At 66.4% G+C, this 109,775-nt stretch carries 104 protein-coding genes and 1 tRNA gene (1 of these 105 cut by a window edge); 54 read left to right on the plus strand and 51 right to left on the minus strand.

What is annotated here, in order from left to right; all coding sequences use genetic code 11:
* The 3 genes in view from GTP41_RS13980 to GTP41_RS13990 are tightly spaced (each overlapping or abutting the next) and all read right to left on the minus strand, a layout consistent with a single transcriptional unit that may run on beyond the window.
* A protein-coding gene (locus tag GTP41_RS13980; RefSeq protein WP_161026367.1) for a class I SAM-dependent methyltransferase crosses the window boundary here: on the minus strand, window positions 1-60 show its start. Its footprint begins 1,155 nt before the window's first position; only the first 60 of its 1,215 coding nucleotides appear in the window; its start codon is at window positions 58-60; the stop codon falls past the left edge of the window.
* Entirely contained in the window at window positions 60-830 is a 771-nt protein-coding gene (locus GTP41_RS13985; protein WP_161026182.1) for a DUF1365 domain-containing protein, read from the minus strand. The genes GTP41_RS13980 and GTP41_RS13985 overlap by 1 nt, the downstream gene beginning before the upstream one ends.
* Window positions 827-2,107 carry an NAD(P)/FAD-dependent oxidoreductase gene (locus GTP41_RS13990; RefSeq protein ID WP_161026183.1) on the minus strand — a complete coding sequence of 427 codons (1,281 nt, stop codon included), beginning with the start codon at window positions 2,105-2,107 and terminating at the stop codon, window positions 827-829. The genes GTP41_RS13985 and GTP41_RS13990 overlap by 4 nt, the downstream gene beginning before the upstream one ends.
* Before the next feature lie 96 nt (window positions 2,108-2,203).
* Between GTP41_RS13990 and GTP41_RS13995 the strand changes: the two genes are divergently transcribed.
* Window positions 2,204-2,812, plus strand: coding sequence for a TetR/AcrR family transcriptional regulator (locus GTP41_RS13995; protein ID WP_161026184.1), 609 nt, complete (start codon window positions 2,204-2,206; stop codon window positions 2,810-2,812).
* A 3-nt stretch (window positions 2,813-2,815) separates the two neighbouring features.
* Here GTP41_RS13995 and GTP41_RS14000 read toward each other — a convergent pair whose 3' ends face one another.
* The 3 genes from GTP41_RS14000 to GTP41_RS14010 are packed head-to-tail and all read right to left on the minus strand — an operon-like array spanning window position 2,816 to window position 5,780.
* Window positions 2,816-3,505, minus strand: a complete 690-nt coding sequence (locus GTP41_RS14000) for an ABC transporter ATP-binding protein (protein WP_161026185.1) — start codon at window positions 3,503-3,505, stop codon at window positions 2,816-2,818.
* Window positions 3,502-4,746 (minus strand): ABC transporter permease, encoded by a 1,245-nt coding sequence (locus GTP41_RS14005; protein ID WP_161026186.1) that lies wholly within the window; start codon window positions 4,744-4,746, stop codon window positions 3,502-3,504. Before GTP41_RS14005 ends, GTP41_RS14000 begins: the two co-directional genes overlap by 4 nt.
* An 8-nt stretch (window positions 4,747-4,754) precedes the next feature.
* Window positions 4,755-5,780: an efflux RND transporter periplasmic adaptor subunit gene (locus GTP41_RS14010; protein ID WP_161026187.1), complete on the minus strand. Its 1,026-nt coding sequence runs from the start codon at window positions 5,778-5,780 to the stop codon at window positions 4,755-4,757.
* 211 nt (window positions 5,781-5,991) lie between these two features.
* On the opposite strand from GTP41_RS14010, the gene GTP41_RS14015 reads away from it, so the two are divergent.
* Genes GTP41_RS14015 through GTP41_RS14030 form a run of 4 tightly spaced genes read left to right on the plus strand, consistent with a single transcriptional unit; the run spans window position 5,992 to window position 10,265 of the window.
* Window positions 5,992-6,303: an ArsR/SmtB family transcription factor gene (locus tag GTP41_RS14015; RefSeq protein WP_161026188.1), complete on the plus strand. Its 312-nt coding sequence runs from the start codon at window positions 5,992-5,994 to the stop codon at window positions 6,301-6,303.
* Between the two features lie 58 nt (window positions 6,304-6,361).
* Window positions 6,362-8,209: an arsenic resistance N-acetyltransferase ArsN2 gene (arsN2, locus tag GTP41_RS14020; protein WP_161026189.1), complete on the plus strand. Its 1,848-nt coding sequence runs from the start codon at window positions 6,362-6,364 to the stop codon at window positions 8,207-8,209.
* The gene (locus GTP41_RS14025) at window positions 8,206-9,066 is read left to right on the plus strand and encodes a sterol desaturase family protein (protein WP_161026190.1); all 861 of its coding nucleotides are present in this window, start codon (window positions 8,206-8,208) and stop codon (window positions 9,064-9,066) included. The genes arsN2 and GTP41_RS14025 overlap by 4 nt, the downstream gene beginning before the upstream one ends.
* Complete coding sequence (locus GTP41_RS14030) at window positions 9,063-10,265, plus strand: MFS transporter (RefSeq protein WP_371867356.1); 1,203 nt, start codon at window positions 9,063-9,065, stop codon at window positions 10,263-10,265. Before GTP41_RS14025 ends, GTP41_RS14030 begins: the two co-directional genes overlap by 4 nt.
* On the opposite strand, the gene GTP41_RS14035 is transcribed toward GTP41_RS14030, so the two are convergent.
* The 8 genes from GTP41_RS14035 to GTP41_RS14070 all read right to left on the minus strand — a co-directional run bounded on the left by GTP41_RS14035 (window position 10,205) and on the right by GTP41_RS14070 (window position 16,934).
* Entirely contained in the window at window positions 10,205-10,597 is a 393-nt protein-coding gene (locus GTP41_RS14035) for a bacteriohemerythrin (RefSeq protein WP_161026191.1), read from the minus strand. The two genes, GTP41_RS14030 and GTP41_RS14035, sit on opposite strands and share 61 nt — an antisense overlap.
* Before the next feature lie 88 nt (window positions 10,598-10,685).
* Window positions 10,686-12,080: a sensor histidine kinase gene (locus tag GTP41_RS14040; RefSeq protein WP_161026192.1), complete on the minus strand. Its 1,395-nt coding sequence runs from the start codon at window positions 12,078-12,080 to the stop codon at window positions 10,686-10,688.
* Complete coding sequence (locus GTP41_RS14045; protein WP_161026193.1) at window positions 12,077-12,742, minus strand: response regulator transcription factor; 666 nt, start codon at window positions 12,740-12,742, stop codon at window positions 12,077-12,079. Before GTP41_RS14045 ends, GTP41_RS14040 begins: the two co-directional genes overlap by 4 nt.
* Window positions 12,743-12,761: 19 nt before the next feature.
* On the minus strand, window positions 12,762-13,400 hold the full coding sequence (locus tag GTP41_RS14050) for a tetratricopeptide repeat protein (protein WP_161026194.1): 639 nt from the start codon (window positions 13,398-13,400) through the stop codon (window positions 12,762-12,764).
* Between the two features lie 17 nt (window positions 13,401-13,417).
* Window positions 13,418-14,212, minus strand: coding sequence for an SDR family oxidoreductase (locus GTP41_RS14055; RefSeq protein WP_161026195.1), 795 nt, complete (start codon window positions 14,210-14,212; stop codon window positions 13,418-13,420).
* A gap of 1 nt (window position 14,213) precedes the next feature.
* The gene (locus tag GTP41_RS14060) at window positions 14,214-14,888 is read right to left on the minus strand and encodes an iron-containing redox enzyme family protein (protein ID WP_161026196.1); all 675 of its coding nucleotides are present in this window, start codon (window positions 14,886-14,888) and stop codon (window positions 14,214-14,216) included.
* Window positions 14,885-16,357 (minus strand): AMP-binding protein, encoded by a 1,473-nt coding sequence (locus GTP41_RS14065; RefSeq protein WP_161026197.1) that lies wholly within the window; start codon window positions 16,355-16,357, stop codon window positions 14,885-14,887. Before GTP41_RS14065 ends, GTP41_RS14060 begins: the two co-directional genes overlap by 4 nt.
* Complete coding sequence (locus GTP41_RS14070; RefSeq protein WP_161026198.1) at window positions 16,335-16,934, minus strand: thermostable hemolysin; 600 nt, start codon at window positions 16,932-16,934, stop codon at window positions 16,335-16,337. The genes GTP41_RS14065 and GTP41_RS14070 overlap by 23 nt, the downstream gene beginning before the upstream one ends.
* Before the next feature lie 141 nt (window positions 16,935-17,075).
* Between GTP41_RS14070 and GTP41_RS14075 the strand changes: the two genes are divergently transcribed.
* Both GTP41_RS14075 and GTP41_RS14080 read left to right on the plus strand, forming a co-directional pair.
* Window positions 17,076-19,610, plus strand: coding sequence for a cation-translocating P-type ATPase (locus GTP41_RS14075; RefSeq protein ID WP_161026199.1), 2,535 nt, complete (start codon window positions 17,076-17,078; stop codon window positions 19,608-19,610).
* Complete coding sequence (locus GTP41_RS14080; protein WP_161026200.1) at window positions 19,591-22,254, plus strand: bifunctional acetate--CoA ligase family protein/GNAT family N-acetyltransferase; 2,664 nt, start codon at window positions 19,591-19,593, stop codon at window positions 22,252-22,254. The genes GTP41_RS14075 and GTP41_RS14080 overlap by 20 nt, the downstream gene beginning before the upstream one ends.
* Here the strand turns inward: GTP41_RS14080 and GTP41_RS14085 are convergent.
* Window positions 22,251-23,279 (minus strand): AraC family transcriptional regulator, encoded by a 1,029-nt coding sequence (locus tag GTP41_RS14085; RefSeq protein ID WP_161026201.1) that lies wholly within the window; start codon window positions 23,277-23,279, stop codon window positions 22,251-22,253. The two genes, GTP41_RS14080 and GTP41_RS14085, sit on opposite strands and share 4 nt — an antisense overlap.
* 117 nt (window positions 23,280-23,396) lie before the next feature.
* Here GTP41_RS14085 and GTP41_RS14090 point away from each other — a divergent pair, with 117 nt between their 5' ends.
* Window positions 23,397-25,052 carry an acetolactate synthase large subunit gene (locus GTP41_RS14090; protein WP_161026202.1) on the plus strand — a complete coding sequence of 552 codons (1,656 nt, stop codon included), beginning with the start codon at window positions 23,397-23,399 and terminating at the stop codon, window positions 25,050-25,052.
* On the plus strand, window positions 25,049-26,671 hold the full coding sequence (locus GTP41_RS14095; RefSeq protein ID WP_161026203.1) for an FAD-dependent oxidoreductase: 1,623 nt from the start codon (window positions 25,049-25,051) through the stop codon (window positions 26,669-26,671). The genes GTP41_RS14090 and GTP41_RS14095 overlap by 4 nt, the downstream gene beginning before the upstream one ends.
* Here the strand turns inward: GTP41_RS14095 and GTP41_RS14100 are convergent.
* Window positions 26,643-27,155: an outer membrane beta-barrel protein gene (locus GTP41_RS14100; protein ID WP_161026204.1), complete on the minus strand. Its 513-nt coding sequence runs from the start codon at window positions 27,153-27,155 to the stop codon at window positions 26,643-26,645. The two genes, GTP41_RS14095 and GTP41_RS14100, sit on opposite strands and share 29 nt — an antisense overlap.
* A gap of 361 nt (window positions 27,156-27,516) precedes the next feature.
* Here GTP41_RS14100 and GTP41_RS14105 point away from each other — a divergent pair, with 361 nt between their 5' ends.
* The 9 genes from GTP41_RS14105 (at window position 27,517) to GTP41_RS14145 (ending at window position 37,170) form a co-directional block, all read left to right on the plus strand.
* Window positions 27,517-28,743, plus strand: a complete 1,227-nt coding sequence (locus GTP41_RS14105) for a SpoIIE family protein phosphatase (protein WP_161026369.1) — start codon at window positions 27,517-27,519, stop codon at window positions 28,741-28,743.
* 11 nt (window positions 28,744-28,754) lie between these two features.
* Window positions 28,755-29,312 (plus strand): SiaB family protein kinase, encoded by a 558-nt coding sequence (locus tag GTP41_RS14110; protein WP_161026370.1) that lies wholly within the window; start codon window positions 28,755-28,757, stop codon window positions 29,310-29,312.
* Between the two features lie 5 nt (window positions 29,313-29,317).
* Window positions 29,318-29,698 carry a DUF1987 domain-containing protein gene (locus tag GTP41_RS14115; protein WP_161026205.1) on the plus strand — a complete coding sequence of 127 codons (381 nt, stop codon included), beginning with the start codon at window positions 29,318-29,320 and terminating at the stop codon, window positions 29,696-29,698.
* Complete coding sequence (locus tag GTP41_RS14120; RefSeq protein ID WP_161026206.1) at window positions 29,695-30,399, plus strand: GGDEF domain-containing protein; 705 nt, start codon at window positions 29,695-29,697, stop codon at window positions 30,397-30,399. The genes GTP41_RS14115 and GTP41_RS14120 overlap by 4 nt, the downstream gene beginning before the upstream one ends.
* A 57-nt stretch (window positions 30,400-30,456) precedes the next feature.
* Window positions 30,457-30,831 (plus strand): hypothetical protein, encoded by a 375-nt coding sequence (locus GTP41_RS14125; protein WP_161026207.1) that lies wholly within the window; start codon window positions 30,457-30,459, stop codon window positions 30,829-30,831.
* 77 nt (window positions 30,832-30,908) lie between these two features.
* Entirely contained in the window at window positions 30,909-32,189 is a 1,281-nt protein-coding gene (locus GTP41_RS14130; protein ID WP_161026208.1) for a TolC family protein, read from the plus strand.
* A complete protein-coding gene (locus GTP41_RS14135; protein ID WP_161026209.1) occupies window positions 32,186-33,685 on the plus strand; it encodes an efflux RND transporter periplasmic adaptor subunit in 1,500 nt (499 codons plus the stop codon). The genes GTP41_RS14130 and GTP41_RS14135 overlap by 4 nt, the downstream gene beginning before the upstream one ends.
* A complete protein-coding gene (locus GTP41_RS14140; RefSeq protein WP_161026210.1) occupies window positions 33,682-36,804 on the plus strand; it encodes an efflux RND transporter permease subunit in 3,123 nt (1,040 codons plus the stop codon). The genes GTP41_RS14135 and GTP41_RS14140 overlap by 4 nt, the downstream gene beginning before the upstream one ends.
* Window positions 36,805-36,834: 30 nt before the next feature.
* Complete coding sequence (locus GTP41_RS14145) at window positions 36,835-37,170, plus strand: copper-binding protein (RefSeq protein ID WP_161026211.1); 336 nt, start codon at window positions 36,835-36,837, stop codon at window positions 37,168-37,170.
* Window positions 37,171-37,174: 4 nt separating this feature from the next.
* On the opposite strand, the gene GTP41_RS14150 is transcribed toward GTP41_RS14145, so the two are convergent.
* On the minus strand, window positions 37,175-37,693 hold the full coding sequence (locus GTP41_RS14150) for an Lrp/AsnC family transcriptional regulator (RefSeq protein WP_161026212.1): 519 nt from the start codon (window positions 37,691-37,693) through the stop codon (window positions 37,175-37,177).
* Between the two features lie 126 nt (window positions 37,694-37,819).
* On the opposite strand from GTP41_RS14150, the gene hppD reads away from it, so the two are divergent.
* Window positions 37,820-38,887: a 4-hydroxyphenylpyruvate dioxygenase gene (gene hppD, locus GTP41_RS14155; protein WP_161026213.1), complete on the plus strand. Its 1,068-nt coding sequence runs from the start codon at window positions 37,820-37,822 to the stop codon at window positions 38,885-38,887.
* 5 nt (window positions 38,888-38,892) lie between these two features.
* Here the strand turns inward: hppD and GTP41_RS14160 are convergent, their stop codons facing one another.
* On the minus strand, window positions 38,893-39,228 hold the full coding sequence (locus GTP41_RS14160; RefSeq protein ID WP_161026214.1) for a hypothetical protein: 336 nt from the start codon (window positions 39,226-39,228) through the stop codon (window positions 38,893-38,895).
* Between the two features lie 90 nt (window positions 39,229-39,318).
* Entirely contained in the window at window positions 39,319-40,155 is an 837-nt protein-coding gene (locus GTP41_RS14165) for a universal stress protein (RefSeq protein ID WP_161026215.1), read from the minus strand.
* Between the two features lie 124 nt (window positions 40,156-40,279).
* Here GTP41_RS14165 and GTP41_RS14170 point away from each other — a divergent pair, with 124 nt between their 5' ends.
* From GTP41_RS14170 to GTP41_RS14185, 4 genes are read left to right on the plus strand one after another with little or no spacing between them, the layout of a single operon-like run.
* The gene (locus GTP41_RS14170) at window positions 40,280-40,600 is read left to right on the plus strand and encodes a hypothetical protein (protein ID WP_161026216.1); all 321 of its coding nucleotides are present in this window, start codon (window positions 40,280-40,282) and stop codon (window positions 40,598-40,600) included.
* Between the two features lie 54 nt (window positions 40,601-40,654).
* The gene (locus GTP41_RS14175; RefSeq protein ID WP_161026217.1) at window positions 40,655-41,872 is read left to right on the plus strand and encodes a TolC family protein; all 1,218 of its coding nucleotides are present in this window, start codon (window positions 40,655-40,657) and stop codon (window positions 41,870-41,872) included.
* Window positions 41,869-43,077: an efflux RND transporter periplasmic adaptor subunit gene (locus tag GTP41_RS14180; protein WP_161026218.1), complete on the plus strand. Its 1,209-nt coding sequence runs from the start codon at window positions 41,869-41,871 to the stop codon at window positions 43,075-43,077. The genes GTP41_RS14175 and GTP41_RS14180 overlap by 4 nt, the downstream gene beginning before the upstream one ends.
* Before the next feature lie 9 nt (window positions 43,078-43,086).
* Window positions 43,087-46,245 carry an efflux RND transporter permease subunit gene (locus GTP41_RS14185; RefSeq protein WP_161026219.1) on the plus strand — a complete coding sequence of 1,053 codons (3,159 nt, stop codon included), beginning with the start codon at window positions 43,087-43,089 and terminating at the stop codon, window positions 46,243-46,245.
* 79 nt (window positions 46,246-46,324) lie between these two features.
* Here GTP41_RS14185 and GTP41_RS14190 read toward each other — a convergent pair whose 3' ends face one another.
* Window positions 46,325-49,780, minus strand: a complete 3,456-nt coding sequence (locus GTP41_RS14190) for an indolepyruvate ferredoxin oxidoreductase family protein (protein ID WP_161026220.1) — start codon at window positions 49,778-49,780, stop codon at window positions 46,325-46,327.
* Between the two features lie 125 nt (window positions 49,781-49,905).
* Here GTP41_RS14190 and GTP41_RS14195 point away from each other — a divergent pair, with 125 nt between their 5' ends.
* On the plus strand, window positions 49,906-50,385 hold the full coding sequence (locus tag GTP41_RS14195; protein ID WP_161026221.1) for an Lrp/AsnC family transcriptional regulator: 480 nt from the start codon (window positions 49,906-49,908) through the stop codon (window positions 50,383-50,385).
* A 117-nt stretch (window positions 50,386-50,502) separates the two neighbouring features.
* A complete protein-coding gene (locus GTP41_RS14200) occupies window positions 50,503-51,387 on the plus strand; it encodes a hypothetical protein (RefSeq protein WP_161026222.1) in 885 nt (294 codons plus the stop codon).
* A 100-nt stretch (window positions 51,388-51,487) separates the two neighbouring features.
* Here GTP41_RS14200 and GTP41_RS14205 read toward each other — a convergent pair whose 3' ends face one another.
* Window positions 51,488-51,817 carry a hypothetical protein gene (locus GTP41_RS14205; protein WP_161026223.1) on the minus strand — a complete coding sequence of 110 codons (330 nt, stop codon included), beginning with the start codon at window positions 51,815-51,817 and terminating at the stop codon, window positions 51,488-51,490.
* 62 nt (window positions 51,818-51,879) lie between these two features.
* On the opposite strand from GTP41_RS14205, the gene GTP41_RS14210 reads away from it, so the two are divergent.
* Window positions 51,880-52,257, plus strand: a complete 378-nt coding sequence (locus tag GTP41_RS14210) for a GFA family protein (protein WP_161026224.1) — start codon at window positions 51,880-51,882, stop codon at window positions 52,255-52,257.
* Window positions 52,258-52,266: 9 nt separating this feature from the next.
* On the opposite strand, the gene GTP41_RS14215 is transcribed toward GTP41_RS14210, so the two are convergent.
* The 3 genes from GTP41_RS14215 to GTP41_RS14225 all read right to left on the minus strand — a co-directional run bounded on the left by GTP41_RS14215 (window position 52,267) and on the right by GTP41_RS14225 (window position 55,113).
* On the minus strand, window positions 52,267-53,733 hold the full coding sequence (locus GTP41_RS14215; RefSeq protein ID WP_161026225.1) for a DUF4832 domain-containing protein: 1,467 nt from the start codon (window positions 53,731-53,733) through the stop codon (window positions 52,267-52,269).
* A gap of 62 nt (window positions 53,734-53,795) precedes the next feature.
* Entirely contained in the window at window positions 53,796-54,608 is an 813-nt protein-coding gene (locus GTP41_RS14220) for a ferritin-like domain-containing protein (protein ID WP_161026226.1), read from the minus strand.
* A gap of 70 nt (window positions 54,609-54,678) precedes the next feature.
* Window positions 54,679-55,113 carry a DUF411 domain-containing protein gene (locus tag GTP41_RS14225; protein ID WP_161026227.1) on the minus strand — a complete coding sequence of 145 codons (435 nt, stop codon included), beginning with the start codon at window positions 55,111-55,113 and terminating at the stop codon, window positions 54,679-54,681.
* A gap of 120 nt (window positions 55,114-55,233) precedes the next feature.
* Between GTP41_RS14225 and GTP41_RS14230 the strand changes: the two genes are divergently transcribed.
* From GTP41_RS14230 to GTP41_RS14245, 4 genes are all read left to right on the plus strand, one after another.
* The gene (locus GTP41_RS14230) at window positions 55,234-55,587 is read left to right on the plus strand and encodes a hypothetical protein (protein WP_161026228.1); all 354 of its coding nucleotides are present in this window, start codon (window positions 55,234-55,236) and stop codon (window positions 55,585-55,587) included.
* Window positions 55,587-56,126 carry a GNAT family N-acetyltransferase gene (locus GTP41_RS14235; protein WP_161026229.1) on the plus strand — a complete coding sequence of 180 codons (540 nt, stop codon included), beginning with the start codon at window positions 55,587-55,589 and terminating at the stop codon, window positions 56,124-56,126. The genes GTP41_RS14230 and GTP41_RS14235 overlap by 1 nt, the downstream gene beginning before the upstream one ends.
* Before the next feature lie 16 nt (window positions 56,127-56,142).
* The gene (xth, locus tag GTP41_RS14240) at window positions 56,143-56,916 is read left to right on the plus strand and encodes an exodeoxyribonuclease III (RefSeq protein ID WP_161026371.1); all 774 of its coding nucleotides are present in this window, start codon (window positions 56,143-56,145) and stop codon (window positions 56,914-56,916) included.
* 101 nt (window positions 56,917-57,017) lie between these two features.
* The gene (locus GTP41_RS14245) at window positions 57,018-57,413 is read left to right on the plus strand and encodes an ExbD/TolR family protein (RefSeq protein WP_161026230.1); all 396 of its coding nucleotides are present in this window, start codon (window positions 57,018-57,020) and stop codon (window positions 57,411-57,413) included.
* A 45-nt stretch (window positions 57,414-57,458) separates the two neighbouring features.
* On the opposite strand, the gene GTP41_RS14250 is transcribed toward GTP41_RS14245, so the two are convergent.
* Complete coding sequence (locus GTP41_RS14250) at window positions 57,459-59,027, minus strand: S8 family serine peptidase (protein WP_161026231.1); 1,569 nt, start codon at window positions 59,025-59,027, stop codon at window positions 57,459-57,461.
* A gap of 262 nt (window positions 59,028-59,289) precedes the next feature.
* Here GTP41_RS14250 and GTP41_RS14255 point away from each other — a divergent pair, with 262 nt between their 5' ends.
* On the plus strand, window positions 59,290-59,985 hold the full coding sequence (locus GTP41_RS14255; RefSeq protein ID WP_161026232.1) for a 2OG-Fe(II) oxygenase: 696 nt from the start codon (window positions 59,290-59,292) through the stop codon (window positions 59,983-59,985).
* On the opposite strand, the gene GTP41_RS14260 is transcribed toward GTP41_RS14255, so the two are convergent.
* From GTP41_RS14260 to bcaP, 4 genes are all read right to left on the minus strand, one after another.
* Window positions 59,982-60,860, minus strand: a complete 879-nt coding sequence (locus GTP41_RS14260) for a DMT family transporter (protein ID WP_229502861.1) — start codon at window positions 60,858-60,860, stop codon at window positions 59,982-59,984. The two genes, GTP41_RS14255 and GTP41_RS14260, sit on opposite strands and share 4 nt — an antisense overlap.
* Before the next feature lie 91 nt (window positions 60,861-60,951).
* Window positions 60,952-61,359 carry a type 2 periplasmic-binding domain-containing protein gene (locus GTP41_RS14265; protein WP_161026234.1) on the minus strand — a complete coding sequence of 136 codons (408 nt, stop codon included), beginning with the start codon at window positions 61,357-61,359 and terminating at the stop codon, window positions 60,952-60,954.
* 10 nt (window positions 61,360-61,369) lie between these two features.
* Window positions 61,370-62,560 (minus strand): porin, encoded by a 1,191-nt coding sequence (locus tag GTP41_RS14270; protein WP_161026235.1) that lies wholly within the window; start codon window positions 62,558-62,560, stop codon window positions 61,370-61,372.
* Window positions 62,561-62,710: 150 nt separating this feature from the next.
* On the minus strand, window positions 62,711-64,108 hold the full coding sequence (gene bcaP, locus GTP41_RS14275) for a branched-chain amino acid transporter BcaP (RefSeq protein ID WP_161026236.1): 1,398 nt from the start codon (window positions 64,106-64,108) through the stop codon (window positions 62,711-62,713).
* A 130-nt stretch (window positions 64,109-64,238) separates the two neighbouring features.
* On the opposite strand from bcaP, the gene GTP41_RS14280 reads away from it, so the two are divergent.
* The 3 genes from GTP41_RS14280 to GTP41_RS14290 all read left to right on the plus strand — a co-directional run bounded on the left by GTP41_RS14280 (window position 64,239) and on the right by GTP41_RS14290 (window position 66,056).
* Window positions 64,239-64,661 (plus strand): hypothetical protein, encoded by a 423-nt coding sequence (locus GTP41_RS14280; protein WP_161026237.1) that lies wholly within the window; start codon window positions 64,239-64,241, stop codon window positions 64,659-64,661.
* Window positions 64,658-65,044 (plus strand): DUF5329 family protein, encoded by a 387-nt coding sequence (locus tag GTP41_RS14285; RefSeq protein WP_308700854.1) that lies wholly within the window; start codon window positions 64,658-64,660, stop codon window positions 65,042-65,044. The genes GTP41_RS14280 and GTP41_RS14285 overlap by 4 nt, the downstream gene beginning before the upstream one ends.
* A gap of 97 nt (window positions 65,045-65,141) precedes the next feature.
* On the plus strand, window positions 65,142-66,056 hold the full coding sequence (locus GTP41_RS14290) for a hypothetical protein (RefSeq protein WP_161026238.1): 915 nt from the start codon (window positions 65,142-65,144) through the stop codon (window positions 66,054-66,056).
* Here the strand turns inward: GTP41_RS14290 and GTP41_RS14295 are convergent.
* A complete protein-coding gene (locus GTP41_RS14295; protein WP_161026239.1) occupies window positions 66,035-66,496 on the minus strand; it encodes a hypothetical protein in 462 nt (153 codons plus the stop codon). The two genes, GTP41_RS14290 and GTP41_RS14295, sit on opposite strands and share 22 nt — an antisense overlap.
* 137 nt (window positions 66,497-66,633) lie before the next feature.
* Here GTP41_RS14295 and GTP41_RS14300 point away from each other — a divergent pair, with 137 nt between their 5' ends.
* Complete coding sequence (locus GTP41_RS14300; protein ID WP_161026240.1) at window positions 66,634-68,310, plus strand: methyl-accepting chemotaxis protein; 1,677 nt, start codon at window positions 66,634-66,636, stop codon at window positions 68,308-68,310.
* A gap of 54 nt (window positions 68,311-68,364) precedes the next feature.
* Here the strand turns inward: GTP41_RS14300 and GTP41_RS14305 are convergent, their stop codons facing one another.
* Together GTP41_RS14305 and GTP41_RS14310 are read right to left on the minus strand one after the other, a co-directional pair.
* A complete protein-coding gene (locus GTP41_RS14305) occupies window positions 68,365-69,216 on the minus strand; it encodes a hypothetical protein (RefSeq protein WP_161026241.1) in 852 nt (283 codons plus the stop codon).
* Window positions 69,209-70,549 carry an amino acid permease gene (locus tag GTP41_RS14310; protein ID WP_161026242.1) on the minus strand — a complete coding sequence of 447 codons (1,341 nt, stop codon included), beginning with the start codon at window positions 70,547-70,549 and terminating at the stop codon, window positions 69,209-69,211. Before GTP41_RS14310 ends, GTP41_RS14305 begins: the two co-directional genes overlap by 8 nt.
* Before the next feature lie 137 nt (window positions 70,550-70,686).
* Between GTP41_RS14310 and GTP41_RS14315 the strand changes: the two genes are divergently transcribed.
* The 4 genes from GTP41_RS14315 to GTP41_RS14330 are packed head-to-tail and all read left to right on the plus strand — an operon-like array spanning window position 70,687 to window position 75,109.
* Window positions 70,687-72,051: an MBL fold metallo-hydrolase RNA specificity domain-containing protein gene (locus GTP41_RS14315; protein WP_161026243.1), complete on the plus strand. Its 1,365-nt coding sequence runs from the start codon at window positions 70,687-70,689 to the stop codon at window positions 72,049-72,051.
* A gap of 8 nt (window positions 72,052-72,059) precedes the next feature.
* Window positions 72,060-73,019: a diguanylate cyclase domain-containing protein gene (locus GTP41_RS14320; protein WP_161026244.1), complete on the plus strand. Its 960-nt coding sequence runs from the start codon at window positions 72,060-72,062 to the stop codon at window positions 73,017-73,019.
* Window positions 73,020-73,028: 9 nt separating this feature from the next.
* The gene (locus tag GTP41_RS14325; protein ID WP_161026245.1) at window positions 73,029-74,528 is read left to right on the plus strand and encodes a thymidine phosphorylase family protein; all 1,500 of its coding nucleotides are present in this window, start codon (window positions 73,029-73,031) and stop codon (window positions 74,526-74,528) included.
* On the plus strand, window positions 74,525-75,109 hold the full coding sequence (locus GTP41_RS14330) for an NAD(P)H-dependent oxidoreductase (protein WP_161026246.1): 585 nt from the start codon (window positions 74,525-74,527) through the stop codon (window positions 75,107-75,109). The genes GTP41_RS14325 and GTP41_RS14330 overlap by 4 nt, the downstream gene beginning before the upstream one ends.
* Here GTP41_RS14330 and GTP41_RS14335 read toward each other — a convergent pair.
* Window positions 75,106-75,867 (minus strand): substrate-binding periplasmic protein, encoded by a 762-nt coding sequence (locus GTP41_RS14335; protein ID WP_161026247.1) that lies wholly within the window; start codon window positions 75,865-75,867, stop codon window positions 75,106-75,108. The two genes, GTP41_RS14330 and GTP41_RS14335, sit on opposite strands and share 4 nt — an antisense overlap.
* A 40-nt stretch (window positions 75,868-75,907) precedes the next feature.
* Between GTP41_RS14335 and GTP41_RS14340 the strand changes: the two genes are divergently transcribed.
* Window positions 75,908-77,398: an AMP nucleosidase gene (locus GTP41_RS14340; RefSeq protein WP_161026248.1), complete on the plus strand. Its 1,491-nt coding sequence runs from the start codon at window positions 75,908-75,910 to the stop codon at window positions 77,396-77,398.
* Window positions 77,399-77,401: 3 nt separating this feature from the next.
* Here the strand turns inward: GTP41_RS14340 and GTP41_RS14345 are convergent, their stop codons facing one another.
* Complete coding sequence (locus GTP41_RS14345; RefSeq protein ID WP_161026249.1) at window positions 77,402-77,971, minus strand: CPBP family intramembrane glutamic endopeptidase; 570 nt, start codon at window positions 77,969-77,971, stop codon at window positions 77,402-77,404.
* A 67-nt stretch (window positions 77,972-78,038) separates the two neighbouring features.
* Here GTP41_RS14345 and GTP41_RS14350 point away from each other — a divergent pair, with 67 nt between their 5' ends.
* Window positions 78,039-79,598: a S10 family peptidase gene (locus GTP41_RS14350; protein ID WP_161026250.1), complete on the plus strand. Its 1,560-nt coding sequence runs from the start codon at window positions 78,039-78,041 to the stop codon at window positions 79,596-79,598.
* 11 nt (window positions 79,599-79,609) lie between these two features.
* The gene (locus GTP41_RS14355; protein WP_161026251.1) at window positions 79,610-79,954 is read left to right on the plus strand and encodes an EF-hand domain-containing protein; all 345 of its coding nucleotides are present in this window, start codon (window positions 79,610-79,612) and stop codon (window positions 79,952-79,954) included.
* Here GTP41_RS14355 and GTP41_RS14360 read toward each other — a convergent pair whose 3' ends face one another.
* Window positions 79,955-81,145, minus strand: a complete 1,191-nt coding sequence (locus tag GTP41_RS14360) for a L,D-transpeptidase family protein (protein ID WP_371867357.1) — start codon at window positions 81,143-81,145, stop codon at window positions 79,955-79,957.
* A 2-nt stretch (window positions 81,146-81,147) separates the two neighbouring features.
* Window positions 81,148-82,254, minus strand: a complete 1,107-nt coding sequence (locus GTP41_RS14365; RefSeq protein WP_161026252.1) for a L,D-transpeptidase Cds6 family protein — start codon at window positions 82,252-82,254, stop codon at window positions 81,148-81,150.
* 118 nt (window positions 82,255-82,372) lie between these two features.
* Between GTP41_RS14365 and GTP41_RS14370 the strand changes: the two genes are divergently transcribed.
* From GTP41_RS14370 to GTP41_RS14380, 3 genes are read left to right on the plus strand one after another with little or no spacing between them, the layout of a single operon-like run.
* Window positions 82,373-83,059: an aldose epimerase family protein gene (locus GTP41_RS14370; protein WP_161026253.1), complete on the plus strand. Its 687-nt coding sequence runs from the start codon at window positions 82,373-82,375 to the stop codon at window positions 83,057-83,059.
* A 50-nt stretch (window positions 83,060-83,109) separates the two neighbouring features.
* Window positions 83,110-84,411 (plus strand): DUF3422 family protein, encoded by a 1,302-nt coding sequence (locus tag GTP41_RS14375; RefSeq protein WP_161026254.1) that lies wholly within the window; start codon window positions 83,110-83,112, stop codon window positions 84,409-84,411.
* A complete protein-coding gene (locus tag GTP41_RS14380; RefSeq protein ID WP_161026255.1) occupies window positions 84,408-85,562 on the plus strand; it encodes an esterase-like activity of phytase family protein in 1,155 nt (384 codons plus the stop codon). Before GTP41_RS14375 ends, GTP41_RS14380 begins: the two co-directional genes overlap by 4 nt.
* A 3-nt stretch (window positions 85,563-85,565) precedes the next feature.
* Here GTP41_RS14380 and GTP41_RS14385 read toward each other — a convergent pair whose 3' ends face one another.
* Window positions 85,566-86,264, minus strand: a complete 699-nt coding sequence (locus GTP41_RS14385) for a PilZ domain-containing protein (protein WP_229502863.1) — start codon at window positions 86,262-86,264, stop codon at window positions 85,566-85,568.
* 382 nt (window positions 86,265-86,646) lie between these two features.
* Between GTP41_RS14385 and GTP41_RS14390 the strand changes: the two genes are divergently transcribed.
* Genes GTP41_RS14390 through GTP41_RS14400 form a run of 3 tightly spaced genes read left to right on the plus strand, consistent with a single transcriptional unit; the run spans window position 86,647 to window position 91,398 of the window.
* A complete protein-coding gene (locus GTP41_RS14390; RefSeq protein WP_161026257.1) occupies window positions 86,647-87,258 on the plus strand; it encodes a glutathione S-transferase family protein in 612 nt (203 codons plus the stop codon).
* The gene (locus tag GTP41_RS14395; RefSeq protein WP_161026258.1) at window positions 87,255-88,133 is read left to right on the plus strand and encodes a pyridoxamine 5'-phosphate oxidase family protein; all 879 of its coding nucleotides are present in this window, start codon (window positions 87,255-87,257) and stop codon (window positions 88,131-88,133) included. Before GTP41_RS14390 ends, GTP41_RS14395 begins: the two co-directional genes overlap by 4 nt.
* Before the next feature lie 19 nt (window positions 88,134-88,152).
* Window positions 88,153-91,398 carry an EAL domain-containing protein gene (locus tag GTP41_RS14400; RefSeq protein ID WP_161026259.1) on the plus strand — a complete coding sequence of 1,082 codons (3,246 nt, stop codon included), beginning with the start codon at window positions 88,153-88,155 and terminating at the stop codon, window positions 91,396-91,398.
* On the opposite strand, the gene GTP41_RS14405 is transcribed toward GTP41_RS14400, so the two are convergent.
* Together GTP41_RS14405 and GTP41_RS14410 are read right to left on the minus strand one after the other, a co-directional pair.
* Window positions 91,376-91,759, minus strand: a complete 384-nt coding sequence (locus tag GTP41_RS14405) for a DNA-binding transcriptional response regulator (RefSeq protein WP_161026260.1) — start codon at window positions 91,757-91,759, stop codon at window positions 91,376-91,378. The two genes, GTP41_RS14400 and GTP41_RS14405, sit on opposite strands and share 23 nt — an antisense overlap.
* On the minus strand, window positions 91,752-92,246 hold the full coding sequence (locus tag GTP41_RS14410; RefSeq protein ID WP_161026261.1) for a GAF domain-containing protein: 495 nt from the start codon (window positions 92,244-92,246) through the stop codon (window positions 91,752-91,754). The genes GTP41_RS14405 and GTP41_RS14410 overlap by 8 nt, the downstream gene beginning before the upstream one ends.
* A 96-nt stretch (window positions 92,247-92,342) precedes the next feature.
* On the opposite strand from GTP41_RS14410, the gene GTP41_RS14415 reads away from it, so the two are divergent.
* The gene (locus GTP41_RS14415) at window positions 92,343-94,730 is read left to right on the plus strand and encodes a penicillin acylase family protein (protein WP_161026262.1); all 2,388 of its coding nucleotides are present in this window, start codon (window positions 92,343-92,345) and stop codon (window positions 94,728-94,730) included.
* Here GTP41_RS14415 and GTP41_RS14420 read toward each other — a convergent pair.
* A complete protein-coding gene (locus GTP41_RS14420; protein WP_161026263.1) occupies window positions 94,714-95,577 on the minus strand; it encodes a dienelactone hydrolase family protein in 864 nt (287 codons plus the stop codon). The genes GTP41_RS14415 and GTP41_RS14420 overlap by 17 nt on opposite strands.
* A gap of 119 nt (window positions 95,578-95,696) precedes the next feature.
* Here GTP41_RS14420 and GTP41_RS14425 point away from each other — a divergent pair, with 119 nt between their 5' ends.
* Window positions 95,697-96,626, plus strand: a complete 930-nt coding sequence (locus GTP41_RS14425) for a sensor domain-containing diguanylate cyclase (RefSeq protein ID WP_161026264.1) — start codon at window positions 95,697-95,699, stop codon at window positions 96,624-96,626.
* On the opposite strand, the gene GTP41_RS14430 is transcribed toward GTP41_RS14425, so the two are convergent.
* The 4 genes from GTP41_RS14430 to GTP41_RS14445 all read right to left on the minus strand — a co-directional run bounded on the left by GTP41_RS14430 (window position 96,606) and on the right by GTP41_RS14445 (window position 101,332).
* A complete protein-coding gene (locus GTP41_RS14430) occupies window positions 96,606-97,778 on the minus strand; it encodes an acyltransferase family protein (RefSeq protein WP_161026265.1) in 1,173 nt (390 codons plus the stop codon). The genes GTP41_RS14425 and GTP41_RS14430 overlap by 21 nt on opposite strands.
* A gap of 142 nt (window positions 97,779-97,920) precedes the next feature.
* Window positions 97,921-98,637: a LytR/AlgR family response regulator transcription factor gene (locus GTP41_RS14435; RefSeq protein ID WP_161026266.1), complete on the minus strand. Its 717-nt coding sequence runs from the start codon at window positions 98,635-98,637 to the stop codon at window positions 97,921-97,923.
* Complete coding sequence (locus tag GTP41_RS14440) at window positions 98,625-99,683, minus strand: sensor histidine kinase (RefSeq protein ID WP_161026267.1); 1,059 nt, start codon at window positions 99,681-99,683, stop codon at window positions 98,625-98,627. The genes GTP41_RS14435 and GTP41_RS14440 overlap by 13 nt, the downstream gene beginning before the upstream one ends.
* Window positions 99,680-101,332, minus strand: a complete 1,653-nt coding sequence (locus GTP41_RS14445) for a Na+/H+ antiporter (RefSeq protein WP_161026268.1) — start codon at window positions 101,330-101,332, stop codon at window positions 99,680-99,682. The genes GTP41_RS14440 and GTP41_RS14445 overlap by 4 nt, the downstream gene beginning before the upstream one ends.
* 78 nt (window positions 101,333-101,410) lie before the next feature.
* Here GTP41_RS14445 and GTP41_RS14450 point away from each other — a divergent pair.
* Window positions 101,411-101,486 (plus strand) — tRNA-Gly (locus GTP41_RS14450).
* Between the two features lie 143 nt (window positions 101,487-101,629).
* The gene (locus GTP41_RS14455) at window positions 101,630-102,583 is read left to right on the plus strand and encodes a chemotaxis protein (RefSeq protein ID WP_161026269.1); all 954 of its coding nucleotides are present in this window, start codon (window positions 101,630-101,632) and stop codon (window positions 102,581-102,583) included.
* On the opposite strand, the gene fghA is transcribed toward GTP41_RS14455, so the two are convergent.
* Complete coding sequence (gene fghA / locus GTP41_RS14460) at window positions 102,573-103,424, minus strand: S-formylglutathione hydrolase (protein WP_161026270.1); 852 nt, start codon at window positions 103,422-103,424, stop codon at window positions 102,573-102,575. The genes GTP41_RS14455 and fghA overlap by 11 nt on opposite strands.
* 74 nt (window positions 103,425-103,498) lie before the next feature.
* On the opposite strand from fghA, the gene GTP41_RS14465 reads away from it, so the two are divergent.
* Entirely contained in the window at window positions 103,499-104,683 is a 1,185-nt protein-coding gene (locus GTP41_RS14465; RefSeq protein WP_161026271.1) for a cation:proton antiporter, read from the plus strand.
* A gap of 1 nt (window position 104,684) precedes the next feature.
* Window positions 104,685-105,803, plus strand: coding sequence for a YbdK family carboxylate-amine ligase (locus GTP41_RS14470; protein ID WP_161026272.1), 1,119 nt, complete (start codon window positions 104,685-104,687; stop codon window positions 105,801-105,803).
* On the opposite strand, the gene GTP41_RS14475 is transcribed toward GTP41_RS14470, so the two are convergent.
* The 6 genes from GTP41_RS14475 to GTP41_RS14500 all read right to left on the minus strand — a co-directional run bounded on the left by GTP41_RS14475 (window position 105,778) and on the right by GTP41_RS14500 (window position 109,561).
* Window positions 105,778-106,266 carry a nuclear transport factor 2 family protein gene (locus GTP41_RS14475; protein WP_161026273.1) on the minus strand — a complete coding sequence of 163 codons (489 nt, stop codon included), beginning with the start codon at window positions 106,264-106,266 and terminating at the stop codon, window positions 105,778-105,780. The genes GTP41_RS14470 and GTP41_RS14475 overlap by 26 nt on opposite strands.
* A gap of 62 nt (window positions 106,267-106,328) precedes the next feature.
* Window positions 106,329-106,517: a hypothetical protein gene (locus GTP41_RS14480; RefSeq protein WP_161026274.1), complete on the minus strand. Its 189-nt coding sequence runs from the start codon at window positions 106,515-106,517 to the stop codon at window positions 106,329-106,331.
* A 168-nt stretch (window positions 106,518-106,685) separates the two neighbouring features.
* Entirely contained in the window at window positions 106,686-106,973 is a 288-nt protein-coding gene (locus GTP41_RS14485; RefSeq protein WP_161026275.1) for a DUF6713 family protein, read from the minus strand.
* A 403-nt stretch (window positions 106,974-107,376) separates the two neighbouring features.
* Window positions 107,377-107,706: a hypothetical protein gene (locus tag GTP41_RS14490; RefSeq protein ID WP_161026276.1), complete on the minus strand. Its 330-nt coding sequence runs from the start codon at window positions 107,704-107,706 to the stop codon at window positions 107,377-107,379.
* Window positions 107,707-108,353: 647 nt separating this feature from the next.
* On the minus strand, window positions 108,354-108,779 hold the full coding sequence (locus tag GTP41_RS14495; RefSeq protein WP_161026277.1) for a hypothetical protein: 426 nt from the start codon (window positions 108,777-108,779) through the stop codon (window positions 108,354-108,356).
* 365 nt (window positions 108,780-109,144) lie between these two features.
* The gene (locus tag GTP41_RS14500) at window positions 109,145-109,561 is read right to left on the minus strand and encodes a DUF4279 domain-containing protein (RefSeq protein WP_161026278.1); all 417 of its coding nucleotides are present in this window, start codon (window positions 109,559-109,561) and stop codon (window positions 109,145-109,147) included.
* Window positions 109,562-109,775 lie beyond the last annotated feature (214 nt).

Genomic DNA, 109,775 nt, shown 5'->3' on the forward strand with positions numbered 1-109,775 from the left:
CAGGAAGAGTTTGGCGCCGGCCGGTGCTGCCAGCTGCCGGATGGCGAGGGTGGGATTGATCACGGTAGGTCCTCTTGCAGGGAAATATTCTTGGCCGCGGCCGGCTGCTTGCCAAGGAAGGGCACGCCTTTCAGCCACAGGCGCAATGCTTGCCAGTGGATGCGCGCCACAACGCCGACACACAGCAAGGGCTGGCGCAGCAGGGCGCGCAGCAAGGCGGCGTCGCACAGCGGCTGCGGCTTGCCGGCGACGGCGGTCTTGATCAGCAGGCCGTCGGCATCGTGGTAGTCGATGCTGGTGGCGTGGCTGGTTTCGCCCAGGCGGAAGCGGAAGCGGTAGTGCCCTTCCACCCGGCAGAACGGCGACACATGCAGTTGCTTGGCGCTTTCGGCGCGCCCGTCTTCCGGGTTCACGCGCAGCAGGTAGCAGTGGCTGGCGCCGAAGGTGTTGTTGACCTCCGCCAGTACCGCGCACAGTTTGCCTTGCGCGTCGTGGCAGTGCCAGAAGCTGACCGGATTAAACGCGAAACCGGCGATGCGGGGAAAAGTTTGCAGCCAGATCCGGCCGTCCGCAGCGATGCCGTGCTCGCGCAGCAGGGCGCGCATCCAGTCGGCCAGGCTGCTGCCGTCGCGCGGACCATAGTCGCGCGTGCGCAGCGAGAGCAGGCGGCGGCGGTCGACGCCGAACCAGAAGCTGTTGCAGTCTTGCAGGCGGTCCAGGTCCAGGCGCAGGTAGAACACCGGGTAGGTGAAGCGGTTGCGCTGCGGCCGCACGCGCTCATGCATGACGTGGCCATGCAGCAGTTGCCCGTGCAGCGCTTGGTCGTTCATGGCAGGTGAGTCCATTGCGGCGCGCAGTCGAAGGCCTGCGCCACGCGCAGGGCCGATTTCAGGCCGTCCTCATGGAAGCCGTAGCCGCTCCACGCGCCGGCATGCCACACCTGGCCGGCACCCTGGATGGTGTGCAGCAGCTGCTGCGCGTCGATGGTGGCCTGGTCCATGATCGGGTGCTCGTATTCGAAACGCGCCAACACCGACGACGCTTCCGGCGCCTGCTGCGGATTGAGCGTGACCAGCACCGGCGTTTCGAACGGCAGGCTTTGCAACTGGTTCAGCCAGTAGGTGACGCACACCGGGCGCTCGCCGTCGACGCTGGCGCCGGACAGGTAGTTCCAGGCCGACCAGAGCTTGCGTTGGCGCGGCATCAGGCGACGGTCGGTGTGCAGCCAGGCGGTGTTGGGTTGATAGCGCACGCCGCCCAGCACGGCGCGCTCCTGCGCGCTGGCGTCGGTCAGCATCGACAGGGAGCTCGGCGCGTGGGTGGCCAGCACCACGGCGTCGTACTGCTCGGTGCCGTGCGCGGTGAGCAGCGAGACGCCGCCGGCGTTGCGCGTGACGGCCAGCACCGGCGTGGACAGGCGGCAGTCGGGCAGGGTGGCCGCGATCTTGCGCACATACTCGCGCGCACCGCCTTGCACCGTGCGCCATTGCGGGCGGTCGTTGACCTGCAGCAGCGCGTGGTTCAGGCAGAAGCGCAGGAAGGTCGCGGCCGGGAATTTGAGGATATCGGCCGGCGTGCTGGACCAGATCGAGGCCGCCATCGGCAGCAGGTAGGCATCGCGGAACAAGGCGCCGTAGGCGTTCTGCCGCAGCAGCTGCTCCAGGGTGACGGCGCTGCCGCCCACCTGGCCCAGGTAGCGCTGCGAGTGGCGGTTGAAGTGCAGGATATCCATCACCATGCGCAGGAAGGACGGCGACAGCAGGCGCAGTCGCTGCGCGAACAGGGTGTCCAGGCTGGTGCCGGCCCATTCCAGCGCGCCGTCGTCCATCGACACGGCGAACGACATATCGCTGGCGATGTTGGCCACACCCAGTTCGTCCAGCAGGGCGATCAGGTTCGGGTAGGTGCGCTCGTTATAGACCAGGAAGCCGGTATCGACGCCGCAAGTGCGGCCCTCCAGCGTGACATCGACGGTGTTGCTATGGCCGCCAAGGTAGTTGCCCGCCTCGTACAGCACCACGTCGTGGCGGCGGTTGAGGAAGTAGGCGCTGGCCAGGCCGGAGATGCCGGCGCCGATTACGGCGATGCGTTGGCGTGTCTGTGTCATGGTCTTTTGTCGGATTTTTCTGCCGGAACCTACCGGCGTGCTAATATTACTACCAACAACTTACAAAAGCTACTGATTAGTAGCGAAATTTAACTCATGAGTATCATTCCGAAGTTTAGCTTTAAAAATCAGGCATTTAAGCTGCGCGAGAACGCAATCCTGGACGTGACGACGGTTGTGTTGAGCAGCAAGGGCTATGATTTGATGACGATGGACGACGTCGCGGGCGCGGTCGGCATCTCGAAACCGAGCCTCTACAAGCACTTCAAATCGAAGGAGGAGCTGGTGGGGGAGGCCATGGTGCGCCTGCTGGAAGGGGCGATCGAGGAAGTCGACAAGCTGCCCGCCGCGCTGAATCCGGTCGAAAAGCTGCAAGCCTTGCTGGAGTGGGCCATGCGCGTGCGCCTGGGCGGCGGCTTGCCCTTCCTGCCCTCCACCAGCCCGCACGTGCGCGACATGCTGATGCGGAATTTCAAGTACATGACGCGCGTGCTGAAGCTGAACCGCCTGCTGGAAGGCCTGGTCAAGCAGGCGCAGAAGGAAGGTTTGCTGAATCCGGCCCTGCCGACCGACGTTATCCTGTATAGCTACTACGCCCGCACCTGCGATCCGGCAGTCGAGTACCTGCAAAAGTTCAGCAAGATGAGCGACGACGACATCGTGCGCCACATGCTGAAGGTGTCGTTCGAAGGCTTCCGCACCTAAGCGTCAGGCAGCGGGCCGCCAGTCCGGGTCGATGCTGCCGTCGACCAGACCGATGCAGCGATCGGCGGCGCTGGCGAAGCCGGCGTCGTGGGTGACCGCCACCACGGTCTGGCCGGCGTCGGCCAGGCTGCGCAGGATCTGGCGCACGTTCAGGGTGGAAGCCGAATCCAGGTTGCCGGTCGGCTCGTCGGCCAGTATCAGTACCGGGTCGTTGGCCAGCGCGCGCGCCAGCGCCGCCCGCTGGCGCTGCCCGCCAGACAGCTGCGAGGGAAATTTCGCCGCCTGGTCGGCAATGCCAAGCCGTTCCAGCAAGTGCAGGGCATAGGCGCGCGCGGCGCCGTCGTCGCGCCGGCCGAGGCGCTGCATGGGCAGCATCACGTTTTGCTGCACCGTGAACTCGGCCAGCAGGAAGTGGAACTGGAAGACGAAGCCCAGCTTGGCCAGCCGCAGCGCGGCCAGCCGCTCCTCGTCGTAGCGGGCCAGGGCTTCACCCTCCAGCCAGAGCTGGCCGCTGTCGGGCCTGTCGAGCAAGCCAAGCAGGTAAAGCAGGGACGACTTGCCGGAGCCGGACGGCCCCATGATGCAAATGAACTCGCCGCGCTGGATATCGAGCGACACGTCGTTGACCAGCGTGACCGGCACGTCGCCCTGCAGGCGGCGCAGCAAATGCTCGGCGCGCAGCACGCTGCTCATATGGCGCCCCGCAAGGTGTCGACCGGCTGCAGCTTGCCGGCCTTGTTGGCGGGCAGGTAGGCCGCGCACAGGCAGGCCGCCATGGCGAAGGCGATCGCCAGCAGGTACTGCTCCGCGCCCCACCACACCGGCAGGTGCACCACGTCGCTCACGCCGGGCGGTTTCAGTTCGACGCTGGCCAGCACGTGCATCATGCCGTAGCCCAACATCAGCCCGGCGCAACTGCCCAGCAGGCCGATCACCGCGCCCTGGTATAGGAAGATATGGCGGATGTCGGTCGCGCTGAAGCCCATCGCCTTCAGGATGGCGATATCGCGCCGCTTGTCGACCACGATGGTCGAGATGGTGTTGTAGATGCCGAACGCTGCCACCACCAGGATGGCGGTGACCACGCTGTACATGATGATATTGCGCACCAGCAGGAGGCTGAGCAGGTCCTCCGACGCTTCGATCCAGGACACGGATTTGTAGCCGATGGCCTGCTCGATGCCAGCCGCCACCGTGCGCGCCTGCTGCGGGTCGGCCAGCTGGATGATGAAGCGGTTGACGCGGTTGGGCCGCGCCAGGATCACCTGCGCCCGTTTCAGCAAGGTGAAGGTTTCGCCCTCGTCGTAGGCCGCATTGCCGGTGCGGAAAATGCCCACCACCTTCATGACGCGCGCGCCGCCGCTGGCGGTGACCATGCTGACCGTGCTATCCAGGCCCAGCTGGAATTTCTCGGCCAGGCCCTGGCCGATCACCAGCCCGTTGGGCGCGGCGGCCAGGTCGTCCAGCGTGCCGGCCACCATCTGCTCGTCGATGGTGGAAACGTCCTTCATGCGCGCCGGCACAATGCCCGACAGGCTGACGCCTTGCTGCTGGCCGGCGAAGGTCAGCACCGCCGAGCCGCGCAGCACCGGCGCCACGCGCAGGCCGGGCCAGCCTTCGATGCTTTCCAGTTTGCTGCGGTGGCTGCGGATGCCGCGCGTTTCGACCGGCGGCTTGACATTGCTGATGGCCACAGCGGCGTCGGGCCAGCGCAGTTCGGCCGGCTGCACGCGCGCGCTGCGGTACTGGTCCAGCACGGTGATGTGGGGGCTGTTGTCGACCAGGCGCTTGAGGAAGTCGCGCTCCGAGCCGCGCATCAGCGCCGACACGGCGAGGAAGAAGGCGACGCCAAGCGAGATGCCGAGCAGCGATACCAGGGTGGAGCGGCGCCGCCGCAGCAGGTGGGCCAGGGCGATGGAAAACTGGACGCGCATGCCATCCCCTAGCGCGGTCCGGCTTGCACCCGCACCCGGCGTCCCTGCGCCAGGTCGGCGCCAGGCTGCGCTACCACGCGTTCGCTGCCATCCAGTCCTTGCAGCACCTCGATGCGCTGCGGGCTGCGGATGCCGGGCACAATGGCGCGCCGGCGCAGGCGTTCGCCTTCGACGATCCAGACCGCATTGCCTTGCACCGCGCTGGCCGGCAGCAGGATGGCGTTTTCGCGCCGCCCCACCACCAGGTTGGCATCGACCGTCATGCCGGTCTGCAGGGCGCCCGGCGCCGCCAGCGCAATGCGCACGCGGTAGCTGCGCGCCACCGGGTCGCCCTTGGGCGTGATTTCGGCGACGCTGCCGTCGAATACCTTGCCGGGCAGGGCGTCCGCCTTCAGCACCACCGGCTGGCCCACGCGCACGCGGCTGATGTCCTCCTCGTCGATTTCGGCGGTAACGCGCAGCGGCGCGCAGCAGGCCAGCACGAAGACGGCCTGGCCGGGGCTGATGTATTGGCCCACTTCGCCGTCGCGGCGAATGATGGTGCCGTCGGCGGGCGCCAGCAGGGCCATGTAGTCGCGCTGGGCGCGCACGCGGCGCAGCGCCGCTTCCGCCGCCAGCATCTCGGCCTTGGTGCGTTCGGCTTCGCCGCTGGAAAGGAAACCGCGTGCGGCCAGCGCGGCGGCGCGCGCGTGCTGGCTGCGGCTGTAATCCAGGCGGGCGCGCTGTTCATCCACACTGCCGGCCAGGTCGGCATCGTCCAGGCGCGCCAGCACCTGGCCTTTGCGCACGGTGGCGCCTTCGTCAACGGTGCGCTCGGCCAGACGGCCGCCGACGCGCGGCGCCAGCGGCAGCATGACGGTCGGCTCCACCGTCCCGGTGGCGTAGATGGCATCCACCGCCGGCCCGCGCTCGAGGCGCGCCACGCTGACCGGCAACGGCCCCCATTGGCGCCAGGCGAAAGCTGACACAGCTGCCAGCAGCGCCACGGCAGCTGCCAGGCGCCAGCGCAGGAAAGGTCGGACGGGGTCGGGCATGGATAGGCTCCAGCAGTCTGGATGGCCCCCAGTTTGGCGGCGGCGCCGGGAGCCGGTCAATGACCTGGGTCATGCCCGTTGAATTTAGCACAAAACCCTGGGCGGCAAGATCGGGCGGCGCGGCAGCACATTTCGAATAACATCGAAATATATTGACAGTTCGCCGCGATTGGAATTATTCTTTATTCGTCGATGAACGAATGAGGGATGTATGGCCAGTTGTTGCGAAGTCAAACCGGGCGCCGGCCTGCCCGCCGTGGATGCCGAGGAGGTGGCCCGGTTGTGCAAGGCGCTGGCGCACCCGGCGCGCGTGCAGTTGCTGTGCTACCTGGCGTCGTATGGCGCCTGCTACTTCGGCAACCTGGCCGACGTCCTGCCGTTGTCGCCGTCCACCATTTCCCAGCACGTCACCGTCTTGAAGGAGGCCGGGCTGATCCTGGGCTCGTCCGACGCGCAGCGGGTTTGCTATTGCATCAACCCGGAGCGGATCGGACAGCTCAAACAATTGATCAATGCCCTGTGAAGGGCATTTTTTTGAACCGAATTATTCGTAATTCGCCGAATGACAAAGGAGCATGCAAATGAGTGAAGTTCTGACCTATCGGGCTGCGGCCCCGACCGACTGGCCCGCGATCGAGGGCTTGCTGCTGGCAGCGCGCTTGCCGCTGGAGGGCGCGCGCGAGCACCTGGCGCATTTCCTGGTCGGCGAGGCTGGCGGCACGGTGCTGGCAGCGGGCGGCTTTGAGCATTATGGCGCGGCAGTGCTGCTGCGCTCCTTCGTCGTGGCCGAGCGGCTGCGCGGGCAGGGCACGGGCGCGCAATTGCTGGACGCCTTGCGTGGCCAGGCGCTGGCGGAAGGGGTGCAGGCCATGTACCTGCTGACTACCACGGCGGCCGGCTTTTTCGGCAAGCATGGCTTCCAGCGCATCGAGCGCGATGCGGCGCCGGCGGCCTTGCAGGCCTCGCGCGAGTTCCAGGGCGTGTGTCCGGCGTCGGCCACGCTGATGAAGGCCGAGGTGGCCGGCGCGCCGGCGGCGCTGCCGGTGGCCGTCATCGGCGCCGGTCCCGTCGGGCTGGCGGCCGCGGCCCACCTGCTGGCGCGCGGCTTCACGCCGCTGGTGCTGGAAGCCGGCGCCGATGTGGGCGCGAACCTCGCGGGCTATCGCCATGTGCGCCTGTTCTCGCCGTGGCAGTACAACATCGACCACGCGGCGCGCGGCTTGCTGCAGGCGCATGGCTGGAGCGCGCCGCCGGCCGGCGAGCTGCCGACGGCAGGCGAGGTCGTCGAGCGCTACCTGAAACCGCTGGCGCGGTTGCCGCTGCTGGCGCCGCACATCCGCACCGGGCAGCGGGTGCTGCAGCTGGCGCGCGCCGGCTTCGACAAAGTCAAGAGCCGCGGGCGCGGAGCGGCGCCGTTTAGCGTGCGCACGGAAAGCGCGCAGGGCGAGCAGGAATTCCTGGTGCAGGCGGTGATCGATGCCAGCGGCACCTGGTCGCAGCCGAATCCCCTCGGCGCCAATGGCTTGCCGGCACTGGGCGAGGCGGCCGCGCGCGGCCGTATTGATTACGGCATGCCCGATGTGCTGCGCGCGGCGCGCGCCGACTTTGCCGGAAAGCGTGTGCTGGTGGTTGGCGCAGGCCATTCGGCGGCGGGCAGCCTGCTGGCGCTGGCGCAACTGGCGGAAGAAGCGCCCGGCACCCAACTGGTCTGGGCTGTGCGCGGCGAGCTGCCGGCCAAAGTGTTCGGCGGCGGCGAAGCCGATGGCCTGCCGGCGCGCGGCCAGCTCGGCCTGCGCCTGCGCGCGCTGAAGGACTCGGGCCGGCTCGAATTGCATACGGGTTTCCACATCCGCGCCATCGCGCCCGAGGGCGCTGCGTTGCGCGTGGTGGGGGCGGATGCGGCGGGCGCCACCCGCGGCATCGAGGGCATTGAGCGCATCATCGCGGCCACCGGCGCGCGGCCCAACCTGCACCTGACGCGCGAACTGCGCGTGCGCCACGATCCCTGGCTGGAAAGCACGGACGCCCTGGCGCCCCTGATCGACCCGAACGAACATAGCTGCGGCACCGTGCGCCCGCATGGCCATCGTGAACTGGCGCACCCGGAGCCCGGCTACTACGCGGTGGGCGCCAAGAGTTACGGCCGCGCGCCCAACTTCCTGATGGCGACCGGCTACGAGCAAGTGCGGTCCGTGGTGGCGGCGCTGGCCGGGGACCTGGCGGCGGCCGACGATGTGCAGCTGGAGCTGCCGGAAACCGGCGTTTGCAACACCCGCGTCGCCGAGGACTGTTGCGGCGGGCCGGCGCCGCAAGGCGAAGGCGCCTGCTGCGCGCTGGACGCGGCGCAAAAGGCCGGCGGCGGCGCCGGCTGCGGCGGTTCGCCGTCGTGCCGGCCACGCCAGACTGCCGGGTCAGGGTGCTGCGCATGAAGGCGGCGCTGCGCAATGCGTTCCAGCGCGGCTTCCTGCCGCTGGCGATACTGGCCAGCGTGGCCACGTTCGCCTTGGCGCGCGCAACCGGAGGCGACCTGGCGCTGGCCGCTGTCGCCCCCTCAGCGGTGACCTTGCTGCTGGCGTTGCTGGCGGAGCGCGTCATGCCTTACCGTGCGCAGTGGACGCGCTCGCTGGGCGATACCGGCACCGACCTGGCCAGCGCGCTGCTCCTGTTCGCCCTGGTCGACCCGCTGCTGAAGTGGCTGGCGCCCATGGCCGTTGGCGTCGAGCTGTTCCCGCTGCAGTGGCCATTCGCCTTGCAAGTGGCGCTGGCCACGCTGCTGGCGGAATTCGGCCACTACTGGTCGCACCGCCTGCACCATGCGCGGCCGGCCCTGTGGTGGCTGCATGCCCTGCACCATGGCAGCGCAAGGCTGTATGCGCTGAATAACTTCCGCATCCATCCGCTGAACTATGCGCTCAATTACTTGCTGGGCATCGTCCCGCTGTTCGCAATCGGCGCGCCGCAGGATGTGGTGCTGGCCTACTTGGCGCTGACCTTGCCGGTGCTGATGACACAGCACGCCAACCTGCCGCTGCGCAGCGGGTGGCTGAACTACGTCTTCAGCACCAACGAGGTGCACCGCTGGCACCATTCCGCCCGGAGCGGGGAGGGCGACAGCAACTTTGGCCGCGCGCTGGTGCTCTGGGACCAGGTGTTCGGCACCTTCCGCTACCAGGCGCAGGGCAATGACCCCGCGCGCGTCGGCCTGTACGGCGGCAGCCGCTATCCGGCGCGCGCATCGTTTGGCGGGCAGCTGTTCTCGATGTTCACGCCAGGGTGCTGCCGGTGAGGCGCGACACCGTGCAGGTGGTGGTGCTGGGCCTGACGCAGGTGATTTCCTGGGGCATCCTGTACTACGCCTTCGGTGTCATGGCGCCTGCCATCCAGGCCGACCTGCGCCTGTCGCCGGCCCAGTTGTACGGCGCCTTTTCCTGGGCGGTGCTGGTGGCCGGGCTGGCTTCGCTACCGGTTGGCATCGTCATCGACCGCGTCGGCGGCCGGCGCGTCATGGCGGCGGGCTCCCTGGTATCCGGCTGCGGCCTGCTGGCGCTGGCCTGGAGCAGCGGGCTGGCGGGCTACTTCGCCGCCTGGACCATCATGGGACTGGGCATGGCGATGACCTTGTACGAGGCCGCCTTCGCCACCCTGAACCGCAGCCTGCGCGAGGCTTCGCGCAAGGCGATATCCAACGTCACGCTGCTGGGCGGACTGGCCAGCACCGTGTTCTGGCCCTTGACCGCGTGGCTGCTGGGGCGGCAGGACTGGCGCTACGTGTGCATGGTGTTTGCGCTGGCTTTGCTGCTGGCCTGCCTGCCCATGCACTTGCTGCTGGATGATGGCGCGGCGCCCGCCCCGACGCCGCAGGGCAAGGACGCTGCGCAGCAGTACTCCCTGCGGCAGGCGCTGGCGCAGCCGGTGTTCTGGCTGCTGGCCAGCGTGTTCGCGGCGCACGCCTTCGTCTTTTCGGCGCTGTCGGTGCACCTGCTGCCCTTGATCGGCAAGATCGGCCACGCTGAACAGTTGGCCGTGATGCTGGCGGCGCTGATCGGGCCGATGCAGGTAGCGGGCCGGCTGATCGAACGCTTCCTGGTGGGGCGCGCCACGCCGCAAGCGGTGGGCGTGGCCACATTCGCCGGCTTGCCGGCGGCGCTGCTGGTGCTGTACCTGCAAGGCGCCAGCGCCTGGGCGGTGGCCTTGTTCTGCGTCCTGTACGGCATGACCAACGGCGTGCTGACCATCCTGCGCGGCACCTTGCCGCAGGCGGTATTCGGCCATGCGCACTACGGCGCCATTGCCGGTGCCCTGGCCGCGCCTTCGCTCATCGCCAAGGCGGCGGCGCCCCTGTTGCTGGCCCTGGTGCTCGACGGGGGCGGCTACGACGGGCTGTTGGCAGGGCTGTTCCTGTTGTCGCTGGCGTCGTTCGGCCTTTACGTCTTTGCGGTGCGCAGCCATGCGCGCAGCAGGTGGCGGTCCTGGGTATCGATGTGAAAGGGCAGCCATTCGCGCAGGGCCGACAGGGCGCGCTGCGCCGGGACCGGGTCGTCCTGGTCCAGCGCGGCGGCGGCGTGGTGCAGGCCGGCCAGCATGCGCGCGTGCTGCTCGCGGTGCAGGTGGGCATCGGCGCAGTCGAAGCTTTCCATCAAGCGCTCTTCGAAGCGGAAATCAAGCTCGATATTGGCCACCAGTTGCGCAAAGGCGGAAGCGAACTGCTCGGGCGGCAGTGCCAGCGCGCGCACGGCCATGTCCAGCAGCCGGTCGTGCAACTGGTCCAGCGCCGTCGCGCAGTCCTGGGCGGCGTTTGATGGATGGGTCAGGCGCATGCGGTTTTCCTTCGCGTGGGGGAGTCCATCCCCAGTCTGCGCCCGGCGGCGCCGCCTGCTCCATGATCTGGATCAAGGCATGCTGGGATCAGGCGTTGGCCAGCGGCAGGCGCACACGCACCACGGTGCCCTGGCCGTCGGGCTTGCGCGCGATCTCGATTTTGCCGTGGTGCAACTCGACGATCTCCTGCACGATGGCCAGCCCCAGCCCGTGGCCGCCCGGCACGGCGCCCGGCAGGCGGTAGTAGGGCGTGAACAGCTTGTCGATTTCCTGCTCGGGAATCGGGTGGCCGTCGTTGGCCACTTCCAGCACGGCGCAGTTGTCCCCGCGCGCCAGGCGCACCTGGATTTCGCCCTGCGGCGCGCCATGCTGGGATGCGTTGTCGACCAGGTTTTGCAGCAGGCGCCGCAACTGGGTGGGTTCGCCCCACACCGCGCAATCCTGCCCGGCATCCAGCCAGATGCCCTGGCCGCGCCGGTCCAGCAGCGGCTCCATGGCGCCGATCACGTCGCAGCACAGCGCTTGCAGGGACAGGCTTTGCAGCTGCACCTGGTCGCCGCCGGCGGCGATCCGGCTCAGGGTCAGCAGCTGCTCCGCCAGCTTGCTGGTGCGGCGCGCGCCGGCCATGGCCTGCTCCAGCGAGGCGTCGCGCTGCTCGGGCGTGGCGGCGCGCAGGGCGTTCTCCAGGTGCAGCTGGAGGGCGGCGATCGGGGTGCGGATTTCATGCGCGGCGGCGTTCAGGAAGCGCTGCTCGCGCTCGAAGGCGGCGCGGATGCGGTCCAGCAGGTGGTTCAACTCGGTGACGATGGGCGCCATTTCCAGCGGCGTCTCCGGCAGCGTGAGCGGCTCCAGCGATTCCGGTTCGCGCGCGGCGATGCGGGACGCCAGCTCGGACAAGGGGCGCATATTGTGCAGGATCAGGAAATTGACGGCGGCCAGCATCAGCAGCCCGCCGATGGCGAGCGGCACCAGGATCGATTTCCCGATATCGTCCGACATCTCCTGCCGCACTTCGTCCTTCTCGGCCGCCATCACCCACACCGCGCCTGAGCGCAGGGCGAACACCTGCCAGTAGGCGCCGTCGGCGTGGTTTTCCGAGTAGCCGGCGCGCAGCGGCGCCAGCGCCTGCGACGGCGCCGAGGCCGATTTGGCCAGCAGCACGCCGTCATTGCGCCAGACCTGGAAGGCGATCTTGGTCTCGTAGCGGTGGCCGAACACTTCCGGTTCGTCGCTGGTGATGGTTTCCAGTTCGTGCGGCAGGTCGATGATGATGGGCTGGCTGACCGTGGCGTGCTCCAGCTGGCGCGCCACCAGCGACTCCAGCACGCGCGCCGAGGTGGCCAGGCGCGCGCTGAACAGTTCATCGGATTCGTGCCGCGCCACGCCGCGCGCGCCGATGCCGATGCCGAGGAAGATCAGCAGCATGCAAATCAGGGTGGCGGCCACCAGGCGCCGCCGCGCCGAGTACAGGTGGGTGCTCATGCGGCCAGGTCGCCCATGCGGTAGCCGACGCCGCGGATGGTCTTGATGACGCTGGGCGTGATCTTGCGCCGCAGGTGGTGCACGTGCACGTCGATGGTGTTGCTTTCCGCCCCTTCGCCCCAGCCGTACAGCGATTCTTCGAGCTGGGCGCGGTTGAACACGCGCTGCGGATTTTCCGCCAGCTGCAGCAGGAGCATGAACTCCAGGCGCTGCAGCTCGACCGGGCGGCCCTGCCAGGTGGCGCTCAGGCTTTCCGGGTTGAGCGACAGCTCGCCCAGGGTCAACTGGTTGACCTGGCGCCCGCTGCGGCGGCGCAGCAGCACGCGCATGCGCGCCAGCAGTTCGTCCAGTTCGAACGGCTTGGTCAGGTAGTCGTCGGCGCCCAGGTCCAGGCCCTGCACCCGGTCGCGCGTCGAATCGCGCGCCGACAGCACCAGCACCGGGATCGGGTTGTCGCGCGCGCGCAGGGCCTGCAGCACGGCGGTGCCGTCCAGCGTGGGCAGGCCCAGGTCCAGCACCAGCAGGTCGAACTGGGTCAGCGCCAGGGCCTGGATGGCGGCCGGACCGTCGTCGACATGCTCCACCGTGTAGTTGGCGCGGCGCAGCGCAACCTGCAGGCCGCTGGCCAGCGAGGGATCATCTTCCACCAGCAATATTTTCAACGGCAGTGACTCCTATGCATTACTTGCGTTTGGCGGCAATCTTCGCCAGCAGCTGCTCGATTTCCCCGCGCCGGCCTTCATCGGCCACCTTGCGGCCCGGACGCGGCGCCGCCTGCAGCGCTTTGTTCAGGGCCCGCTCCGCTTCGGCATACTCGCCCTTGCGGAACAGGAAGTCGCCGTAGAAGTAGTTCGGGTCGATGCCGTCCGGATTGATCGCCAGGCCCTTTTTCAGGTATTCCAGTGCCTTCTTGTCGTCGCCAAAACCAATCGGCCAGCCCGGCACCTGGTAGTACAGGGAGCCCAGGCTGGTGTAGGCAGAGCCGTTCAACGCGTCCGGATTGATGGCAATCGCCTGTTCCAGCGCCTTCCTGGCGCTTTTCACGTGCGACAGCGCACCCAGGCCGCCCTTGGCGCCGGCATACGTCGATTCAATGATAGCGTACCAGATCAGCACGTCGGCACTGCCGGGATTGCCGGCGGCGGTCTTTTGCGCCTCGGCCACCAGTTGTTCGTACTGCGCTTCCTGCGCCGCAGCGGGCGTCTTGTAGCGGATCTGTTCCCATTTTTGCTGCAGGTTGCTGACGTCCTCCGGCACGCCAGCCAAGGCGATGGAGACCGGCAGCAGAAGCAGGGCGGCGAGTTTGGCGAGGGTTTTCATGGGGTTTCTCCTTGATGTTATTTGGGCAGGTATTGGCGGATCACGGCCAGCTGCTTGCGGATGGCGTCGTCCGGCAGGGATGGCAGCAGGCGGTTCAGCATGACGAAAAAGCTTTCCTTGCGGCCCATGGTGGCTTGCCACGCGGTGCCGGCCAGGAAGTCGGCAAAGGCGTCGGCCACGGCTTCCGGGCTGTCTTCGGCAGTGCCAAGGGCGCTGTTCATGGCGTTTACCGCCGAACTATTGATGCTGGTGCGGGTGGCGCGCGGGGCGAAGTAGCGCACCTCGATCGCGCTGTCGGACAGCTCGCGCCGCAGCGCCTGGGAAAACCCTTTCAGGCCGGCCTTGCTGGCGCCATAGGCGGCGAAACCGGGGTAGCCGAGCAGGCCGAACACCGAGCCGATATTCACCACTTGCGCCGCCGGCGCCTGGTGCAGCAGCGGCAGCAGGCGGCGCGTCAGCAGCATGGGCGCCAGCAGGTTGGTATCGAGCATGGCGCGCATGGCTTCCGGCGCTTGCGTCTCGAAGCTGTGGAACTGGCTGATCCCGGCGTTGTTGACCAGCAGGTTGACGCCGCCCATGGCGCGCGCCGCCTGCTCGATGGCGTCCAGCGTGGTGGGCGCTGTCAGGTCGCCGCACACGACCTGCACCTGCGGGCCCAGTTCGGCGCGCAGGGCGGCCAGCGGCGCCGGCTGGCGGCCCACCAGCAGCAGGGCATCGGCCTGCGGCGCCAGGCGGCGCGCGATGGCCGAGCCGATGCCGCCGCCGGCGCCGGTCAGCACGGCGCGGTATCGTTGCGGGGTGCGACGGCCCATGTCACGCCGCCTGTTCAAACAGGGCGCTGCCGTGCGGCAGGCTGCGGAACACGTCGCCGTACAGCTTGTACATCATGCGCGCCACATGCAGCACGGCTTGCTGGTCTTCGGCGCGCTGCAGGCGGTTGACCAGGCCTTCAAAGAAGGCGACGTGGCCGATATCCAGGCTGCCGTGCGAATTCAGGTAGCTGAAAGCCTCCGGCGGCAGTCCCAGGGCGCCGCGCAGGGTGTCGGCGGCATGCGTGGCCAGGGCGATGCTGGTGCCTTCCAGCACATGCACCATGCCGAAGAAGCCGACCGGATTGGCGCGGTCGATCTGGTGGTAGGCGTAGGCCACCATCAGTTCGGTGCTGGCATGGGGCTGGCTGCGGCGCACCGCTTCGGCATCGCCGCCGCAGGCGGCGATGTCGTTCAGGATCCATTCCTGGTGCCCCACTTCCTCCTCGATGTACTCGGCAATGGCTTCGCGCAGCCATTCGTAGTCGGGGCCCAGGCGGCTGCCGCAGGCCATCAGCAGCGGCACGGTGTGGCGCACGTGGTGGTAGGCCTGGCCCAGGAAGGCGGTGTACTGCGCCGTGCTGGCCTGGCCGCGCAGCGCGTCCTGGATGATGGGGATGGCGAACATCTGCTGGCGTTCGGTGTCGCTGCCAGCCTTCAGGGTCTCGAAAAAGCTCATGCGGTTTGCTCCGTGTGGTCGTACAGTGAGGCGATCAGCGCGGCATGCTGCTGCACGATCGCATTGCGGCGCGGGCGGCCGTTGGCGGTGGCCAGGCCGTTGGCCGGGGTGAAGGGCGGCACCAGGGTCCAGCGCCGCACCTGGGCGTAGTCGGGCAGCTCGCGGTTGGCCAGCTCGACCGCCTGCTGCAGCTGCGCCAGCGTGACCTGCGGCGCGGCCGGCACCAGCAGGGCCGCCAGCCAGGGCTGGCCGTCGCCCACCACCAGCGCCTGCGCCAGCAGGCCGCTGCCCATCAGGGCTGCCTCCGGCCATTCAGGCGAGACGTTGCGGCCGAAGCCGGTGATCAGGATGTCCTTCTTGCGGCCGTCGATGTACAGGTAGCCGTCCGGGTCCAGGTGGCCCAGGTCGCCGCTTGCCAGCCAGCCGCCGGTGGCCGGCGCCTGGCCCAGGTAGTGCGCCAGCGCGCCGCCCACTTCGATTTCGCCATCGGCGGCGATGCGCACCGGGCGGTGCGGCAGCGGCTTGCCGACGCTGCCGGCGCGTTCGGCGCCCGGCAGGTTGAGCGCCACCACCGAGCAGCATTCCGACAGGCCGTAGCCTTCGAACACGGGCAGGCCGCGCGCGCGGGCCGCCGCCAGCAGGCGCGCCGGGACTTTGGCGCCGCCCACGGCAATGAAGCGCAGGCTGGCGGCGCGCTGGTCGCCGGGCGCCAGGGCCGCCAGCAGGGCCTGCAGCATTTGTGGCAGCACGATGATGCTGTGGGCCGCGTAGCGCGCGATGGCGTCCAGGCAGCGCTGCGGGTCGAACTGGCTGGCGCCGGCCAGGCCCACTTCGGCCAGCGGCGGGCAAATCGTGGTGGCCCCGCTCAGCATGGCGGTATAGGGGCCGGCGATATTCTCCAGTAGCACGGCGAACGGCAACAGGCATAGGTGGCGTTCCAGGCGCAGCGGCGCCACGCCTTGCTGCAGGGCGCGCGCCACCTCCCATTGCTGCGCGGTGGACAGGCAAACGCCTTTCGGCGCCGCCGTGGTGCCGGAAGTGAAGGTGATCTTCTGCGTCGCCGCCGGGCCGGGCTGGGCGCTGGGCGCGGCGGCCTGGTACAGCTGCAGGGGGCCGCCGCAATCGAGCGCTTCGCCGAAACCAAAAGCCGCCAGCGGTGCGCCCGGCGGCGCCAGCACGGCGCTGGCGCCGCTTTCCTGCAGCACGTGGGCCCATTGCGGCGGCGTGAAGAAGAGCGGCAGCGGCACCAGGGTCAGGCCGAGCTGCTGGGTGGCCAGGTCGGCCGCCAGCCATTCCGGGCTGTTGTCGGCCAGGATGGCGACCGGCGCCTGCGGCGCGCGGCGCGTCTGCAGCACCGCGCACAGGCGGGCGATGCGGGCCGCCAGGGCGGCCCCATCCAGGCTGCGGCTGCCGTCGTCCAGCACCGGACGGCCGGCGGGGAAAGTCTCAGGAAAGTTGTGTGTAACCATAGTGGATATCGCCAAACATGACTTTGGGGTGGGTGTCGTAATAGCTGCCCCAGTGCTGGCCGCCATCGGGCAGGCGCGCCGGGTCGGCCGGCGCCAGCACATGCGGTTGCAGGCGCAGGCGGCTGAAGGAGTTGAGCAGGCTGACGGTGGCGGTAAACACCACCCAGCGCAGGCCCAGGGTGTTGAGCAGCTGGGTGGTGCTGATGATCAGGGCGCGCGCCGCGCCGGGATGGGTGGCGGCCAGGTTGCCCACTTCGACAATGGCGGCGCGCTCGACCGGCTTGCGCGCGTGGGCGCTGATGGCCGTTTCCACCGGGGCGTCCAGATAGTGCTCCAGGAATAGCGGCCCGAGCGCGGCGGGCGTGTAGCCCAGGCCGGCGATCCAGCGGCCGTCGCCGGCGCGCACGCCGAGCAGCATTTCGCTGAAATGGCTGACTTCCGCCCCGTAACTGGCGCGGAAGGAGTCGGCGATAAAGGCTTCCAGCGCGGCCCGCCCCGGTGCGCCGCGCGGGAACAGTTCGGTGCGGCCCGCCGCAGGGGCGTGGGTGGCGGGTAAATCGGCATTGGCGCTCAGCATGGCATCCCTCGGCTAAAACAACGGTTGGGATGACTGTATGCAAGGAACATTATCCCGGGATTAAGCGGATAAACTTGATCGCGGTCATGTTCGATTGGCAACCCGGCCGCTAAGGTGGTCGCATGCGGATAGGGGGAGCGGATGGCGAATGAGGATTTGCACGGCCTGAGCAGCGCGCAAGCGCGCCAGCGCCTGGAGCAGGATGGGCCCAACAGCTTGCCGGCGCCGGTGCGCCGCTTGCCGCAACTGCTATGGCGCACCGCCAGCGAACCGATGTTCCTCTTGCTGCTGTGCGCGGCCGGCCTGTACCTGGCGCTGGGCGACTGGCTGGAAGGGCTGGTGCTGCTGGCGATGGTGGGCCTGACCATCGGCCTGACCCTGTTCCAGGAAGGGAAGACGGAGCGCGCGCTGCAGGCGCTGCGCGACCTGAGCAGCCCGCGCGCCCTGGTCTGGCGCGATGGCCGCGCGCAGCGCATCGCCGGCAGTGAGCTGGTGCGCGGCGACCTGCTGCTGCTGGCCGAAGGCGACCGCGTCGCGGCCGACGCGGTGCTGCTGCGCGCGAACAACCTGCGGGTCGATGAATCGCTGCTGACCGGCGAGGCCTGGGCCGTGGGCAAGCAGGCGACCCTGGGCGAACCGGGGCCGGCGGCGCCGGGCGGCGACGGCACGCCTTACCTGTGGTCCGGCACCATGGTGCTGGAAGGCGATGGGGTGGCGCGCGTGACGGCCACCGGCGCCGGCACGGAGCTGGGCAAGATCGGGCGCAGCCTGCAGGGCATCGGCGCCGAGCTGTCGCCGCTGCAGCGCGAATCGGGCCGCATGATCCGCCTGCTGGCCTTGTGCGGCATCGCCATCAGCGTGTTGGTCGGCCTGCTGTACGGCTGGCGCACCGGGGCCTGGATGCCGGCCATCCTGGCCGGTATTGCGCTGTCCATGTCGCTGCTGCCGGAAGAATTCCCCGTCATCCTGACCGTGTTCCCGGCCATCGGCGCCTGGCGCCTGGCGCGCGCCCAGGTGCTGACACGGCGCCTGGCCGCGATCGAGGCGCTGGGCGCGATCACGGTGCTGTGCACCGACAAGACCGGCACCCTGACGCAGAACCGCATGCGGGTCGGCCAGCTGTATGCCGCCGGTGCCTTGCTGCAGGTGGCCGATGGCGCGCCGCTGCCGGAGGGGCCCTTAGCCGAACTGGCGCTGTTTGCCGCCCTGGCCAGCAAACAGCGCCCGAGCGACCCGATGGAGCTGGCCTTGCACGCCGTGGCCGGCGCGGCGCGCCAGGACAGCCCCTTGCGCGAATACCCGCTGGCGCCGACCCTGCGCGCCATGACCCTGGTGTGGGACGATGGCGCGGCCGGCGCCACGGTGGCCGCCAAGGGCGCACCGGAAGCCATTGCCGCCTTATGCCGCCTGGCGCCGCCCGCAATGGCGCAATTGCGCGCCGCCGCCGATCAGATGGCGGCGCAGGGCTTGCGCGTGCTGGCAGTGGCGCGCGCCGCGCATGCGCCCGAGGCGCTGCCGCAGGCGCAGGACGGTTTCGCCTATACCTGGCTAGGCCTGGTGGGCCTGGCCGACCCGCTGCGCGCCGAGGTGCCGGAGGCGATCGGCCAATGCCATGCGGCCGGCATCCGCGTGCTGATGATTACCGGCGATTACCCGGTCACCGCCGCCAGCATCGCGCGCCAGGCCGGCTTGCCGGGGCCGACGGTGCTGAACGGCGACACGCTCGATGCGCTGGATGACGCCGCGCTGCGCCGCGAGCTGGCGACGGCCAGCGTGTGCGCCCGCATCAGCCCCCTGCAAAAGCTGCGCATCGTGGAAGCGCTGAAAGCCAACGGCGAGGTAGTGGCCATGACCGGCGACGGCGTGAACGATGCGCCGGCGCTGAAGGCGGCCCATGTCGGCATCGCCATGGGCCAGCGCGGCACCGACGTGGCGCGCGAGGCGGCGGCCCTGGTGCTGCTGGACGATAACTTCGCCTCCATCGTGCGCGGCATCCGCCTGGGACGGCGCATTTTCGCCAATATGCGCAGCGCCATGTGCTATGTGCTGGCGATCCACGTGCCGATTGCCGGCATGGCCTTGCTGCCGGCGCTGCTGGGGTGGCCGGTCTTGCTGTACCCGATGCATATCGCCTTCCTGGAGCTGATTATCGACCCCGCCTGTTCGCTCGCCTTCGAGAACGAAGCGTCCGACGCGCAGGCGATGCGCCAGCCGCCGCGCCGCGTCGGCGCCCCCTTGCTGGCCTGGCCGACCGTGCTGCGCGCCCTGCTGCAGGGCGCTGTGGCACTGTCGGTAGCGGGGCTGGCCTATGCCTGGGCGCAGGCGGCCTTGCCCGAACCGACGGCGCGCGCCACCGGCTTCGCCGTGCTGGTGCTGGCCAACCTGGCCCTGATTTTCACCAGCCTGGCGCGGCGCCGCAGCGTGCTGGCGCAACTGGCGGCCAGCAACCGCGCGCCGCTGCTGGTGGCCGGCGTGGCGCTGGCCACCTTGCTGCTGGTGCTCTACCTGCCGCCGGTGGCGGGCGCCTTCCAGTTCGGCGCGCTGGGGCTGCGCGAGCTGGGCGTGGTGCTGGGCTGCGGCGCGCTGTGCCTGGCCGGCAGTGAAGCGATCAACCGTGCCGCTGCGCTGGTGCAGCGGCAAGAAGCGAAAGGGAAGTATGAGCATCCGCAATCTTGAATACCTGTTCCAGCCGCGTTCCGTGGCGCTGGTGGGCGCTTCGGAGCGCCCGCACAGCGTGGGCGCCACCGTGCTGGCCAACCTGCTGCAGGGCGGCTTTGCCGGCGCCATCATGCCGGTCAACCCCAAGTACCGCACGCTGGGCGGGCGCCCGGTGGCGCCCAGCGTGCGCGAGTTGCCGCAGGTGCCCGACCTGGCCGTGATCTGCACCCCGCCCGCCACGGTGCCGGGCCTGGTGGCGGAGCTGGGCGAGCTGGGTTGCCGCGCCGTGGTGGTGATCACCGCCGGGCTGGACGCGGCGCTCAAGCAGGCCATGCTGGCTGCGGCGCGGCGCCATATGGTGCGCATCCTCGGGCCCAATTGCGTCGGGCTGCTGGTGCCGGGCATCGGCCTGAATGCCAGTTTCGCCCATTTGCCGGCCTTGCCCGGCAAGCTGGCCTTTGTTTCGCAGTCGGGCGCCATGGTGACCGGCGTGCTGGATTGGGCGCGTTCGCGCGGCATCGGCTTCTCGCGCTTCATTTCGATGGGCGACAGCAGCGACGTCGATTTCGGCGACGTGCTCGATTACCTGGCGGACGACGGCGCGACCCAGGCCGTCCTGCTGTATGTTGAAGACGTGCGCGCGGCGCGCAAATTCATGTCGGCGGCGCGCGCCGCGGCGCGCAGCAAGCCGGTGCTGGTGGTCAAGTCGGGCCGCTTTGCCGAAGGGGCGCGCGCCGCCGCTTCGCACACCGGCGCGCTGGCCGGCTCGGATGCGGTGTACGACGCCGCCTTCCGCCGCGCCGGCATGCTGCGCGTGCTGACCACCGAGGAGTTGTTCGCGGCGGTCGAGACGCTGGCCGGTGGCAAGCCGCTGGCGGGCGAGCGCATGGCGATTCTGACTAATGGCGGCGGGCCGGGCGTGCTGGCCACGGACGCTCTGGTCGGCGCGGGCGGTACCCTGGCCACGCTGGCGCCGCACACCATGCGCCGCCTGGAGGAAGTGCTGCCGGCCACCTGGTCGCGCGGCAATCCGGTCGACATCATCGGCGACGCGCCGGGCACGCGCTATAGCCAGGCCTTGCAGGCCCTGCTGCAGGATGAGGGCGTGGACGCGGTGCTGGTGCTGCACGCGCCCACTGCCATCGTGCCGCCGCTGGAAGCGGCGCAGGCGGTGGCGGACACCGCGCGCGGCGCGGCGCGCAATGTACTGGCCTGCTGGCTGGGCGGCGAGGGCATGGTGCCGGCGCGCAGCGTGCTGGGCACGGCCGGCATCGCCAACTACGCCACGCCGGAGGAGGCGGTGGCCGGCTTCATGCAGATGGTGAATTACCGCCGCGCGCAGCAGGCGCTGATGGAAGTGCCGGCCGCCAGCAGCGGCGAATGGCGGCGCGACCGGGAACGGGCGCGCGCCATCATCGGCGCCGCCTTGCAGCGCGGCGGCGGCCTGCTGGGCGAGGCGGAGGCCAAGGAAGTGCTGGCCTGCTACGGTGTGCCGGTGGTGGAAACCGCCATCGCCGACCGGGTCGAGGCGGCGGTGCTGCTGGCCGAGCGCATCGGCTTCCCGGTGGCGCTGAAGATCCTCTCACCCGACATCAACCACAAGAGCGATGTGGGCGGCGTGGTGCTGGACCTGGAATCGGCGCCGGCGGTGCGTACGGCGGCGCTGGCCATGCGCGAACGCCTGCATGCCTTGCTGCCGCAGGCGCACCTGCGCGGCTTCACCGTGCAGGCCATGGCGCGCCGGCCCGGCGCGCATGAGCTGATCGTGGGCGCCAGCAGCGACCCGGTCTTCGGCCCGGTCATCCTGTTCGGCCAGGGCGGGGTGGCGGTGGAAACCGTCGCCGACCGCGCACTGGCGCTGCCGCCGCTGAACATGGCGCTGGCACGCGACCTGATCGGGCGCACCCGGGTGGCGCGCCTGCTGGCCGGCTATCGCGGGCGGCCGGCGGCCGACGTGGCGGCGGTGGCGCAAGTACTGCTGCGCATTTCCACGCTGCTGGCCGATTTGCCGGAAGTGCAGGAGCTCGATATCAATCCGCTGCTGGCCGACGCGCAGGGCGTGCTGGCGCTAGACGCGCGCATGAGCGTGGCGCCTGCCGCCAGTGCCGGCGCCGCGCGCTTTGCCATCCGCCCGTATCCGGAGGAACTGGAGGAAAGCGCGGCATGGGACGGCGGCAGCGTGCTGCTGCGGCCGATCCGCCCGGAGGACGCGCCGCAGCACGCCGCCTTCTTCGCCGCGCTGACGCCGGAAGATGTGCGTTTCCGCCTGTTCGAGCACATGCCGACGCTGCCGCCGGCGCAGCTGGCGCGCTGGACACAGATCGACTATGAGCGCGAGATGGCCTTCATCGCCACGCGCAGCGGCCCCAATGGCCCGGAAACGCTGGGCGTGGCGCGCGCCGTGGCCGACCCGGACAATGTCGGGGCGGAGTTCGCCATTATCGTGCGCTCCGACCTGAAGGGGCGCGGGCTGGGCGCGCTGCTGCTGGAAAAGCTGCTGCGCTATTGCCGCGCGCGCGGCTTGCAGGAAGTGTTGGGCGAGGCGCTGCCGGAGAACAGCCGCATGCTGCAACTGGCGCACCAACTGGGCTTTGAGGTGGGCCAGTCAGCGCAGCAGGGCAGCATGCGCCTGCGGCTGCATCTGGCGCCGGCGGCGCGCTAGCGGGGCGCGCTGCCGGCCCGCACCTGCGCCTGCATCTGGCGCGGCGTGCTGCCAAACCAGCGTTTGCAGCTGCGCGTCAGCACCGACACTTCGGCATAGCCGAGGATGTGAGCGATCTGGGTCATGCCTGGGCCGGCGGCAAGGGCGGCCAGTTGCAGGAACTGCTCCTTGCGCACGTCGTCCACCAGTTGTTCGAAGGTTACGCCTTCCGCCGCCAGGCGCCGTTGCAGGGTGCGCGGGTGGACCGACAGGGCGCGCGCAATTTCCGTGTGGCGCGCGTGGCCGGCGCTCAGGAAGTTGCGCACCAGGCGCCGCACCCGGTCGGCCAGCAGCGCATGCCGCTTGCTATCCAGCTGCTCCAGGAAGCCCAGCGCCAGTTCCTTCATATGCGGGTCGTTCTGCGCCACCGCCACTTGCAGGTCGCTCACGCGCAGGCGCACCGTGGCCGCCGGCGCCTGGAAGGCGACCGGGCAACGGTAGGCCTGGCGGTAGGCTTCCGGCGGCGCCACCGGGGCGTGCGGCAGCGTGACGCGCTGCGGCTGGATGCGGCCGCCCGTCAGCACCTGCAGGCCCTGGCACACGATGCCCAGCGCCAGGCTGATGACCTGCGGGCGCGCGGTCAGGCTGGCGTGCTCGATATTGAACACCACGTCCACCAGCTCCGGGCTGCCGGGCACCAGCTGTGCCTCCAGCTTTAACGCAGGGCTGTGCACGAAGATATAGCGCGAGGCCAGGGCCAGCGCATCGCCCACCGTGTCGGCATGGCGCAGCAGCACCGCCACCGGACCGAGCATGCTGATGCCGCGCGCCTGCGCCAGGCGCAGGCCCAGGTCGGGACAGCGGCCCAGCGCGGCGGAGTGCTCCAGCAGGTTGATGAAGGCCTGGTACGGGATCAGCAGGTCGGGGTCGTGCAGCGCCTGCGGCGGAATGCCGAAACGCCCCAGCAGGGTGGGTACGTCCAGCCCCAGGCCCTTGGCCAGGACTTCGAAGGTCGAGAGGGTGGCGGAGCGAACCAGGACCGTCATGGGGGCGCGGGTGGGTGGATGGATGGTGTCGCCAAGTGTTAACTTATTGTCGTCAAATGTCAATACAGGGCGGCTGGGTGGGATCATGATCTGCCTATACCAATACAGGAGACCCCAATGGCAAACGGCGCCCAGGCAATGCTGCGCACCCTGATCAACGCAGGCGTGGAAGTCTGTTTCACCAACCCCGGCACGTCCGAAATGCACTTCGTGGCAGCGCTCGACACGGCGCCCGAAATGCGCGCGGTGCTGACCCTGTTCGAGGGCGTGGCCACCGGCGCGGCCGATGGTTATGCGCGCATGGCGGGCAAACCCGCGTCCACCCTGCTGCATCTGGGGTGCGGCCTGGGGAACGGCCTGGCCAACCTGCATAACGCGCGCAAGGGCCGGGTGCCGGTGGTGAATATCGTCGGCGACCACGCCACCTACCACACCAAATTCGACGCCCAGCTGCAATCGGATATCGAGACGGCGGCACGCAATGTCTCGACCTGGGTGCGCACCTCGCAAAGCACGCAGCAGCTGTGCCAGGATGTGGTGGAGGCGGTGACGGCGGCCAAGGGGCCGCCAGGCCAGGTGGCGACCCTGATCCTGCCGGCCGACGTGTCCTGGGGCGAGGGTGCGGCGGCGTTGCCCGCGCCGGCGCCGGTGCCGCCGCCGCTGGCGGACGATGCGCTGATCGAGCGCATTGCCAGCGTGCTGAAAAAGGGCGGCAAGACTGCCATCCTGCTGGGCGGGCGGGCACTGCGCGAACCGGCACTGCTGGCGGCGGGTCGGATTGCGGCCCAATGCGGCGTGAAACTGTACGCGGAAGTCTTCCCGACCCGCTTCGAGCGCGGCGCCGGCCTGCCGCATGCGGAGCGTATCGCCTACCTGGCGGAGATGGCGTCGGTGCAGCTGGCCGGCCTGGAAAACCTGGTGCTGGTCGATGCCAGGGCGCCGGTATCGTTCTTCGCCTATCCCGGCAAAAAGAGCTACCTGGTGCCGGACGGCTGCAGCGTGCACGAACTGGCTTTGCCAGGCGAGGATGCAGTGGGCAGCCTGCAGCGCCTGTGCCAGGTGGTTGGCGCGGCCCAGGCTACGCCGCTGCTGCAGCCGGAGAAGCGCCCGGGCCGACCGCGTGGCAAGCTCACCGCGGAAAAGGTGTGCAAGGCGGTCGGCCACCTGCTGCCGGACAACGCCATCATCGTCGACGAAGCCCAGACTTCCGGCACCATGCTGCCCATGTTCACCGCCGGCGCACCGCGCCACGATGTGCTGGCGCTGACCGGCGGCGCCATCGGCCAGGGGCTGCCGGCGGCGGTGGGCGCCGCCGTGGCTTGCCCGGACCGCCCGGTGCTGGCCCTGGTCGGCGACGGCTCGTCGATGTACACCATCCAGGCCCTGTGGACCATGGCGCGCGAAAAGCTGAACGTGGTGTCGGTCATCTTCAACAACCATTCCTACGGCATCCTGAACATCGAGCTGGAACGCGTGGGCGCGGAAAAAGCCGGCCCCAAGGCCAGGTCGCAGCTGGACCTGAACGGCCCGGGGCTGGACTTCGTGCAACTGGCGCAAGGCATGGGCGTGCCCGCCACGCGCGCGCATACGGCGGAGGAATTCACGGCGGCGCTGGAGCGCGCTTTTGCCACGCCCGGCCCGCACCTGATCGAGGCGGTGGTGCCCAGCGTGTTCTCCGGCCTCAAGCTGCGCGTGCTGCCTTACCTGCTGCGTTCCCTGGAAAACCTGCCGCAGCCGGTGGCGCGCGCGCTCAAGCGCAAGGTCGCGCCATGAGCCAGGTGATCCAGTCCGATGTGCTGGTGGTGGGCGGCGGCCTGGCCGGCCTGGTCGCCGCACTGGAATGCCTGCAGGCGGGCCAGCGCGTGACCGTGGTGGACCGAGATTCCCGCGAGCGCCTGGGCGGCCTGGCGCGCTGGGCATTCGGCGGCATGGCGCTGGTGGGAACGCCGCTGCAGGCGCGCATGAAGATCCCGGACACGCCAGAACGCGCGCTGGCCGACTGGGTGCGCTTTGGCGAACTGGATGAAGCCGATGCCTTCCCCCTGGCCTGGGCGCGCCATTACGTGGAGCATTCGCGCAGCGAAGTGTATGACTGGCTGGGCAGCCACGGGCTCAAGTTCCTGCCGGCCGTGAACTGGGTCGAGCGCGGCCTGCATGGGGAAGGCAATTCACTGCCGCGCTACCACGTGCTGTGGGGCACCTCGCGCCTGCTGGCCAGCACCATGATCGATGCCGTGCAGCGCGCGGGGGAGGGCGGCAAGCTTGCCCTGTTAAGCCGCACCCGCATCACGGGCCTCGATTACGCCGGCGGCGCGCTGTCCGGCGCCAGCGGCGTGAACGAGGAAACGGGCGAGGAGCTGCGCTTCGCAGCGCCGGTGGTGGTGCTGGCGATGGGCGGCATCAATGGCGGGCACGAGGAGGTGCGCGCCAACTGGCCGCCCGGCACGCCGCAACCGGCCAGCATGCTGAATGGCGCCCATCCTTATTCGGACGGCAAGCTGCACCGGCTGGTGGCAGGCCTTGGCGGCAGCATCAAGGCCGCCGGGGAGATGTGGAATTACGCCGCCGGCTTCCCGCACCCGCAGCCGCATTTCGAGGGCCACGGCCTGTCCTCGATCCCGTGCAAGTCGGCCTTGTGGCTGGACCATCGCGGCCGCCGCATCGGGCCTGAGCCGTTGGTCACCGGCTTCGATACCCGCCACCTGTGCCGGCGCGTGGCGGCGCTGGAGCAGCCATGGACCTGGCATTTGCTGAACTGGCGCATCGCCGCCAAGGAACTGGCGATCTCCGGCGCCGAGCATAACCAGCGCATCCGCGACCGCCAGATGGTTCACTTCCTGCGCGAGACGCTGCTGGGCAACCACCGCCTGGTGCGCCAGTTGATGGAGGAGAGCCGCCACTTCCTGGTGGACGATACGCTGGCCGGGCTGGCCGCGAAAATGAATGCGCTGGCATGCGGTGACCATGTGCGGCCCGAGGTGCTGCAAGCCACGGCGGACGCCTTCGACGCCAATTTCGCGAATGGGGACAAGCTGCACAACGACGACCAGATCCGCCGCATCCTGCACGCCCGCCAGTGGGGACCGGACCGGCTGCGCACCTGCAAGCCCGCGCCGCTGCAGCAACGCGGCGCCGGTCCGTATATCGCGATCCAGATGCAACTGGTCACGCGCAAGAGCCTGGGCGGCCTGGTGACGGATATGCAAAGCCGCGTGCTGGATGCGCGCGGCGCCCCGCTGCCCGGGCTGTATTCAGTGGGCGAGGCGGCCGGTTTCGGCGGCGGCGGCGCCTGCGGCAAGCGTTCGCTGGAAGGCACTTTCCTGCCCGGCTGCATCCTGACCGCGCGCGCCGCCGCCCGCCATATCAGAACTGGACGCGCGCGCCCACAGTAAGCAGGCTCGCTTCGCTCTTGGTCAGGTAGCTGGCTTCCAGGTTCAGCGACCAGTTGCGGCCAAGGGCGTAGCTCACGCCTGCGCCAAGGACCGGTTCGGTTTCGTGCTTGTCGCCGAGGTTGGCGCGGTTGGACTTCATGGTGGTGCGGCCCAGGCCGGCGCGGCCGAACAGGGACAAGGAATCGGCGAGCCCGGTGCTGGCAACGGCGGCTACGCCGTAATGGCTGTCCGGGTAGTAGCCGGCGTCCGCAAAGGCGCCGCGGAACGGGTCCAGGCTCAGGCCGCGCGTGTAAAGCTCGAAGGCCAGGTGCGGCTTGTACTGGTAGCCCACGGCGAAGCTGACGGTGGCGTCATTGCCGCTATCGGCATACTTCGACGAGACGGATGCGCGGCCCACATCGGTGGACAGGTAGACGCTCTGTGCGAACGCCGGGGCGGCCACAGCCAGCAGGCCGCAGGCGATGAAGTGACGGATGTAGTGCATGGGGACTCCTTGAATGGAAGGTAAGGGGATCGGGCGCTGATACTACTGGTTAATTACTATTCTGGCAATCTTGCTCCCAAGCCGATAGTTGTTAACTGTTTCTGTGGAAAACTCTGTTAACAAGGCTCATGCGTCCTTCTTAAGTGCTTGATTCACTGCATAAAAATCTTGCTGCGCAAATTTTTAGCACTCAGGCATGAGTGCTCAAAATTTAAGGAGGGGGCGTATGCGGGAGGCAGCGGGTCCCGCGGGAGAAGTGATGGCAAAAACCCTACTCGATTGATAAAAACACCACCAGGTCACGGGGCCGTCACATTGCACCGCTAGTATCACCAGCGCCCAAACAACCCCCGTGCCCCCTGTGGAATTCAACGCCTCGCGCCACCACCTGCCGCGCTATCGCCAATCGACCGCCGCCGACCTGTGCGTGGCCACGGCCGCCGTGCCGTCGGACGCCAGCAACGCCGCTGTGCTGCAACTGTTCACCGAGCGGCGTGATTTGATGAGCCTTCCCGTGCTGGAAGACGGCCGCCCGATTGGCCTGATCAGCCGCAATATCTTCATGTCGCAAATGTCCAAGCCCTACTACAACGAGTTGTACGGCAAGAAGAGCTGCATCGCCTTCATGGACAAGGACCCGCTGATCGTGGAAGCCGGTATCAGCATCGAAGACCTGACTTTCCGCGCCGTCGAATCGGGCGAGAAGGCGCTGGCCGACGGCTTCATCATCACGCGCGACGGCGTGCTGGCCGGCGTCGGCTTCGGCCTGCAGCTGATGAACGTGGTGGCCAATATGCAGGCCGAACGCAATCGCCAGATCATGCACAGCATCGAGTACGCCAGCGTGATCCAGCGCGCCCTGCTGCGCGGCTCGCGCGCGGCGCTGCTGGATGCGATGGACGACGCGCACCTGGAATGGCAGCCGCGCGACATGGTGGGCGGCGATTTCTTTCACGTCGAGCGCTATCCGGAAGGCTGGTTCGCCGCCATCGCCGACTGCACCGGGCACGGCGTGCCGGGCGCTTTCATGACCTTGATCGCCTCGTCCGTGCTGACGCAAGCCTTGCAGCGACTGGGCCCGCGCGATCCGGGCGCCCTGATGGGCGAGGTAAGCCGGGGCGTGAAAGCCATGCTGGGCCAGAGTGAGGATGCGCGCGCCCAGGCCGAATCGGACGACGGCCTGGATGCCGCCTTCCTGTGGTACGACGCGCGCGAACGCCACCTGCGCTTTGCCGGCGCGCGCATGACGCTGCACCTGGTCATGCCAGGGCAGGGCGGCCTGCAACTGTGCGAAGGCGAACGCGCCGGCCTGGGCTATGTCGATACCCCGCTCGGCCAGACATGGCCCAACCACAGCATGCAGCTGGCGCCCGGCGCCTTGCTGTTTGTCGCCAGCGACGGCCTGACCGACCAGATTGGCGGCCCCAAAGCCATCGCCTACGGCAAGCGCCGCCTGCGCGCCCAGTTGCAGGAGCACGCCGCCGAACCAGCGGTGCTGCTTGCCTCGCGCCTGCTGGACGAACTGGCCGACTGGCAGGGCACCCAGCCGCGCCGCGACGACCTGACGTTTTTCTGTTTCCGCCCATGAGGAGCATGCCTTTGCTGTACGAAGAGTTCGAGGATTTCTGGCTGCTTGCGCAAAAGCGCAATGTGATCTTTTTCTATGCCGGCTATATCTCCCAGCACGTGGTCGCCGCCATTTCGGAAACCATCCGCGCCCGCCTGGATACCGCCGGCGCGGCCGGCCCCACGCGCCGCCGCATTTTCTCGGCTTTCGTAGAAATGTCGCAGAACATCATGCATTACTCGTCCGAGACGCTGACGCCGGACGCCCAGCGCGACCAGCAGATCCGGCGCGGCTCGTTCTGCATCGGCACGCGCGGCGAGAGTTTTTACCTGCTGTCGGCCAATCCGGTGGACAGCGCCAAGGTGGACGCCATCAAGGCGCGCCTGGACCCGCTGCGCAGCATGACGGTCGACGAGATCAAGAGCGCCTACAAGAAGGCGCTGCGCGAGGCCGTGCCGGAAGACAGCAAGGGCGCGGGCCTGGGCTTCCTGACCATGGCGCGCGAAGCCAGCGAACCGCTGGAATTCGAATTTGTCGCGGCGCCCAACAAGCCGGACACCACCATCTTCTGCATCAAAGCGATTATCTGAACCTTATGGAATCTTTGTTCATCGCCGCCTCGCCCACGTCGCCGGAAGTCGATTTCCGCTTCGGCGAGCATGCCTTGTCGCTCAAGGGCGAGTCCTATCCCGAAAACGCCGCCGCCTTTTACGGCCCGGTCATCGAGCGCCTGCGCGCCTACCTGGCCGTGTGCGACGGCGCGGCCATCACCGTGAATGTCTCGCTGGCCTATTTCAACAGCTCCAGCACCAAGATGCTGTTCACCCTGTTCGACGCCCTGAACGACGCCGCCCGCGCCGGCAACAGCGTGCAGCTGAACTGGTACCGCGACGAGGAAGACGACACCATCGAGGAATTCGGCGCCGAATTGCGCGACGACTTTCCGGCCCTGCAGTTCCACGACCGGCCGTTATGAGTGCCTTACCAAAGATCGCCGTGGCCGAGGCGCCCGACTTGTTTGGCAGCGAACAGGCGGCGTTGACGGCGGCGCGCGCCGTGCTGGCCGGCGGCGGCGACTACCAGCGCGCCCTGGGCGAGCTGGCCGGGCACTATGAGCGCCTGCTGCGCGAATCGCGCCGCCTGGTGCAGCGCAGCGACCGCGCCGAGCGCAGCATGAACCAGCTGGCCAGCCAGCTGGCCTACCGCGCCAGCCACGACGCCCTGACCGGGGCGCTGAACCGCGCCGCCGTGATCGAGCAGGCCAACCGCTGCCTGGCCAAGCAGGACACGGTGCTGGTGGTGCTCGATATCGACCACTTCAAACAGGTCAACGACAGCTTCGGCCACCCGGCCGGGGACGCCGTGATCCAGTCCGTGGTGCGCTGCCTGCGCCAGCTGCTGGGCGCGCAGGCGGTTATCGGCCGCGTCGGCGGCGAGGAGTTTTCCGTGGTCTGGCCCGGCCTCGACCTGCAGCAAGGCATGCAGCTGGGTGAGCGCATCCGCGCCGCCATCGCGGCCGGGGACTGCCCGCCGCCGCTGGCGCGGCCGGTGACGGTCAGCGTCGGTGTCAGCTGGAGCGCGCGCGGCAGCACCTTCGAACAGGCCTACAGCCGCGCCGACCAGGCGCTGTACCGCGCCAAACGGGGCGGCCGCAATGCGGTCTGCGCCGCCGATTAATCTTCGCTTAAGGCCGGGGCGCTTGTGGCGCCGGCCGAACCGGGCTACCATGCAGGGATGAAGCTTCGTCGTTCATCCCGGGTTGTTGCTGCGTTGGTAGCGCTGTTCAGCATGCTGTTCATGCAGCTGGCTGTGGCCTCCTATCGCTGCCCGGTGGACGATATTGCCGCCGTCATGGAAACGCCATGCGAGTCCATGGACCCGGGCCAGCCCAGCCTGTGCAAGGCCAAGTCCACCGACCTGGCGGCCAAGCAGTCGCTCGACAAACCGCCGGTGCCGCCGGTGCTGCCCTTTGTACCGTCCGACCTGGCCGGCTTGGTGGTGGCCGCCGACTGGACGCCATTGCCGGCCGCCACCGCAACGGCGCCGCCCGCGCTGGCGCGCAGTACCGCGCCGCCCATCGCCATAGAAAACTGCTGTTTCCGCATTTGATCCCCCGGCTTGCCTGATGCCGCACCGCGCTTGCCTGTCTTGCAAGCGTGCTGTTTCTTTCGCAATCCGGAGGTACCATGTTTTCCCCTACATCCTGGCGGCGCACAGCGCTCGCCTGCGCGCTCGTGCTCGCGCTGCCCGCTGGCCTGGCCGTGGCCGCGCCGCCGACGCCGGCCACCCTGACGCTGCCTGCTGCCGTGCAGCACGCGACCGAACGTTCGCGCCAGTTGGCGGCGCAAGAGCATTCCACCATTGCCGCCCGCGCCATGGCCGTGGCGGCGGCCCAATTGCCCGACCCGGTCCTGAAGGCCGGCGTCGATAACCTGCCACTCAGCGGCGCCGACCGCTACCGCATCGGCGCCGACTCCATGACCATGCGTCGTATCGGCGTGATGCAGGAGCTGACCAGCAGCGACAAGCGGCGCTGGCGCGCGGCGCGCTTCGAGCGCGAAGCGGAGCGCAGCCGCGCCGCCGGCGAGGCGCTGGCCGCCGCGCTCCAGCGCGACACCGCCATCGCCTGGCTTGAGCGCCACTACCTGGAGCGAATGGCCGCCGTGCTGGCGGCGCAGGCCGGGGTGGCGCGCGACGAAATCAGCGCCGTGGAAGCGGCCCATCGCGGTGGCCGCGCCACGCAGGCCGCCGTGCTGGAGGCGCGTGCCGCCTGGCTGGCATTGCAAGACCGCGCCAGCGAGCTTGCCCTGCAACAGCGCAGCGCCGGCATTGCGCTGGAGCGCTGGACCGGACTTGCGGCCAGCACGCCGCTGGCGGGCGCGCCCGACACCTCGGCGCTCGGCATCGACCCGGCAGCGCTGGAGGCGCTGCTTGAGCACCATCCCAAAGTCGCGGTCCTGACGCGCCAGGCCGAACTGGCCCAGGCCGAAGCCGGGCTGGCGCGCGCCAGCCGCAGCAACGACTGGAGCGTGGAGGTGGCGCTGCAGCAGCGCGGCCCCGGCTACCCCAGCATGGTGTCCTTCGGCATCTCGGTGCCGCTGCAATGGGACCGCGCGCGGCGCCAGGACCGCGAACTGGGCGCCCGCCTGGCCGCCGCCGATCAGGCGCTGGCCGAACGCGATGAGGTCTTGCGCGAGCATGTGGCCGAAGTGCGCGGCCAACTGGCCGAATGGCAGTCCGGCCGCGAACGCATCACCCGCTACCGGGACGAAGTGCTGCCGCTGGCGGCGGCGCGCACGGCAGCGCTGCAGGCGGCCTACCGCGGCGGCAAGGCGGCGCTGGCCGAGGTGCTGGCCGCGCGCCGCGCCGAGGGCGAACAGCAGCTGCAGGCATTGCAGCTGGAACGCCAGAACGCCCGCGCCTGGGCGCAGTTGAACTATATCCAGCCGGTGAAGGAGCACCCATGAAGAAGAAGGCAGTGATCGCCGCTATCGCAGCGGCAGGGGCGCTTGGCGCGCTGGCGGCGTATGGCGGCTACCAGGCCGGCCTGCGCCAGTCCGGCGCCGCGGCGCCCGCAGCTGGGGCGCAGGCGCGCAAGCCGCTCTATTGGCACGATCCCATGGTGCCGGGCCAAAGGTTCGACAAACCGGGCAAATCGCCGTATATGGACATGCAGCTGGTGCCGGTCTATGCCAGTGGTGGCGACGACGGCGCCGACAGCGGCACCGTGCACATCAGCCCGCGCGTGCAGCAGAACCTCGGCGTGCGGACTGCGCTGGTGGCCAGCGCGCCTTTGCAGCTGACGGTGACGGCAGTCGGCAATGTCGCCTTCAACGAGGCCGATGTCGCCGTGGTGCAGGCCCGCGCCAGCGGATTCGTCGAGCGCGTGCTGGTGGGCACCACGCTGCAGCCGGTGCGGCGCGGCCAGCCCCTGGTGGAAGTCACCATGCCGGACTGGGTGGCGGCGCAGGAGGAATTCCTGGCCGTGCGCCGCATGCCGGATGGCTCGGCAAGCGGCTTGCTGGCGGCGGCGCGCCAGCGCATGCTGTTGGCCGGCATGAGCGAGCAGCAGGTGCGCCAGGTTGAATCCGGCGGCCGCGTGCTGGCGCGCCAGGTGCTGGCGGCGCCGACGGCGGGCGTGGTGACAGAGCTGGCAGCGCGCGAAGGGATGGCGGTGGCGGCTGGCACGCCCCTGTACCGCATCAATGGCCTGGACAAGGTGTGGGTCATGGCGGAGCTGCCGGAAAGCGCGGCGGCCCAGGTGGCGCCAGGCAACCCCGTGGTGGCGCGCGCGGCGGCGCTGCCGGAGCTGGAATTGCGCGGCAAAGTCGCCGCCATCCTGCCCGAGGTGAATGCAGCGACGCGGACCGTGCGGGCGCGGGTGGAACTGGCCAACCCGGGCGGCCGCCTGGCGCCGGGCATGTTCGTCAGCGTTTCATTCGCCGCGCCGCAGCGCGCGCCGGCCCTGCTGGTGCCGTCGGAAGCGCTGGTACGCACCGGCACGCGCAGCGTGGTGATGCTGGAGCAGGGACCGGGCAAATTCGCTCCGGTGCAGGTGGAGGTGGGACAGGAGGCGGGCGGCCAGGTGGAGATCCGCGCCGGCCTGCAGGCGGGGCAGAAAGTGGCGGTTTCCGGCCAGTTCCTGATCGATTCCGAAGCCAGCCTGAAAGCCAGCGGCGAGCGCATGGAAGGCGTCGGCGCCGCCGTGCATCGCGGCGACGCCGTGGTGGAGGCGGTGGACGGCGACGAGGTCACGCTGTCGCACGGGCCTATCGCCAGCATCAAGTGGCCCGCCATGACCATGGCGTTCAAACTGCCGCCGGGCGGCTTGCCGGCGGGTGTAAAGGTGGGCGCGCGCGTCCGCTTTGAATTCGTGCAGCAGGGCGAAGGCGAGTTCCGCGTGACCGCCATTGCGCCGGCGGCGCCGGCCGCGCCGGCGGAGCAGCACGGAGGCCACCGATGATCGCCAAGTTGATCCTCTGGTCCATCGGCAACCGCTTCCTGGTGCTGATGGCATCGGTGCTGCTGGCGGGGTGGGGCGCCTGGGCGCTGCTGCGCACCCCGCTGGACGCCATTCCCGACCTGTCGGACGTGCAGGTGATTATCCGCACCAGCTACCCGGGCCAGGCGCCGCAGATCGTGGAGAACCAGGTCACCTATCCGCTCACCACGCAGATGCTGTCGGTGCCGGGCGCGCGCACGGTGCGCGGCTACTCCTTCTTCGGCGATTCCTTCGTCTACGTGCTGTTCGAGGACGGCACCGACCCGTACTGGGCCCGATCGCGCGTGCTGGAATACCTGAACCAGGTGCAGTCACGCCTGCCGGCGCAGGCGCGCGCCGCGCTCGGCCCGGACGCCACCGGCGTCGGCTGGGTGTTCGAATACGCCCTGGTGGACCGCAGCGGCAAGCACGACCTGGCGCAATTGCGCGCCCTGCAGGACTGGTTCCTGAAGTACGAGCTGAAGGCCGTGCCGAATGTGGCCGAAGTGGCCAGCCTGGGCGGCATGGTCAAGCAGTACCAGGTGGTGCTCGACCCGGCCCGCCTGCGCGCCTACAACATCACCCACGGCAGGGCCATCGACGCCATCAAGCGTGCCAACCAGGAGGCCGGCGGCTCTGTGCTGGAGCTGGCGGAAGCCGAATACATGGTGCGCGCCTCCGGCTACCTGCGCACGCTGGAGGACTTCCGCCAGATCCCGCTGGCGACCAGCGCCGCAGGCGTGGCGGTGCGGCTGGGCGATGTCGCCACCATCCAGCTCGGTCCCGAAATGCGGCGCGGCATTGCGGAGCTGGATGGCGAAGGCGAGGTGGCGGGCGGCGTGATCGTCATGCGCTCCGGGAAAAACGCGCTGCAAACCATCGACGCCGTCAAGGCGCGGCTGGCCGCGCTCAAAGCCAGCCTGCCGCGCGGCGTGGAGATCGTGCCGGTGTACGACCGCTCCAACCTGATCCGCCGCGCCGTGGGCCACCTGGAGCAAAAGCTGGTGGAGGAGTTCATCGTGGTGGCGCTGGTGTGCGCGCTTTTCCTGTTCCACCTGCGCTCCGCGCTGGTGGCGATCGTATCGCTGCCGCTGGGCATACTGGCCGCGTACCTGGTGATGTATTACCAGGGCGTCAACGCCAACATCATGTCGCTGGGCGGCATCGCCATCGCCATCGGTGCCATGGTGGATGCGGCGGTGGTCATGATCGAGAACGCGCATAAGCATATCGAGGCCTGGCGCCACCGGCATCCCGGGCGCAATCTGGAAGGCGATGAGCATTGGCAGGTAATCGGCACAGCGGCGGCGGAAGTGGGGCCGGCGCTGTTCTTCTCGCTGCTGATCATCGTGCTGTCCTTCATCCCGGTGTTCACGCTGGAAGCGCAGGAAGGGCGCCTGTTCGCGCCGCTGGCCTTCACCAAGACCTACGCCATGGCCGCCGCGGCGGCGCTGGCCGTGACCCTGGTCCCGGTCCTCATGGGCTATATGATCCGGGGCCGCATTCCCGACGAAACAGCCAACCCGCTCAACCGCTGGCTGATTGCGGCCTACCGCCCCTTGCTGGAACGCGTGCTGCGCTGGCCGCGCGCCACCTTGCTGCTGGCCGCCGCCGTGGCGCTGCTGTCACTCTGGCCGCTGACCCGCCTCGGTGGTGAGTTCATGCCGCCGCTGGACGAGGGCGATCTGCTGTACATGCCGTCCGCCTTGCCCGGCCTGGGCGCCGGCAAGGTGCAGCAACTGCTGCAGCAGACCGACCGCATGATCAAGACGGTGCCGGAAGTGCACAGCGTGTTCGGCAAGGCCGGCCGCGCCGAAACGGCGACCGACCCGGCGCCGCTGGAGATGTTCGAGACCACCATCCAGTTCAAGCCGCGCGAGCAATGGCGGCCCGGCATGACGCCGGACAAGCTGGTGGCCGAACTGGACCGGGTGGTGCAGGTGCCCGGGCTGGCCAACATCTGGGTGCCGCCCATCCGCAACCGCATCGACATGCTGGCCACCGGCATCAAGAGCCCGGTCGGCATCAAGGTGTCCGGCGCCAGCCTGCAGGAGATCGACCGCATCGCAAGTGAGATCGAACGCGTGGTGCGCCCCGTGCCCGGCGTGTCGTCCGCCCTGGCCGAGCGCCTGAATGGCGGCCGCTATATCGACGTGGAAATCGACCGCGCCGCCGCCGGGCGCTACGGCCTGAATATCGACGAAGTGCAAAGCTTTATCGCCAGCGCGGTGGGCGGCGACAACGTGGGCGAAACCGTGGAGGGCCTGCAACGCTTCCCGATCAATGTGCGCTACCCGCGCGAGCTGCGCGATTCGCTGGAGAGCCTGCGCGCCTTGCCGCTGTTGACGGAACGCGGCGCGCAGCTACGCCTGGGCGATGTGGCGACGGTGCGCATCAGCGACGGCCCGCCCATGCTGCGCAGTGAAAATGCGCGCCTCTCGGGCTGGGTCTATGTCGATATCCACGGCCGCGACCTGCGCTCGGCGGTGCGGGAAATGCAGCAGGCCGTGGCGGCCAGGGTGAAGCTGCCAGCCGGCTACGCCGTGTCCTGGTCGGGCCAGTTCGAGTACCTGGAACGGGCAACGGCGCGCCTGCAGGTGGTGGTGCCTGCTACGCTGCTGATCATCTTCGTGCTGCTGTACCTGACCTTCCGCCGCGCCGACGAGGCGGCGCTGATCATGGCCACCTTGCCGTTCGCGCTGGCGGGCGGCGTATGGCTGTTGTGGGCTTTGGGCCACAACCTGTCGGTGGCGACCGGGGTCGGCTTCATCGCGCTGGCCGGGGTGGCGGCGGAATTCGGCGTCATCATGCTGCTCTACCTGAAGCACGCGTGGGAGGCGCGCCTGGCGGCGGGGCAGGGCGGCGAAGCGGCGCTGCTGGACGCGATCCGCGAAGGGGCCGTGCTGCGCGTGCGGCCCAAAGCCATGACGGTGACCGTGATCGTGGCCGGCCTGGTGCCGATCATGTGGGGCGCCGGCACCGGTTCCGAGATCATGCAGCGCATTGCTGCACCCATGGTAGGGGGAATGCTGTCGGCGCCCCTGCTCTCGCTATTCGTTGTGCCGGCAGCGTATTTGATCATCCGGCGCCGCACGGTGTAAGCTGCGCCTGTACTTTTATTTGGAGACGTTATGAAAGCATTTTTTGCAACTTTGCTGGCGGCGGCCTGCCTGTCCGGCGCCCCTGCGATGGCCCAGCATAGCGGCCACGACGCGCACGGCGACCACGGCCAGCCGGCAGCCAGCAGCGCGACCGACACCACCGACGGCGAGATCCGCAAGGTGGACAAGCCAAGCGGCAAGCTGACCATCAAGCATGGCGAGCTGAAAAACCTGGGCATGGGTGCCATGACCATGGTGTTCAAGGTGAAGGACGCGGCCATGCTGGACAAGGTGCAGGCCGGCGACAAGGTGCGCTTCACCGTGGACAAGACGATGACGGTGACCGCCATCGAGGCTGCCAAGTAATTGCCTAGGCTGTGCGGGCGAACTCGATGCGTTGTTTGCGCGGGTTCGGCCGCACGATGTGCTCCAGCGGCAGCACGGTCGACTGCTTGATCTTCTTCAGCGCGATATTCGACTTCACGTTCACCACCCCGGGCAGGAGCAGCAGCTCCTTCATCATCAGGTCCGCAAACGAGGCCAGGTCGTGCGACACCACGCGCGCCACATAGTCCGCCTCGCCCGTCACGGAGAAACACTCCATCACTTCCGGCACATCCCGGATCGCCTGTTCAAAGGCGTCGCCGCGCTTTTCGCCGTGCCGGTCCAGGGTGATGTGGACGAAGGCCATCACGTCCAGCCCCACCGCGCCCGGTTCCAGCACCGCCGCATAATGGTCGATGATGCCCGCCTCGCGCAGGCGCTGCACGCGGCGGCCGACCTGGGAGACCGACAGGTGCAGGATGTCGGCCAGGGCGGCGTTGGTGGCCTCGCCGTTGCGTTGCAGTTCGTTGAGCAGGGAAAGGTCGTGGCGGTCGACGGTAATCATGGAAAACTTCCTGTTGAATGCGCAAAACGCGCATGGGAATCACATTGAATAGCGCATTATGCGCAAAAAATCCAGAATCGGTGCGTAGTATATCCGGTATCCATTTCATTTCCGGAGACAGCAAACATGACCGAATCTTTGTGGGACAACCCAATGGGCACCGACGGCTTCGAATTCATCGAATACGCCGCACCTGATCCCGTCGCCATGGGCAAGACGTTTGAAGCGATGGGCTTTACCGCCGTCGCCCGCCACCGCAGCAAGGACGTGACCCTGTACCGCCAGGGCGAAATCAACTTCCTGCTGAACGCCGAGCGCGACTCTTTTGCACAGCGCTTCGCCGAGCTGCACGGCCCGTCCGTGTGCGCGATCGCCTTCCGCGTCAAAGACGCCGCCTACGCCTACAAGCGCGCGCTGAAGCTGGGTGCCTGGGGCTATGAAAGCAAAGTCGGCCCGATGGAGCTGAACCTGCCGGCCATTAAAGGCATTGGCGATTCGCTGATCTACTTTGTTGACCGCTGGAGCGGCAGCAGCGCGATCAGCATTTACGACGTGGACTTCGAGCCGATTCCCGGCGTGGAGCAGAACCCGAAAGGCCACGGCCTGACCTATATCGACCACCTGACGCACAATGTGCACCGTGGCCGCATGGGCGAGTGGGCGGAGTTCTACGAGCGCCTGTTCAACTTCCGCGAAGTGCGCTACTTCGATATCGAAGGCCAGGTGACCGGCGTGAAGTCGAAAGCCATGACCAGCCCTTGCGGCAAGCTGCGCATCCCGATCAATGAAGAGGGCACCGACCGCGCCGGCCAGATCCAGGAATACCTGGATGCGTATCGCGGCGAGGGCATCCAGCACATCGCGATGGGCAGTGATGAGCTGTTCTCGACCGTGGACAAGCTGCGCGCCGCCGGCGTGAAGCTGCTCGACACGATCGACACCTATTACGAGCTGGTGGACCGCCGCATTCCCGGCCATGGCGAATCGGTGCCGGCCCTGCGCGAGCGCAAGATCCTGATCGACGGCAAACCGGGCGACCTGCTGCTGCAGATCTTCTCCGAGAACCAGCTCGGCCCAGTATTCTTTGAGTTCATCCAGCGCAAAGGCAACCAGGGCTTCGGCGAAGGCAATTTCAAGGCCCTGTTCGAGTCGATCGAACTGGACCAGATGCGGCGTGGCGTGCTGACTGCCTAAGCAGCTCAGAGCAGGCCGGCCAGCCTGAGCATGATGCCGAGGAGGGCCGTGCCATACGTCAGGGCTATGCCAATGAGCCAGCGATTCATCTTCGCTTGCTCACGGCGCAGCTCTTCAATGCTCTGGCGCAGCTCGGCAAAGCCCCGGTCTGTGTGGTCCCTCAGTTCAGCCAGGCCGCGGTGGGTATGCTCGCGCAGGTCAGCCAGGCCGCGGTCGGTATGCTCGCGCAGCTTGTCAAGGCCGTCGTGCAGACGGGTCAGCTCGTGGTGTGTGAGCCGGAACAGTTCATCGTGCGCTTCCACCTTCGCCTCTAGACTTGCAATATGTTCCCCGTGGTCCATGGTTCCTCCGCATTTTGCCTCTACTGTGCGGCAGGGTGCGGAGGGCCGTGTTGACATAGGACAGGCCAGTGGCGCGCAAGTTCCCGGAATTTAGTGGGCCATCAGCACCGGCAGGGGTGACGTTGCCAGGATGGTACGGGTGGCGCCGCCCAGCATCATTTCGCGGAAGCGGCTATGGCCGTAGGCGCCCATCACCAGCAGGTCGCATTCCATTTCCTGGCCGATCGCGATGATGGCCGCGCCGGGATCGACCGCTTCCGGCCGGCGCAGGACCTCGACCCGCACGCCGTGGCGTGCCAGGTAGAGCGCGATATCCGCCCCCGGCTCCTCACCCAGCACTTCCACGCTGCCGCCCAGGATCGCCAGGGTCACGCGCTCGGCGCTGCGCAGCAGGGGCAGGGCGGCGGTGACGGCTTTCGCCGCCTCCACGCTGCCATTCCATGCCACCAGCACCCGCTTGCCGATGACCGGGAAGCGGCCCTCGCTCGGCACCAGCAGCACAGGGCGGCCGCAATTTAGCACCACATAATCGGGCAGGTCCGGCAACAGGTTGCCCTCGCCGCTGTCCGACGGACGCACCTGGCCCAGCACCACCAGGTCCGCATAGCGCGCCTGCAGGCACAAGCCAGAGTATTCCTCATCATTACTGCTGCGCACCTCGCGCGAGCTTACGCCGTGGCGCTCCGCCAGCGTATCGAAGCGGGCCAGGTCCTGCTGCACGCGCTGCTTGGCGCGCTGCAGGTAATCGGCCATGAACACCCCGCTGCCCTCATACGAACGCCCCGCCAGCATGGTGCGTGGCATGCCTGTCATGGCGGCGCCCACCAGGTGAGCCTCCTCGCGCAAGGCCAGTGCAGAGGCCAGGGCAATCCGTGCTTCAAGATTTGGGGCCTGGTCGACGTGAACCACGATAGTCTGGTAAGACATGGTTTCCTCCTGCGTTAATATTGGCTCCAGTCTGCGCCCGCAGGCGGGGGCGATCCATGACCTGGATCAACCAAACTCCCGCTGGCGAGCGCAGCGCGGCATCGCTTGCTATAATGGCAGCGCTATGAATATCCGGCGCTTCCTTGTCATCCTGCTGCTCATGCTGCTTCCGGTCCAGGTCACCCTGGCGGCGGCCGATAGCTGCTGCGTGGCCGCCAAGGTTGCGCAAGCGGGCGAGCATGTCGCCGGTGCCACGGAAGATGCCGGCGACGACGGTTCCTGCTGCACCGCTTGCGACTTTTGCCACCACTCCCATGCGCCCTTTGTCGCGACGGTGGAAGATAGCAAGCCGCTCGCCGTATCGATCGCCCCGGTGCAACCGCCCGAGCCGCCGATCTATTCCTTCATACCTGATCTCCCCCCGCGTCCCAACTGGCCCTGGTGATTGACCCGGCTGCCCCGTGCAGCCATTCCGTTTCAATCATCAAGGAGCAATCTCGTGAAAAGACTTTGCATCCCCTTGCTGGCGGCCGCCTGCCTGGCCCCCGCATGGGCGCAACCAACGTTGACCCTGGCCGATGCGCTGCACCAAGCGCGCCAGGACAACCCTGAATTAAAGGCGCTGGCGCTGGAAGCCGGCGCCGTAGAAGCCGCCGGGCGCCAAGCCGCGCTGCTGCCCAACCCTGCGCTGGAATACGTGCGCGAAGGCCGCGCCAGCGAAGGCGGCTCGACCACCGTGCAACTGGCCATCCCGCTCGAACTGGGCGGCAAGCGCGGCGCGCGCATGGACGTCGCGCGCGCCGACAGCCGCGCAGCCGCGCTGGACCTGGCGGCGGGCCGCGCCCGTATCGAAGCGGAAGTGGCCGCCGCCTTCCACGCCGCCTACCTGGCGCAGGAGCACGTGGCGCTGGCGGCGCAGGTCAGCGAAAGCGGCCGCCGCTCCAGCGATGCCGCCGCGCGCCGCGTCCAGGCCGGCAAGGTATCGCCGGTGGAAGAGGCGAGGGCGCGCGTGGCGGAGGCCAACTGGCGCATTGAAGGCGTGGCCGCGCAAAAGGAACTGGACGAAGCGCGCATCAAGCTGGCCAGCCTGTTGGGCAGCGAAGCACGCGCGATCGGCAGCCTTGCCGCCCCCGGCGCGCCCGAGGCCTCCGCCCTGCGGCTGCAAGCCCTGGTGGACGCCGCCCCCGCAATGCAGCGCGCCGCCGCCGAAGTGGAAGCCGGCAGCGCCGCACTCAAGCTTGAACGCGCGCAGCGCCTGCCTGATGTGTCGCTCATCGTCGGCAGCAAGCGCGAAGGGCCGGAACGCGAGCGCGTGCGGCAAAACATCGTCGGCCTCTCCATCCCGCTGCCCCTGTTCAACCGCAACCAGGGCGCGATCCTCGCCGCCGAGCGTCGCGCCGACAAGGCGCGCGCCGAGCTGGAAGCTACGCGCTTGCGCATCCGTGCCGAAGCGCAGCAAGCGCACGCGCGCATGCAGGCCGCGCTGCAACAGGAACGCCTGGTGCGCGAAGACGTGCTGCCCGGCGCCCGCTACGCCGCCGAAGCCGCACTGAAAGGCTTTGAAGCCGGCAAATTCAACTACGTGGAAGTGCTGGATGCCCAGCGCACCCTGGTGCAGGCGCAAGCCCAGCACCTGCGCGTGCTGTCGGACTTCTACCGCGCCAAGGCCGACCTTTCGCGCCTGGTGGGCAACCTGGATATCAAGGAATCGAAATGAACAAGCGTCAAAAGACCATGATCGCGGCCATGGTGGCCGTGGCCGCCCTGTTTGCCGGCGCAGTGCTGGGCTGGGGCAGCATCGGCGCCAGCGCCGGCAAGGCCGGCGAAGCGCACGGCGAGGAGCATGGCAAAGAGCACGCTGGGCACGGCGGCGAAGGCCGCCCCGCCCACGCCGAAGCGATCCCCTTCACCGATGCGCAAATCGCCGCCGCCGACATCCAGCTGCGCACTGCCGGCGCCGCGCGCCTGGAAACCTTCGTCCGCCTGCCGGGCGAAGTAAAGCTGAACGAAGACCGCACCGCCCACGTCACCCCGCGCGTGGACGGCATCGTGCAGGAAGTGCAGGCCAACCTCGGCCAGCAAGTGCGCAAAGGCGACCTGCTGGCGGTTGTCGCCAGCGCCGACGTCTCCGAGCAGCGCAGCAGCCTGGCCGCCGCCGAGAAGCGCGCAGCTCTCACGCGCGCGGTCTACGAGTCCGAGAAAAAGCTGTGGGAAGACAAAGTCTCCGCCCGCCAGGACTATCTGAAAGCCGAGCACGAATGGCAGGAAGCCAGCATCGCCGTGCAGAACGCCCGCCAGAAGCTGGTGGCGCTGGGCGCGACCGGCTCCGGACGCGGCCCCTTCAACCGCCTGGAAATCCGCGCCCCCTTCGATGGCCTGATCGTCGACAAGCACATCGCCGTCGGCGAAGCCGTGGGCGCCGAGACCAAGGTATTCACCGTCTCCGACCTGCGCCAGGTCTGGGCCGAAGTCGTGGTGCCCGCCAAGGACCTGGAGATCGTGCGCGTCGATACCGAAGCCGTGCTGCACTCCGCCGCCTCCGACGCCGCCGTGAAAGGCAAGGTCAGTTTCGTCAGCGCCCTGATCGGCGAACAGACCCGCGCCGCGCGCGCCCGCGTCGTGCTGGACAACCCCAAGCTGGCCTGGCGCCCCGGCCTGTTCGTGGACGTCGACATCGTCACCGGCGCCGCCGAAGTGCCGGTCGCCGTCGAAAAGGAAGCGCTGCAGACCCTGAACGGCACCCAGGTCGTGTTCCAGCGCGTGCAGGACGGCTTCCAGCCGGTACCGGTCACGCTGGGCCGCTCCGACGGCAAGCTGGTGGAAATCACCTCCGGCCTGCGCAAGGACGTCCAATACGCCGCCGCCCACAGCTTCACCATCAAGGCGGAGCAGGGCAAGGGCAGCGCCGCCCATGAAGACTAAGGAGCGGCCATGCTAACTAAAATCATCCGGGCCTGCATAGGCCACCGCTGGCTCGTCATGTTCGCCGTCGCCGCCATGGCAGTGCTGGGCGCCGTGAACTATAAAAAGCTGCCGATCGACGCCGTGCCCGACATCACCAACGTCCAGGTGCAGATCAACACCGCCGCCGCCGGCTACTCGCCGCTGGAAGTGGAGCAGCGCATCACCTTCCCGATCGAGTCGCTGATGGCCGGCCTGCCCAAGCTGGAGCAAACGCGCTCACTGTCGCGCTACGGCCTGTCGCAGATCACCGTTGTGTTCAAAGACGGCACCGACATCCACTTCGCGCGCGCCCTGGTCAGCCAGCGCATCCAGGACGCGCGCGGGCAGCTGCCGCCCGGTCTGACGCCGACCATGAGCCCCATCGCCACCGGCCTGTCTGAAATCTACCTGTGGACGGTGGACGCCAAGCCCGACGCCCGCAAGCCGGACGGCACGCCCTACACGCCGACCGACCTGCGCGAGATCCAGGACTGGATCATCAAACCGCAGCTGCGCAACGTCGCCGGCGTCACCGAGATCAACTCCATCGGCGGCTACGACAAGGAGTACCTGGTCGCCCCCACGCCGGCCAAACTCGCCTCGTATGGCCTCAACCTGTCCGACGTGGTGACAGCGCTGGAACGCAATAACGGCAACGTCGGCGCCGGCTACATTGAGAAGGAAGGCGAGCAATACCTGCTGCGCGCACCGGGCCAGGTCAAATCCGTGGCCGACATCGGCAACATCGTCGTCGCCACGATCGAAGGCGTGGCCGTGCGCATCACCGACGTCGCCACGGTGGGCATTGGCGCCGAGCTGCGCACCGGCGCCGCCACCCGCGACGGACGCGAAGTCGTGCTGGGCACCGTCTTCATGCTGATTGGCGAAAACAGCCGCGCCGTCGCGCAAGCCGTCGACGCCAAGATGGTGGAAATCAACCGCAGCCTGCCGGCCGGCGTCAGCGCCACGCCCGTGTACAACCGCACCGTGCTGGTTGAAAAAGCCATCGACACCGTCAAGCGCAACCTGCTGGAAGGCGCCGTGCTGGTAATCGGCGTACTGTTCCTCTTCCTCGGCAACCTGCGCGCCGCCCTGATCACCGCCATGGTGATTCCGCTGTCGATGCTGTTCACCTTCACCGGCATGGTCGCCAACAACGTCAGCGCCAATCTGCTCAGCCTGGGCGCCCTCGACTTCGGCATCATTGTCGACGGCGCCGTGGTCATCGTCGAAAACTGCGTACGGCGCCTGGCGCACGCGCAGCAGCTGGCCGGCCGCCCGCTCACCCGCGACGAACGCTTCGCCGAAGTCTTCGCCGCCGCGCACGAAGCGCGCAGGCCGCTGCTGTTCGGGCAATTGATCATCATGATCGTCTACCTGCCGATCTTCGTCTTGTCCGGGATCGAAGGCAAGATGTTCCACCCCATGGCCTTCACCGTGGTCGCCGCCCTGCTGGGCGCCATGCTGCTGTCGATCACCTTCGTCCCCGCCGCCGTCGCCCTGTTCATGACCGGCACCATACGCGAAGGGGAAGGGCGCTTCATGCACGCCGCCAAGCAGCGCTACGGCGCCTGCCTGGACTACGTCATGGCCAATCGCCCCGTGGTGTTCACCGCCGCCGGCCTGGTGCTCGCCCTCTCCGTGCTGCTGGCCACCCGCCTCGGCACCGAGTTCGTGCCCAACCTGAACGAAGGCGACTTCGCCGTGCTCACCGTGCGCATCCCCGGCACCGGCCTCGCGCAATCGGTGCAGATGCAGCAGCAGATCGAAAAGACGCTGGTCGCCAAATTCCCCGAAATCGCCACCGTATTCGCCCGCACCGGCACTGCCGAAATCGCCTCCGACCCCATGCCGCCCAGCATATCGGACGGCTACATCATGCTGAAGCCGGAACAAGACTGGCCCAAGCCAAAGCGCAGCCGCGAAGAGCTGCTGGCCGCCATTCGCGCCACACTGGAACAACTGCCCGGCAACAGCTATGAGTTCAGCCAGCCGATCCAGCTGCGCGTGAACGAGTTGATCTCCGGCGTGCGCAGCGACGTCGCCGTGAAAGTGTTCGGCGACGACCTGGAAGTACTGAACGCCAAAGCCGCCGAAGTTGGCGCCATCCTGGAGAAGATCCCCGGCGCCAGCGGCGTCAAAGTCGAACAGACCACCGGCCTGCCGATGCTGCAGATCCAGGTCGACCGCGAACGCGCCGCCCGGCTCGGCCTCAACATCGCCGAAGTGCAGGAACTGATCGCCACCGCCACCGCAGGACGCGAAGCCGGCGCCATGTTCGAAGGCGACCGCCGCTTCGACATCGTGGTGCGGCTACCGGAAGCGCTGCGCGCCGACATCGAGCTGCTCAAACGCCTGCCGGTGCCGCTGCCCAAGCGCGAAGGCGCGCGCCCGAGCTTCGTCACGCTGGCCGAAATTGCCAGTTTCGACACCACGCCCGGCCCCAACCAGCTAAGCCGCGAGCAAGGCAAGCGGCGCGTGGTGGTCACGGTGAATATGCAGGACCGCGACATCGGCTCCTTCGTCAGCGAAGCGCAGCAGGCGATTTTGAAAGGCGTGAAGCTGCCCGCCGGCTACTGGCTGGCGTGGGGCGGACAGTTCGAAAACCTGCAGAATGCCGCGCAGCGCCTGAAGGTGGTGGTGCCGGCATCGCTGGCACTGGTGTTCGCGCTGCTGTTCCTCATGTTCAACAACGCCAGGGACGGCGCGCTGGTATTCACCGGCATCCCCTTCGCGCTGACGGGCGGGATCTTGGCGCTGTGGCTGCGCGACATACCGATGTCGATATCGGCAGCGGTAGGCTTCATCGCCTTGTCCGGCGTGGCCGTATTGAATGGCCTGGTGATGATCTCCTTCATCCGCAGCCTGCGCGAGCAAGGCCGGCCGCTGGCCGAAGCGGTGCGCGAAGGCGCCCTGGTCAGGTTGCGCCCAGTGCTGATGACGGCGCTGGTCGCCTCGCTCGGCTTCGTCCCGATGGCGATTGCCACCGGCACCGGCGCCGAAGTCCAGCGCCCCCTGGCCACGGTCGTGATCGGCGGCGTCCTGTCCTCCACCGCCCTGACCCTCCTCCTCCTCCCGCTGCTCTACCAGCTCGCGAACCAATTCGGGGTCAGGTCTGACAATCGGACAGCCGGTGCGCACGATTGACCTGTCGCAAGCCGCGCTAGCCGAATTTCTGCTAGCGCATTTACGACAAAAAAAAGTCCGCATCTAGCGGACTTTTTTCTTACGCGTATTGAGAATTCTCAATCGAACGTGCTGCGTGTCCGATTGTCAGACCTGACCCCGAATTTTGCCAATGGCTGAGTTTGGCTTGATAGGCGGTCATGGCTTGCTGTTTGACTGGGCCGTAGCCGCGGACTTCTTGCGGCATGCGGGCGAGCTCGAGTGCGGCGGGGTAGCGCTTGGCGTCGAGCTGTTGGCATTCCTGTTCGATCAGTTGGGTGAACTGGGCGATCATGGCGCGTTCGGCGCGCCGTTCTTCGGTGTAGCCGAACAGATCGAGGGCGCTGCCGCGCAGGCCTTTGCCGCGCGCCAGCAGGCGCATGGCGCTGAAGATCCAGGGGCCGAACTTGCGCTTGCGCGGGCGGCCCGTGGCGGGGTCGATCCGCGATAGCAGGGGCGGGGCGAGCCAGATCGAGACCTTGCCGTGGCCGGAGAATTGGGCGTTCAAGCTGGCGCGGAATTCTTCGCTGCTGTACAGGCGGGCGACTTCGTATTCGTCCTTGTAGGCCATCAGGCGGTAGGCGCTGATGGCGACGTTGCGGGCGAATTCTTCCTGGCCGGGGGCGGCGCCTTGCTCGGCTTCGATGGCGCGGGCGACCAGGGCGCGGTAGCGCTCGGCGTACGCGGCGTCCTGGTAGGCGGTGAGGTCGGCGACGCGGGCGGCGATCAGTTCGTCCAGGCGGAGGGCGTCCATGGCGACCGGTGCCGGTGCATTGCGTACGCGTTCCAGCAGGCCGGGGTTGCAGGCGGCAATGCGGCCCCATTTGAAGGCGCTCAGGTTGAGCGGGACGGCGGCGCCGTTCAATTCAATCGTGCGCTGGATGGCTTCCAGCGACAGCGGCACCAGGCCGTGCTGCCAGGCGAACCCTAACATCAAGGTGTGCACCACCACGGTGTCGCCGAACAGGGCTTGGGCCAGGGCGTTGGCGTGGAGGGTGTGGAAGCGGCCTTCCTGGCAGCGTTGCTTGATCCGTGCCCGCATCAGCGAGACGGGCTGGATGGCGTCGCGTTGGCGCACGATTTGCGCGGTCGGCGTTTCGTCGAGGTTCAGGACGGCGGCGCTGCGCGTCGCGGACAGGCGGGCGGCGTTGTCGGCGGCGGCGGCGACCACCATGTCGGCGCCGAGCAGCAGGTCGGCTGCGCCTTGCCCGATGCGCACGGCGCTGATCTGGCCAGCGTCGTTGGCCAGGCGTACCTGGCTGACCACTGCGCCGTTTTTCTGCGCCAGGCCGGTGAAGTCGAGCACGGTGGAGGCTTTGCCTTCGACGTGGGCGGCGCCGCCCAGCACGGCGCCGGTGGTCAGCACGCCGGTGCCGCCAATGCCGGCGACAACGACGTTGAAGGGGCGGTCCAGCGCCGGCACTTGCGGCGCGACCAGGGCGGCCGAGAGTTCTGCCTCGAGCGCTTGCAGGCGTTCGGTTTCGGGCCTGCGCAGGCGCGGGCCTTCGATGTCGATGAAGCTTGGGCAGAAGGCGCTGACGCAGGAGTAGTCTTTGTTGCAGGCGTTCTGGTTGATCTTGCGCTTGCGGCCGTAGGCGGTTTCCAGCGGTTCGACGGAGATGCAGTTCGATTGCACGGAGCAGTCGCCGCAGCCTTCGCATACGCGTTCGTTGATGAACAGGCGGCGGTCGGGGTCGGGCATGGCTTTGCGCTTGCGGCGGCGGCGCTTCTCCGCGGCGCAGGTCTGTTCGTAGACGATGGCGGTGACGCCGGCGGCTTCGCGCAGGGTGCGCTGTACGGCATCGAGTTCGCTGCGGTGGTGGATGGCGGTGCCGGGTGCGAGCCCGCTGTCATTGGCGCTGTGCCAGCGCTCGGGGTCGTCGGAGACCAGCACGATGCGGGCGACGCCTTCGGCATGCAGCTGGCGCGTGATGCGGGCGGGGTCGATCACACCTTCGGCGGCCTGGCCTCCGGTCATGGCGACGGCGTCGTTGTACAGGATCTTGTAGGTGATGTTGGTGCCTGCGGCGACTGCGGCGCGGATAGCGAGCAGGCCGGAATGCTGGTAGGTGCCGTCGCCCAGGTTCTGGAATATGTGGCCGGTGCCGGAGAACGGTGCTGCGCCGACCCATTGCAGCCCTTCGCCGCCCATTTGCGAGAAGGTGGTGGTCTTCAGTTCGGGCTGGGCCAGGGACATGACGTGGCAGCCGATGCCGCCGCCGGCAATCGAGCCTTGCGGGGTCTTGGTGGAGCTGTTGTGCGGGCAGCCGGAGCAGAAGTAGGGCGCGCGCACGGGGATGACGGCGGCGGGCACGGGCACTGCGCTCGCATCAAGCGCGGCCAGGCGTTCGCGCAGCACGGGCAGGGCGTCGCCGAAGCGGCGGGCAACGGCGCGGGCGACGATCAGCGGGGTGAATTCGGAGATTTCCGGCAGCAGCACGGCGCCTGTATCGTCGGCCTTGCCGGTGATGCGTGGCCGCACGGCCAGGCCGTACAGGGCGTCCTTCAGCTGCGTTTCGACGTTGGCGCGCTTTTCTTCGATGACCAGCACTTCTTCATGGCCGGCGGCGAAGGCGCTGGCGCCGTCGGTTTCCAGCGGCCAGCTCATGGCCACTTTGTAGACGGAGATGCCCATGCCGGCCAGGTCGTCGCGCGTGAGCTGCATGTCGTCCAGCGCTTGCATGAAGTCCTGGTGCGCTTTGCCGACGGTGATGATGCCAAAGCGGCGCTGCGGCGCTGCGATGATGCTGCGGTCGATGCCGTTGGCGCGCGCCCAGGCGCGGGCGGCGGGCAGGCGTTCTTCCAGCAGGCGCCGTTCGAGTTCGGCGCGCTGGGCGGGCCAGGCCAGTTTCGGGTCCCAGTTCAGTCCATGCGGCGGCAGGGCGATGTCGGGCGTGCGCCAGCTTGGGAGCGCGTCGAGCGTCACGGTGGCGGCGGTTTCCACCACTTCGGCGATGGTTTTCAGGCCGACCCACAAGCCGCAGTAGCGCGACATGGCAATGCCGGCCAGGCCCAGTTCCATGACTTCGCGCACATTGGCCGGTTGCAGTACGGGGATGGAGGCGGCGTGGAAGATGCCGTCGGTCTGGTGCGGGTACATCGACGATTGCGCGGCGTGGTCGTCGCCGGATACGGCCAGCACGCCGCCCAGGGCGGAGGTGCCGATGATGTTCGCGGTGCGGAACACGTCGCCGGTGCGGTCTACGCCGGGGCCTTTGCCATACCAGATGCCGAACACGCCGTCGACCTTGGTCTCGCCGTAGGCTTTGTGCATTTGCGCGCCCCACAGCGCGGTCGCGGCCAGGTCTTCGTTCAGGCCGGGCTGGAACACGATGTCGTGCTCGGCCAGTTGTTTGGACGCTTTCCATAATTGCTGGTCGTAGGCGCCGAGCGGGGAGCCGCGGTAGCCGGAAACCAGTCCGGCTGTCTTCAGGCCGGCGGCGAGGTCGCGGCGGCGTTGCAGCATGGGCAGTTGGACCAGGGCTTGGATGCCGCTGAGGAACATCGTGTCTTGCATGGCGGGGTGTCTCGTTGTGGTTTTTTAGTGCGAAAATCTTAAGGCAAGGCTTTGAGCGAATGTCGCTGAAATTGCCAGTGATTTATGCGATCATTGGTCGAATTTAACTATCAAAGCCAAAAATAATGGTGAATTTCACTAACGAGGCCGGGCCGGACAAAACTGACCGCAAAATCATGCAGCTGTTGGCGCGCGATGGCCGCATGGCCTGGAGCGAGCTGGCGGAGAAAATCGGGCTGTCGCTGACGCCGACTTTGCGCCGGGTGCGCCAGCTGGAGGAGGGCGGCTATATCAAGGGCTATGTGGCGCAGCTGGATGAGGGGCGGCTGGCGGGCAAGGTCAGTGTCTTCGTGGCGGTGACGCTGGTGAACCAGTCGGAGGAGGTTATCCAGCGTTTTGAGGAGCAGATCGCGCTGTCGCCGGAGGTAATGAGCTGCTTCCTGATGACGGGGGATGCCGATTACACCTTGCGCGTGGTGGTGCCGGACCTGGATGGCTACCAGCATTTCCTGACGCGCACGCTGACCCGCATCCCCGGCGTGGCCCACATCAAATCGAGTATTGCGTTAAAGCAAGTACTGATGCGACCCTCGCCACTCTTGTAATCATATGTACAACCCTTAGTTACATTCCCTTACAAACACCAACACGCGCACGCTTGAATTATCATGTGCAGATGCAGCAAACTCCTGGGGCTTTATAAGTTTCATTGAGGGGGCCACATGCAAATCGAGCGCGTACCATCTTTATTGCAAGACGTGGCCGACATCAGGAACTGGCTGGTCCAGCATATTCCCTTGTCGGGTTCGATGGTGGGGTATGACCTCTTCCTGAAAATTGGCAACGACTGTTTCAGCGACAATGTCATGACATTGGGCGAACTCTGTAAGGGTTTGCCGCATTCCGAATCCGAAGTCCGGCAAGGCGTTGCCGGCATGGTCCAGGCGGGCCTGCTGGAGGCGGTTGCCGACAGCGCGAGCGATAGCGTGCGGATCGTGCCGACGCAGCGTTTCATGGACTTGCTCAAGCAGTACCAGTCCAAATTCGAGAGCGTTTTCATCCCGCGCAAGGAATTGCGCCTGCGCCAGTTGTATGCGGACGTGCACGACCACCGCCTGCACCACCTGGTCGAAACCATGTACGACCATTTCCATGACATGGGCTGGGTTCACCTGCACAAATACGGGGCGGTGTGTTTCCTCATGGCGTCGCTGGTGCGGCGCATTGCCACGGCCTATGGCTTTAAAGCGCGCGTGGAGTTCTGCCACGCGTCGATCTCGACCCGGGAGTTCGAGTTCAAGCTGGGCACGCCGGGCTATGCGGCGCCGGGGCAGATTGAGGGCCACGCTGTCTGCGTGATTGAGGAGGCGGTGCTGGTCGATTTTGCGCTGAGCACCGTACGGCGCAACCTGCGGCGCGATTTCTATTGGGGCATCGCGGCCGCATATGCGCCGCACAATGAAGTCATGGCGCGCATCGATTTGCCCAGCGGCGGCAAGGTGACCTGGAAAAATGACTGGCAAACGCCGGACGGCCCGGGCGAACTCGCCAAATATGAGATGCTGGTGGAAGACCTGTTCAAGGAATTCGTCGCGCGCTTCGGCTGAAGTTGTTAACGGTTTCTGTGGAAAAGTCTGTTAACAAGGAAACGCACGGCGCGCTAAGTTGCTGATTTCGTTTCGAAAAATGGCACTGCACAATTTTCGGTCAACTCAGCCTGCCAAAGGTGAGGAAGATCCAGGCGGCGGCAATCACCACCATGCCGGCCATGGTCAGGCATGACCAGGTGAAGAAGTAGGCGGACACCATGGTCGCCTGCAGCGCGCGCTCAAACAGGAAGCCAAGGCCGAAGTCGAAGGTGGCCATCACCGTCCAGCGCCGGAAGTAGACCGGCAGGTAGCGGCTCATATATTTATTGTGCTGCAATGCGGCGTGGCGTTCGATCACATTGCGCGTTGCGCTCACGTCCTTGAACAGCCAGTCGAAGAAAATAAAGCGGTAGAGCAGGGTGCGGAAAGGCAGCGCGTCGGTGGTCATGAGCGTCTCCCAAGGGTGGCTGCTTACATGATATAGAATTTCCTTCATTTGGGGATTGCGGCATGGCGGACTATTTTCGCGGTAGCTGCCTGTGTGGCGGCGTGGCCTATAAGGCTGACAAAAAATCCTTGCGCGGCGCCAGCCATTGCTACTGCCATATGTGCCAGAAGCAGCATGGCGCGGCGTCCGGCACGTATGCCAATGTGGCCAGCGCTGGTTTCAGCTACGAGCAGGGCGCCGACCTGGTGCAGGAATACCATTCCTCCGACCATGGGCGGCGCGGCTTCTGCAAGGTGTGCGGCTCCACGCTGACCTGGCGCAGCACGCAAACGCCGGACCGCATCGCCGTCACCCTCGGCACCATGGAGCCTGAATTTTCCGGACCGGTGCAGCACGAGCTGCACCCGGAGTCCAAGCCGCGCTGGCTGCCGAAGGGTTGAGGCTACGGCTTAGCGGCGGCGCAGCGTTGCCACGGACAGCGTGCCGTCGGCGGCGCGTTCGGTGATCGTCCATTTCATCGGTGCGCGCGGCGCTGCGCTGCCATCGCGTGCCACCAGGCGCAGGGTGTAGTCGCCCACCGGCAGCGCCGGCAGCGTCCAGCTGTTTTGCCAGGATGCGCTGGCGCCGCCGCCCAGCAGCGATTTCAGGTTGGCCGCTGTCGGCGCGCTCCACGCGACAGCGCCTGCGCTGTTCACCAATTCCACTTTAACGGTCCAGGCCTCGTAGGCGGGCGCGTTGCCGTCGTTGCGTAACTGCGTGGTGAGCGTGAGCCCGCCGTTGCTGGTCAAGGTGACGGTGCTGCTGGCCACCGCATAGCGGTAGCCTGATTCGCGTCCCAGCATCAGCAAATCATTCTGTTCGGCCGGCGTCAGCCCGGGCCAGCGCTGGGCATCAGGCAGGTGGGTCTGGAAGTTGCCGTTGCTGACCAGGGAAACGTGGAACAGGGCTGCCTGCTGGCGCGCGGTGGCGGGATTGTTCTGCGCGTCGCCGCTGCTGAAGGGGCAGAACTCCGATACCACCGGCGCCTTGTGCCATTGGCTGGCAAAGGCGGCCCATTCCGCCGGGCGGTTGGTCCACTGGTCGAAGTAGCCGTAGCGGCTCAGGCAGTCGGCACGCAGGCCGACCGGCTTGCTGGTGATGGTTTGCTCCAGCATGCCGTAGGTCATGGCGTCCTTGTTGGCGTAGGGGATGAACATTACGTGCTGCTGGTTGGGGAAGGCGTCGAAATGCATCCTGGCGAATTCGCGCTTGCTCGCGTTGCTGGCGGCGCTGATGCCGGCCGGCGCGTTGGCATAGGAGCTGGAGCGCATGGCCCATTCGCCGTACTGGCCGTACATGCCGACGTCGATCCAGGCGATGTCGGGGTTGTTCGGCCCGAGCGCGGCCGCCAGCGCGGCCAGCATGGCGCGCGAGCGTTGCTGCAGCCACGGGTCGTTCCAGTCGGGGATGAAGGTCAGGCCCGGCACGGCGGCATCGGTGTCGGCCCAGAAGCCGCAGCCAGCCGTGCAGCTGGCGTGGTTGACGATATAGGCCGGGGCGTACAGCTGGTTGTCGTCGTAACCGGCCATCATGCGCAGGCGGAAGGCGAACTTGCGGCCCTGGCTTTTGGCAGCGGCCAGGTCGGCCAGGATGGGGCTGAAGTTGTACTGGCCTTCGGCAGTTTCCACGTCCTTCCAGTAATAGCGGCGATAGGAGTCCTTGGCCGGCGCGGCTTGCGGCACCAGTTCCTGGTTTTGCCAGCGGTAGTAGCCGCGCAGGGGATTGACGGTGTCGTCGCTGGCGAGCGGGAGCGCGGTGTAGCTGCGGCTGGCGTTCAGGGCAGTCCAGCCGGAGTTGTTGCTGGATTTGGGGGCGGCCACGGCCGGCACATTGGCGGCGAGGAGGGCGGCGGCAAGCAGGAGGTTCAGGCGCGGCATGGGGCTCTCCCAGGATGTTGGCGTCGGGAAACTATAGTGCGCGTGCCGCGCGCTGGCAATAATTACTTAATGTAGTAAAACAAGGCTTGCATTTCTTCTTCGCTGAAGCCGGCCTGGCGCCGTGCTTCGATATTGAAAGGGCCGCGCACCGTCGCCTTGTACTGCACCACCAGCTCGCCGTAAGTGGCGATCGGGTCCAGCCCGCGCTGGCCGCACAGGTAGCCGTACCAGCGGTTGCCGATTTCCACGTGGCCGATCTCGTCGCGCAGGATGATGTCGAGGATGGCCGCCGCCGCCTCGTCGCCGGCCTGCGCCAGCTTGGCGCGCAGCGGCGGGATGGCGTCCAGGCCGCGCGCTTCCAGCGTACGCGGCACCAGGGCCATGCGCGCCATGGCGTCGCCGGTGGTCTTGGACACCATCTCCCACAAGCTGTCGTGGGCGCTGAAGTCGCCGTAGGCGCTGCCCAGCGTTGCCAGGTGCGCCGCCAGCAGCGAGAAGTGGTAGGCCTCCTCGCGCGCCACGCGCAGCCAGTCGCTGTAGTACTGCGCGGGCAGGCCGGGGAAGCGCCAGATGGCGTCCAGCGCCAGGTTGACCGCGTTGAATTCGATATGCGCCAGCGCATGTACCAGCATGGCGCGGCCCTCCACCGTGGCCATGGAGCGGCGCCCCACCAGGCGCGGCGCCACCAGTTCCGGGCGGGCCGGGCGGCCTGGGATGGCGGCCTCCGTTGCGGCCAGTCCGGCGGCGGTGTCCAGCGTTAGCGTACCCTTGTCCCAGGCTGCGCCCATGGCCGCCACGGCGGCAGTCTTGGCGGCGGGATCGGGTTCGACCAGGCAGTGCAGCGCCAGGCTGCGAAGTTCGGACTGTGCTTGCATTTCTCGGTTCCAGGCAGGGGCCGATAGTATAGTGCAAGAGGGCGCGCTGCCTGGCCGTTGCCGGCAAAGTTTATTTGTAGTGCTGGTAGACGCGGGTCGTCCCGTCCGGCATCACCAGCAGCACATCGTATGGATCCTTGCGCGGGCCTTCCATGCCTGGCGAACCCAGCGGCATGGCCGGTACCGCCAGGCCCTTCGCTTTCGGCTTGGCGGCCAGCAGGCGCTTGATTTCGGCAGCCGGCACGTGGCCCTCGATCGCATAGCCTTCCACCACCGCCGTGTGGCAGGAACCCAGGCGGTCGGGGATGCCCATTTTCTCGCGCGTATCGGACGGATTTTCCACATTGTGCGCCTCGACCTTGAAGCCGGCCGCGCGCAAATGCTTGACCCAACCTTCGCAGCAGCCGCAGGTGGCGCTCTTGTAGACGTTAATGACAGGCGAGGCCGCCAGGGCCAGCACCGGCATGGCCAGCATCGCGGCCAGGAGTGTTTTACGGATCTTCATGCCCAGCATGGTGCCACATGCGGCGCCGTTGCGGGCATGACCTGGATCAAAATACGCTATCCGTGCCTGTTGCCTCATGGCATAATTGATTTAGTTCTTAATAATATAAATAAATTATTCATGAATGCAATTAAGATTTTGGCAGCCGTTTTGACCCTCGGCGCCAGCGTAGCAACGGCCGCACCGCAAGCGGCCGGCATGTGGGACACCCTGGTTGGCGTGAAGTACGCCAAGGCGCGCAAGGAAGTGATCGATGCCGGCTGGCGTCCCGACCATCGCAACGCCGGTTCGGAGTGGGAGCGCCAGCTGCAAGGCCAGTTCCCCGAACTGCGTTCCTGCGAGGCGGTCAGCGGCCATTGCACCCACTATTTCGTCTCGTACGACGGCACTTGCCTGAAGGTCGTGACCGAAGGCGACACGGTCGCTTCGTTCCGCGTGCGCAGCGTGGCCCAGGCTTGCCCTAAGCAGCAGTAATGCCGTACGTCCTGCGCCAGGTGGTGGCGGCCGACTTGGCCGAAATCATGCGACTGGAACGCGCCGGCTTCGCCCAGGCCATCCAGGAAAGCGAGCACACTTTCGCCGAGCGCTTGCGCGCCGCGCCGGAAGGCTGCTGGGTGCTGGCCGGTGAAGCAGGGCGCTTGTACGGTTATTTGTGCGCCGAATTCTGGCCTCTGCAAAACGGCGTCGACGCGGCCCGCTTCGCACGCGACCATGCTGCCGCCGACACGCACGACGCCAACGGGGAAGAGGTCTACGTCTCTTCCATGGTGGTCGATCCGGCCACGCGCGGCACCGGCTGGGGGCGCCGCCTGTTCCGCGACGCGCTGGCCGAAATGTTCGCCCGCCACCCGCGCCTGCGCAGCACCATCCTGATCGTCAACCCCGAGTGGGAAGCCGCGCGCCGCATCTACCGCGCCGAAGGCTTCGTCGAGATCGGCGAGATCGGCGCCTACTTCGCCGCCAGCGACGGCACGCAGCTGCCCGCAATCGTGATGCGCCGCCCGCAAACTTGAGCGCATAATGGTCGCCATGCGAGTTGCGACCTTCAACATCAACGGAATCGGCGCCCGCCTGCCCGCGCTGCTGCAATGGCTGGAAGAGACCCAGCCGGACGTGGCCTGCCTGCAGGAGCTGAAGGCGCCCCAGGAAAAATTCCCCGAAGCGGCCATCAACGATGCCGGCTACGGCGCCATCTGGCACGGCCAGAAAAGCTGGAACGGCGTCGCCATCCTCGCGCGCGGCAGCACGCCGCAAGAAGTGGGGCGCGGCCTGCCCGGCGACCCGGAGGATGCGCAAAGCCGCTATATCGAAGCGATGGTGGGCGAGCTGATGGTGTGCTGCCTCTACCTCCCGAACGGCAACCCCGCGCCCGGCCCCAAATTCGACTACAAGCTACAATGGTTCGAGCGCCTGATCGCGCGCGGCGCGGAGCTGGTGGATGCGCAGAGGCCGGTGATCATGGCGGGCGACTACAACGTCATGCCCACCGAGCTGGATGTGTACAAGCCCGAACGGTGGGTCGACGATGCCCTGTTCCGACCCGAAACGCGCGCCGCCTTCGCCACGCTGGTCGGGCAGGGCTGGACTGACGCCCTGCGCCGCATGCACCCCGGCGAAAAGATTTACACCTTCTGGGATTACTTCCGCAACGCTTTCGGGCGCGACGCCGGCCTGCGCATCGACCACTTGCTGCTCAATCCCGCGCTGGCGCCCGCGCTGCGCAGGGCCGAAGTGGACCGCACGGTGCGCGGCCGTGAAAAGCCGAGCGACCACGCGCCCACCTGGGTCGAGCTGGACATCTGATTTTTAGTGACGGCGCTCTAATCTTTGCGCCTCGGCATTAAACGCGTTGTATATTGGCCTCACTCCGGAGTTCATTTGTTTGACTAACTAGAGGAGGCTGTATGCGCTTTCAACGCACGCAAGAAGCAGAGCCGCTGAACCAGCTGAACATGACGCCGCTGATTGACGTCATGCTGGTCCTGATCATCATGTTGATAGTCACCATCCCCAAAGCCCACCACTCGATCGGCATGGACATGCCGCGCGGCGGGGTGGCCACGCAAACGGTGGCGCAGACGCTGGAAGTCGACTTTGACGGCACGCTCTGGTGGAATGGCGCCCAGCTCGCCAGCCGCGCCGCCCTGGAAGAAAAGTTCACCAGCCTGGCCAGCGACGACAGCGTCCAGCTGCGCTCCAACGGCCTCGCCCCCTACAGCGTCGTCGCCGGTGTACTAAGCAGCGCGCAACGCCACGGCATCCGCAACATCGCCCTCATCGGCAACGAGCGCTTCCAATAGAAAAAAAGGGCGCCGGAGGCGCCCTTGAAGTTGGAGCTGCAGTGATTAGTTGCCGCAGCCGAGCGACTTGATGCGGTCGTGGGCTGCCTTGGCTTGCACCATGCCGTAGCCGGTCTTGTTGTCCTTGCCCGCAGTTTCCAGGTCCTTGGCGGACTTGATCAGCGAGCTGCGGATCTGCGAGCCGGTGCAGGTCGGGAAGTAGGACCAGACCAGGGCGGCGACCGCCGATACGTGCGGGGTGGCCATCGAGGTGCCGTCGTAGTAGGCGTAGTTGGTGGCTTTCACTTCCACCGTGGCGTTCTGGCCGAGCTGGCCTTTCATCGCGGCGCCATCGACGTCGGTGGCGGTGACCGATGGGATGGTGGTGACGCTGGTGCCCAGGGTGCCGCCGAACGCGCCGGCTGCATTGTTGTACACGACCGCGCCGACACCGCCGGAAGCCTTGCAGTTGTTGACCTTGGTGGCGAAGTCGACGGTGCCGCGCTGGATCAGGCAGACCTTGCCGGACATGGCGCTGTTCACGCTGTCGCCCAGGCCGAAGTCGGCCAGCGGGGCGGTGACGTTGCCCTTTGGCGAGCCGCTCATGTCGCCCGGGGTGTAGGCGGTGGCGCCCACGCTCAGCTTGGACTCCAGGCCGCCGCCCATCGGCACGGTGGACAGCACGGCTACGCCTGGGCCGGAGATTTCCACCTTGCTGTTGTACTGGGAGAAGGTGGCCCATTTGTTGAACTCGTCCACCGCCGCCACCATCATCACGCTGGCGTAGCCGGCTGGGTAGGAGACCACGGTGTTGCCGTCGTTGCCGGCGGCCGCGATCGACAGGATGCCTTTCGATTGCGCGGAGTCGAAGGCGCGCTGTTCGGTACGGCTGGAGCCGCCGCCGCCCAGGGACATGGAAATCACATTCGAGCCCGCTGCCACGCACTTGTTCACGGCGCTGGCCAGGGTCGAGGAGTAAGCCCAGCCGTCGGCGCCGAACACCTTGACGATGTGCAGCTTCAGCTTCTTGTTCGGGTTGACGCCGACCACGCCGGTGCCGCTGTTGTTGATGGCGGCAATGCTGCCGGCCACGTGGGTGCCGTGATGGTTTTCGTCGTTGTACCACCAGCCGGTGCCGGAATCGTACTCGCCGGTGACGACGTTGCCGTTCAGGTCTTCGTGGTTACGGTCGTAACCGGAATCGATAATGCAGACCTTGCGGTTGCCGGCATTGACGTCGGACAGCAGGTCGGATTGGGTGGCTTTGATGCCCCACGGTACCAGCTGGCCCAGCGCGAACGGGGTGCCGGTGGATGGCGAGGTGGTGGCGAATGGGAAGCGCTTGACGTCTTCTTCGATCTCGATCACGTTCGGGTTGTTCTTCAGGCCTTTCAGGGCCTGCACCGGCACTTCAATGGCCATGGCATCGGTGCCGAAGATTTCGTGCTTGATATTGCCTTTGGCGGAACCGATCGCCGATTTCATCTGTGCCGCTTTGCCAGGCTGGAAATGCACGATGACGCGGGTGGTGTCGTTGGCGGCGAATGCCTGGCCGGCGGCGCCGACAGCAACGACGGCAGCCAGCATCTTGGCGCCTGCAGCGATCTTGGAAACTTTGAATTGCTTCTGAACCATTGAAAATTCTCCCGACTCTAAGAATGAGTGTTTGTCCACGGCCGCTATTTAACCGGCGCTAATTGTTTTTGCCGTCGCGCAAAGATTGCGTATCAAGCTGCAACCGAGTGTAGGGACGACGCGGCAGGAAATCTATCAAAATGTCCCTATTTGTATGCACCTGTTGAATTTCGCATACACATTTGTTAAGAATGAGACGGAATCCGGCGCATCCGTCCCATTCTTAACATCGGGCCGGGCGAATTCCCGTATGCTGCGCGCCATGGACGACTTTATTGAGATTTACGACGGCGCCCTGTCGCCGGCCCAATGCGAGCAGATCCTGGCCCGTTTCGAAGCCAGCGGCAAAACCCTGCGCGGCAAGACCGGGCAGGGCGTGGACGTGGCGAAAAAGGATAGTTACGACCTGACCATCAGCCAGCACGCGGAGTGGAATGACGTGTCCAACCTGATGATGGCCAGCGTGCTGCAGCATTTATCGTCGTATATGGACAAATACCGCATGCTGCTGACCGGCGCCCTGTCGCCGCGCGTGGTGGATCCGGACAGCGGCCAGCCGGTCACCCTCGGCATCGACAATTTCGAGCGCTGCGGCAAGCCCTACCTGGCGGAGCTGATCCAGTCCATGTACCGGGGCGGGCCGATCAATGTGCAGAAGTACCTGCAAAACAGCGGCGGCTACCACCACTGGCATTCCGAGATTTATCCGCAGAACGCCAGCTGCGAAACGCTGCACCGCGCCTTGCTGTTCCAGTTCTACCTGAACGACGTGGCCGAAGGCGGGGAGACCGAGTTCTACTACCAGCAGCGCAAGGTGGCAGCGCGCCAGGGGCGGCTGATCATCGCGCCGGCCGGCTTCACCCACACGCACAAGGGCAATGTGGCGCGCAGCGGCGACAAGTACGTGGCGACCTCGTGGATCCTGTTCCAGCGCGCCGAAGCAATGTTCGGCAGCTAGTTGAACAGCCGTCCGCTGCGGCGCGCACCCCAATCCAGGTTCACGCCCAGGCTGGCCAGCACAATCAGCGCAAAGCCCAGCACCTGCCACAAGCTGACCAGGTGGCCATACACGGCGAAGTCCACCAGCACCGCCGCCGCCGGATAAACGAAAGTCAGCACCGCAATGGCCGCCGTCTCCATGCGCGGCGTGGCGCCGTAGATCAACACGTAGGCCATGGCGGTCGGCACCAGGCCCAGGGTGGCGAGCCACCCCCACTGCGCCAGGCTCAGTCCGCCATCCGGCAAGGTGCTGAAGCCGCCCAGCAGCACCGCGCCGGTCAGGCAATGCACCAGCGCGGTCAGGTGCGGCGGCGTGCCGCGCATGGACTTGGTGGTCAGCGTGACGCCCGCGTAGGCGAGGGCGCCGGTCAGGGTGCTGGCGATGCCCAGCAAGTAGTTGGCATCCATCGGCGCATCGAAGCGCACGCCGCAAGCCAGCGCCAGGCCGCCGAAACCCAGCACCACCCACGCCAGCTTGTTCGCCGCCAGCCGCTCGCGCAGCAGCAGCGCCCCCAGCAGCAGCACCATGAAAGGCTGCACATGGAACACGATGGTAGCGGTAGCAATGCCGATGCGCCGGATCGCTTCAAAGAAGGCCACCCAGTTCAGCACCATCAGCACGCCGCTGAACGCCGCCAGCTTGAGCGCGCGCGGCGGCATATTGGCGCTGCTGAACATGCCCTGCCAGGCGCAATACGCAGCCAGCGCCAGCGCGCCGATCGCGCAGCGGAAGAAGACGGTGGTAATGGGATCCAGCCCCGCCTCCTGGACATAGACGCCCAGGGTGCTCAGCATGAGCATGGCGATGATGTAGGTGACGGCAGGATGGCGCATTGCCGGCATCATCGCATGGAAATTCGGTGCCAGGTCTGACAATCGGACAAATGGCGGGCAATTTGTCCGATTGTCAGACCTGGCACCGGTTTTACTGCACAGTGAGGATGACTTTGACGCTGTCGTCGACGGCGGATTTTTCGATGTAGCCGATGGCTTGCACGTCGGCGGCGACGGCTTTCTTCACTTCGGCGCTGGAGCTGTACTCCTTGGGCGCGTTGCCTTTGCCGGTGAACACCAGCTTGGACCACTGCGATTTGACCTGGGCCGTGTCCTTGCCCAGGACCTTCTGGCTGAACTCGTTGCGCAGGGCGCCCTCGGTGTGCTCGATCGGGGTGAACAGGGTCGATTTGCCAAGGAAGAATTGGGCGGCCTGTTCGCTGAACATGCGCGTGGCCGGATTCTTCGGATTGACGATCACCACAATCTCGGCCGCCAGCGCGGGCAGGGCGGCACTGCACATTGCTGCGGCGAGCAGCAGCTTGATTCGTTTGTCCATGGCGGCCTCCTCAGAACACGAAGTCGAGTGCTACTGCATACACATTGACCGAACCATTAAAGCCCGGCTTGGCATTGATGAAGGCGCCGGCGCCGTCCTTCGGCTTGATGTGGTCGACCTGGAACTTGAGGGCGAGCGACTTGTAGAAGTCCCAGCGCACGCCGACCGCGTCGCTGGTTTGCAGGCCGGCCTTGGCCAGGCCGTTGACGCCGGCGCCGATCGGGGCCAGCGGGCCGGTGGTCGGCAGGCCGGGCACGCTGCGCATGGATTTCTGCTTGATGCTGCCGTGGTAGTAGTAGGGCAGGAACTTGCCCATGCGGTAGCCGGCCATCGCGTACCAGGAATTGGTGTCGTGCACGATCAGGGTGTCGGTGCGGCGCTGCGCGTATTCAGCCTGCAGCACGATGTTCTTCCAATCCAGGGTGCCGCCGACGGAGGTGAACGTGCCGCGCACGTCGCTCAGCGGCATCATGTCGGCCACCGAGGCCAGGCCAACGCTGCGCAAGGTGGCCACCAGGCCGCTCAGGGTCGGGTTGTCCTTCACCGAGAAGTCGGCCTGGGCGCGCCCGAAGCGCAAGGTGAACGGGCCGTTCTCGGCCACCACGTGCAGCAGCAGCATCTTGCGGAATTCCACATCCTGCGCCGGCTGTTCGGAGTCGGCGCGGCCGGTGCCCAGCTGCACGCTGAGCGAGGTGTCGCCGAAGCTGCGCTGGTACAGCAGGTCGACGCCGTCGAAGTTGTCGAGGGTCACCTGGCGATAGACTTCGGCCGGCGGGCGCAGCATGGTGTTGGCGTAGCCCACGTTGCGGAAATCGGAAATCATGTAGATCGGCGCGCCCATGCGGCCGACGCGGAAGCTCAGTTCATCGTTGACCTTGAACTTGGCGAAGGCCCACGCCGCCTGTGCGCGGTAGTGGTCGATGCCGTCCTTGCGCACCAGGCCTTGCGCGGTCAGCGAGATGGTGTCGTTGACCTTCATCGTGGCTTGCAGGCCAAAGTTGGAATCGGGACCCGTGCGCCAGTCTTTCTTCACGCCGGCAGCCTGGTTGGGCCGGATGAACTCAGCGTCGTTGGTGTCGGTGGAGGTGAGGGCGGCGGTGCCAAAGCCGCTGATTGTGACGGTGGGACCTTCCTGGGCACTGGCCTGCGTCGCCAGGCCGGCTGCGGTAAGCGCTGCAATTGCGCGGCAAATTGTTTTCATCAACTCAGCTCTCCCATATTGTTTTCGGTCTGAACAAGTGACTACGGGGCAAGTGTCACAGATTGGCTGCTTGCGCGCCAGCATTCGTGGTAGGTGCGCAACAATAAAAAAAGCCCGCAGTTGCGGGCTTTTTCGGGAGACGGGCGCGTTTTATTGCGCTTTACCCAATTCGGAGCGGTGGCGCGAGTAGGTGAAGTACACCACCAGGCCCAGTGCCAGCCAGATGCCGAAGGCGATCCAGGTGGTGGCGGACAGGAAGCACATCAGCGCCAGGCAGAAGATGATGGCCAGGGCTGGCACCACCGGCACGCCAGGGCAGCGGAAGGCGCGGTGCAGGTCCGGACGCTTCTTGCGCATGATGATCACGGCCAACGAAACCAGGCAGAACGCGGCCAGGGTGCCCATGTTCACCAGTTCGGCCAGCACGTTCAGCGGCACCAGCGCGGCGATGAAGCCGAAGATCAGGCCGACGATCCAGGTGGCCAGGAACGGGGTGTGGTACTTCGGGTGCACCTTGGACAGGCTCTTTGGCAGCAGGCCGTCGCGCGACATGGCGAAGATGATGCGGGTCTGGCCGTAAGCCATGACCAGGATCACGGTGGTCATGCCCAGGATGGCGCCCAGCGATACCCAGCCGGCGAACCAGTTTTCACCGGCGTACTGCAAGGCCAGCGACACCGGGTGGTCGATGCCCAGGAAGTTCTGGTACGGCACGATGCCGGTCATGATGGCGGCCACGATCACGTACAGGACCGTGCAGACCGCCAGCGAGCCGATAATGCCGATTGGCAGGTCGCGCTCGGGACGCTTCACTTCTTCCGCGGCCGACGTCACGGCGTCGAAGCCGATGAAGGCGAAGAACACCAGGGCCGCCGCGCTCATCACGCCGGAGGCGCCGAACGGCATGTAAGGCTGCCAGTTGGCCGGCTTGACGTGGCCGACGCCGACCACGATGAACAGCAGCACCACGCCGACCTTGATCACCACCATGATGTTGTTGACGCGGGCCGATTCACGCACGCCCCAGCCCAGCATGGCGGTCAGGACCATCATGATCAGGAAGGCGGGCAGGTTGAACAGGGTCTGCACGCCCGGTACGGCGCCCGGCGCCGCGGTCAGCGCGGTCGGCAGGTGCAGGCCGATGCCGGCAATCAGCGACTGGAAGTAGCCGGACCAGGCGACCGAGACGGCGGACGTGGCCAGGCCATATTCGAGCATCAGGTCCCAGCCGATCATCCAGGCCACCAGCTCGCCCAGGGTGGCGTAGCTATAGGTGTAGATGGAGCCGGCCACCGGAACGGTGGAGGCGAATTCGGCGTAGCACAGGGCGGCGAAACCGCACGCCAGCGCTGCGACGACGAAGGAAAGCGTCAGGGCCGGGCCGGCGGTCAGCGCGCCGGTGCCGGTCAAGACGAAGATGCCAGTACCGACGATGGCGCCAATGCCCATCAGCACCAGGTCGAGTGGACCCAGCACTTTCTGCAGGCCACCGGGTTTACGGGCGGCTGCAACCATGTCGTCCAGGTTCTTGGTCCTAAAAATGCTCACTTATAATCTCCAGTATCTTCTCTTTTGGGATCGCCAAAAAAAGGCTGCCGCATATTAGCACACGGCTTTATGGGCGGATGTTGTAGGATTGTAAATCTTGATTGTTGGCCGAAAAGTACTTGCACCAGTGATGAAATATATGATAACCGTGCTGGCCGGCTGCGCCGCCGCGCTCGCCGCCCAGGCCCAGCCCATGCCGCCGCAACCGAATACCCCGGCCTATAAGGCCTGCATGGCGGAGGAGGGCGCACTGCGGCCGCAGCGCCAGGCCATCGCGCGCCGTTTCCATGAACATGAGGCGGCGCTGCAGCGCGCCGCCGCCGCGCAAGCGGCGCACACGGCGGCGCAAGCGCGGGTCGACAGCAGCGATGCGGCGGCGGTGGCCGCCTTCAATACCCGCCAGGACGCATTGAACGCCCAGAGCGAAAGCCTGAACGCCGAGGGCGCGCGCCTGGAAAAAGAGCAGGATGCCTTTAACGCCCGCGTCGCCGCCGGCAATGTGCGCTGCGGGAATATCCTGGCGCCTTATAAAGTACGCAAGAAGGAGAAATGATGCGCTTGACCCCGAACGGCCCCGCCTTGATCGCCGCGCTGGCCCTGGCCGCCGCACTGGCGCCCGCTGCCGGCGCCGCCCCCCTGCCGGCCCCGGCCCGCGCCGAAATCGATGCCCTGCTGGGCCGCCTGCAGGCGTCCGGCTGCGAGTTCAACCGCAATGGCACCTGGTACAGCGGCGCCGAAGCCAAAACCCACCTGCAGCGCAAGCTGGAATACCTGGAGAAAAAGGACATGGTGCGCAACGCCGAGCAGTTCATCGCGCTGGGCGCCACCGCCAGCAGCTCCAGCGGCAAGGCGTACGCCGTGCGTTGCGGCGCCTCGGCGCCGGTGGCAAGCAAGGCCTGGCTGAGCGCCGAACTGCAGGCAATCCGCCAGCGATGAGCATTAAATGCGCAGGAATGTTGCAAACGTGAGAATCTGCGCATTTTCAACCCCGCCCCGCTCGTTATAATTTTCCCTAGCCTTTTGGAGGGAACGTATGGCGTTGCAGCTGAAGAAATCGATGGTGTGGGGCGCGGCAATCAATTGCGGCGTGTGCGCGGTGGTGGCGCTCGGCTTTGTCATGGTGGCCGACCTGCACGATATGTTGCTGTGGTTCGCCCTGCTGGCTGCCGTCGTCGCCCTGGTCACCTTCCAGCGCGCGGCCAATATGGTGCGCAGGAATACCCTGGAACCTTTGCTGCAGCCGGCCTCCTATGTCCGCATCACGCGCGACAATCCGCTGGTGCTCGACCAGGTGGACTGGAGCGTGATCGATGACTACGCCACCCAGCTGGCGATGCGCGGCTTCCATCCGCTGGGCGACTTCACCGCCTATCCGATGGCGGGCGCCCTGGTCGGCGTGGCCGCCATCTTCACCAATGCCGATGCCAGCGTCATCGTCGAAATCCAGCAGGTGAAATTGCTGCCCGGTGCGGCGGCCGAGCGCATGCGCGACGGTATTTTCTTCAGCATGACGTCCCTGGTGGGCGGCAAGATCCGCGTCATTTCCTGCAACCACAAACCGCGCGCCTCGACTTACCTGGTGCGCGGCAACTACGACGTGCTGAATGCCGACCCGAACCTGGGCTTGCTGGCGCTGCTCAGCCAGCACACCGATTTCCTGATGCGCCTGCGCCAGCGCATCGGCAAGTCGCCGGTCACGGGGCTGACGGTGGAGCGCTATGTGCTGTCGATCCGCGAAGCGCAGGCCCAGGCCAAGCGCCGCCTGTCGGCCATGAGCGGCTACCGGATCGCCGGCGTGGTGGACCATTTCGAAGCCAAACCACGGCGCCGTTGGGCGCCTTCGACCGCCGTGCTGAAGTCGGTGCCGTTCCGCAGCATGGAAGAACTGGACGCCGCGTACGCCGTGGAAGGCCAGCCGCCGGTATTTCAGGAATCCCTGAGCTGGTAACGGGCGCCGGTCAGGAACAGCAGGAACAGCAGGCCGCCGATCGCCAGCAAGGCCGGTGATTCAGGGCTGGCAAAGACCGGATTGCCGCGCGGAAGACGGGTGAAGGTTTCCGTGATGCCCGGGATGAAGTGCAGGAAGAAGGTGAACGAGTAGCCGACCGTCTCCACCTTGCCGCTGGCCGCGCCGAACCATTGGCGCGAACCGGCGCCCCAGGCCACCACCAGGGTGAGCAGGGTGAGCACGGCCAATGCATGGGGTTTGCCGAAGCCGCCGTGGGCGAACAGGCCGAAGCCGGTCAGGCAGACCACCAAGGTGGTAGCGATGTAGAGCAAGCCGGCTGTGCTGCGCGGGCTGATGTTGCGATGCAGGGCGTAAGCGGTAATGCCCGAGCCAAGGGCCAGCAGGCCGAGCGCAGTGTGGAAAATGCCCAGTGGTGACATGGTAACTCCTCGATGAATGTGATGGTTGGTGTGCTGCGATGGATAAATGATATTCGTCATTTTTAATGGTGGCCAATTGCATCTTCCTACCGCAGCGATAGCAGTGCCCCCTCCCCAACAACATGGACTGGCTCATCATGAAAATCAGCAATCGACTGATCCTTACCCTGACGATCGCCCTGATCGGCCTGCTGTTTGTCGGCGCCGAAGGCTGGTGGCAGCTGCGCGAGGCGCAGCAGCGCATGGACCTGGTGCAAACGCGCCTGATCCCGAGCGTCACCGCCATCAATAACGCCAAGGGCGCGCTGGGCGACAGCCGCCTGGCCGGCTACCGCCTGTCGGTGTTTTCCAACCTGCCCGACAAGACGGCGCTGGACAAGGCCTACAACGACGCCCACGCCAGGTTCGACCAGGTGCTGGCCGACTATGCCAAGAACAATGTGTTCGACGACACCGACCGCAAGATGCTGGAGCAGGACCAGGCGAACATGGCAGCCTACCGCCAGGCGCTGGTGCCGTTCCTGGCCGCCTCGCATGCCGGCGACATGGACGGCGTGCGCGCCACCCTGGTGGCCGGCTCGCCGCTGGCCCTGACCGCCGGCGCGGTGAAAAAGGGCCTGGACGACCACATCGCCTACAACCAGAAGCTGATCGACAAGCTGAAGGCGGAGAACGACGCCAGCTACACGCGCGCGGTGACGATCCTATGGATGGTGACGGTGGCGGTGCTGCTGATCGTGGGCTTCCTCGGCTACCGGATGTACCAGGTGATCACCGGCGGCCTCGACCGCATGCAGGGCACCATGGAAGACGTCAGCTCCTCGCTCGACCTGACGCACCAGGTGGCGGTCGAGCGCATGGATGAAATCGGCCATGCCGGCGCCGCCTTCAACAAGCTGCTGGGCGAGATCGGCGGCGTGGTCGGCACGGCGCGCGCCGCAGCGGACGCGGTCAGCACCGCCTCGCGCCAGATCGCGGCCGGCACCGGCGACCTGAATCAGCGCACCTCGCAGCAGGCGGCGGCGCTGGAGCAGACCGCATCCTCGATGGAGCAGCTGACGTCCACCGTGGCGCAGAACTCGGACAACGCGCGCCAGGCCAACCAGCTGGCGCAAAACGCCTCACACATCGCGGTGCAGGGCGGCCAGGTGGTGAAGGAAGTGATCGACACCATGGACTCGATCAACGCCTCGTCGCGCAAGATCGTGGACATTATCAGCGTGATCGACGGCATCGCCTTCCAGACCAATATCCTGGCCCTGAACGCCGCCGTGGAAGCGGCGCGCGCCGGCGAGCAAGGGCGCGGCTTCGCCGTGGTGGCCACCGAGGTGCGCAACCTGGCGCAGCGCTCGGCCGCCGCCGCCAAGGAAATCAAGGTGCTGATCGACGACAGCGTGGTGAAGGTCGATTCCGGCACCAGGCTGGTGGTGCGCGCCGGCGACACCATGAGCGACGTGGTGGCAAGCGTGAAGCAGGTGTCCGACATCGTGGCCGAGATCAGCGCCGCCACCAGCGAGCAGAGCGCCGGCATCGCCCAGGTGCACCAATCGATCACCGCCATGGACCAGGTCACGCAGCAGAACGCCGCCCTGGTGGAAGAAACCGCCGCCGCCTCGCAATCGATGCAGGACCAGGCCGAGATCCTGGCGCGCGCCGTCAGCGCCTTCCGCATCGACAGCGGCCATGTGAAAGTCAGCGCCCCCGTGTTGCGCAACGCCAGCCGGCCCGCCGCCACATCCGCCGTCGCGACCCGCCCGGCAACGCCGCGCAAGGTCGCGAATGCGGCCGGCGGCGACGAGTGGGAGCAATTCTGAAGTTCGGGGTCAGGTCTGACAATCGGACATTTTGCTGCGCAAAATGTCCGATTGTCAGACCTGACCCCGAATTTTTTCCGCTAATGGATGGATCACGTCGTCGTCGGTCCAGTAGGCGGTGTGGGACAGGGGGTTCCAGCTTTTCGTCATAAAGTCGAGCAGGCTTTGGCCGGCGTTGATGGCGCGGTCTTCGACCAGGGTTTCGTAGCCGCCGTCGAGCGGCTGCAGGGGCCAGCCGAGGGCGTCGTCGGGGTCGTACAGGTTGAGCCAGCTGAAGCCGGGGTTGGGCTTGGTGATCGGCTTGACGTGCATGCGCTGGTGGGCGGCGACAAACACGGGGATGTTGCAGCCGGTGGTGACGAAGGCGCGCACGCTGCCGCATTGCAGGAAGGTGCGCTGGGCCGGCGTCAGGCTGTCGCCCAGGCGGCCGGGCTTCCAGATGCCGGCGGAGACCAGGCCGCCGCCGGCCCGTTTCTGGCCGTCGTAAATGAAGCTGGACATGACCTGGCAGCCCAGCGAGTGCGCCAGCAGGACCACCGGGGTGGCGGCGCCGTGGCTGGCGTGGATGGCCAGCAGGGCGCGCGCGATCTCGGTCTGGGCTTGCTCGTAGACGGAGTCGTCGTCTTCCTTGCGGTTTTCCAGGCCGGCGGCGTCGGCAAAGCCGAACAGGATGAATTTGCGCAGCTGGTCGTAGCGTACCTTGGCGCGTTCGTGCACGCGGCGCCAGACATCCTGCTCGTTGGGCTTGAGCAGGTGCTGGTAGTAGACGCTGTGCAGGTCGACCTTGCCGTAGTCGGCGCCCATGTGCTGCTGCAGGGCGCGTTGCAGGTCGTCGGCATAGTCGCGCGGCTGCTCGCCCATGCCGTGGATGGTCAGCAGCGCGACCTTGGCCGTGCCTTTAGTCATGCGCGGGGGCGCCGCGGAAGCGGTAGCCGATGAACAGCACCAGCAGCCAGGCCGGAATCAGGTACACCGACAGGCGCAGGCCTTCGGTCAGGTACATGATCACCAGGATGCCGGCCAGGAAGGCCAGGCACAGGTAGTTGGTGAAGGGATAGCCCCAGCTCTTGAAACCGGTCTCTTTGCCTTCGGCCTGTTTCTGGGCGCGGAAGCGCAGGTGGATCCAGCTGATCATGCCCCAGTTGATGACCAGCGAGGACACCACAAGCCCCATCAGCATGCCGAAGACCTGGCCCGGCATGAAGTAGTTCAGCACCACGCAGCTGCCCGTGGCCAGGGCGGACACGCCCAGCGCCGCCAGCGGCACGCCGCGCTGGTTGACCGCCAGCAGGGCTTTCGGTGCATTGCCTTGCTTGGCCATGCCGTACAGCATGCGGCTGTTGGAGTAGACGCCGCTGTTGTAGACGGACAGGGCGGCGGTCAGCACCACCACGTTCAGCACGTGGGCCACGAATTTGGCGTCCAGGGCGTGGAAGATCATCACGAACGGGCTGCCGCCGTCGGCGACCTTGGTCCATGGGTAGAGCGAGAGCAGCACGCCCAGCGCGCCCACGTAGAAGATCAGGATGCGGTAGATGGCCTGGTTGGTGGCCTGCGGGATGCTCTTGGACGGGTTGTCGGCTTCGGCGGCGGTGATGCCGATCAGTTCCAGCCCGCCATAGGAGAACATGATGACGGCCATGGCCATCACCAGCCCGCTGGCGCCGTTGGGGAAGAAGCCGCCGTGCTGCCACAGGTTGGCCACCGTCGCTTCGGGACCGGCGTTGCCGGAGGCCAGCAGGTAGACGCCGAACACGATCATGCCGACCACCGCCACCACCTTGATGATGGCGAACCAGAATTCCATCTCGCCGAAGGCGCGCACATTGGCCAGGCTGATGGCGTTAATGGCCAGGAAGAAGACCAGGGCGCTGACCCAGTGCGGCAGGTCGGGCAGCCAGAATTCCATGTACTTGCTGACCGCCGTCAGCTCTGCCATGCTGACCAGTACATACAGCACCCAGTAGTTCCAGCCCGACATGAAGCCGGCCATGTGGCCGCAGTATTTGTTGGCGAAGTAGCTGAAGGAGCCTGCCACCGGTTCGTCCACCACCATCTCGCCCAACTGGCGCATGATGAGGAAGGCGATCAAGCCCGCGATTGCGTAGCCAAGCAGCACGGAGGGCCCGGCCATCTTGATGGTTTGCGCGATGCCCAGGAATAGGCCGGTACCAATGGCGCCGCCCAGCGCGATCAACTGGATATGGCGGCTTTTCAGGCCCCGTTTCAGTTCTGTCATGTATGGCGTCCTGCTAAGAAAATGGTGAAAGGCCCTGATTCTACACGTTGTTGTGATTAGTGCATTGCCGCTTTTTGCCCACAGACTCCTTGATATGGATCAAACAATTTGCGCGGCGGCTTGGATATGCTGCAAACATGCTTACTCTAAAGTTCCTCGGTGCCACCGGCACCGTCACCGGTTCCAAATACCTGCTGCGCCACGGCGACGAGCAGGTGCTGGTCGACTGCGGCCTGTTCCAGGGCTTTAAGCAGCTGCGGCTGCGCAACTGGGACGCGTTCCCGGTGCTGCCGGCGGCCATCCGCAGCGTGGTGCTGACCCACGCCCACCTCGACCACAGCGGCTTTTTGCCGGTGCTGGTGAGCGCCGGTTTCCGCGGCAAGGTGTACTGCACCGAGGCCACGCGCGACCTGTGCCGCATCCTGCTGCCGGACAGCGGCCGCCTGCTGGAGGAGGAGGCGCTGTATGCCAACCGCCACAACTACTCCAAACATAAGCCGGCCTTGCCGCTGTATTCGGAGGCCGATGCGCTGCGCGCGCTGGAGCACCTGGTGGCGGTGCCGGTCGGCCACGAGTTCGCGCCGGCGCCGGGCATGACGGCGCGCCTGCAGCTGGCGGGCCATATCCTGGGGGCGGCCTCGGTGGCGATCGAATGCGAGGGCCGGCGCATCCTGTTCTCGGGCGACCTGGGGCGGCCGAACGATCCGATCATGCGCGCGCCGACGGCGCTGGGGCCGTGCGACTACCTGGTGGTGGAGTCGACCTACGGCGACCGGCGCCACGAGGCCATCGACCCGAGCGCGCGGCTGGCGGACATCATCGGCAAGACGGCGGCGCGCGGCGGGGTGACGGTGATCCCTTCCTTCGCGGTGGGCCGGGCGCAGGAGCTGCTGCATGAAATCGGCCAGCTGAAACGGGCCGGCGCCATCCCGGCGGCACTGCCGGTCTACCTGAACAGCCCGATGGCGGTGGATGCGACCAAGCTGTATGTCAAGCACCACGGCCAGCACCGGCTGGACGCGCAGGCCTGCCGCGCGCTGGGACAGGTGGCCCACGTGGTCAACAGCGTGGAGGAGTCGATGGCGCTGAACCGGCGCCAGGCGCCCATGGTCATCATCGCCGCCAGCGGCATGGCCACCGGCGGCCGCGTGCTGCACCACCTGAAGGCCTTCGCGGGCGACGCGCGCAACACCATCCTGTTCTCAGGCTTCCAGGCGGCGGGGACGCGCGGCGCGCGCATGCTGGCGGGCGAGACCTCGGTCAAGATCCATGGCGAGTACTACCCGGTGCGGGCGCGGGTGGAGATGATCGGCAACCTGTCGGCGCACGCCGATGCCGATGAAATCATGGCCTGGCTGGCACCCGCACCCGCCGCGCCGCGCCAGTGCTTTGTGACGCACGGCGAGCCGGCGGCGGCCGATGCGCTGCGCCGGCGCATCGGCGAGCAGCTGCACTGGCCTTGCCGGGTGCCCGAGTACCTGGAAGAAGTCGTGCTGGATTAGGAGATGCCGTGTCCGGCGCTTTGCACCAATTGTTTCACAGCCTGGCGCGCAAGTTGCGCCGGCAGCGGCGCGAGTCCAAGGCGCGCCAGCGCCTGATGGCCAGCGTGTTCGAGGCGACGGCGGAGGGTATCCTGATCGTCGGGCACGATATGCGCATCGTGGAAGTCAACCGCGCCTTCCTGGCCATGAGCGGCTACACCCGGCATGAGCTGCTGGGACGCCATCCGCGCATCATGCAGTCGGGCCGGCAGGACGCGGAATTCTACAAGGCCATGTGGCGCGCGCTGCTGGCCAACGGCCAGTGGCATGGCAAGATCTGGGACAAGCGGCGCGACGGCAGCCTGTTCGCGGCCCATGTGACGCTGAGCGCGGTGCATGACGAGCAGGGCGGGCTGCTGCACTACCTGGGCCTGTTCACCGACATCACCGACGAATGCCTGCAGCAGGAGGCGGTGGAGCAGATGGCCTTCGTCGATCCACTGACCCAGCTGCCGAACCGGCGCCTGATGCGCGACCGCCTGCTGCAGGCGCTGGCCTTCGCGGCGCGCAGCGATGCGCTGGTGGCGGTGTGCATGATGGACCTGGACGGCTTCAAGGCGGTCAACGATACGCTGGGCCACGGCGCGGGCGATGCGGTGCTGGTGGAGGTGGCGCGGCGGCTGCAGCAGGTGGTGCGCGCCAACGACACCGTGGCGCGCCTGGGCGGCGACGAATTCGTGCTGGTGCTGTCCGGCCTGGGCGCGGTGCAGGAGGCGGAGGAGGTGATCGAGCGCGCCCTGCACGCGGTGCGTTTCCCGATCACGCTGGAGGACGGCGCCGTGGCGCGCGTGTCGGCCAGCATCGGGCTGGCGGTGTATCCCGAGGACGGGCTGCTGCCGGAGGAGTTGTTACGGCGCAGCGATGCCGCGATGTACGCGGCCAAGCGGCAGGGGCGCGATTGCTGCCGCCGCGCGCCGGCTTTGCAATGAGGAGGATGAATGGCTTATGTACTGCAGGCCCGCCGCTTGGGCATCGACACTTACCAGCAGCCGGTGGCTTACCTGCGGCGCGACGGCGCCGTATGCAAGGCCGAGGGCTTCGAGGCGCAGTCGCGCGTCGAGCTGCAGTGCGGCACGCGCGTGGTGGCGGCCACGCTAAATGTGGTCGATGGCGCGCTGCTGAACGGGCAGGAAGTGGGCTTGTCGGAGGCGGCCTGGGAGGCGCTGGGCGCGGACGGCGCGGCGGCGGTGACGGTGCGCCATGCGGCGCCGCTGGCTTCCTTCGCGGCGGTGCGCGGCAAGATCCATGGCCGGCCGCTGGACGATGCGGCGGCGCAGGCCATCGTGGCCGATATCGCGGGCGGGCGCTATCCGGACATCCACCTGGCCAGCTTTATCACCGCCTGCTCGGGCAACCGGCTCGACCTGGCCGAGACCATCGCCCTGACCGGCGCCATGGCGGCGGTCGGGCAGCGCATGCAGTGGCCGTCGCCGGTGGTGGTGGACAAGCATTGCGTGGGCGGCTTGCCGGGCAACCGCACCACGCTGCTGGTGGTGCCGATCGTGGCCGCCTGCGGCATGACCATGCCCAAGACCTCCTCGCGCGCCATCACCTCGCCGGCCGGCACGGCCGACACCATGGAAACGCTGGCGCCGGTGGCGATCGGCATCGACGGCATGCGGCGCGTGGTGGAGCGCGAGGGCGGCTGCATCGTGTGGGGCGGCAGCGTAACGTTAAGCCCGGCGGACGATGTGCTGATCCGGGTCGAGCGGCCGCTGGAACTCGATAGCGACGGCTTGCTGGTGTCCTCCGTGCTGTCGAAAAAGCTGGCGGCCGGCGCCAGCCATGTGCTGATCGATATCCCGGTCGGGCGCACCGCCAAGGTGCGTTCGGAACAGGCGGCGCAGGCCCTGGCCGCGCGCCTGGAAGCGGCCGGCCGCGCGCTCGGCCTGGCGGTGCGCTGCGTGGTGAGCGACGGCAGCCAGCCGGTGGGCGTGGGCATCGGCCCGGCGCTGGAGGCAATGGACGTGCTGGCGGTGCTGCAAAACGCTGCCAGCGCGCCGCAGGACTTGCGCCAGCGCGCGCTGGTGCTGGCGGCCGCGGTGCTGGAACTGGGCGGGCGCGCGGCGCCGGGCGCGGGCCTGGCATTGGCGACCCAGGTGCTTGATTCCGGCACGGCCTGGGCCAAATTCCAGGCCATTTGCGCGGCCCAGGGCGGCTTGCGCGAGCCGCCGCGCGCGCCTTGCACGCATGTGCTGGAAGCGCGCCACAGCGGGCGCGTGGTGGCGGTCGACAACCGTAAGCTGGCCACCCTGGCCAAGCTGGCCGGTGCGCCGCACGCGGCGGCGGCGGGTGTGCGCTTCTTCGCGCCGCTGGGCAGCCGGCTGGAAGTGGGGCAGCCGGTGCTTACCGTCCATGCCGACTCGCCGGGCGAGCTGGCCTATGCGCTGGAATACGCCGCGGCGCAAAGCAACCTGGTGACGGTGGAGGATGTATGAGCCATATCCTGCTGATCCAGGGCCATCCCGACCCGGCCGGCGGCCATTTATGCCATGCGCTGGCGGACGCCTACCAGGCGGGCGCGCAGGCGGCCGGCCATGCGGTGCAGGTGGTCACGCCGGCCTTGCTGGACTTCGCCTTGCTGGCCAATGGCCTTGAATGGGAAGAGGGCGCGCTGCCGCCCGCGCTGGCGCCGGCGCAGCAAGCCATAACGCAGGCGCAGCATATCGTGCTTATCTACCCGCTCTGGCTGGGCGACATGCCGGCCCGCTTGAAGGCTTTCCTGGAGCAGGTGGCGCGGCCCGGCTTCGCGTTGGCGCGCAAGGCGAAGAACCCGCTGCATGCGGGACTGCTGGCGGGGCGCAGCGCGCGCGTGGTGGTGACCATGGGCATGCCGGCACTGTTCTATCGCTGGTATTACGGCGCCCACAGCCTGAAATCGCTGGAGCGCAATATCCTCAACTTCGTCGGCATCGCGCCGGTGCGCAATACGCTGGTGGGCGGCGCCGGGCAGATGGCGGCGGCCGACGTGGCGACCTGGCGCCGGCGCCTGCAGCTGCTGGGCGCGAAAGGGATCTAGCGGCGCCCGGCTTCGCCGCGCGCGTTGACGCTGGCGATGGCGCGGTTCAGGCGCTCCATGCTGGCGGCGGGAACGTCGCGGCTGCAGACGAAGTAGCGCTTCAGGCCGGGCGGCATGTCGGTGAACTCGGTCAGGACCAGCGATTGCAGTTCGGGGAACTTCTGGCGCAGGTAGCCCCAGTCTTCACGGTCAACGAAGAGGAAATCGGCGCGGCCGGCCGCCAGCATGCGGAACATGGCGGAGGTTTCCACGGTGCGCCGCATGACATGGTTCTCGCTGGCGGCAATCATGGGGTCGAGCTCCGGCCCGTAGGACACGCCGTCGATCACGGCCAGCGTCAGCGACTTGTCGGCCAGCAGCGATTTCACATTCGGGTGGGCGCGCACCCGCGCCACGGCGGACGGCACGGCCAGCACGGCATGCGGCTGGTCGGTGTGGACGGCGATGCTGTACTGCGCCACCGCTTCGCGTTCGGGCAAGCGGTACCAGCTGATCGAGCAGTAGTTCTTCACGCCGTGGGTGAAATTGGCCCAGATGCGCTTTTGCGGTTCGCTGGCAAAGCGCACTGGCAGGCCCGCCGCGGCGAAAACCTGCTTTGCCTTCTCCAGCATAAAGCCTTTGGCCACCCCGTCCTCGTAATAGTAATAGGGCGCCTTCTCGCGCCACGAGACCGTGATGGGCGCCGCCGCGAACGCCGGCAGCGCCGCCGGCGCGCAGGCGGCGGCCAGCAATGCAATGAAATATTTCTGCCACATCATGCAATTATAATAGTATGTAGCCAGTCGAAAGGAGTTGCAGATGTTCAGCCGTCCCCACGTAGCACCCCGCATGTTTGATGATCCCTCGGCGGCACTGGCCCAGGTCCGCGCGATTTACGACGACAGCATCCGCTTCCTGCGCGAATCCCTGCAGCGCTTCGTCGAGGGCGAGACGCCCAGCGAGCGGGTACGCGCCTGCTATCCCTATGTGCGGGTGCAGAGCGACACCGTGGTGCGCGCCGATTCGCGCCTGTCGTTCGGCTTTGTGGCCGGCCCGGGCGCCTTTGAAACCACGCTGACGCGCCCCGACCTGTTCGAGCGCTACTACACCGAGCAGTTCCGCCTCCTGCTGAACAACCACGGGCAGCAGCAGATGCAGATCGAGGTGGGCTTGAGCTCCGAACCGATCCCGGTGCACTTCTCGTTCGCCGAGCATGACCATATCGAGGGCAGTCTGAGCGCCGAGCGCCGCCTGCTGATGCGCGATGTGTTCGACCTGCCCAACCTGGCCGCCATGGATGACGGCATCGCCAACGGCACCTACGAGGCGCCGCCCGGGGAGGCGCAGCCGCTGTCGCTGTTTACCGCGCCGCGCGTCGACTACTCGCTGCAGCGCCTGCGCCACTACACCGGCACTTCGCCCGAGCATTTCCAGAAGTTCGTGCTGTTCACGAACTACCAGTTCTACATCGATGAATTCGTGCGCCTGGGCCATGAGCTGATGGCCAGCCCGGACAACGACGGCTATGTGGCCTTCGTCCAGCCGGGCAATATCGTCACGCGCCGCGTCGGCCACTCCATGCAGCCGGGCGACGACCTGGGCGCCGCGCCGCCGCGCCTGCCGCAGATGCCGGGCTACCACCTGGTGCGCGCCGACGGCAGCGGCATCAGCATGGTGAATATCGGCGTCGGCCCGGCCAACGCCAAGACGGCGACCGACCATATCGCGGTGCTGCGCCCGCATGCCTGGCTGATGCTGGGCCACTGCGCCGGCCTGCGCAACACGCAGCAACTGGGCGACTACGTGCTGGCGCACGGCTATGTGCGCGAGGACCATGTGCTGGACGAGGACTTGCCGCTGTGGGTGCCGATCCCGGCGCTGGCCGAGGTGCAGGTGGCGATTGAATCGGCGGTGAAGGAAGTGACGCAGCTCGATGGCCACGACCTGAAACGGGTGCTGCGCACCGGCACCGTGGCCAGCACCGACAACCGCAACTGGGAGCTGCTGCCGCAGCGCACGCCGGAGCGCCGCTTCAGCCAGAGCAGGGCGGTGGCGCTGGACATGGAAAGCGCCACCATCGCCGCCAATGGCTTCCGCTTCCGCGTCCCGTACGGCACCTTGCTGTGCGTGAGCGACAAGCCGCTGCACGGCGAGATCAAGCTGCCCGGCATGGCCAACCAGTTCTACCGCGACCGGGTCGACCAGCACCTGCGCATCGGCATCCGCGCGCTGGAGCTGCTGCGCGGCCTGGGTTCGGACAAGCTGCACAGCCGCAAGCTGCGCAGCTTCGCCGAGGTGGCTTTCCAGTAGCGCTCAGCGCCCCTGCCGGGCGGCCAGGCGCCGCACGATGAGCAGGCCGACAATGTCGATGATGGTGTGCGCCACCATCATCGCCAGCAGCCCGATATACTCAAAGCCCAGGCCGAAGGCCAGCGCCATGCCGAGCACGCCGCTCGCCTGCAGCAAGGCTGCGCGGTCGATGCGGTGGAATTCATAGGCGCGCGCATGGGCCAGCAGGAACAGCAGGCTGGCGCCCCAAATGCCGATCAGCGGCTGCAGCGCCGCGCGAAACAGCAGTTCTTCCGAAATTCCCGCCCCCAGCGAAATCCAGGCCGGGTTCCAGCCCGAGAGGTCGAGCCGCGCATAACTGGCCGTGGTGCGCTGCACCGCCTCGGCCGAGGGTTGGCGCAAGCTGGATACGGCCGACACCAGGCCGATGGCCAAGCCCAGCGCCGCGCCCAGAGCGAGCTGGTCAAGCCATGGCATGCCGGCCAGCAGGACCTGGGCCAGGGGCTGCGGGTGCGCGAAGTGGATGATGACGAGCCCAAGCGCGGCCAGGGTGGCGCAACTGAACAGCTGTGAACGCAGCGAATATTTTTCCATTCGACACTGGTAATATAAAAACGATAACTATAATATAGGGAAAAACAAGGCATAACAGGAGACGAGGATGTTGCGCTGGCTGGGGAGCCCGATTGCGCCTGCCGCTTTAGCGGCAGCGTTGCTGGCCGCATGCGGCGGCGGCGACAGCGCCGCGCCGGCGGCGCCGCCACCGCCCACGGTGCCGGGCGCGCTGGCCGATGCCACCATCTACAGCGGCGCCGCCACGGCCTCGCTGGCAGCGGCCACCGAGGCCAGCGCCACCGCGCGCAGCCAGTTGACGCTGAACGGTACGCGCTACGACTATACCGCCACCACCGGCCACCTGACCGCGCGCGATGCCGTTAGCGGGGCGGCGACGGTGTCCTTCTTTTATGTCGCCTACACGCTGGACAACCAGCCCGCAGCCAACCGGCCGCTGACCTTCTTCTACAACGGCGGCCCCGGCTCGGCTTCGCTTTGGCTGCACCTTGGCTCATACGGGCCGAAGCGGCTGGTGGCCGACCAGCCGTCCAATGCGGCGCTGGCCACGCCGGCGCAGATCGTCGATAACGCTGAAAGCATGCTCGATATCAGCGACCTGGTGTTCGTGGACGCCGTCGGCACCGGCTACACCCAGGCGATCGCGCCCAACCGCAACCAGGACTTCTGGAGCGTGGACAGCGACGCCGCCTCGCTACGCGATTTCGTGCAGCGCTACGTGGCCGCCAATAACCGCCAGGCTTCGCCGAAGTACCTGTTCGGCGAATCGTACGGCGGGCCGCGCACTGCGGTGCTGGCCAAGCTGCTGGAGACGGCAGGCACGCGCCTGGCCGGCATCGTGCTGCAGGCGCCGATCCTGGACTACAACGCCAATTGCGGCGTGTTCGAGCCCGGCCCGCGCGAAGTGAGCTGCGAGGGCTATGTGCCCACGTATGCCGCCATCGGCGCCTACCACCAGCGCGCCAATCCGCTGCCGACCGATTTCAGCGCCTATATCGCGCAGGCGCGCAGTTTCGCCGCCGGCGCTTATCGCTCGGCGATGACGCCGTGGCTCGCCGCGCGCCTGGCGCCGCCGCCGGCCGTGGCGGTGCAGCTGAACGCCTACACCGGCATCGCCACGGCGAACTGGCAGCAGAACCCGAACTTGCGGCCTGACTATGTGCAGCGCAATGTGCTGCCCGCTTCCATGCTGGCCGGGCGCTACGATGCGCGCGTGGCGGCGGCGCTGGGCAGTCCGCTGGCCAGCGGCGGCGACCCTTCGCTGGCAACCGTGAACCAGGCCTTCGTGAGCGGCATCCGCAGCTACCTGGCCGATACGCTGCGCTACACGGCGGGCTCGGCCTACTTGCCGTTCAACGACTTTATCGAGCGCTGGAACTTCAGCCACGATGGCAAGGCGGTGCCGGACACGGTGCCCGACCTGGCCGCGGCCATGACGCTGAACCCGGCCTTGAAAGTGCTGTCGCTGAGCGGCTACTATGACCTGGCGACGCCGTTCTACCAGACCGAGCTGGACCTGGCCCGGCTGGGCGCCAATCCGAATATCGTGCTCCGCAATTATCACAGCGGACATATGGGTTACCTGGATAATGCGGCACGCCGCGCAACCCGGGCTGACCTGGGGGCTTTTTACCAGATGGGCAGGTGAAGGAAATGCACATGAAGCGAGCAATTATTTTCGCGCTGGCGGCGGCAGCGCTCACGGCGCAGGCGGCGGAGGATGCGCCGCTGCTGCCGCGCAGCGAGCCGTACGTGCCGAAGGCGCAGCGCATACCGTCGCGCGAGGCGCCGCTGGCCGGGGCCGAGTTGAAGGCGCAGGCCTTGTCCAGACTGCGCCAGCGTTTCGACGAGGCGGATACCGACCACAGCGGCAGCCTGACGCGGCAGGAAGCCGGCCTGGCAGGTTTGGGTTATGTGGAAAAGAACTTCGCCGAGATCGACAGCGCGCACAAGGGCGCGGTCACGTTTGCGGAGGTGCAGGCCTTCCTGCGCCGCCGCAAATAATCAGATCAGGCTTTCGAACACAATCTTCCAGGCCGAGCCTTCGCGCGCCCAGTACTGGCGCTTGCGCTGGGTGGAGCGGGTCTTGCCGATCTTTGATTCGAGCGTGAAGGTGCTGACCAGCATATCGTCGCGGCTCGGGTAGCGGAAGATGGTCATTTCGCTGATCGCCACAGTCAGGCCGTTCACGCTGGCGAGCGGGCGCAGGTCCTTCTCGAACCAGGTTTTCAGGTTCTCGCCGTCGGCCGATTTGAATTTGGCCGAGTAGTTCTTCAACAGGCGCTGGCTGTCGGCGCTCACCAGATCGGCGCGCCAGGCGTCCACCAGGCGCGCGGCGGTGTTGCGCTCGGCGTCCCATTTGGCCTTGCTGATGAATTCCTGCTGGTCGGCGATCACCACCGGGGTCTTGCCGATATCGACCGAATCCTCCAGGCGGCGCAAGTCTTCGTTGGTCAGCACCACGCAGCCGTCGGAGGCCAGCGGCGGGCGGCTGTAATTGTCCGACGGCGTGCCGTGCAGGAAGATGCCGGAGCCGCCGCGCCCGTTCAGGCGGTCCCACTCGTTCGGGTAATTGATGCGCAGGGCGCTGGCGCCGTAAAAGTCGGGCAGGCGCGCGCCGGAGACGCGGCCGGTAATGTAGTACACGCCGAGCGGGGTCTTCTGGTCGCCTTCGCGGAACTTGTCGACGCCCAGCTTGCCCTGGGTGATGTAGTAGTCGGTCACCAGGCGCAGCTGGCCGTTGACGTTCTGGTAGACGTACAGGCGCGATTGCGCCGCCGCCACCACCAGCACATGGCGCATGTCGCTGCGCAGCTGCAGCACGGAGCGCGGCAGCAGGTCGGGATTGGGGCGCGCCACCAGCGATTGCAGGCGCACGCGCGCTTCGTCGCGCAAGTCTTTCAGCTTGTCGGGCGGGGCGTTCAGCCCGGCGCCGAGCTGGGTCACCGGTTTGGTGTGCATCAGCAGCAGGTCGCCGCGGATCATGTGGCCGACGCGGAAGTTGGGGTAGGCCTGCACCAGCGCGTCGGCCTTCGACATGGCTTGCTGCAGCTGGCTGGCGCGCAGGTCTTTGTAGATTTGGAGCAGCATCACCTCGGCATCCTGCGTGCGCGCCTGGACGGCCGGCGCGAGCACGGTGCTCGCTGCGCACAGCAGCGCGGCTGCCGCTCCGGTAATGACTCGCCTGGACTTCACTCTCAGCTCCCCGACTGCTCTTGCTTGATCAGCCAATGCTTGCCTTGCTTCTCCAGCACCAGGGTCTTGCGGCTGGTGGTGCTGAGGCGGTCCGACACGTACTTCTGCCGGAATTTCACGGTCGCGCTGTTGCCGTTGACGGTGATGTGCGGCGACTCGATGGTCACCTTGATGTGGCCCTTGCCCTGGATGCGGGCGGTGCGGTCGGCTTCCCAGGCTTTGCGGTTCTGGCCCTTGGGCGTCTGGAAATTGCTGCCGTAGGCGTTCAGGTAGCCCTTCATATCCTGCGCGCTCCAGGCCTTGGCCCAGGCGTCCACCGCTTTGCTGACCGCCGGGGCGTCGCTCTCGGCGATCTTCGGTTCGGGCTTAGGTTCTGGCTTTGGCTCGGGCTTGGGTTCGGGCTTCGGTGCGGGCTTAGGCTCGGCCTTCGCCAATTGTACCGCTGGCGCCGGGGCCGGGGCGGGCGCGAGCGGCTTGGGCGCCGCCGCCACTGGCGCAGGGGCGGGCGCAGCAACCGGCGCAGGGGCAGAAACCGGCGCCGGGCCGGGGGCAGCCGCCACCAGCGCGGGCGCGGCCGGCGCGCCGGATTTCGGTGTCAAGGTGCGCACCATGGCCAGCTTGGACTTGGGGGCGGCCGGCTGGTTCGCATCCAGCAGCTGCATCGCCTTGTCATAGGACTGGCTCGCCATTTTGGCGTACACGTCGCCCAGGTTCTCGTGGGCGGTGGCATAAGTGGGGTTGGTGCGGATGGCGCGTTCCAGGGCCATGCGCGCCTTATCGTAATTGCCGGCCGAGGCATGCAGCACCGCCAGGTTGTTATAAGGCTCCGGCAACTCCGGATAATCTTCCGTCAGTTTTTGGAAAACAGTAATTGCATCGGCCGATTTGCCCTGTTCGGACAAAATCATGCCTTTTATAAAACGCAATTGCGCGTCTTTCGGTCGTTGCGACAGAGCAACATCAACCTTGGCTAAAGCCGCGCCTAATTGCCCTCCACGCAGCATTTTATTGATATCGGAAACCTCGTCAGCCTGTGCGCGCGCACAGGCCAAAAGCAGCGCGGCGCCTAGCGCCAGAGCGGAACGGGAGGAAAATTGCAAAGGCTGCATTTATTATTTTTTCCGACGGGAAATAAAACCCAATTTTATCAAAGATCAGCAGCGTGAATATACTAAGGGTATGGACTTGAATATCACACAAGAGGCTGCTGGACATAATGCGCAGGGTATGCCATTGAGCATTTTCACGCTCAGTAACCGGCGCGGCATGGCGGTGAAAATCAGCACCCAGGGCGCGGCGCTGCTGAGCCTGCAAGCGCCGGACCGGCACGGGCAACTGGCCGACGTGCTGCATGGCGGCCAGCCCGATGACGGCATCCACTTGTTGCCTGCGCCGGGCCGCGCGCTGCACCGGCAAGCCTGGCATGCGGTACCGCTGCTGGCAGACGGCAGCGTGGGCGTGCGCCTGGTCAGCCCGGGTACGCCGGCCGTGGTGGCGCGCTATGTGCTGGACGATGCCGGAACGCTGATGCTGCACTGCGAAGTGCCGGCCGAGGCGCCGGCGGCGTTCTGCCTGGTCGCCACCCTGCGCGTGCCGGGGCACTTGCTCGCGGTACAAGCCGGGCGCGTGGCGCCCGCCGGCGCCCATGAGCAGGAGGCGGTGGGCACGGCATGGGATTTCCGCCAGCCGCGCCCGGTCGGGGAATTGGCCGGCGCCGCGCGCTACCTGGCGGCGCCGGATGGCGCGCTGGCCTTGCGCCTGCAGGACCCGGGGGGCGGGCGGCTGCTGGTGCTGGAAGGCACGCTGGCCAGCCTGCGCCTGGCGTGCGGCGCGGTGGCCGGGGCCCTGCAGATCGAGCCGGTGCTGGCCGCGCCGGCTGGCTGGATCGCCTTTCGCTGCAGCGCACAAACATAAGGTAAATACAATGTTACTATCGTGACTCAGCCATTCCCGAGCCACGTCCCATGAGTATTGTGTTCTCCAGCCTGAACCATGCCCAGCGCATACCGCTGGCGGCAGAAATCCACTCGCGCCCCTTCCTGATGCTGGAGGCGCCGACCGTGCTGACCCATTTCGCCATCCTCGGCGAGCATGGGCAGCAGGAATTGCTGGCCGGGCTGTGCGGACATTTCGGCGTGACCGCGCCGGCGGCGGGGGCGAAGTACTTCAGCCATGATTTTGGGCGCTTCCGCCTGAAGTGGGAGCTGCACACCGAGTTCGCCACTTTCACCTTCGCCGAATCCGTGGCCAGCATGCCGCTGCCGGAAGCAGCCTTCGCCAGCATGCCCTCGCGCCACCTGCCGGAGCAATGGCTGCTGGAGCTGCAGGGCAGGGTGCTGGTGGCGTCGCACGTGCTGCTGGCGCGCCCCGGCGGTAGCCAGGCCGCCTTCGCGGCCAGCCTGCAGCGCGTGTTCCAGGGCGCCCCGCTGGCGGGCAGCCAGGTCATGAACGGCGGCGAGCTGTGGACCGATTTTGCCATCCATGCCGATGGCTTCAGCCGCTTTGTCATCTGCGATACGGTCATGCACGAGCAGCAGGCCGGGCGCCTGGTGCAGCGCGTGCTTGAAATTGAAACCTACCGCATGATGGCCTTGTTGGCTTTGCCGCTGGCCCACACCGCGGTGCCGGAGCTGAATGCGGTGGAGGCGGAGCTGGCCGCCCTGGCCGGCGCGCTGGTGGAGGCGGATGGCAAGCTGGATGACGGCTCCATCGAGCAGAAGCTGCTGGACCGCATTACCCACCTGGCCGCGCGCATCGAAAAAGTCTCGGCCGACACCAGCTACCGTTTCGCCGCCGCCAAAGCCTATTTCGGGCTGGTCAATGCGCGCATCGAGGAGCTGCGCGAGCTGCGCATTGAAGGCGCGCCTACCGTGGAGGAATTCATGGAGCGCCGCCTGGAACCGGCCATGAAGACCTGCGAGGCGGTCGCCGCGCGCCAGCAGGCGCTGGCCGGGCGCATCGCCAACTGCAACGACCTGCTGCGCACGCGCGTGGGCATCGTGCAGGAGGCGCAGAACCGCAAGATCCTGCAGTCGATGAATGCGCGCGCCGCGCAGCAACTGCGCTTGCAGCAGGCGGTCGAGGGCCTGTCGGTGGCGGCGATCTCCTATTACCTGGTGGGGCTGGTCGGCTATACCGCCAAGGGCGCCAAGGCGCTGGGCTGGGTCGGCAATCCCGAATTGCTGATGGGCGTGATGGTGCCGGTCGTTGCGCTGGCGGTCTGGATCGGCTTGCGCTGCATGCACAAGCGGCTGCACCAGGCATGAAGCGCGGCATCCGCACGACAGGCGCGTTGGCGGCGCTGGCGCTGGGCATGGTGCTGGCCGGCTGCAGCGCGCCGCAGCCTTCGTCGCCGCGCGCGGCGGCGTTGGCGACGAGCGTGTCCGGCTTGCGCTTTATCGGCGAGCAGCGCGTGGCGCACCAGGCGCTGTACGAGGGCACCATGCTGGGCGGCTTTTCCGGGCTTGATTACGACGCCGCGCGCGGCCGTTGGCTGGTCGCCTCGGATGACCGCTGCACGCACAATGCGGCGCGCTTCTACGAGGCCCATCTGGAGTTCGATGCGCAGGCATTCCACGCCATTCGCTTCGTCGGCGTGCGCTATTTCCGCGATGGGGAAGGCAAAGACTATTCCGCAGCCAAGGGCGGTTGCGGCAGTATCGATGTGGAGGCGATCCGCATCGACCCGCGCGACGGCAGCATCTGGTTCGGCAGCGAAGGCGACCGCCGTTACGGCCTCGATCCCTTCATCGCCCACGCCACGCGCGACGGCCGGCGCGTGGGCCTGCTGCCCTTGCCCGAGGCGTTCCGCGTGCATAAAGAAGAGGAGCGCGGCTCGCGCTATAACGCCACGTTTGAAGGGATCGCCTTCGCGCCCGGCGGCGACAGCCTGTGGGCGTCGAACGAATGGCCGCTGTATGCCGACGGACCGCTGCCCACTTCGCAGCAGGGCGCCCCGCTGCGCATGACGCAGTTCGGGCGCGACGGCAGCGTGTTGCGCCAGTTCGCCTACCAGCTGGACGCGATTCCCGCGCCGTCGCTGCCAGGCAAAATGGCCGAAAACGGCGTCTCGGAAATCCTCGTCATGGCGGACGGCGAGCTGCTGGTGCTGGAGCGCGCGACGGTGCAGGGCGCGGATGGCCGCCACGTCAATTACATCCGCCTGTACGCGACGGATGCGCGCGCGGCGAGCGATGTGAAGGCGCTGCCGGCGCTGGCCGGCGCCAGCTATACGCCGGCGCGCAAACGGCTGGTGCTGGACTTGGGCACGCTCGGCCTGCCGCGCGTCGACAACCTGGAGGCGATGGCCTGGGGCCCGCGCCTGCCGAACGGCCACGCCACCCTGGTGCTGGCGAGCGACGACAATTTCGGCAAGAGCCAGGTGAGCCAGTTCCTGCTGTTCGAAGTGCTGCCGTAACGGTTAGCGCTTGGCGCTGATGCGCGCCATCAGGCTGCCGACCTGTTCCACCGCTTCCGGCGTCATGCTGGTGAACTGGCAGCCGATGTGCAGCTGCTCGCCGAGCAGGAAGGAGCGGTAGGAGCGCGTCGCGCGGATTTCCATCTCGGCCACAAAGACCGGTTCCGCGTCGCCCAGTTCCAGCACGATATCGCGCAGCTTGCGGCCCTTGAGCAGCCCTTTGGCGTCGCCGCGCGAGCAGCGCAGGCCAATGCCGCCGTGCGCGAAGTCGTACACCGGCAACTCGAAGGGCGTGCCGTTCATGACGAAAGCCGCCGTGAAGTTGGCGCCCAGCGGCGACTCCACGCGCACCGAGTTGCGGCGGTTCAGCACCGCGCAGGTTTCCGGGAACACCATTGGCACCAGCTGCGCTTGGCCGGGCGTGCTTTTCCAGCTGCCGGACAGGCGGAACTGCAGCTTGGCCGTGCGCAGGCAGGCGACAAAGGTGATGTCGCCCGACGGCAGGGTTTCCCCTTCGTTCAGTTGCATCACGAAGTGCGGCAGCTCGGGATCGACCGACAAGATCCGTCCCAGCACGGGTTCGCGGCTTCCCGGCGCGTACATGGAAATCGCATCGCCGTTTTCGGCCAGCAGGGTCAGGGCATCCCCGATATCGTCCTCGGTCGTCATATCGTACGAGGTGGATGTGGGCGGGAACGGCAATATCGCGTCTTGCGGCCGTGGCGGTCCCTTTCGGATACCGGCGGCAATAGGTTCATTCAGCAGCATGGTGTTCAGACGTTGTTTGGGTCTTCAGATCATCATGATAGTGACTGGATTGCTGGTCGGCAAAGTAATTTGTATTTTAGTAATGTAGGAAGTGCTCTCGAAACCGGCCTGGTTGCGGGACGCCGGCGCGGCCCCGCCCGAGTGAAACTACTGGAATTTTAATTGTCGAATTGTTCATCAATCCGGTGTGGTAAAAAGGCCGCACGCGCCGTGGGCTTTATTCCACTTAGTGGAATGGTTTATTGCCGCCGGCGGTGATTCTCAATATTCGCAGCATGGATCACACTGTCATCACTCAATGAACAAGGAGATCCCCATGAAGCTGTACTACCACCCCATTTCCGGCCACGCCCACCGCGCCCACCTGTTCCTGTCCCTGCTGGGCCTGGACTTCGAGCTGGTGGAGGTGGATCTGATGAAGGCCGAGCAGAAGAGCGAAGCCTTCCTGCAACTGAACCCCTTCGGCCAGGTGCCGGTGCTGGAAGACCAGGGCACGGTCATCGCCGACTCCAACGCCATCCTGGTCTACCTGGCGGCGCGCTATGGCAATTCGAACTGGCTGCCGCAGGATCCGGTGGGCGCGGCCAATGTGCAGCGCTGGCTGTCCGTGGCGGCGGGCGAAATCGCCAGCGGCCCGGCCACGGCGCGCATCATCAAGCTGTTCAAGAAACCGGCCGACCCGGCCGACGCCATCGCGCGCGCCCACCGCATCCTGGGCCTGATCGACAGCGCGCTGGCGCACAGCGAATGGATTGCCGCCGGCTGGCCGACCATCGCCGACGTGGCGCTGTACAGCTACATCGCACGCGCGCCGGAAGGCAATGTGGACCTGGCGCCGTACGGTCATGTGACAGCGTGGCTGGCGCGCGTCGAAGCGCTGCCGCGCTTCCAGCCCTTCATCAAAACGCCGGTGGGGTTGGCAGCATGAACGGGCCCTGGCACGCAGGCGAAATCGCGCTGCAGGACACGCTGGGCGTCGCCGCCCGCATGGACGAAATCGGCCGCAAGGTGATCCGCAACTACATGCCGGACCAGCACCGCGACTTTTTCGCCCGGCTGCCGTTCGCGGTGTTCGGCACGGTCGATAGCGCGGGACGGCCGTGGGCCACGCTGCGTGCCGGGGAGGAGGGCTTCATGCATTCGCCGCAACCGCAAAGCCTGGTGGTGGAGCTGCCGCCGCAGCCGGACGATCCGGCCCAGGCCGGCCTGCGCGACGGCGCGGCGGTCGGCATGCTGGGGATCGAGCTGCACACGCGCCGCCGCAACCGCCTGAACGGGCGCCTGCGCGCGCTGGACGAGGGGCGCTTTGAGATCGGCGTGGGCGAGTCGTTCGGCAACTGCCCGCAGTACATCCATGTGCGCGACTACCGCTTCGAGCGCCAGCCGGGCGAGCCTTCCGGCTTGCCGGCGCGCCGCCTGCCGCAATTCGACGCGCTGGCGCGCGACCTGGTTGGACGCGCGGGCACGTTCTTCGTCGCGACGTATTCGGGCGAGGGCGAGGCGATGCGGGTCGATGTGTCGCACCGTGGCGGGCCGCCGGGCTTTGTGCGCATCGGGCGCGATGGCACGCTGGTGGTGCCGGACTACGAGGGCAACCGCTTCTTTTCCACGCTGGGCAATATCCTGCTGAATGGTAAGGCCGGGCTGGTGTTCCCGGACTTTGACAGCGGCGGCCTGCTGCAAATGAGCGGCGACGCGCGCGTGGTGCTGGACGGGCCGGAACGGCACTGGGAATTCACCCCGCGCGAGATCGTGTGGCGCGAGGATGCCTTGCCTCTGAGGTGGGCGCTGCAGGCGGCGTAACTCTGCTACCATGCCACGCATGGACAGGGCTTTCCCCGCTGCGCCGGGCAGGACCAGGCTGGATGCTTTTACCGCCGTGTATGAGCACAGCCCCTACCTGGCTTTTATGATGGACGCCAAGGGCACACTGCTTGCGGCGAATGCCCATGCGCGCCGCATTGAGCGGGAACTCGGCGCCGGCGGCCAGGCTTTCGCCCTGTTCCGCAGCTGGGCTGCGGTGGAGCTGCGCGACGACGCCATTCCCGAAGCCATGCGGCGCGGCGTCTGGCGCGGCGAGCTGGCGCTGCGCGAAACGCAAGGCGATGGCGCCCCGGTGTCGCTGGCGCTGGAATATTATGCCGGGCACGATGATCAGCCGGAGTGCTTCCGTTGCATCGTCACACCTTTGCCGGAAGCCGATTCGTATGGCTCGCGCCTGCGCTTCAAGCGCCTGTTCGACCAGCACCCGCATCCAATGTGGGTATACGACCTGGAGACGCTGCGCTTCCTGGTGGTGAACCGCGCCGCCACCGAGGTGTACCGCTACAGCGAAGAAGAATTCCTGGCGATGACCATCGAGGATATCCGCCCGCCGCAGGAGCTGGCGCGCCTGCACGCCGACCTGGCGGCGACAGCGGGGGCGGGGCCGCAGCAATCGGGCGCCTGGACCCATCGGCGCAAGGACGGGCGCCTGCTGCGGGTGGAGATTTCCTCGCACCCGCTGATGCTGGCCGCGCACCGGGCGCGCTTCGTCGTGGCGCATGACGTGACGGACCGCCTGCGCATTGAGAAAGCGCTGCACGAATCGCAGGAGATGACGCGGCTGGTGGTCGACCATATCCCGCACCAGATCTTCTGGAAGGATATGGACCTGCAATACCGCGGCTGCAACGACGTCTTCCTGCGCGCCGCCGGCCTGGCCAGCCAGTGCGAGGTGGTGGGCAAGAGCGACTTCGACTTTCCCTGGGCGCATAACGCGCAGCGCATCCGCGCCGACGATACCGAGATCCTGCGCCATGGCACGCCGCGCCTGAACCGCGAAGACCACCTGCTGTTCGCCGATGGCAGCGTGCACTGGTTCCTGATCAACAAGCTGCCGCTGCACGACCAGGCCGGCAAGACCATCGGCCTGCTTGGCACCATCGAGGACATCACCGAGCGCAAGCAGGTGGAACTGATGCTGCAGCTGCATAACCGCGCCCTGGAGTCGAGCAACAACGCCATTGCCATTACCGCCATCTGCGACGGCAGCGACGCTATCGAGTATGCCAATCCCGCGCTGGCCGAGCTGACCGGGCACCCGCTGCAGGAGCTGTCCGGGCGCAGCCTGGAAACCGTGCTGGCCGGGCAGGACGGCGAAGCCGCCCGCGCCGCCCTGCATGCGGCGGTGCATGCGCAAAGCGAGGTGCAGCTGATGTTGGAGGGCCAGCACCGCGACGGCAGTTCCTGGTGGGCGCAGCTGCACGTGGCGCCGGTGGGCGGCAGCCAGGGTTCGCACAGCCACCGCGTCTGCGTGCTGACCGACATGACGTCCACCATGAAGTACCAGGCGCAGCTCGAATACCAGGCCAGCCACGACGCGCTGACGGGACTGCCCAACCGCAACCTGTGCAGCGACCGCCTGGCGCAGGCCATCAGCTACGCGCAGCGCTATGGCCACACGGTGTGGGTGGTGTTCCTCGACCTGGACAACTTTAAGCTGGTGAACGACAACATGGGCCATGGCGCGGGCGACGAGCTGCTGCGCAGCGTGGCGCGCCGCCTGCGCGAATGCGTGCGCGACACCGATACCGTGGCGCGCATGGGCGGCGACGAATTCGTGCTGGTGCTGCTGGACGGGAATGCGGCGACGCCCTCGCAAACGGTGCTGCGCAAAATCCTGGACAGCGTGGCGGCGCCGCTGTTGCTGGCCGGGCAGCAGCAGACGGTCAGCTGCAGCATGGGCGTGGCGCTGTATCCGGCCGACAGCACCGACCCGCAGCTGCTGATGCGCTACGCTGATATCGCCATGTACCGCGCCAAGGAGGGCGGCCGCAACCAGGTGCAGTTCTACGAGCCCGCCATGCATGCGCGCATCGTGGAGCGGGCCGCCATCGAGGGCGAGTTGCGCGGCGCCCTGGCGCGCAACGAGATGTTCCTGGTGTACCAGCCCAAGGTGCACGTGGCCACCGGTGAAATCTCCGGCGTCGAGGCCTTGCTGCGCTGGCGCCACCCGACCCTGGGCCTGGTGGCGCCGGGGCGCTTTATCGGCGTGGCGGAGGAGACCGGCCTGATCGTGGAGCTGGGGCGCTGGGTGATCCAGACCGCCTGCGCCCAGAACAAGGCGTGGCAGGACGCCGGCCTGCCGCCGCTGCGGGTGGCGGTGAATGTGTCGGCGCGCCAGTTCCGCGACAAGGCGCTGGCGGACGAGGTGGTGGCGGCCCTGCATAGCACCGGCCTGCAGGCGCAGTACCTGGAGCTGGAGCTGACCGAGAGCATGATGATGCAGGATGCCGACGAGGCGGTGGCCACCGTGCAGCGCCTGAAGAAAGTCGGGGTCGGGCTGTCGATCGACGACTTCGGCACCGGTTACTCCAGCCTGGCCTACCTCAAGCTGTTCCCGATCGACTTCCTCAAGATCGACCAGTCCTTTGTGCGCGACATGCTGGGCGACCCGACGATGGCGGCGATCGTGCGCTCCGTGATTTCGCTCGGGCACAGCCTGGATTTCCGCGTCGTCGCGGAAGGGGTGGAGACGGAGGGCCAGTTGGCCTACCTGCAGCGCTACCACTGCGACGAGGCGCAGGGCTACCACCTGAGCAAGCCGATCCTGCCGGAGGAATTCGCCGCCCTGCTGGCGCAAGGGCAGGCGCGCCAGCCGGCCTTGCAGCCGGGCGAGCCATCCCTGGGCACCTTGCTGCTGCTGGACGATGAACCGAACGTGCTGTCGTCCCTGGTGCGTCTGCTGCGGCGCGATGGCTACCGCATCCTGCTGGCGCACACTGCGCAGGAAGCGTTTACCCACCTGGCCACGCACGATGTGCAGGTGGTGATGAGCGATCAGCGCATGCCGGAGATGAGCGGCACCGAATTCCTGAGCCGTGTGCGCAAGCTGTATCCGGGAACGGTGCGCATTATCCTGTCCGGCTATGCGGAGCTGGAGTCGGTGCTGGGCGCCATCAACCGCGGCGAGATCTACCGCTTCTACACCAAACCGTGGGACGACCAGGCCCTGCGCGAGAATATCCGCGAAGCTTTCCGCTACTACGAGTTACTGCACGCGTCTAGCCCTGCGACAGCACGTTGAAAGCATCCAGCAGGGTGCGCGCGCGGAACGGCTTGAGCACCACCTGTTTCACGCCGCGTTCGCGCAAGGCCGCCAGCAGCGTGTCGTCGCAGCGGCCGGCCAGCACGGCCAGCGGGATTTGGGCGTTGCTGGCGCTGCGCCCCAGGCGCACCTGGTCCAGCAGCGACAGGTCGAAGGCGTCGCCGGTGTCGATGGCGATCAGGGCGCCGTGGTAAGGCTGCTGGTTCAGCATCTGCCGCGCCAGCGCGGTGCTGGCGGCTTCCTGCACTTCGGCCACGCCGAGCGAACGGGCGGTCAGGGCCACGGTCCGCCGCAGCATGCTTTCCGGCTCGACCAGGAGCATTTGTTTCAGCTCAGGCATGCCTGGCCTCCAGCTCCTGGATGACCAGGCTGCGCAAGGTGGACAGGATCGCCATCTCGATGTCATCGAGCTGGCGTGGGCGGGTATCGATGATGCAGATCGTGCCCAAGGCATAGCCGTTGGCCAGGAGCAGCGGGGCGCCGGCGTAAAAGCGGATGTGGGGCGGCCCGGTCACCAGCGGGTTGTCGGCGAAACGCGGGTCGAGCCGGGCGTCTTCCACCACAAAGATCTCGGCGCGCAGGATGGCGTGGCCGCAGAAGGAAATGTCGCGCCCCGTTTCGCAGGTGCTGCCCATGCCGATGGCCGCCTTGAACCATTGGCGGTCGGTGTCGAGCAGGGAGATCAGGGCGATGGGCACGTCGAATTCCTGGGCCGCGAATTCAACGATCTTGTCGAAGCGCTGTTCCGGCGGGGTGTCGAGCAGCAGCAGGGCGTACAGGGCCGCCAGGCGTTCCGCTTCGTTCGGGGGCGTGGGTGCGGGCATCATGGTTTGGGTACTGTAGCACGCTTACACTTTTTAGATGCCGTTCGCTTTGGTTTTCTGGCAAGATTTAGCGCGACATAATACATACGAGGAAAGCTGATGCTGAAACTGTGGTTGAAACGCATAATCCTGGCCGTGCTGGTGCTGCTGTTGCTGACCGTGCTGGGCCTGTGGTTCTTCCTGCGCGGCAGCCTGCCCCAGCTCGACGGCAAGATCACGGCCGCCAGCCTGGCCTCGGCCGTGACGGTGCTGCGCGACGACAAGGGCGTCCCTTCCATCAGCGGCACCGACCGCAACGACGTGGCGTATGCGACCGGTTTTGTGCACGCGCAGGACCGCTTTTTCCAGATGGACCTGCTGCGCCGCATGCCAGCCGGCGAATTGTCCGAACTGTTTGGCGAGAAGGCGCTGGAGACCGACCGCATCCACCGCCTGCACCGTTTCCGCGCGCGCGCCGCGCTGGCGATCCAGGCCATGCCGGCCGCCGACCGCAAGCTGCTGGAGCGCTATACCGCCGGCGTGAACGACGGGCTGAACGCGCTGGGCACCCGTCCTTTCGAATATGGCCTGGTGGGCGCGGCCCCGCGCCCGTGGGCGCTGGAGGACTCCTACCTGGTGGCCCTGGCCATGTACATCGACCTGCAGGTGACGGGTATCGGGCGCGAACTGGCGCGCGGCTGGCTGCGCGAGAATGCGAACGCGGAGCAACTGGCCTTCCTGCTGCCGGAATCGAGCCAGTGGGATGCGCCGCTGGATGCGGCCGGCATGGCGGCGCCGGACGCGCCGATCCCGGCGCGCGCGCCGGACTGGTGGGGCAAGGGCATTGCGAAAGAGCCGGCCACGCTGGCGTCGGCCGCCTTTGTCGATGGCGTGGGCAGCAATAACTGGGCGGTGTCGGGCCAGCGCAGCGCGCATGGCGGCGCCATCGTGTCGGACGATATGCACCTTGGCATCCGCCTGCCGAGCACCTGGTACCGCCTGCTGTTGCAGGTGCCGGGCGCGAACGGCAGCACGCGCCGCATTGTCGGCGTCAGCATTCCCGGCGCGCCGGCCGTGGTGGCGGGCAGCAACGGCCACGTGGCGTGGGGCTTCACCAACAGCTATGGCGACTATATCGACCTGGTGGAGGTGGCGGCGGCCAAGGACCGTCCGGGCCAGGTCAAACTGCCGGGCGGCTGGGAGACTCCGGTCGAGCGTGTGGAGCGCATCCTGGTCAAGGGCCAGGCGGCGGCCACGCTGACGGTACGCGAAACCTCATTGGGCCCGATCCTGCAGTCCGGCGGGCGCGAGTATGCGGTGCACTGGGTGGCGCACGAGCCGAACGCGGTCAACCTGGCGCTGCGCCATATGGAGGAAGCCAACAGCGTGAAAGACGCGCTGGCGCTGGCGCCCAAAGTCGGCATGCCGGCGCAAAACCTGGTGGTGGGCGACAGCGGCGGGAATATCGGCTGGACTATTTCCGGCCCACTGCCGCAACGCACGGCAGCGTCGGTCGATGCGACCTATCCGCTGGCGGCCAATGGCAGCTCGCGCGGCTGGCAGGGGCTGCTGCCGGCGGCGGCCTATCCGTCGGTGAGCAACCCGGCGGGCGGCCAGCTGGTCACGGCCAACAGCCGCCAGCTGGCGGGCGCCGAAGCGGCCAAACTGGGCGACGGCGGCTTTGACCTGGGCGCGCGGGCGCAGCAGGCGCGCGACAGCCTGGCGGCATTGGGCCCCAAGACCGACGAGCAGGGCGTATACAGTGTGATGCTGGACGACCGTGCCCTGTTCATCGGCAAGTGGCGCGAACGCGCGCTGGCCGTGCTGGACGCGGAGGCGCTGCAGGGCAAGCCGCAGCGCGCCGAGCTGGCGCGCCTGTTACAGGAGAGCTGGAACGGCCGCGCCAGCACGGATTCGGTGGCCTACCGCGCCAGCCGCGCTTTCATGTGGTCGCTGTACGAGCTGCTGTACGGCGGCGCCAATATGGAGCTGGCAAAGCTGAATAAGGACGCCAATATGCGCGCCGCCTCCAGCCGCTGGCCGGTGGTGCTGGCGCGCCTGCTGGACGAGCAGCCGGCCGGCTGGCTGCCGCAGGGCCATGCCAGCTGGAAGGCGCTGCAGCTGGCCGCGCTGGACCGCACCATCGCGCATCTGGCCAAGGACGGCAAGCCGCTGGCCGCCGCCACCTGGGGCGCGCGCAATACCGCCACCATCGCGCACCCGATCGCCGGCGCGCTGCCGGGGCTGAAAAAGTGGCTGAGCGTGCCGCCCGACCAGCTGCCGGGCGACAGCAATATGCCGCGCGTGGCCGGGCCGGCCTTTGGCCAGTCCGAGCGCATGACGGTGACCCCGGGGCGCGAGGAGTACGGCCTGTTCAATATGCCGGGCGGCCAGAGCGGCCACCCGCTGTCACCGTATTTTCTGGCCGGCCATGCCGACTGGGTGGCGGGCAAGGCGACGCCGCTGCTGCCGGGGCCGGCGGTGCATGCCCTTAAGTTCCTGAAGTAAAACGGCGCAGGAAGGCGACCGTGCGCTGCCACGCCAGGCGCGCGGCCGCTTCGTCGTAGCGCGGCGTGGTGTCGTTGTTGAAGCCGTGCTCGACGCCCGGGTAGAGGTGGTATTCATAGCGCACCCCGGCCGCTTTCAGGGCCGCCTCGTAAGCCGGCCAGCCGGCGCGGATGCGGGCATCGTTTTCCGCATCGTGGATCAGCAGGGGCGCCTTGATCCTGGCGGCTTCGGCGGCGGCCGGCTGGGAACCGTAAAAAGGCACGGCCGCCGCCAAGTCCGGCTGCACCGTGGCCAGGTAGTTGGCCATGGCGCCGCCGTAGCAGAACCCCACCACGCCGACCTTGCCATTGCCGGCTTCATGCCCGGCCAGCGCCTGGTAGGCCGCGACGAAGTCGGCCCGGGTTTTGGCCTGGTCCAGCTTGCCGAACAGCTCGCGCGCCTTGTCTTCATTGCCGGGGTAGCCACCCAGCGGGAACAGGGCGTCCGGCGCGAAGGCCAGGAAACCCTCCAGCGCCAGGCGGCGCGTAATGTCCTCGATATGCGGGTTCAGGCCGCGGTTCTCATGCACCACCAGCACGGTGGGCAGCTTGCCGCCGGCCTTGGCGGGCCGCGCCAGGTAGCCGCGCACGCTGCCGTAACCCTGCGGCGACGGGTATTCCACATAGGAGGTTTTCAAGCGTGCATCGTCGGCCGCCACCAGCGGCGCGGCGAAACTGGGCGCCATCGCGGCCAGCATGCCGGCGCCGGCGGCGGCGATGAAGTCGCGGCGGCTGAGCTGGCCGTGTACGTACTTGTCGAACAGCTGCAAAACAGAAGGGTCAAAATCGGTGGCAGTCAAGCGCGGCATCGCATTGTCTCCTTATTAACGAAAATGTGCGTTGCCAAGTGTACCCTGACTGGTTTAAGGCCGGTTTTTGGGTGCATAATAAAAATCCCAAAGCCAGCAACCCAATAGATGAGGCAAGCATGATGAACGATTTTGCGGCCGCCTCCCGGGCCACGATGCAATTCCTGCGGCAACGCCTGGGCTTCAAGCTATGGATGGTGACCCGCACCGACGGGAAGGACTGGATTGTGCTGTTCGCCGACGACAACGGTTACGGCGTGAAGGCCGGCCAGGTGTACAGCTGGGCCGAGATGCTCTGCTCGCGCATGGTCGAAGGGGCGGGACCGAATATCGCGCCGGACGTGGCGCGGGAACCCGCCTACGCCAGCGCGCAGATCCACGACAAGGTCACGGTGGGCGCCTATGTGGGCGTGCCGCTGCGGCGCGCCGACGGCACCCTGTTTGGCACCCTGTGCGGCATCGACCCCGAGCCGCAACCCGAGCGCATCCGCGACGAACAGGACATGGTGGTGCTGATGGGCGAGCTGCTGGGCGGCTTGCTGGAGGCGGAACTGTCCGGCACGGAAGCGGTGCGCAAGGCCGAGCGCAACGATGTGGACAGCACGCGCGACGAGCTGACCGGCCTGTACAACCGGCGCGGCTGGGACATGCTGGCGGCGCGCGAAGAAGAACGCTGCCGCCGCTACGGCCACCCGGCATGCGTGGTGTCGATCGACCTGGACGACCTGAAGTTCTACAACGACACCCAGGGCTACGCCTCCGGCGATGCCCTGCTGATCCGCTGCAGCAAGGCCTTGAAGGATGTAACGCGCGGCTCGGATGTGGTGGCGCGCATGGGCGGCGATGAATTCGCGATGCTGATGGTGGAGTGCGACTACTTCGACGCGCAGGCCATGCTGCTGCGGGTGCAGGAGACGCTGGCCGGCTACGATGTGCGCGCCTCGATCGGCATGGCGATGCGCAAGCCCGGTATCGACCTGGAGGAATCGCTCGCCATGGCCGATGCCGAGATGTACCGCGCCAAACGCTCACGCAAGGTTCTGAACTAGGTCGCCTTTGGCGCCGGCCCGCGAGCCGGCCGCCTTGCCCAAGCCGAACAGGGGCCGCAGCAGCGGCACCCGGCGCACCATCTCAAAGACCGCGAAGCTGATGGCCAGCGTCAACAGCACGATCAGCGCGCCTTCCAGCGCCGGCGGCAGGCCGGCGGCGCGCAGGGCCATGGCCAGGCAGATGATCAGGCTCTGGTGCAGGAGATACACCGGGAACACGGCCTGCGTCAGGTAGCGCCGCGCGGCGCTGTCGAAGTTCAGGTGCTGGTAGCCGAAAGCGCAGACGGCTAGCAGGCCGCTCCACTGGCAGGTGGCGTACAGCACGCGTCCCAGCGGCAGCCAGGCGACCTGGAAGGCCTCGCCCATCATGTAAAAACCCATCAGGCCGGCCCAGCTGGCGCAGAACAGGCCCAGGGCCTTGAAGCGCAGTGCGGCCAGGCGCTGCCAGAAACCGTCCTGGCGCGCCATGGCGGCGCCGAACAGGAACATTGGCAGGCTCAGGGCGTGGTTGTGCCAGTCGGCGGTCAGGTTGTGGGTGTGCGGCCAGTAGGGCAGCAGAAGGATGCGGCCAAGGGCGAGGAAGGCGACCGGCAGCAGGAACAGCTTCCAGCCCTGCAGGTGGCGCAGCAGGCCGGCACCGGCCGCTTGCACGCGGCGGCTGCCGACGGCGGCCAGCAGCAGGGTGTAGAGCCACAGGTAGGGCAGGAACCAGAGGTGGTTCCAGGTCGGCATATCCAGGCAGCCGTTCTGGTCGCAGAAACCGTCGTAGCCGGTCACGTACAGCTGCATGAAGTCGAAGTAGTCGCCCTGGTAGGCGACGTCGGACACCACCTCGAAGTAGGATTGGGGCGGCACGATGAAGAACATGCCGAACACCAGCGGCAGCAGCAGGCGCTTGCTGCGCTCCTTCGCCAGCCCTTTGCCGCCCAGTTTATCGAGCAGGAAAGCGGCCGCCGCGCCGCCGATCAGGAACAGCAGCGACATGCGCCAGGGCGAGGAGAGCAGCATCAGCGGCTCGATGGTGCTGCCGGCGGCGGGCGACTTCACGTGCCAGTCCCAGCTCACGTAGTACATGCCGGTGTGGTACAGCACCAGCAGGAAGAACGCGCAGATGCGCAGCCAGTCGAGGAAGTAGAGGCGTTTGTTGTCCATGGTTGGGGGGGGGGGCTTCGCTGGTTGTCGATGGCGCAAGCTTAGGAGGCGCGGTGTGGCCCGTCGAGCCATTGGTGGCGAACGGCGGCTGGCTGGGGTGAACGGCGGCAGGGCAACTGGGACAGCCCGGTGGCGAGTCAGTTCACTTGTTTAGTGCGGCATACAAGTCCGCCTTGAAGATCCGACCCAAGGGCACGACGGCACCGTCTTGCAGCACCAGGCGGCCTTGCTGATCGATTTTTCGGACCAGGGCTAGCCGCACCGCTGCGCGCCGGTGGCAACGCACGAACTCGCCGCCCAGGCTGGACAGGAGGTCGGTCAGCGTCTGGCGCAACAGCGGGGCGTCGCCGGCGGTGTGCAGGATGACGTAATTGTCGGCGGTTTCAAGCCATTGGATATCATCGACGCGAATCACGCGGGTGACGCCGCGCTCGGTAACCAGCAACTGCCGCAATGGCGCGCCGGGCGGCAATGCTGGTGCCGGCGGCGTTGCGCCGTTGCGGGCGGCAATGCGCTCGCGCAGGCGCTGCATGGCGCGCTGCAGGCGGGCGGCGTCGAAGGGCTTGAGCAGGTAGTCGATGGCGTTGGCGTCGAAGGCCGGCACGGCGTAGGCGTCGAAGGCGGTGGCGAAGACGACCAGCGGGGCGGGGGCGGGCAGGGAGGCGGCGACTTCCAGGCCGCCGACTTCGGGCATTTGCACATCGAGGAAGATGGCGTCGGGCGCGAAGCTGGCGACTTTTTCCAGGGCTTCGATGCCGTCGCGCGCTTCGTCCACGGCGGTGATGCCGGGCTCCTGCGCCAGCATGCGGCGCAGCCTGTCGCGGGCGGGGCGTTCGTCGTCGACAATCAGGATGCGCATGGGAGCCTGATTTCTGCGCGGACGCCGCTGGGTTCGAGCTGCTTTAGGGACAGGCTGGCGTCTTCTCCGTGCAGGGCTGACAGGCGTGCACGGAGGTTGCGCATTCCTAAACCGTGTGAAAGCGGCAAACCAGGGTGCGGCCCGGAGGGCTGGACCCTGAGTTGGCCGGCGTCGTCGCTGATGGCTAATATCAGGGTGCCGCCATCCCTGTTCGCGCTGATGGCGATGTTGGTGGGGGCACGCCGGCGTTCCACGGTGTGCTTGAAGACGTTCTCCAGTAGTGGTTGCATGCTCATTACCGGTACCAGGCATTCGTTGCAGGCAGCGTCGATGTCCCATGCGATCTGCACGCGGTCGCTGAAGCGTTCCTCCATCAGCTTGGCGTAGCCGCGCAACAGGCGCAGCTCGGTGCTGAGCGGCGCTTGCTGCTGGCCACTGACGTCGAGCGTAGCGCGCAGCACGTCGGCCAGCTGCACCAGGGTGGCGTCGGCGCGTTCGACATCGGTGTGCATCAGCGAGGAGATGGTATTCAGGGCGTTGAACAAGAAGTGCGGTTGCATCTGCTGCGTGAGCTGGTGCAGCTGGGCTTCGCGCAGCTGGGCGCTGGCTTTCTCCGCCGCGCGGAAGGACAGCATGCCGAAGGTGATCAGGGTGAAGATCGCGAAGAAGATCGAGATCTTGATGTTTTCGTACACGAAGGTCTCACCCCACGGCTCATGCTCGTAGCGCGCGCCCAGCGCGGCATACACGGCGTGCCGGATGCCGAACGCCAAAGGCGTGAACAGCAGCCACCACATGGGCAGCCACAGCGCCTGGCGCGCGAACCAGCGTGCGGGCGTGACCAACTGGGCGTCGTGGCGGCGCGTGCCCAAGCGCTGCAAGGCCAGCAGCAGGGTGGCCACGGCCATGGAGGAGGTCTCCCACAGGATGGGTTGCCACAGCGGCCCGTGGTCGTTGCGCTGGAAGTCCTGCACGGCGGTGGCCACCATCATGGCCCAGAACAGCAGCCACGCGACAATGAGAGACAGCGCGGCGCGGCGGTTCATTTGGCCTGTTTCTGGTGGCGTGCTTCGACGAGGTCGATCTCGCGCACCAGCTTGCGCGCCGTTTCGTCGGAAATGTGGTGGTGGCGCGCCAGGTCGAAGATGGTGGTGCGCTCGGCCTCCATGGCGGCCAGGCGCAGGTCGCGCTCGGCCTTGTCCATTTTGCGGAAATGCTCCTTGCTCTGGTCCTCCGCCGACCAGGCCACATTCAGGCGGTACTCATAGAGGGCGATGACGCGCGCCGCCGCCTGCGGCAGCACGTCCGGATGGTGGGCGTCGGCCAGGGCCAGCTCGGCGCGCTCGATGGCGGCGATCGCTGCCGACGCGGCCTGGCGGCGCGCCATGTCTTCCTGCTGGCGCTCGGCCGGCTCCTCGGGGAAATGCATGCCGCCCAGAAGGCGCGGCAAGCCCACGCTGGCCGCCAGCAAGGAAATCAGGATCACCGAGCTGGCCAGCAGGATGGTCAGGTCGCGCGCCGGGAACGGGTCGCCGTTGGGCAGCACCAGCGGCAGCGTCAGCACGCCGGCCAGGGTAATGGCGCCGCGCGCGCCGGCCAACGCGGTGGCCAGCAGCAGGCGCCAGTGCGGCTTGTGACTTTGGGCGCCGCGCGCGCGGCGCGTGCGGCGGAACAGGGTGACGCTCAGGGTGGCCCAGACCCAGGCGAAACGCAGCGCGATCAGGCCGGCGCTGATGGCCACCGCGTACAGCACCAGCCACCATGGATTAATGTGGCCGCTCTGCTCCAGCGATTCGCTGGCGCCGCGCAGGATGTCGGGCAGCTGTTCGCCGAGCAGCACGAACATGACGCCGTTCAGGGTGAACTGCACCGTGTCCCAGACGGCGGTGCGCTGGATGCGGGTGGCCGCCATCGCCTGGCCGCCCAGCTCCACATAGCTCATGGTAATGCCGGCCGCCACCGCCGCCAGGATGCCGGAGGCGTGCAGGCGCTCGGCCACCAGATAGGCGCCGAAGGGGATCAGCAGCGACACCAGGATCGGCGAACCAGCTGGTTCGCCATAGCGCGCCGTGAGCCGGCCCTGGAGCCAGGTCACGCCCGCCGTGACGGCCACGCCGGCAGCGATGCCGGCGGCGGCCAGCCAGACAAAGGTGAGCGAGGCATTGGCCAGCGAGAAGGTACCGGTCAGCACCGCCGCCACCGCAAAGCGGAAGCACACCAGGCCGCTGGCATCGTTCAGCAAGGCTTCGCCTTCCAGGATATGCATCAGGCGCTTGGGGATGGGCGCGCGCGAAGCGATGGAGCCCACCGCAACCGGGTCGGTCGGCGACAGGATGGCGGCCAGCGCGAACGCCACCGGCAGCGGCATGGACGGGATCATCCAGTGGATGAAGTAGCCGGCGCCCAGCACGGTAAAGATCACCAGGCCCAGGGCCAGCTCCAGGATCACCACGCGGTCACGGAACAGGCCGGTGTTCGGGATGCGCCAGCCATCGAGGAACAGCAGGGGCGGGATGAAGAGCAGGAAGAACAGTTCGGGGTCGAGCTGGATGCCATGCCCGGACCAGGCGGCGATCACCGCACCCAGCGCGATCTGGACCAGGGGCAGCGGCAGGCCGGCCGGCAGCATGCGCTTTACGTAGGCGCTGGCAATCACGGCCAGCAGCATTGCCAAGACAATCTCGATAGAATCCATATAAAGATTATAGTGGCAATGTTAAGCAAAAAAGAACTTGTCAGCCCCCGGCGGCACTGTCATAATAGCGCCTCTTCTGCGGGAATAGCTCAGTTGGTAGAGCGCAACCTTGCCAAGGTTGAGGTCGAGAGTTCGAGACTCTTTTCCCGCTCCAGAATTCCAAAAAGGACACCTACGGGTGTCCTTTTTTTTGTTGTTTCCTGATCTAATCCCTCGCGGAACTTAAAAAAAGGCCGGTATACTGCCGAAACATTCCATACCAAAGGGAATGCCTATTTAAGCAGATTGGAGCGATTGATGAATTCCGTTCAACAAGAAGTTGACGAGCGCAGTAACCTGACAAACTCCAACAAGTTCGAACTGCTGCTGTTCCGCCTCGGCGTTGACGACACCAGCGGCAACTCGGAACTGTACGGCATTAACGTCTTCAAGATCCGCGAGATCGTGGCGATGCCGACCGTGACCGCAGTGGCCGGTTCCGAGCCGCATATGCTGGGCGTGGTGAACCTGCGCGGACAAATCATTCCTGTGATGGACTTGCCTGGCATCGTCGGCGTCAAGCCGAAGACCGGCCTGAACATCATGCTGGTGACCGAATTCGCGCGCACCACGCAGGCCTTCGCGGTGGAGTCGGTGGACGAGATCGTGCGCCTTGACTGGAGCCAGGTGCTGAGCGCCGAAGGCAGCCACGGCGGCGGCATGGTGACCTCCATTGCGCGCGTCGACGGCGACGTGCAGAACACCCGCCTGGCGCAGGTGCTGGACGTGGAAACCATCCTGCGCAACCTGACCCCGAGCGACGGCAAGGAAATCGACGAAACCGCTGTCGGCCGCCTGCCGCTGAAGCCGGGCACCTTTATCCTGGCGGCGGACGACTCGGTGGTCGCGCGCAACCTGATCGAGCGCGGCCTGGAAGCGATGCACGCGCCGTTCGTGATGATGAAGACCGGTAAGGAAGCCTGGGATAAGCTGAACCACATTGCCGAAGGCTGCAAGGCCGAGGGCATTCCGGTGGAAGACCGCGTGGCCCTGGTGCTGACCGACCTGGAAATGCCGGAGATGGACGGCTTTACGCTGACCCGCCTGGTGAAGCAGGATGCCCGCTTCTCCAAGATTCCGGTGGTGATCCACTCTTCGCTGTCGGGCAAGACCAACGAAGACCACGTGAAAGGCGTTGGCGCCGATGCTTACGTGGCCAAGTTCGTGGCCGAAGAACTGGCGGAAACCATCCGCAACGTGCTTACGAAGTAATTTCCTTCAGCTGCCGGCCATGGAAGCGCACATGGTCGGCGATAAAGCTGGAGATAAAGTAGTAGCCATGATCGTAGCCCGCATGCCGGCGCAGCTCCACAGGCTGGCCGACTGCGCGGCACGCATCCTCGAACACTTCCGGATACAACTGCTCCTCAAGGAACTTGTCGGCCAGGCCCTGGTCGATCAGGATGCCTTTGGGGAAGGGCGCTTGTTCCTGCGCCGCCATGAGCGCGCTCGCGTCATGCGCCAGCCAGCCGGCCTGGTCCGGACCAAGATAACCATTGAAGGCCTTGTGGCCCCAGGGGCAGCGGCTTGGCGCGGCAATCGGCGCAAAGGCCGACACGCTGCTGAACAAGTCGGGCCGGCGCAGGGCCAGGGTCAATGCGCCGTGGCCGCCCATGGAATGGCCGAAGATGCCGACGCGCTTGCCATCAACAGGTAATTCATCGATCACCAGCTGGCGCAGTTCGTGGATGTAGCTCTCCATGCGGTAGTGCTGCGACCATGGCGCTTGCGATGCGTCCACGTAGAAGCCCGCGCCTTCGCCGAAGTCCCAGCTGGTCGTTTCGCCTTCAATCCCGGCGCCGCGCGGGCTGGTGTCGGGCGACACCAGGACCAACCCTTCCTGCGCCGCGAATTGCTGCGCGCCGGCCTTGATGGCAAAGGTCTCTTCCGTGCAGGTCAGGCCGGCGAGGTAGAACAGTGCGGGCACGGGGCCTTGCGCTGCCTGTGCCGGAATGAAGATGGAGAAGCGCATTGGCAAGCCAATCGCTTTCGAGTCGTGGCGGTAAAAACGCTGTACCCCGCCATGGCATACGTGTTCGCTGATCATGTCCATGCCCGGCATTGTACCGAACTTGGGTGCGACGCGTTTTTCACAAATGCAATATAGTTGAGTTCGGAGGTAAGTTTATGACCGATCTGTTTGTCTTCTCGGAAGAACTCGCCTGGACCAGCGCCATGCTGCTCGCATGGCTTGCCGGCGAGTTTGTTCACCGCTGGACCAGGCTGCCGCGTATCAGCGTGTATGGCCTGGTGGGCTTCCTGCTGGCGCAGGCAACGCCCGATCTTCTCGTGCCGGACGGCAGCAGCCAGGTAACGCTGCTCGCCAATATCGCTTTCGGCCTGATCCTGTTTGAATTTGGTTACCGTATCAACCTGCGCTGGTTGCGCGTAAATCCCTGGATTGCCATCAGCGGCCTGGCCGAATCGGCGCTCACATTCGGCGCGGTGTATGCCATTGCGGCCTGGCAGGGCATGCCGCCGTTGACGGCGCTGCTGCTGGCATCGCTCGCCATGTCGTCTTCGCCGGCCGGCGTGCTGCGTGTGATTAACGAAGAACGCAGCTCGGGGCAGGTGACCGAGCGCGTGCTGCACCTGGTGGCGATCAACTGCGTGCTGGCGCTGTTCGTATTCAAGGTGGTGGTGGGCTTCTGGGTGTTCCAGACCTCCGGCAGCCTGACGCAGGCGGTGTCGCACAGCCTGATCGAGTTGCTGGCCTCCGCCGTGCTGGGCGCGGTGGCGGGCATGCTGACGCCGGCGCTGCTGCGCGGCCTGGGCACGCTGGCCCGCGACGGCACGGTGGCGTTTGCAATGGTGGTGATCCTGCTGGTATCGATCACCCAGGCGGCCGACCTGTCGCCGATGCTGGCGACGCTGACCTTCGGCCTGATGGCGCGCCACCGCCGCGTAACCTTCACCCGCACGCAGCGCAACTTCGGCGCCATCGGCGAGTTGCTGACGGTGCTGCTGTTCGTGTTTGCCGTGTGTACGCTGGACTGGCAGCGCGTGGTGGCCGGCGCTTCGCTTGGCTTGCTGCTGCTGATGGTGCGCTTTGCCACCAAGACGGTTGCAGTGGCGGCGTTCGCGCACGTGTCCGGCATTTCCTGGCGTAAGGGTGCGCTGATCGGCGTGGCATTGTCGCCGATGTCGGTGTTCGCGATCTTGCTGCTGGAGCAGACGCGCTATATGGGCATTGTGCTGGTCGATGAACTGGCCGCGCTGGCCGCCATGACCTTGTTCATGGAAGTGCTGGGGCCGATCATTACGCAGCGCGCGCTGGTACTGGCGCGCGAAACGGCGAAAGAGGAGGGCTGAGATGCCGTTGGAAGAATTTAAATCATCACAGCCCCTGACCATGGGGGTGGAGCTGGAGATGCAGCTGGTCAGCCTGTCGGACTTCGACCTGACGGCGTCCAGCCCGGACTTGCTGCACCTGTTGCAGCGCAAGCCGTTCCCCGGCAATGTGACGCCGGAGATCACCGAGAGCATGATCGAGATTAACACCGACGTGCACACCAAACACGGCGAGCTGCTGGCGCAGCTGCACGAAACGCGCGACACGCTGGTGAAGGCGGCCGATACGCTGAATATTGGTATCTGCGGCGGCGGCACGCATCCGTTCCAGCGCTGGTCGGAACGCAAGATCTTCTCCAAGCCGCGCTTCAAGGAAGTGTCGGCGCTGTACGGCTACCTGGCCAAGCAGTTCACCATTTTCGGCCAGCACGTGCACATCGGCTGCAGCAGCGGGGACGACGCGCTCTACCTGCTGCATGCGTTGAGCCGCTATGTGCCGCACTTTATCGCGCTGTCTGCATCTTCGCCCTATGTGCAGGGTAACGATACGCTGTTCAACTCAGCGCGCCTGAACAGCGTGTTCGCCTTCCCCATGAGCGGGCGCGCGCCCTTCATTTTGAAGTGGGACCAGTTCGAGCACGAGTTCTTCTCCAAGATGGAGCACACAGGCGTGATCAAGTCCATGAAGGACTTCTACTGGGACATCCGGCCCAAGCCGGAATACGGCACCATTGAGCTGCGCGTGTGCGACACGCCGCTGACGGTGGAGCGCGCGGCGGCGCTGGCGTGCTATCTGCAGGCGCTGTGTGCCTATCTGCTGGAGCGCAAGGAAGAGCCGCCGGCGGAGGACGACTACCTGGTGTACAACTACAACCGCTTCCAGGCTTGCCGATTCGGGTTGGATGGCACGGTGGTGCACCCCAAGACCTACGAAAGCCTGTCGCTGCGCGAGGATATCCTGACCACGCTGCGGCGCATGGATCTGCATGCCGAGGCGCTGGGAGGTAGCGCGGCACTTAATCATCTGATGCAGGTGACCCATATGGGCAGCGATGCGCATTACCTGCGCGCGCAGTATGACGCGTCGGGCAGCGTGGAGGGCGTGGTGGATGCTGCTATCGCCCGCTTCCGGGGTAATTAGCGCCGGGCTTGGGGGGATGATTGTAGGCCCGCCTCAGCTTCCAGGTGGTGCCTACACGATTCCATAGGTGGACGAACCTGGTGGTCTCCGTGCCGCGCTCGCCGGCACGTGAAAAGGTGTGGTAGCCGACCTGGAGGGCGCCGTAGCCTTTGAGTGGATAGACCTCAAGGGTGCCCGGCACCAGGGTTCGTGTAACGCCTTGGTCGTGGGGGCATGAATCCGTGGCCCTGGGGGCCTCCATAAGGCTGATGCTCGTGCGGTCGTAATAGAAAGCGTCGTCGGCGGTGAAGATTGCTTTGAATTTTTCGGCGTCGCAGGTGACGAAAGCCGCTTCAAAAAACTCGCTGTCCTTGAGCGCAAGCTCGTCGTAAAGCGAGCCGCTGCGCGATGGGTCCTCCGCCAGACAAGCGGGTGCCATCAAGGTGAGAAGGGCCGCTGCGAGGAGTGTGGTGGAGGTACGCATTGTGTTTTCGTTCGGGCGCCCGTCCGGATCGGGCTAGCGGGCACCGTTTTGCGGGTCAATCGTTACGGGCACTGGCGCATGCAGATGATGGACTCTTTCCAGCACTGGTACTCATACTCCGGCATCATGTCTGCGCATGCGTAGTACCGCTCATTGCATTCAGCGCGGCAGGTTTCCCGATCAGTGGCGGTCGCCAATTGCGACGACAGGCCAGCACCTAAAGCAAACAGAAAGATCGCGATTTTCTTCAAGTTCTTCTCCATTTTTTTGGTTGATTAGAATACGCGGAATCATATGCGCTCAGCGACTATAGGGAAGTTGCTGAAATGGTGTCAATAAATTAACGTTACTTCTTAGTTAATAGTGATGCGAATATGCATCATGGGGCGGCAAAGGCATCCGCCATCGTACTTGGGTTTTCACTTCATGCCGCGCAGGGCGATCAATTGCCAGGTCGACAGGGTAAAGGTGGCTACCAGGAGCGCGACCGATACCGTTTGCCTGAATAATTCGCTGCCATTAAGAAGGAAGAGGGAGTGGATGCCGACAGTTAGAAAACCAAGCGCAGCTAGCAGCTTGTAGTAGGTAAGGCCGGTGTGAATGTTGGATATGACTCGGCTATGCCCAGTTAATTTCATCGAGTACTGCGATGAACATGTCCCTGTCTTCGCATCTTGAGAAGTACCACTCATTGAAACCAAAGTCATAATCGGTCTTCTCGAACCAGTGAGAAGTCCAAGTCCCAGAATGTTGGTGAGGTTCTGAGACAAAGCACACCCGATACTCGGATTGCGCCTGAGAGCAAGTGACCATCCGCCGGTCCAAATTTTTGCCAACACCAGCGATTCGCAAAATCAAGCTCAGGGTAAGACACTTTAAGCATCACTGAGAATGAAAAGCGCTTGATGATTTCGTTCCGAGAAGCCTCATCCGATAAAGCGTACTCTTCTGGATGTGAACACTCCGAAAGATACGCCTCGAAGCTCGATCTCTCTAAGGTTCGTTGGACAGTTGTCATTGCCGATAACTTCAATATGGGGCCGAACGTGTGTGAATTCACCGGACTGCGCGGCCTTATGCGCAGATCCGGTGGAATGAAAGGTTATGCTTTTAGCCCGATGCAAACTGGGTTCCTTTGGGCCATTCGGCGGTTGCGCGAAATTCACTGAGTACCTTCCAGGCTGCCTTTTCGAATCTCTTTTCCGAATCATCACCAGCCATAGGAAAAAGAAGTTCGGCACTTAGAGTTGCCTTGTCGAAGCGGAAAAGACCACGGCATTCGCCAGCCTGCATGTGGCGGCTCTCGTAGCGCGGGTCTTTGCACCAAAGATTCGCGATAAAGAAATAATCGACGAATTGTGCGGTTTCTTTGTCTTTGATGATGCCGATCGATTGCGCATCGACCCGCATGTCTTCAGCTAGCTTTATATTTTGCGGCATAACGTTTCACGCTAACCGGCACGACAAAGCGCAGCTTTGGCGTGTCCAGCGAACGAAGTGAGCGAGGTTGAGCATGTTGTTAGCCTTTAGTGCCACAAGCATCATTGTCATTATTTCGTTCATTGAGAACGGTTACAACTCCCTCTTTAATTTCGAGCTCGAGCTCCGTTCGGTAGATCGACCGACTCGAAGAATCTCGGCATAGCCAATCTAGTCTGGCACTGTGCAAACCGCTAACCCAGTCTGCGATTAGCGGAGATTTCAGTTCGGGATAAATATCTTGTGTCGGGAAGGACCCGCCGCACCTGTATAGAGCCGTCAGCAAAAGTCTTCCGTGATCGAGACGGAAAACACCAACAGGTCCACCAATCGCCGAGCAGCTCTCGGAAATTGCGACTTCGCGTAGTTTTTCTGAGGAAGGCAGCCCAACCCAGCAGCATTTTTTCGGCCAAATGACACCTGTGCGTTCGCCAAAGGAGAACTGATCAACAAGCGGCTCGGTCGCGGTACTTAGCGGCGAAGCCGAAATGGTAAGAAGCAGAATCAGGAACCGGAGTAAACGCATGGCTGGCTAACGTGGATGTTCAGTGGTGCCGTCAGGCGTCCACTGGAACAGAAGGTTAGCGGAAAACGTCAATCCAATTACCTTAGACTTCGCGAACGTCAGAGCGGAGAAATTCAAGCCGTTCGATAAGCATAGCTTCGACGGAATTGTGAATTTCCTGGACTTCTTCAATGGAGCACGACACGTTGAGTCCAATGGCTCGAGCAACGAGATCAAGACTTCCGTCATCCAATTGATTGATGATTTCGCGAATTCTTTTGACGATATTGCGCAATACCCATGCTTTTTGAAAGGTGTCGAAATCGACATCTAGGTCCACACCCATTACGTTCGATACCCCCAGCATTTTGGTCATGCTCATCCAGGAATCGGCAGTTTCGTAAGTCCAGACGTGGTCATCGGAGCGATAGCTCTTCAGATTCAATGCCATCACACGAAGCCAAATTGCAAAAGGGTCGTCTTGATACCAAAGCGTCTTACCTGATATGGTGATGTTCGATTTCGACATGGCTGCTAACGTGGTGCTAACCGGCGGCTGGAGCGCGCAGCGCGTAAGACGTCCGGTTGAGCTAGATGTTGGACACGCGCGTGAACTGGCCGCGAAGGCCCAGACGACAGCGTGTCCGCGAATGCGCCCGCACCAACGCTAGCAAACCGCGCGTGCTGACCCCTGCCACCAAACTGAGAACTGCCAGCGCCCCAAACGCCGGCACTAGCCGCGCTGGCGGATTTGCCAACGGCCCAAGTGCCAGAAGTAAGAGCTGAAGCCTGCATCATGTTCACAGCGATGACCAACGTGTTTGCTCAGCGGCGCGAGGAAGCGGGCGAAGCCCGCTGTAGCGCGTCCGCTGGAGCTGATGGTTAGGGTACCCTTTAGGTATCGTCGCGTGCATCAGACCAGAGTGCATAAAAATCAAAATCCATACTAAGGTTGAACTTCGCTAGACCCGCGACCAGTGAGGCTGAAAAGACAAGACCAGGGTACTCTTCGTGAAAATAGCCGACCAACTGCATGCGCCCGCTGTGTTCTTTGGCGAGTGCAGCAAATCCGATCGGGCTTGCCTCAAGTTGCACCAGTACATCCGCGATGTGAAGTTCCAGCTCCTCAGTTCGAGGCAAACGAGAGGCCAATTCCCAACGATCAAACTTCCGTTCCCTTCGGGTACGCGGATGCAAATCACCCTTGCGCCAAGAATCCGTGGGCGCAATGCCCGTTCGCCTCGACACCATTTCTGGATCAAGAGTCCCCGTCAGCGCAAAATACGCATAGCTTTCATTCGACTGTGACATCGAGCTCCTAACGTGGTGCTAACCGGTGGCTGGAGCGCGCAGCGCGTAAGCCGTCCGGTTGAGCTAGATGTTGGACACGCGCGTGAACTGGCCGCGAAGGTTCAGACGACAGCGTGTCCGCGAATGCGCCCGCACGAACGCTAGAAAACCGCGCGTGTAGGCCCCTGCCACCAAACTGAGAACTGCCAGCGACCCAAACGCCGGCACTAGCCGC

This window comes from Pseudoduganella guangdongensis (assembly GCF_009857475.1).
Taxonomy (GTDB): Bacteria; Pseudomonadota; Gammaproteobacteria; order Burkholderiales; family Burkholderiaceae_D; genus Rugamonas; species Rugamonas guangdongensis.

What these genes read in the sequence shown, in the direction of transcription:
- GTP41_RS14200 (WP_161026222.1), top strand. Translation starts at nt 50,503, where the DNA reads ATGCAAATCGAGCGCGTACCATCTTTATTGCAAGACGTGGCCGACATC.
- GTP41_RS13995 (WP_161026184.1), top strand. Translation starts at nt 2,204, where the DNA reads ATGAGTATCATTCCGAAGTTTAGCTTTAAAAATCAGGCATTTAAGCTG.
- GTP41_RS14065 (WP_161026197.1), bottom strand. Translation starts at nt 16,357, where the DNA reads ATGGTTACACACAACTTTCCTGAGACTTTCCCCGCCGGCCGTCCGGTG.
- GTP41_RS14285 (WP_308700854.1), top strand. Translation starts at nt 64,658, where the DNA reads ATGATGCGCTTGACCCCGAACGGCCCCGCCTTGATCGCCGCGCTGGCC.
- GTP41_RS14150 (WP_161026212.1), bottom strand. Translation starts at nt 37,693, where the DNA reads ATGATTACCGTCGACCGCCACGACCTTTCCCTGCTCAACGAACTGCAA.
- GTP41_RS14095 (WP_161026203.1), top strand. Translation starts at nt 25,049, where the DNA reads ATGAGCCAGGTGATCCAGTCCGATGTGCTGGTGGTGGGCGGCGGCCTG.
- GTP41_RS14280 (WP_161026237.1), top strand. Translation starts at nt 64,239, where the DNA reads ATGAAATATATGATAACCGTGCTGGCCGGCTGCGCCGCCGCGCTCGCC.
- GTP41_RS14070 (WP_161026198.1), bottom strand. Translation starts at nt 16,934, where the DNA reads ATGCTGAGCGCCAATGCCGATTTACCCGCCACCCACGCCCCTGCGGCG.
- GTP41_RS14245 (WP_161026230.1), top strand. Translation starts at nt 57,018, where the DNA reads ATGCGCTTTCAACGCACGCAAGAAGCAGAGCCGCTGAACCAGCTGAAC.
- GTP41_RS14005 (WP_161026186.1), bottom strand. Translation starts at nt 4,746, where the DNA reads ATGCGCGTCCAGTTTTCCATCGCCCTGGCCCACCTGCTGCGGCGGCGC.
- xth (WP_161026371.1), top strand. Translation starts at nt 56,143, where the DNA reads ATGCGAGTTGCGACCTTCAACATCAACGGAATCGGCGCCCGCCTGCCC.
- GTP41_RS14080 (WP_161026200.1), top strand. Translation starts at nt 19,591, where the DNA reads ATGAGCATCCGCAATCTTGAATACCTGTTCCAGCCGCGTTCCGTGGCG.
- GTP41_RS14085 (WP_161026201.1), bottom strand. Translation starts at nt 23,279, where the DNA reads ATGACGGTCCTGGTTCGCTCCGCCACCCTCTCGACCTTCGAAGTCCTG.
- GTP41_RS14440 (WP_161026267.1), bottom strand. Translation starts at nt 99,683, where the DNA reads ATGAACCGCCGCGCCGCGCTGTCTCTCATTGTCGCGTGGCTGCTGTTC.
- GTP41_RS14120 (WP_161026206.1), top strand. Translation starts at nt 29,695, where the DNA reads ATGAGTGCCTTACCAAAGATCGCCGTGGCCGAGGCGCCCGACTTGTTT.
- GTP41_RS14235 (WP_161026229.1), top strand. Translation starts at nt 55,587, where the DNA reads ATGCCGTACGTCCTGCGCCAGGTGGTGGCGGCCGACTTGGCCGAAATC.
- GTP41_RS14365 (WP_161026252.1), bottom strand. Translation starts at nt 82,254, where the DNA reads ATGCAGCCTTTGCAATTTTCCTCCCGTTCCGCTCTGGCGCTAGGCGCC.
- GTP41_RS14415 (WP_161026262.1), top strand. Translation starts at nt 92,343, where the DNA reads ATGCTGAAACTGTGGTTGAAACGCATAATCCTGGCCGTGCTGGTGCTG.
- GTP41_RS14210 (WP_161026224.1), top strand. Translation starts at nt 51,880, where the DNA reads ATGGCGGACTATTTTCGCGGTAGCTGCCTGTGTGGCGGCGTGGCCTAT.
- GTP41_RS14315 (WP_161026243.1), top strand. Translation starts at nt 70,687, where the DNA reads ATGCTTACTCTAAAGTTCCTCGGTGCCACCGGCACCGTCACCGGTTCC.
- GTP41_RS14220 (WP_161026226.1), bottom strand. Translation starts at nt 54,608, where the DNA reads ATGCAAGCACAGTCCGAACTTCGCAGCCTGGCGCTGCACTGCCTGGTC.
- GTP41_RS14435 (WP_161026266.1), bottom strand. Translation starts at nt 98,637, where the DNA reads ATGCGCATCCTGATTGTCGACGACGAACGCCCCGCCCGCGACAGGCTG.
- GTP41_RS14145 (WP_161026211.1), top strand. Translation starts at nt 36,835, where the DNA reads ATGAAAGCATTTTTTGCAACTTTGCTGGCGGCGGCCTGCCTGTCCGGC.
- GTP41_RS14375 (WP_161026254.1), top strand. Translation starts at nt 83,110, where the DNA reads ATGAGTATTGTGTTCTCCAGCCTGAACCATGCCCAGCGCATACCGCTG.
- GTP41_RS14255 (WP_161026232.1), top strand. Translation starts at nt 59,290, where the DNA reads ATGGACGACTTTATTGAGATTTACGACGGCGCCCTGTCGCCGGCCCAA.
- GTP41_RS14465 (WP_161026271.1), top strand. Translation starts at nt 103,499, where the DNA reads ATGACCGATCTGTTTGTCTTCTCGGAAGAACTCGCCTGGACCAGCGCC.
- GTP41_RS14040 (WP_161026192.1), bottom strand. Translation starts at nt 12,080, where the DNA reads ATGAGCACCCACCTGTACTCGGCGCGGCGGCGCCTGGTGGCCGCCACC.
- GTP41_RS14015 (WP_161026188.1), top strand. Translation starts at nt 5,992, where the DNA reads ATGGCCAGTTGTTGCGAAGTCAAACCGGGCGCCGGCCTGCCCGCCGTG.
- GTP41_RS14305 (WP_161026241.1), bottom strand. Translation starts at nt 69,216, where the DNA reads ATGACTAAAGGCACGGCCAAGGTCGCGCTGCTGACCATCCACGGCATG.
- GTP41_RS14370 (WP_161026253.1), top strand. Translation starts at nt 82,373, where the DNA reads ATGCCATTGAGCATTTTCACGCTCAGTAACCGGCGCGGCATGGCGGTG.
- GTP41_RS14265 (WP_161026234.1), bottom strand. Translation starts at nt 61,359, where the DNA reads ATGGACAAACGAATCAAGCTGCTGCTCGCCGCAGCAATGTGCAGTGCC.
- GTP41_RS14380 (WP_161026255.1), top strand. Translation starts at nt 84,408, where the DNA reads ATGAAGCGCGGCATCCGCACGACAGGCGCGTTGGCGGCGCTGGCGCTG.
- GTP41_RS14115 (WP_161026205.1), top strand. Translation starts at nt 29,318, where the DNA reads ATGGAATCTTTGTTCATCGCCGCCTCGCCCACGTCGCCGGAAGTCGAT.
- GTP41_RS14405 (WP_161026260.1), bottom strand. Translation starts at nt 91,759, where the DNA reads ATGCCTGAGCTGAAACAAATGCTCCTGGTCGAGCCGGAAAGCATGCTG.
- GTP41_RS14355 (WP_161026251.1), top strand. Translation starts at nt 79,610, where the DNA reads ATGAAGCGAGCAATTATTTTCGCGCTGGCGGCGGCAGCGCTCACGGCG.
- GTP41_RS14100 (WP_161026204.1), bottom strand. Translation starts at nt 27,155, where the DNA reads ATGCACTACATCCGTCACTTCATCGCCTGCGGCCTGCTGGCTGTGGCC.
- GTP41_RS14345 (WP_161026249.1), bottom strand. Translation starts at nt 77,971, where the DNA reads ATGGAAAAATATTCGCTGCGTTCACAGCTGTTCAGTTGCGCCACCCTG.
- GTP41_RS14310 (WP_161026242.1), bottom strand. Translation starts at nt 70,549, where the DNA reads ATGACAGAACTGAAACGGGGCCTGAAAAGCCGCCATATCCAGTTGATC.
- GTP41_RS14350 (WP_161026250.1), top strand. Translation starts at nt 78,039, where the DNA reads ATGTTGCGCTGGCTGGGGAGCCCGATTGCGCCTGCCGCTTTAGCGGCA.
- GTP41_RS14170 (WP_161026216.1), top strand. Translation starts at nt 40,280, where the DNA reads ATGAATATCCGGCGCTTCCTTGTCATCCTGCTGCTCATGCTGCTTCCG.
- GTP41_RS14270 (WP_161026235.1), bottom strand. Translation starts at nt 62,560, where the DNA reads ATGAAAACAATTTGCCGCGCAATTGCAGCGCTTACCGCAGCCGGCCTG.
- fghA (WP_161026270.1), bottom strand. Translation starts at nt 103,424, where the DNA reads ATGGACATGATCAGCGAACACGTATGCCATGGCGGGGTACAGCGTTTT.
- GTP41_RS14130 (WP_161026208.1), top strand. Translation starts at nt 30,909, where the DNA reads ATGTTTTCCCCTACATCCTGGCGGCGCACAGCGCTCGCCTGCGCGCTC.
- GTP41_RS14260 (WP_229502861.1), bottom strand. Translation starts at nt 60,860, where the DNA reads ATGCGCCATCCTGCCGTCACCTACATCATCGCCATGCTCATGCTGAGC.
- GTP41_RS14425 (WP_161026264.1), top strand. Translation starts at nt 95,697, where the DNA reads ATGATGAACGATTTTGCGGCCGCCTCCCGGGCCACGATGCAATTCCTG.
- GTP41_RS14390 (WP_161026257.1), top strand. Translation starts at nt 86,647, where the DNA reads ATGAAGCTGTACTACCACCCCATTTCCGGCCACGCCCACCGCGCCCAC.
- GTP41_RS14485 (WP_161026275.1), bottom strand. Translation starts at nt 106,973, where the DNA reads ATGACTTTGGTTTCAATGAGTGGTACTTCTCAAGATGCGAAGACAGGG.
- GTP41_RS14195 (WP_161026221.1), top strand. Translation starts at nt 49,906, where the DNA reads ATGGTGAATTTCACTAACGAGGCCGGGCCGGACAAAACTGACCGCAAA.
- GTP41_RS14230 (WP_161026228.1), top strand. Translation starts at nt 55,234, where the DNA reads ATGAATGCAATTAAGATTTTGGCAGCCGTTTTGACCCTCGGCGCCAGC.
- GTP41_RS14185 (WP_161026219.1), top strand. Translation starts at nt 43,087, where the DNA reads ATGCTAACTAAAATCATCCGGGCCTGCATAGGCCACCGCTGGCTCGTC.
- GTP41_RS14025 (WP_161026190.1), top strand. Translation starts at nt 8,206, where the DNA reads ATGAAGGCGGCGCTGCGCAATGCGTTCCAGCGCGGCTTCCTGCCGCTG.
- GTP41_RS14430 (WP_161026265.1), bottom strand. Translation starts at nt 97,778, where the DNA reads ATGGACAACAAACGCCTCTACTTCCTCGACTGGCTGCGCATCTGCGCG.
- GTP41_RS14290 (WP_161026238.1), top strand. Translation starts at nt 65,142, where the DNA reads ATGGCGTTGCAGCTGAAGAAATCGATGGTGTGGGGCGCGGCAATCAAT.
- arsN2 (WP_161026189.1), top strand. Translation starts at nt 6,362, where the DNA reads ATGAGTGAAGTTCTGACCTATCGGGCTGCGGCCCCGACCGACTGGCCC.
- GTP41_RS14295 (WP_161026239.1), bottom strand. Translation starts at nt 66,496, where the DNA reads ATGTCACCACTGGGCATTTTCCACACTGCGCTCGGCCTGCTGGCCCTT.
- GTP41_RS14205 (WP_161026223.1), bottom strand. Translation starts at nt 51,817, where the DNA reads ATGACCACCGACGCGCTGCCTTTCCGCACCCTGCTCTACCGCTTTATT.
- GTP41_RS14400 (WP_161026259.1), top strand. Translation starts at nt 88,153, where the DNA reads ATGGACAGGGCTTTCCCCGCTGCGCCGGGCAGGACCAGGCTGGATGCT.
- GTP41_RS14000 (WP_161026185.1), bottom strand. Translation starts at nt 3,505, where the DNA reads ATGAGCAGCGTGCTGCGCGCCGAGCATTTGCTGCGCCGCCTGCAGGGC.
- GTP41_RS14445 (WP_161026268.1), bottom strand. Translation starts at nt 101,332, where the DNA reads ATGGATTCTATCGAGATTGTCTTGGCAATGCTGCTGGCCGTGATTGCC.
- GTP41_RS14215 (WP_161026225.1), bottom strand. Translation starts at nt 53,733, where the DNA reads ATGCCGCGCCTGAACCTCCTGCTTGCCGCCGCCCTCCTCGCCGCCAAT.
- GTP41_RS14190 (WP_161026220.1), bottom strand. Translation starts at nt 49,780, where the DNA reads ATGCAAGACACGATGTTCCTCAGCGGCATCCAAGCCCTGGTCCAACTG.
- GTP41_RS14495 (WP_161026277.1), bottom strand. Translation starts at nt 108,779, where the DNA reads ATGTCGAAATCGAACATCACCATATCAGGTAAGACGCTTTGGTATCAA.
- GTP41_RS14325 (WP_161026245.1), top strand. Translation starts at nt 73,029, where the DNA reads ATGGCTTATGTACTGCAGGCCCGCCGCTTGGGCATCGACACTTACCAG.
- hppD (WP_161026213.1), top strand. Translation starts at nt 37,820, where the DNA reads ATGACCGAATCTTTGTGGGACAACCCAATGGGCACCGACGGCTTCGAA.
- GTP41_RS14050 (WP_161026194.1), bottom strand. Translation starts at nt 13,400, where the DNA reads ATGAAAACCCTCGCCAAACTCGCCGCCCTGCTTCTGCTGCCGGTCTCC.
- GTP41_RS14060 (WP_161026196.1), bottom strand. Translation starts at nt 14,888, where the DNA reads ATGAGCTTTTTCGAGACCCTGAAGGCTGGCAGCGACACCGAACGCCAG.
- GTP41_RS14395 (WP_161026258.1), top strand. Translation starts at nt 87,255, where the DNA reads ATGAACGGGCCCTGGCACGCAGGCGAAATCGCGCTGCAGGACACGCTG.
- GTP41_RS14420 (WP_161026263.1), bottom strand. Translation starts at nt 95,577, where the DNA reads ATGCCGCGCTTGACTGCCACCGATTTTGACCCTTCTGTTTTGCAGCTG.
- GTP41_RS14160 (WP_161026214.1), bottom strand. Translation starts at nt 39,228, where the DNA reads ATGGACCACGGGGAACATATTGCAAGTCTAGAGGCGAAGGTGGAAGCG.
- GTP41_RS14330 (WP_161026246.1), top strand. Translation starts at nt 74,525, where the DNA reads ATGAGCCATATCCTGCTGATCCAGGGCCATCCCGACCCGGCCGGCGGC.
- GTP41_RS14335 (WP_161026247.1), bottom strand. Translation starts at nt 75,867, where the DNA reads ATGATGTGGCAGAAATATTTCATTGCATTGCTGGCCGCCGCCTGCGCG.
- GTP41_RS14475 (WP_161026273.1), bottom strand. Translation starts at nt 106,266, where the DNA reads ATGCGTACCTCCACCACACTCCTCGCAGCGGCCCTTCTCACCTTGATG.
- GTP41_RS14410 (WP_161026261.1), bottom strand. Translation starts at nt 92,246, where the DNA reads ATGATGCCCGCACCCACGCCCCCGAACGAAGCGGAACGCCTGGCGGCC.
- GTP41_RS14455 (WP_161026269.1), top strand. Translation starts at nt 101,630, where the DNA reads ATGAATTCCGTTCAACAAGAAGTTGACGAGCGCAGTAACCTGACAAAC.
- GTP41_RS14250 (WP_161026231.1), bottom strand. Translation starts at nt 59,027, where the DNA reads ATGGTTCAGAAGCAATTCAAAGTTTCCAAGATCGCTGCAGGCGCCAAG.
- GTP41_RS14140 (WP_161026210.1), top strand. Translation starts at nt 33,682, where the DNA reads ATGATCGCCAAGTTGATCCTCTGGTCCATCGGCAACCGCTTCCTGGTG.
- GTP41_RS14225 (WP_161026227.1), bottom strand. Translation starts at nt 55,113, where the DNA reads ATGAAGATCCGTAAAACACTCCTGGCCGCGATGCTGGCCATGCCGGTG.
- GTP41_RS14165 (WP_161026215.1), bottom strand. Translation starts at nt 40,155, where the DNA reads ATGTCTTACCAGACTATCGTGGTTCACGTCGACCAGGCCCCAAATCTT.
- GTP41_RS14180 (WP_161026218.1), top strand. Translation starts at nt 41,869, where the DNA reads ATGAACAAGCGTCAAAAGACCATGATCGCGGCCATGGTGGCCGTGGCC.
- GTP41_RS14135 (WP_161026209.1), top strand. Translation starts at nt 32,186, where the DNA reads ATGAAGAAGAAGGCAGTGATCGCCGCTATCGCAGCGGCAGGGGCGCTT.
- GTP41_RS13985 (WP_161026182.1), bottom strand. Translation starts at nt 830, where the DNA reads ATGAACGACCAAGCGCTGCACGGGCAACTGCTGCATGGCCACGTCATG.
- GTP41_RS14090 (WP_161026202.1), top strand. Translation starts at nt 23,397, where the DNA reads ATGGCAAACGGCGCCCAGGCAATGCTGCGCACCCTGATCAACGCAGGC.
- GTP41_RS14055 (WP_161026195.1), bottom strand. Translation starts at nt 14,212, where the DNA reads ATGGGCCGTCGCACCCCGCAACGATACCGCGCCGTGCTGACCGGCGCC.
- GTP41_RS13990 (WP_161026183.1), bottom strand. Translation starts at nt 2,107, where the DNA reads ATGACACAGACACGCCAACGCATCGCCGTAATCGGCGCCGGCATCTCC.
- GTP41_RS14300 (WP_161026240.1), top strand. Translation starts at nt 66,634, where the DNA reads ATGAAAATCAGCAATCGACTGATCCTTACCCTGACGATCGCCCTGATC.
- GTP41_RS14500 (WP_161026278.1), bottom strand. Translation starts at nt 109,561, where the DNA reads ATGTCACAGTCGAATGAAAGCTATGCGTATTTTGCGCTGACGGGGACT.
- GTP41_RS14125 (WP_161026207.1), top strand. Translation starts at nt 30,457, where the DNA reads ATGAAGCTTCGTCGTTCATCCCGGGTTGTTGCTGCGTTGGTAGCGCTG.
- GTP41_RS14340 (WP_161026248.1), top strand. Translation starts at nt 75,908, where the DNA reads ATGTTCAGCCGTCCCCACGTAGCACCCCGCATGTTTGATGATCCCTCG.
- GTP41_RS14490 (WP_161026276.1), bottom strand. Translation starts at nt 107,706, where the DNA reads ATGCCGCAAAATATAAAGCTAGCTGAAGACATGCGGGTCGATGCGCAA.
- GTP41_RS14075 (WP_161026199.1), top strand. Translation starts at nt 17,076, where the DNA reads ATGGCGAATGAGGATTTGCACGGCCTGAGCAGCGCGCAAGCGCGCCAG.
- GTP41_RS14010 (WP_161026187.1), bottom strand. Translation starts at nt 5,780, where the DNA reads ATGCCCGACCCCGTCCGACCTTTCCTGCGCTGGCGCCTGGCAGCTGCC.
- GTP41_RS14035 (WP_161026191.1), bottom strand. Translation starts at nt 10,597, where the DNA reads ATGCGCCTGACCCATCCATCAAACGCCGCCCAGGACTGCGCGACGGCG.
- GTP41_RS14470 (WP_161026272.1), top strand. Translation starts at nt 104,685, where the DNA reads ATGCCGTTGGAAGAATTTAAATCATCACAGCCCCTGACCATGGGGGTG.